Annotated in this window: 105 protein-coding genes, 2 tRNA genes and 2 riboswitches (2 of these 109 cut by a window edge); of the genes, 65 read left to right on the top strand and 42 right to left on the bottom strand. The window is 64.0% G+C overall.

The window, feature by feature from the left end:
• From fdhF to SLT36_RS27370, 8 genes are all read right to left on the bottom strand, one after another.
• Positions 1-395: the beginning of a formate dehydrogenase subunit alpha gene (gene fdhF, locus SLT36_RS27405; RefSeq protein ID WP_432285111.1), read on the bottom strand. It extends 2,485 nt beyond the left edge of the window; the window shows 395 of its 2,880 coding nt (coding positions 1-395); its start codon is at positions 393-395; the stop codon falls past the left edge of the window.
• 11 nt (positions 396-406) lie between these two features.
• Positions 407-1,963, bottom strand: a complete 1,557-nt coding sequence (locus tag SLT36_RS27400; RefSeq protein WP_432285110.1) for a formate dehydrogenase beta subunit — start codon at positions 1,961-1,963, stop codon at positions 407-409.
• Positions 1,960-2,439: a formate dehydrogenase subunit gamma gene (locus tag SLT36_RS27395; protein WP_067965552.1), complete on the bottom strand. Its 480-nt coding sequence runs from the start codon at positions 2,437-2,439 to the stop codon at positions 1,960-1,962. The genes SLT36_RS27400 and SLT36_RS27395 overlap by 4 nt, the downstream gene beginning before the upstream one ends.
• A 142-nt stretch (positions 2,440-2,581) precedes the next feature.
• Positions 2,582-3,481 carry a LysR family transcriptional regulator gene (locus tag SLT36_RS27390; protein WP_067965550.1) on the bottom strand — a complete coding sequence of 300 codons (900 nt, stop codon included), beginning with the start codon at positions 3,479-3,481 and terminating at the stop codon, positions 2,582-2,584.
• Positions 3,482-3,544: 63 nt separating this feature from the next.
• Positions 3,545-3,922, bottom strand: a complete 378-nt coding sequence (locus SLT36_RS27385) for a VOC family protein (protein ID WP_432285109.1) — start codon at positions 3,920-3,922, stop codon at positions 3,545-3,547.
• Positions 3,923-4,023: 101 nt separating this feature from the next.
• A complete protein-coding gene (locus SLT36_RS27380; RefSeq protein WP_432285108.1) occupies positions 4,024-4,575 on the bottom strand; it encodes an SRPBCC family protein in 552 nt (183 codons plus the stop codon).
• Between the two features lie 24 nt (positions 4,576-4,599).
• Complete coding sequence (locus SLT36_RS27375) at positions 4,600-5,007, bottom strand: DoxX family protein (protein WP_432285107.1); 408 nt, start codon at positions 5,005-5,007, stop codon at positions 4,600-4,602.
• Positions 5,008-5,041: 34 nt separating this feature from the next.
• Positions 5,042-5,455: a VOC family protein gene (locus SLT36_RS27370; protein ID WP_067965541.1), complete on the bottom strand. Its 414-nt coding sequence runs from the start codon at positions 5,453-5,455 to the stop codon at positions 5,042-5,044.
• Positions 5,456-5,666: 211 nt separating this feature from the next.
• Here SLT36_RS27370 and SLT36_RS27365 point away from each other — a divergent pair, with 211 nt between their 5' ends.
• Entirely contained in the window at positions 5,667-6,833 is a 1,167-nt protein-coding gene (locus tag SLT36_RS27365) for an Mrp/NBP35 family ATP-binding protein (RefSeq protein ID WP_432285106.1), read from the top strand.
• A 185-nt stretch (positions 6,834-7,018) separates the two neighbouring features.
• Here the strand turns inward: SLT36_RS27365 and SLT36_RS27360 are convergent, their stop codons facing one another.
• The 3 genes from SLT36_RS27360 to pgi all read right to left on the bottom strand — a co-directional run bounded on the left by SLT36_RS27360 (position 7,019) and on the right by pgi (position 9,967).
• A complete protein-coding gene (locus SLT36_RS27360) occupies positions 7,019-7,480 on the bottom strand; it encodes a GNAT family N-acetyltransferase (protein WP_432285105.1) in 462 nt (153 codons plus the stop codon).
• Positions 7,481-7,533: 53 nt separating this feature from the next.
• On the bottom strand, positions 7,534-8,241 hold the full coding sequence (locus tag SLT36_RS27355) for an HAD family hydrolase (RefSeq protein ID WP_432285104.1): 708 nt from the start codon (positions 8,239-8,241) through the stop codon (positions 7,534-7,536).
• A gap of 76 nt (positions 8,242-8,317) precedes the next feature.
• Entirely contained in the window at positions 8,318-9,967 is a 1,650-nt protein-coding gene (pgi, locus tag SLT36_RS27350; protein WP_432285103.1) for a glucose-6-phosphate isomerase, read from the bottom strand.
• A gap of 273 nt (positions 9,968-10,240) precedes the next feature.
• Between pgi and SLT36_RS27345 the strand changes: the two genes are divergently transcribed.
• Together SLT36_RS27345 and SLT36_RS27340 are read left to right on the top strand one after the other, a co-directional pair.
• On the top strand, positions 10,241-11,734 hold the full coding sequence (locus SLT36_RS27345) for a PLP-dependent aminotransferase family protein (RefSeq protein WP_432285102.1): 1,494 nt from the start codon (positions 10,241-10,243) through the stop codon (positions 11,732-11,734).
• A gap of 278 nt (positions 11,735-12,012) precedes the next feature.
• Complete coding sequence (locus SLT36_RS27340; RefSeq protein ID WP_432285101.1) at positions 12,013-13,602, top strand: trimethylamine methyltransferase family protein; 1,590 nt, start codon at positions 12,013-12,015, stop codon at positions 13,600-13,602.
• 44 nt (positions 13,603-13,646) lie between these two features.
• Here SLT36_RS27340 and SLT36_RS27335 read toward each other — a convergent pair whose 3' ends face one another.
• From SLT36_RS27335 to SLT36_RS27325, 3 genes are read right to left on the bottom strand one after another with little or no spacing between them, the layout of a single operon-like run.
• The gene (locus SLT36_RS27335) at positions 13,647-14,879 is read right to left on the bottom strand and encodes an NAD(P)/FAD-dependent oxidoreductase (protein WP_432285100.1); all 1,233 of its coding nucleotides are present in this window, start codon (positions 14,877-14,879) and stop codon (positions 13,647-13,649) included.
• Positions 14,879-15,196 carry a 2Fe-2S iron-sulfur cluster-binding protein gene (locus SLT36_RS27330; protein WP_432285099.1) on the bottom strand — a complete coding sequence of 106 codons (318 nt, stop codon included), beginning with the start codon at positions 15,194-15,196 and terminating at the stop codon, positions 14,879-14,881. The genes SLT36_RS27335 and SLT36_RS27330 overlap by 1 nt, the downstream gene beginning before the upstream one ends.
• Before the next feature lie 9 nt (positions 15,197-15,205).
• Positions 15,206-15,808: an MSMEG_1061 family FMN-dependent PPOX-type flavoprotein gene (locus SLT36_RS27325; protein ID WP_432285098.1), complete on the bottom strand. Its 603-nt coding sequence runs from the start codon at positions 15,806-15,808 to the stop codon at positions 15,206-15,208.
• Between the two features lie 146 nt (positions 15,809-15,954).
• Here SLT36_RS27325 and SLT36_RS27320 point away from each other — a divergent pair, with 146 nt between their 5' ends.
• The gene (locus tag SLT36_RS27320; RefSeq protein WP_432285097.1) at positions 15,955-17,106 is read left to right on the top strand and encodes an ROK family protein; all 1,152 of its coding nucleotides are present in this window, start codon (positions 15,955-15,957) and stop codon (positions 17,104-17,106) included.
• Here SLT36_RS27320 and SLT36_RS27315 read toward each other — a convergent pair.
• Positions 17,103-17,501, bottom strand: a complete 399-nt coding sequence (locus SLT36_RS27315; protein WP_432285096.1) for a hypothetical protein — start codon at positions 17,499-17,501, stop codon at positions 17,103-17,105. The two genes, SLT36_RS27320 and SLT36_RS27315, sit on opposite strands and share 4 nt — an antisense overlap.
• Before the next feature lie 162 nt (positions 17,502-17,663).
• On the opposite strand from SLT36_RS27315, the gene SLT36_RS27310 reads away from it, so the two are divergent.
• Positions 17,664-17,999 (top strand): hypothetical protein, encoded by a 336-nt coding sequence (locus SLT36_RS27310; RefSeq protein WP_432285095.1) that lies wholly within the window; start codon positions 17,664-17,666, stop codon positions 17,997-17,999.
• A gap of 73 nt (positions 18,000-18,072) precedes the next feature.
• Here SLT36_RS27310 and SLT36_RS27305 read toward each other — a convergent pair whose 3' ends face one another.
• A complete protein-coding gene (locus SLT36_RS27305; RefSeq protein ID WP_432285094.1) occupies positions 18,073-18,780 on the bottom strand; it encodes a DUF6065 family protein in 708 nt (235 codons plus the stop codon).
• A gap of 161 nt (positions 18,781-18,941) precedes the next feature.
• Here SLT36_RS27305 and SLT36_RS27300 point away from each other — a divergent pair, with 161 nt between their 5' ends.
• The 5 genes from SLT36_RS27300 (at position 18,942) to SLT36_RS27280 (ending at position 21,449) form a co-directional block, all read left to right on the top strand.
• Entirely contained in the window at positions 18,942-19,295 is a 354-nt protein-coding gene (locus tag SLT36_RS27300; protein WP_432285093.1) for an ArsR/SmtB family transcription factor, read from the top strand.
• On the top strand, positions 19,279-19,740 hold the full coding sequence (locus tag SLT36_RS27295) for an SRPBCC family protein (RefSeq protein ID WP_067965512.1): 462 nt from the start codon (positions 19,279-19,281) through the stop codon (positions 19,738-19,740). The genes SLT36_RS27300 and SLT36_RS27295 overlap by 17 nt, the downstream gene beginning before the upstream one ends.
• A 110-nt stretch (positions 19,741-19,850) precedes the next feature.
• A complete protein-coding gene (locus SLT36_RS27290; RefSeq protein WP_432285092.1) occupies positions 19,851-20,300 on the top strand; it encodes a GFA family protein in 450 nt (149 codons plus the stop codon).
• A gap of 86 nt (positions 20,301-20,386) precedes the next feature.
• Positions 20,387-21,157, top strand: a complete 771-nt coding sequence (locus tag SLT36_RS27285) for a DUF899 domain-containing protein (protein WP_432285091.1) — start codon at positions 20,387-20,389, stop codon at positions 21,155-21,157.
• Positions 21,158-21,281: 124 nt separating this feature from the next.
• Positions 21,282-21,449 carry a hypothetical protein gene (locus tag SLT36_RS27280; RefSeq protein WP_432285090.1) on the top strand — a complete coding sequence of 56 codons (168 nt, stop codon included), beginning with the start codon at positions 21,282-21,284 and terminating at the stop codon, positions 21,447-21,449.
• Between the two features lie 65 nt (positions 21,450-21,514).
• On the opposite strand, the gene SLT36_RS27275 is transcribed toward SLT36_RS27280, so the two are convergent.
• On the bottom strand, positions 21,515-23,317 hold the full coding sequence (locus SLT36_RS27275) for an IlvD/Edd family dehydratase (RefSeq protein WP_432285089.1): 1,803 nt from the start codon (positions 23,315-23,317) through the stop codon (positions 21,515-21,517).
• A 254-nt stretch (positions 23,318-23,571) separates the two neighbouring features.
• On the opposite strand from SLT36_RS27275, the gene SLT36_RS27270 reads away from it, so the two are divergent.
• Both SLT36_RS27270 and SLT36_RS27265 read left to right on the top strand, forming a co-directional pair.
• A complete protein-coding gene (locus SLT36_RS27270) occupies positions 23,572-24,309 on the top strand; it encodes a class I SAM-dependent methyltransferase (protein WP_432288514.1) in 738 nt (245 codons plus the stop codon).
• 120 nt (positions 24,310-24,429) lie between these two features.
• A complete protein-coding gene (locus SLT36_RS27265; RefSeq protein WP_154386903.1) occupies positions 24,430-24,882 on the top strand; it encodes an SRPBCC family protein in 453 nt (150 codons plus the stop codon).
• Between the two features lie 390 nt (positions 24,883-25,272).
• Here SLT36_RS27265 and SLT36_RS27260 read toward each other — a convergent pair whose 3' ends face one another.
• A complete protein-coding gene (locus SLT36_RS27260; protein WP_432285088.1) occupies positions 25,273-26,466 on the bottom strand; it encodes a TCR/Tet family MFS transporter in 1,194 nt (397 codons plus the stop codon).
• Positions 26,467-26,823: 357 nt separating this feature from the next.
• On the opposite strand from SLT36_RS27260, the gene SLT36_RS27255 reads away from it, so the two are divergent.
• From SLT36_RS27255 to SLT36_RS27245, 3 genes are all read left to right on the top strand, one after another.
• On the top strand, positions 26,824-27,030 hold the full coding sequence (locus SLT36_RS27255; RefSeq protein WP_432285087.1) for a ParD-like family protein: 207 nt from the start codon (positions 26,824-26,826) through the stop codon (positions 27,028-27,030).
• Position 27,031: 1 nt separating this feature from the next.
• On the top strand, positions 27,032-27,811 hold the full coding sequence (gene map, locus SLT36_RS27250) for a type I methionyl aminopeptidase (RefSeq protein WP_432285086.1): 780 nt from the start codon (positions 27,032-27,034) through the stop codon (positions 27,809-27,811).
• 161 nt (positions 27,812-27,972) lie between these two features.
• Positions 27,973-28,602, top strand: a complete 630-nt coding sequence (locus tag SLT36_RS27245; protein ID WP_432285085.1) for an HAD hydrolase-like protein — start codon at positions 27,973-27,975, stop codon at positions 28,600-28,602.
• A 138-nt stretch (positions 28,603-28,740) separates the two neighbouring features.
• Here SLT36_RS27245 and SLT36_RS27240 read toward each other — a convergent pair whose 3' ends face one another.
• Positions 28,741-31,056 (bottom strand): long-chain fatty acid--CoA ligase, encoded by a 2,316-nt coding sequence (locus SLT36_RS27240; RefSeq protein WP_432285084.1) that lies wholly within the window; start codon positions 31,054-31,056, stop codon positions 28,741-28,743.
• A gap of 453 nt (positions 31,057-31,509) precedes the next feature.
• Here SLT36_RS27240 and SLT36_RS27235 point away from each other — a divergent pair, with 453 nt between their 5' ends.
• The 13 genes from SLT36_RS27235 to SLT36_RS27175 all read left to right on the top strand — a co-directional run bounded on the left by SLT36_RS27235 (position 31,510) and on the right by SLT36_RS27175 (position 43,690).
• Positions 31,510-33,105 (top strand): ABC transporter substrate-binding protein, encoded by a 1,596-nt coding sequence (locus SLT36_RS27235; protein WP_432285083.1) that lies wholly within the window; start codon positions 31,510-31,512, stop codon positions 33,103-33,105.
• Positions 33,106-33,215: 110 nt separating this feature from the next.
• A complete protein-coding gene (locus SLT36_RS27230; protein WP_432285082.1) occupies positions 33,216-34,220 on the top strand; it encodes an ABC transporter permease subunit in 1,005 nt (334 codons plus the stop codon).
• A 9-nt stretch (positions 34,221-34,229) separates the two neighbouring features.
• The gene (locus SLT36_RS27225) at positions 34,230-35,138 is read left to right on the top strand and encodes an ABC transporter permease subunit (protein ID WP_432285081.1); all 909 of its coding nucleotides are present in this window, start codon (positions 34,230-34,232) and stop codon (positions 35,136-35,138) included.
• A 1-nt stretch (position 35,139) separates the two neighbouring features.
• Complete coding sequence (locus tag SLT36_RS27220; RefSeq protein WP_192318495.1) at positions 35,140-35,991, top strand: ABC transporter ATP-binding protein; 852 nt, start codon at positions 35,140-35,142, stop codon at positions 35,989-35,991.
• The gene (locus SLT36_RS27215) at positions 35,988-36,815 is read left to right on the top strand and encodes an ABC transporter ATP-binding protein (protein ID WP_432285080.1); all 828 of its coding nucleotides are present in this window, start codon (positions 35,988-35,990) and stop codon (positions 36,813-36,815) included. Before SLT36_RS27220 ends, SLT36_RS27215 begins: the two co-directional genes overlap by 4 nt.
• A gap of 340 nt (positions 36,816-37,155) precedes the next feature.
• A complete protein-coding gene (locus tag SLT36_RS27210; RefSeq protein ID WP_432285079.1) occupies positions 37,156-38,763 on the top strand; it encodes an ABC transporter substrate-binding protein in 1,608 nt (535 codons plus the stop codon).
• 272 nt (positions 38,764-39,035) lie between these two features.
• Positions 39,036-40,022: an ABC transporter permease gene (locus SLT36_RS27205; RefSeq protein ID WP_432285078.1), complete on the top strand. Its 987-nt coding sequence runs from the start codon at positions 39,036-39,038 to the stop codon at positions 40,020-40,022.
• Complete coding sequence (locus SLT36_RS27200) at positions 40,019-40,846, top strand: ABC transporter permease (protein ID WP_432285077.1); 828 nt, start codon at positions 40,019-40,021, stop codon at positions 40,844-40,846. Before SLT36_RS27205 ends, SLT36_RS27200 begins: the two co-directional genes overlap by 4 nt.
• Entirely contained in the window at positions 40,843-41,619 is a 777-nt protein-coding gene (locus tag SLT36_RS27195) for an ABC transporter ATP-binding protein (protein ID WP_432285076.1), read from the top strand. The genes SLT36_RS27200 and SLT36_RS27195 overlap by 4 nt, the downstream gene beginning before the upstream one ends.
• Positions 41,616-42,422 carry an ABC transporter ATP-binding protein gene (locus tag SLT36_RS27190; RefSeq protein ID WP_432285075.1) on the top strand — a complete coding sequence of 269 codons (807 nt, stop codon included), beginning with the start codon at positions 41,616-41,618 and terminating at the stop codon, positions 42,420-42,422. Before SLT36_RS27195 ends, SLT36_RS27190 begins: the two co-directional genes overlap by 4 nt.
• Positions 42,419-42,922 carry an L-2-amino-thiazoline-4-carboxylic acid hydrolase gene (locus tag SLT36_RS27185; protein WP_432285074.1) on the top strand — a complete coding sequence of 168 codons (504 nt, stop codon included), beginning with the start codon at positions 42,419-42,421 and terminating at the stop codon, positions 42,920-42,922. Before SLT36_RS27190 ends, SLT36_RS27185 begins: the two co-directional genes overlap by 4 nt.
• A gap of 162 nt (positions 42,923-43,084) precedes the next feature.
• Positions 43,085-43,273, top strand: coding sequence for a YegP family protein (locus SLT36_RS27180; protein WP_067965471.1), 189 nt, complete (start codon positions 43,085-43,087; stop codon positions 43,271-43,273).
• 162 nt (positions 43,274-43,435) lie between these two features.
• The gene (locus SLT36_RS27175; RefSeq protein ID WP_067967117.1) at positions 43,436-43,690 is read left to right on the top strand and encodes a GlsB/YeaQ/YmgE family stress response membrane protein; all 255 of its coding nucleotides are present in this window, start codon (positions 43,436-43,438) and stop codon (positions 43,688-43,690) included.
• A gap of 90 nt (positions 43,691-43,780) precedes the next feature.
• On the opposite strand, the gene SLT36_RS27170 is transcribed toward SLT36_RS27175, so the two are convergent.
• The 3 genes from SLT36_RS27170 to SLT36_RS27160 form a co-directional block, all read right to left on the bottom strand.
• Entirely contained in the window at positions 43,781-44,704 is a 924-nt protein-coding gene (locus SLT36_RS27170; protein WP_432285073.1) for an acyl-CoA desaturase, read from the bottom strand.
• An 838-nt stretch (positions 44,705-45,542) separates the two neighbouring features.
• Complete coding sequence (locus SLT36_RS27165) at positions 45,543-46,322, bottom strand: (2Fe-2S) ferredoxin domain-containing protein (RefSeq protein ID WP_432285072.1); 780 nt, start codon at positions 46,320-46,322, stop codon at positions 45,543-45,545.
• Positions 46,323-46,437: 115 nt separating this feature from the next.
• Positions 46,438-46,630, bottom strand: a riboswitch (cobalamin riboswitch).
• A gap of 900 nt (positions 46,631-47,530) precedes the next feature.
• The gene (locus SLT36_RS27160) at positions 47,531-47,854 is read right to left on the bottom strand and encodes a hypothetical protein (protein WP_432285071.1); all 324 of its coding nucleotides are present in this window, start codon (positions 47,852-47,854) and stop codon (positions 47,531-47,533) included.
• Positions 47,855-48,021: 167 nt separating this feature from the next.
• Between SLT36_RS27160 and SLT36_RS27155 the strand changes: the two genes are divergently transcribed.
• From SLT36_RS27155 to SLT36_RS27145, 3 genes are all read left to right on the top strand, one after another.
• A complete protein-coding gene (locus tag SLT36_RS27155) occupies positions 48,022-48,378 on the top strand; it encodes a cupin domain-containing protein (RefSeq protein WP_067965465.1) in 357 nt (118 codons plus the stop codon).
• A 404-nt stretch (positions 48,379-48,782) separates the two neighbouring features.
• Positions 48,783-49,538, top strand: a complete 756-nt coding sequence (locus SLT36_RS27150; RefSeq protein ID WP_432285070.1) for a hypothetical protein — start codon at positions 48,783-48,785, stop codon at positions 49,536-49,538.
• A gap of 20 nt (positions 49,539-49,558) precedes the next feature.
• The gene (locus SLT36_RS27145) at positions 49,559-50,524 is read left to right on the top strand and encodes a polysaccharide pyruvyl transferase family protein (RefSeq protein WP_432285069.1); all 966 of its coding nucleotides are present in this window, start codon (positions 49,559-49,561) and stop codon (positions 50,522-50,524) included.
• Positions 50,525-50,621: 97 nt separating this feature from the next.
• Here SLT36_RS27145 and SLT36_RS27140 read toward each other — a convergent pair.
• Positions 50,622-50,697 (bottom strand) — tRNA-Thr (locus SLT36_RS27140).
• A 143-nt stretch (positions 50,698-50,840) separates the two neighbouring features.
• Positions 50,841-51,797, bottom strand: coding sequence for an NAD(P)H-dependent flavin oxidoreductase (locus SLT36_RS27135; protein ID WP_432285068.1), 957 nt, complete (start codon positions 51,795-51,797; stop codon positions 50,841-50,843).
• 295 nt (positions 51,798-52,092) lie between these two features.
• Between SLT36_RS27135 and SLT36_RS27130 the strand changes: the two genes are divergently transcribed.
• The gene (locus SLT36_RS27130; RefSeq protein ID WP_182575558.1) at positions 52,093-53,187 is read left to right on the top strand and encodes a hypothetical protein; all 1,095 of its coding nucleotides are present in this window, start codon (positions 52,093-52,095) and stop codon (positions 53,185-53,187) included.
• A gap of 55 nt (positions 53,188-53,242) precedes the next feature.
• Here SLT36_RS27130 and SLT36_RS27125 read toward each other — a convergent pair whose 3' ends face one another.
• Together SLT36_RS27125 and SLT36_RS27120 are read right to left on the bottom strand one after the other, a co-directional pair.
• Positions 53,243-54,841 carry a cisplatin damage response ATP-dependent DNA ligase gene (locus tag SLT36_RS27125; protein WP_432285067.1) on the bottom strand — a complete coding sequence of 533 codons (1,599 nt, stop codon included), beginning with the start codon at positions 54,839-54,841 and terminating at the stop codon, positions 53,243-53,245.
• A 289-nt stretch (positions 54,842-55,130) separates the two neighbouring features.
• Entirely contained in the window at positions 55,131-56,141 is a 1,011-nt protein-coding gene (locus tag SLT36_RS27120) for a ligase-associated DNA damage response exonuclease (protein ID WP_432285066.1), read from the bottom strand.
• An 84-nt stretch (positions 56,142-56,225) separates the two neighbouring features.
• Here SLT36_RS27120 and SLT36_RS27115 point away from each other — a divergent pair, with 84 nt between their 5' ends.
• A complete protein-coding gene (locus tag SLT36_RS27115) occupies positions 56,226-57,137 on the top strand; it encodes a methyltransferase domain-containing protein (RefSeq protein WP_432285065.1) in 912 nt (303 codons plus the stop codon).
• Here SLT36_RS27115 and SLT36_RS27110 read toward each other — a convergent pair.
• Positions 57,134-57,307 carry a hypothetical protein gene (locus SLT36_RS27110; protein ID WP_182575562.1) on the bottom strand — a complete coding sequence of 58 codons (174 nt, stop codon included), beginning with the start codon at positions 57,305-57,307 and terminating at the stop codon, positions 57,134-57,136. The two genes, SLT36_RS27115 and SLT36_RS27110, sit on opposite strands and share 4 nt — an antisense overlap.
• A gap of 174 nt (positions 57,308-57,481) precedes the next feature.
• Here SLT36_RS27110 and SLT36_RS27105 point away from each other — a divergent pair, with 174 nt between their 5' ends.
• Both SLT36_RS27105 and pdeM read left to right on the top strand, forming a co-directional pair.
• Complete coding sequence (locus tag SLT36_RS27105) at positions 57,482-59,983, top strand: ligase-associated DNA damage response DEXH box helicase (protein ID WP_432288512.1); 2,502 nt, start codon at positions 57,482-57,484, stop codon at positions 59,981-59,983.
• Complete coding sequence (gene pdeM, locus SLT36_RS27100) at positions 59,980-60,693, top strand: ligase-associated DNA damage response endonuclease PdeM (RefSeq protein WP_432285064.1); 714 nt, start codon at positions 59,980-59,982, stop codon at positions 60,691-60,693. The genes SLT36_RS27105 and pdeM overlap by 4 nt, the downstream gene beginning before the upstream one ends.
• A 255-nt stretch (positions 60,694-60,948) precedes the next feature.
• Here the strand turns inward: pdeM and SLT36_RS27095 are convergent, their stop codons facing one another.
• Positions 60,949-61,401 (bottom strand): MerR family transcriptional regulator, encoded by a 453-nt coding sequence (locus SLT36_RS27095; RefSeq protein ID WP_067967102.1) that lies wholly within the window; start codon positions 61,399-61,401, stop codon positions 60,949-60,951.
• A 441-nt stretch (positions 61,402-61,842) separates the two neighbouring features.
• On the opposite strand from SLT36_RS27095, the gene SLT36_RS27090 reads away from it, so the two are divergent.
• From SLT36_RS27090 to SLT36_RS27040, 11 genes are all read left to right on the top strand, one after another.
• Positions 61,843-65,577, top strand: a complete 3,735-nt coding sequence (locus SLT36_RS27090) for a peptidoglycan-binding protein (protein WP_432285063.1) — start codon at positions 61,843-61,845, stop codon at positions 65,575-65,577.
• A 176-nt stretch (positions 65,578-65,753) separates the two neighbouring features.
• Positions 65,754-66,680, top strand: coding sequence for a sulfite exporter TauE/SafE family protein (locus SLT36_RS27085; protein WP_067963116.1), 927 nt, complete (start codon positions 65,754-65,756; stop codon positions 66,678-66,680).
• On the top strand, positions 66,680-67,462 hold the full coding sequence (locus SLT36_RS27080; protein ID WP_263007408.1) for a TIGR02186 family protein: 783 nt from the start codon (positions 66,680-66,682) through the stop codon (positions 67,460-67,462). The genes SLT36_RS27085 and SLT36_RS27080 overlap by 1 nt, the downstream gene beginning before the upstream one ends.
• 450 nt (positions 67,463-67,912) lie before the next feature.
• Entirely contained in the window at positions 67,913-69,709 is a 1,797-nt protein-coding gene (locus tag SLT36_RS27075) for an acyl-CoA dehydrogenase (protein ID WP_432285062.1), read from the top strand.
• Between the two features lie 63 nt (positions 69,710-69,772).
• Positions 69,773-70,945, top strand: a complete 1,173-nt coding sequence (locus SLT36_RS27070) for an acyl-CoA dehydrogenase family protein (RefSeq protein WP_432285061.1) — start codon at positions 69,773-69,775, stop codon at positions 70,943-70,945.
• A 31-nt stretch (positions 70,946-70,976) separates the two neighbouring features.
• A complete protein-coding gene (locus SLT36_RS27065) occupies positions 70,977-72,185 on the top strand; it encodes an acetyl-CoA C-acetyltransferase (RefSeq protein WP_067965446.1) in 1,209 nt (402 codons plus the stop codon).
• A 22-nt stretch (positions 72,186-72,207) separates the two neighbouring features.
• On the top strand, positions 72,208-74,427 hold the full coding sequence (locus SLT36_RS27060) for a 3-hydroxyacyl-CoA dehydrogenase NAD-binding domain-containing protein (protein ID WP_432285060.1): 2,220 nt from the start codon (positions 72,208-72,210) through the stop codon (positions 74,425-74,427).
• A gap of 6 nt (positions 74,428-74,433) precedes the next feature.
• Positions 74,434-74,979 carry a thioesterase family protein gene (locus tag SLT36_RS27055; protein WP_432285059.1) on the top strand — a complete coding sequence of 182 codons (546 nt, stop codon included), beginning with the start codon at positions 74,434-74,436 and terminating at the stop codon, positions 74,977-74,979.
• A gap of 76 nt (positions 74,980-75,055) precedes the next feature.
• Positions 75,056-75,361: a hypothetical protein gene (locus SLT36_RS27050; protein WP_432285058.1), complete on the top strand. Its 306-nt coding sequence runs from the start codon at positions 75,056-75,058 to the stop codon at positions 75,359-75,361.
• Positions 75,362-75,491: 130 nt separating this feature from the next.
• Complete coding sequence (locus tag SLT36_RS27045) at positions 75,492-76,142, top strand: S24 family peptidase (protein WP_432285057.1); 651 nt, start codon at positions 75,492-75,494, stop codon at positions 76,140-76,142.
• A 1-nt stretch (position 76,143) separates the two neighbouring features.
• On the top strand, positions 76,144-76,935 hold the full coding sequence (locus tag SLT36_RS27040; protein ID WP_432285056.1) for a thermonuclease family protein: 792 nt from the start codon (positions 76,144-76,146) through the stop codon (positions 76,933-76,935).
• Between the two features lie 710 nt (positions 76,936-77,645).
• On the opposite strand, the gene SLT36_RS27035 is transcribed toward SLT36_RS27040, so the two are convergent.
• The gene (locus SLT36_RS27035) at positions 77,646-79,295 is read right to left on the bottom strand and encodes a lysine--tRNA ligase (protein ID WP_432285055.1); all 1,650 of its coding nucleotides are present in this window, start codon (positions 79,293-79,295) and stop codon (positions 77,646-77,648) included.
• A gap of 156 nt (positions 79,296-79,451) precedes the next feature.
• On the opposite strand from SLT36_RS27035, the gene SLT36_RS27030 reads away from it, so the two are divergent.
• Positions 79,452-79,865 (top strand): tellurite resistance TerB family protein, encoded by a 414-nt coding sequence (locus SLT36_RS27030; RefSeq protein ID WP_432285054.1) that lies wholly within the window; start codon positions 79,452-79,454, stop codon positions 79,863-79,865.
• A 16-nt stretch (positions 79,866-79,881) separates the two neighbouring features.
• On the opposite strand, the gene SLT36_RS27025 is transcribed toward SLT36_RS27030, so the two are convergent.
• Together SLT36_RS27025 and ppk2 are read right to left on the bottom strand one after the other, a co-directional pair.
• Positions 79,882-80,724, bottom strand: a complete 843-nt coding sequence (locus SLT36_RS27025) for a transporter substrate-binding domain-containing protein (RefSeq protein WP_432285053.1) — start codon at positions 80,722-80,724, stop codon at positions 79,882-79,884.
• 698 nt (positions 80,725-81,422) lie between these two features.
• Positions 81,423-82,361, bottom strand: coding sequence for a polyphosphate kinase 2 (gene ppk2, locus SLT36_RS27020; protein WP_432285052.1), 939 nt, complete (start codon positions 82,359-82,361; stop codon positions 81,423-81,425).
• 93 nt (positions 82,362-82,454) lie between these two features.
• Between ppk2 and SLT36_RS27015 the strand changes: the two genes are divergently transcribed.
• The 5 genes from SLT36_RS27015 (at position 82,455) to SLT36_RS26995 (ending at position 86,791) form a co-directional block, all read left to right on the top strand.
• Positions 82,455-83,732 carry an ATP-binding protein gene (locus SLT36_RS27015; RefSeq protein ID WP_432285051.1) on the top strand — a complete coding sequence of 426 codons (1,278 nt, stop codon included), beginning with the start codon at positions 82,455-82,457 and terminating at the stop codon, positions 83,730-83,732.
• 145 nt (positions 83,733-83,877) lie between these two features.
• Positions 83,878-84,147 carry an autorepressor SdpR family transcription factor gene (locus SLT36_RS27010; protein ID WP_432285050.1) on the top strand — a complete coding sequence of 90 codons (270 nt, stop codon included), beginning with the start codon at positions 83,878-83,880 and terminating at the stop codon, positions 84,145-84,147.
• Positions 84,144-84,794, top strand: a complete 651-nt coding sequence (locus SLT36_RS27005) for an SdpI family protein (protein ID WP_432285049.1) — start codon at positions 84,144-84,146, stop codon at positions 84,792-84,794. Before SLT36_RS27010 ends, SLT36_RS27005 begins: the two co-directional genes overlap by 4 nt.
• 168 nt (positions 84,795-84,962) lie before the next feature.
• Positions 84,963-85,688, top strand: coding sequence for a phosphate signaling complex protein PhoU (gene phoU, locus SLT36_RS27000; RefSeq protein WP_067965420.1), 726 nt, complete (start codon positions 84,963-84,965; stop codon positions 85,686-85,688).
• An 89-nt stretch (positions 85,689-85,777) separates the two neighbouring features.
• Positions 85,778-86,791, top strand: a complete 1,014-nt coding sequence (locus SLT36_RS26995; protein ID WP_432285048.1) for a magnesium and cobalt transport protein CorA — start codon at positions 85,778-85,780, stop codon at positions 86,789-86,791.
• 89 nt (positions 86,792-86,880) lie between these two features.
• On the opposite strand, the gene SLT36_RS26990 is transcribed toward SLT36_RS26995, so the two are convergent.
• Positions 86,881-87,399: a GcrA family cell cycle regulator gene (locus SLT36_RS26990; RefSeq protein WP_067965418.1), complete on the bottom strand. Its 519-nt coding sequence runs from the start codon at positions 87,397-87,399 to the stop codon at positions 86,881-86,883.
• A gap of 354 nt (positions 87,400-87,753) precedes the next feature.
• Here SLT36_RS26990 and SLT36_RS26985 point away from each other — a divergent pair, with 354 nt between their 5' ends.
• From SLT36_RS26985 to SLT36_RS26975, 3 genes are all read left to right on the top strand, one after another.
• Positions 87,754-88,947 carry an aspartate aminotransferase family protein gene (locus tag SLT36_RS26985; RefSeq protein ID WP_067965417.1) on the top strand — a complete coding sequence of 398 codons (1,194 nt, stop codon included), beginning with the start codon at positions 87,754-87,756 and terminating at the stop codon, positions 88,945-88,947.
• 15 nt (positions 88,948-88,962) lie between these two features.
• The gene (gene argF, locus SLT36_RS26980; RefSeq protein ID WP_432285047.1) at positions 88,963-89,880 is read left to right on the top strand and encodes an ornithine carbamoyltransferase; all 918 of its coding nucleotides are present in this window, start codon (positions 88,963-88,965) and stop codon (positions 89,878-89,880) included.
• Positions 89,881-89,996: 116 nt separating this feature from the next.
• Positions 89,997-90,989, top strand: coding sequence for an Hsp33 family molecular chaperone (locus tag SLT36_RS26975; RefSeq protein ID WP_182576004.1), 993 nt, complete (start codon positions 89,997-89,999; stop codon positions 90,987-90,989).
• A gap of 19 nt (positions 90,990-91,008) precedes the next feature.
• Here SLT36_RS26975 and apaG read toward each other — a convergent pair whose 3' ends face one another.
• Together apaG and SLT36_RS26965 are read right to left on the bottom strand one after the other, a co-directional pair.
• The gene (gene apaG, locus SLT36_RS26970; RefSeq protein WP_115733334.1) at positions 91,009-91,401 is read right to left on the bottom strand and encodes a Co2+/Mg2+ efflux protein ApaG; all 393 of its coding nucleotides are present in this window, start codon (positions 91,399-91,401) and stop codon (positions 91,009-91,011) included.
• 231 nt (positions 91,402-91,632) lie between these two features.
• Positions 91,633-92,826, bottom strand: coding sequence for an O-succinylhomoserine sulfhydrylase (locus SLT36_RS26965; RefSeq protein WP_067965413.1), 1,194 nt, complete (start codon positions 92,824-92,826; stop codon positions 91,633-91,635).
• A gap of 43 nt (positions 92,827-92,869) precedes the next feature.
• Positions 92,870-92,947: riboswitch (SAM riboswitch) on the bottom strand.
• Positions 92,948-93,088: 141 nt separating this feature from the next.
• Here SLT36_RS26965 and SLT36_RS26960 point away from each other — a divergent pair.
• Both SLT36_RS26960 and SLT36_RS26955 read left to right on the top strand, forming a co-directional pair.
• Entirely contained in the window at positions 93,089-94,177 is a 1,089-nt protein-coding gene (locus SLT36_RS26960) for a 2'-deoxycytidine 5'-triphosphate deaminase (RefSeq protein WP_432285046.1), read from the top strand.
• A 109-nt stretch (positions 94,178-94,286) separates the two neighbouring features.
• Positions 94,287-95,069 carry an ABC transporter substrate-binding protein gene (locus tag SLT36_RS26955; protein WP_432285045.1) on the top strand — a complete coding sequence of 261 codons (783 nt, stop codon included), beginning with the start codon at positions 94,287-94,289 and terminating at the stop codon, positions 95,067-95,069.
• 136 nt (positions 95,070-95,205) lie between these two features.
• On the opposite strand, the gene SLT36_RS26950 is transcribed toward SLT36_RS26955, so the two are convergent.
• Together SLT36_RS26950 and SLT36_RS26945 are read right to left on the bottom strand one after the other, a co-directional pair.
• Positions 95,206-95,279 (bottom strand) — tRNA-Gly (locus tag SLT36_RS26950).
• 93 nt (positions 95,280-95,372) lie between these two features.
• Complete coding sequence (locus SLT36_RS26945) at positions 95,373-97,196, bottom strand: glycosyltransferase (RefSeq protein WP_432285044.1); 1,824 nt, start codon at positions 97,194-97,196, stop codon at positions 95,373-95,375.
• A gap of 104 nt (positions 97,197-97,300) precedes the next feature.
• Here SLT36_RS26945 and SLT36_RS26940 point away from each other — a divergent pair, with 104 nt between their 5' ends.
• Positions 97,301-98,287: a UDP-glucuronic acid decarboxylase family protein gene (locus SLT36_RS26940; protein WP_432288510.1), complete on the top strand. Its 987-nt coding sequence runs from the start codon at positions 97,301-97,303 to the stop codon at positions 98,285-98,287.
• A 17-nt stretch (positions 98,288-98,304) separates the two neighbouring features.
• Here the strand turns inward: SLT36_RS26940 and SLT36_RS26935 are convergent, their stop codons facing one another.
• Positions 98,305-100,143: a diguanylate cyclase domain-containing protein gene (locus SLT36_RS26935; protein WP_432285043.1), complete on the bottom strand. Its 1,839-nt coding sequence runs from the start codon at positions 100,141-100,143 to the stop codon at positions 98,305-98,307.
• Positions 100,144-100,470: 327 nt separating this feature from the next.
• On the opposite strand from SLT36_RS26935, the gene SLT36_RS26930 reads away from it, so the two are divergent.
• A complete protein-coding gene (locus tag SLT36_RS26930; RefSeq protein WP_432285042.1) occupies positions 100,471-100,767 on the top strand; it encodes a DUF6460 domain-containing protein in 297 nt (98 codons plus the stop codon).
• 60 nt (positions 100,768-100,827) lie between these two features.
• On the opposite strand, the gene SLT36_RS26925 is transcribed toward SLT36_RS26930, so the two are convergent.
• Entirely contained in the window at positions 100,828-101,724 is an 897-nt protein-coding gene (locus SLT36_RS26925; RefSeq protein WP_432285041.1) for a histone deacetylase family protein, read from the bottom strand.
• A 78-nt stretch (positions 101,725-101,802) separates the two neighbouring features.
• Here SLT36_RS26925 and SLT36_RS26920 point away from each other — a divergent pair, with 78 nt between their 5' ends.
• A complete protein-coding gene (locus SLT36_RS26920; protein WP_432285040.1) occupies positions 101,803-103,200 on the top strand; it encodes an MATE family efflux transporter in 1,398 nt (465 codons plus the stop codon).
• Here the strand turns inward: SLT36_RS26920 and SLT36_RS26915 are convergent.
• Both SLT36_RS26915 and SLT36_RS26910 read right to left on the bottom strand, forming a co-directional pair.
• Positions 103,176-104,252, bottom strand: a complete 1,077-nt coding sequence (locus SLT36_RS26915; protein ID WP_432285039.1) for a quinone-dependent dihydroorotate dehydrogenase — start codon at positions 104,250-104,252, stop codon at positions 103,176-103,178. The genes SLT36_RS26920 and SLT36_RS26915 overlap by 25 nt on opposite strands.
• Positions 104,249-104,596 carry a DUF952 domain-containing protein gene (locus SLT36_RS26910; protein WP_432288509.1) on the bottom strand — a complete coding sequence of 116 codons (348 nt, stop codon included), beginning with the start codon at positions 104,594-104,596 and terminating at the stop codon, positions 104,249-104,251. Before SLT36_RS26910 ends, SLT36_RS26915 begins: the two co-directional genes overlap by 4 nt.
• A gap of 112 nt (positions 104,597-104,708) precedes the next feature.
• On the opposite strand from SLT36_RS26910, the gene SLT36_RS26905 reads away from it, so the two are divergent.
• Positions 104,709-105,146 (top strand): hypothetical protein, encoded by a 438-nt coding sequence (locus SLT36_RS26905; protein WP_432285038.1) that lies wholly within the window; start codon positions 104,709-104,711, stop codon positions 105,144-105,146.
• A 154-nt stretch (positions 105,147-105,300) separates the two neighbouring features.
• Positions 105,301-105,957: a response regulator transcription factor gene (locus tag SLT36_RS26900; protein WP_432285037.1), complete on the top strand. Its 657-nt coding sequence runs from the start codon at positions 105,301-105,303 to the stop codon at positions 105,955-105,957.
• A gap of 55 nt (positions 105,958-106,012) precedes the next feature.
• On the opposite strand, the gene SLT36_RS26895 is transcribed toward SLT36_RS26900, so the two are convergent.
• A complete protein-coding gene (locus tag SLT36_RS26895; RefSeq protein ID WP_432285036.1) occupies positions 106,013-109,507 on the bottom strand; it encodes a PAS domain-containing hybrid sensor histidine kinase/response regulator in 3,495 nt (1,164 codons plus the stop codon).
• A gap of 215 nt (positions 109,508-109,722) precedes the next feature.
• On the opposite strand from SLT36_RS26895, the gene mscL reads away from it, so the two are divergent.
• Positions 109,723-110,145, top strand: a complete 423-nt coding sequence (gene mscL, locus SLT36_RS26890; protein WP_432285035.1) for a large conductance mechanosensitive channel protein MscL — start codon at positions 109,723-109,725, stop codon at positions 110,143-110,145.
• Between the two features lie 114 nt (positions 110,146-110,259).
• Positions 110,260-111,426 (top strand): pyridoxal phosphate-dependent aminotransferase, encoded by a 1,167-nt coding sequence (locus SLT36_RS26885; RefSeq protein WP_432285034.1) that lies wholly within the window; start codon positions 110,260-110,262, stop codon positions 111,424-111,426.
• An 82-nt stretch (positions 111,427-111,508) separates the two neighbouring features.
• On the opposite strand, the gene hemA is transcribed toward SLT36_RS26885, so the two are convergent.
• Positions 111,509-112,786, bottom strand: a complete 1,278-nt coding sequence (gene hemA, locus SLT36_RS26880; protein WP_432285033.1) for a 5-aminolevulinate synthase — start codon at positions 112,784-112,786, stop codon at positions 111,509-111,511.
• A 248-nt stretch (positions 112,787-113,034) separates the two neighbouring features.
• On the opposite strand from hemA, the gene galE reads away from it, so the two are divergent.
• Positions 113,035-113,667 carry the 5' portion of a UDP-glucose 4-epimerase GalE gene (galE, locus tag SLT36_RS26875; RefSeq protein ID WP_432285032.1) on the top strand. It continues 363 nt past the right edge of the window, so 633 of the gene's 996 nt are visible here — the first part of the coding sequence; the start codon lies at positions 113,035-113,037; its stop codon lies beyond the right edge, outside the window.

Below are 113,667 nucleotides of genomic sequence, written 5' to 3'. Positions count from 1 at the left end.
CCCGCCATGTCCTGCAATTCGCAGTCGCCATTGGCGGCACAGGTCAGGCAGTCGAGCGGGTGATCGGAGATGTAGAGCTCCATCACGCCCTTGCGGATGTCCTTGAGGCGGCCGGTCTGGGTATGCACGACCATGCCGGGCATGACAGGCGTCGTGCAGGACGACGGCGTGCCGTTGCGGCCTTCGATCTCGACCAGGCAGAGGCGGCAGGAGCCGAAGGCGTCGACCATGTCGGTGGCGCAGAGCTTCGGGATGGCGATGCCCGCTTCCATCGAAGCGCGCATGATCGAGGTGCCTTCGGGCACGGTGACCTCGAAGCCGTCGACGGTCAGCGTGACCTGCTTTTCGGACTTGGAGGCAGGGGTGCCGAAGTCGATTTCGTGAATGAGACCCATGATGTCGTCTCCTATTCCGCTGCCTGGGCGACCGCTGCCGGCCGGAAGTCTTCGGGGAAATGGTGGATGGCGCTCATGACAGGGTACGGAGTAAAACCGCCGAGAGCGCAAAGGGATCCAAACTTCATCGTGTTGCAGAGGTCGGTCACCAGCGCGAGCTGCTTTTCCGGCTCGATGTTCTGCTTGAGCTTGTCGAGCGTTTCGACACCGCGCGTCGAGCCGATGCGGCAGGGCGTGCACTTGCCGCAGCTTTCGATGGCGCAGAATTCCATGGCGAAGCGCGCCTGCTTCAGCATGTCGGCGCTGTCGTCGAACACGGTGATACCGGCATGGCCGATCAGGCCATCACGCTTGGCGAACTCCTCATAGTCGAATGGCGTGTCGAACAGAGCGCGCGGGAAATAGGCGCCGAGCGGGCCGCCGACCTGCACCGCCTTGACCGGACGACCGGTCGCCGTGCCGCCGCCGATCTCGTCGACGATCTCGCCCAGCGTCAGGCCGAAGGCAACTTCGAACAGGCCGCCATGCTTGACGTTGCCGGCGATCTGGATCGGGATGGTGCCGCGCGAGCGGCCCATACCGAAGTCCTTGTAATACTGCGCGCCCTTGTCCATCACGATCGGCACCGAGGCGAGCGAAATCACGTTGTTGATGACTGTCGGCTTGCCCAACAGGCCCTGGATCGCCGGCAGCGGCGGCTTGGCACGGACCACGCCGCGCTTGCCTTCGAGGCTGTTGAGCAGCGAGGTTTCCTCGCCGCAGACATAGGCGCCGGCGCCCGAGCGGATTTCGATGTCGAAGCCCTGGGAGGATCCAAGCACGCTCTTGCCGAGCACGCCGGCGCGACGGGCAACTTTCACCGCCTTTTCCATGACAGTGATGGCGTGCGGATATTCGGAGCGGATGTAGACGTAACCCTTGGTGGCGTGGGTGGCGAGGCCGGCGATCGCCATGCCCTCGATCAGCACGAACGGGTCGCCTTCCATGATCATGCGGTCGGCGAAGGTCGCCGAGTCGCCTTCGTCGGCATTGCAGACGATGTACTTCTGATCGGCCGCGGTATCGAGAACGGTCTTCCACTTGATGCCGGTCGGGAAGCCGGCGCCGCCGCGGCCGCGCAGGCCGGACTCGGTTACCTGCTTGACGATGTCGGCCGGCGCCATCGATACGGCCTTGCGCAGACCGGCAAGGCCGCCATGAGCTTCGTAATCTTCCAGCGAAATCGGGTCGGTGATGCCGCAGCGGGCGAAGGTCAGGCGCGTCTGCTTGGCGACAAACGGCAGCTTTTCCGGATCGCCGAGCGACAGCTTGTGCTGGCCGCCATTGGCCAGGCCGGCGTCGAACAGCGAAGCGACGTCCTTGGCAGAGACCGGACCGTAGGCAACGCGACCGGCTTCGGTCTTTACTTCAACCATCGGCTCGAGCCAGTACAGGCCGCGCGAACCGTTACGCACGATCCTGGCGTCGATGCCGCGTGCAGCAATTTCCTTCTCGACCGCCTTGGCGACCTTTTCGGCGCCGAGCGACAGTGAACCCGAATCGCCGGGAATGTAGATCGTCACGCTCATGAGCGGATCTCCTCGGCGATTTCATCGATCTTGTCGGCGTCGAGACGGCCGATCACTTCGCCGTCGAGCATCGCGGCAGGAGCACAGGCGCACAGGCCGAGGCAATAGATCGGCTCCAGCGTCACTGCGCCATCCTTGCTCGTCTCGTGGAAACCGATGCCGAGCTTCTGCTTGATCTGGGCGGCGATCGCGTCGCTGCCCATCGACTGGCAGGCTTCGGCCTGGCAGACCTTGAGCACGTGCCGGCCGGCCGGGTGATGGCGGAAATCGTGATAGAAGGTGAAGACGCCGTGCACTTCGGCACGCGACAGGTTCAGTGCCTCGGCGATGATCGGCAGGGTTTCCTGCGGAACATAGCCAAACTCTTCCTGGACACCATGAAGGATCGGGATCAGCGGACCCTCGAGGTTCTTCAATTCGCTTATCACCGCAGCGGTTCGCTCGGCGAGTTCGGTACTTGCTGGCTGCATGACCACGCAGCGCCCTCCCTGACTTCGCGCCGTTCCCTTGGCGCAGTATGTCTATTGAACCCGATCCAAGGGGCCGGAATCAATAAAGCTGTTTCGTCGTATGATAAAAATTTTCTATCGAGTGGACGAAAGCAGGGGGTAGTGTAGGTCAGGACCTGCGGCGGAAATCGCCTGCCAGCGCCATGGCTTCGTCAAGCAGCGCCTGCACCAGCGTGGTGTTCGGATCGCGCTTGGCGACCACCAGTCCGACAGTGTGGCTGGCATCGGGTTCGACGATCGGTATTGCACGGATCGGTTCGGCAAAACCGAATGTTTCCGCGAGGTTGAGCGGCATGATCGACGACCATTTGCCGGTCCTGATGTGCGAGAAAAGCACGATCATCGAGTTCGATTCCAGCGTCGGCCGCACCTGAACGCCGGCATCTGCCAGGTGCTGATCGATGATGCGGCGGTTCTGCATGTCGGGGGTGAGCAGGCACAGCGGCAGCGTGCTGACCTCTTCCCATGTCACCTTGTCACGATCGGAATATTCGTTCCCCGCCGCCGTGATCAGCTGGTAGCGCTCTGCATAGAGCGGCACGCTGGTCACCCGGCCGAGCGGCTCGTTGTCGAGATAGGTGATTCCCGCGTCGATCTCGAAATTTCCGAGCAGCGACAGAACCTCGATCGAGGTGCGCGAGAGGATCGAGAAGGTGACGCCGGGGTGCTTGTCGCGGAACGGCGTCGTCAGCCTCGGCACCATGGCAAGCGCCGTCGGGATGGCGGCAATGCGGATTCGTCCGGACAGGCCGTGCCGAGCGGCACGCATCTCCTCGCGCATGGCGCGAGTGTCGCCGACGATGCGCCGCGCCCAGTCCAGCACCTGCCGTCCCTCGGGCGTCAGGCCCTGAAAGCGCGAGCCGCGCTGCACCAGCATCACGCCAAGGATGTCCTCGAGCTGCTTGATGCCGGCCGACAGCGTCGGCTGGGTGACGCCGCATTCCTCGGCGGCGCGCCCGAAATGTTGCTCTCTTGCGAGCGCGATGAAGAACTCAAGCTTGTCGATCATGCCGGAAAACTATCCGGCGTCGGTCGAATTAGCCAGTCTTCACAAGGGACTACCGCATCAAAATCACTGGTTGATCAGGTTGAGGATGTTGCCGTCGGGATCCTTGAACCAGGCAACCCGCAAGTCGCCGAAGACATGGACGTCGCCTTCGAGCCTGACATCGGGCATGTCGTAGTGCTCGAACGCCACGCCCTTCGACCTCAGCTCATTGACGAGGCCGTCGATCCGGTCGCCGACGGCCCAGGTGACCGAGGTCGCCTTGTTCGTTCCGGCATAGTCCGAGCGGTAGACGTTGATCACAGTGTCGCCGCTCTTCAGCACCGACACCTCGTCGCCCATGTGCTCGACCTCGCTGAGACCGAGCGTGTTTTGGTAGAAGGCCCTGGCGCGTCCGAGATCCCTGACGGCCACATTGGCAACGGCATTGATTTGACCAAGCATGTCAGTCTCCTCTCTGTTGCCCCCGCATTGGGGCAAAGCCCCGGTTGAACATAGTGCCGCCCGGTTGGGCGGCAGGTCTTGCTGTGCTGAGACTGGTAAACTCACGAGCCGGCAAGGCGTTTCCGTTCGGCGATCGCCTTGATGCTCGCGAGGCCCTTTTCGAAGTCTTTGCCGACCATTTTGTCGAAGTTCATGAACACCTGCATCACCTTGGACATGAACGGTGACGGACCGGTCATTTCCCAGTTCAGGCGCGTCTTTCCGGCCCTCGGTTCCATGGTGAAGCGGGCCTCATTGTGCGCTTCGAACGGCTTCAGGAAGTCGAGCTTGATGACAACCTTGTTCGGTGCCACAGCTTCGGTGATCTCCATCCGGCCGCTGCCGACCTTCTTGTTACCGTCCCATTCGTAGACCGCGCCGCGGCCGGTGCTCGCACCGCTCATCTTGCGCTTGAGGTCGGGGTCGAGCGCCTCCCATGGCGACCAGTCGCGCCAATTGTGGAAGTCATTGATCAGCGAAAAGATGGTATCAGGGTCTGCGTCGACATCGGTCGTACGCCGGATCGAGAAGATAGCGGGTTTGGTCGCGGCGATCGCCAGGATGATGAGGATCGCGAGCACGAGCAGCCCGAGGATGATGGCAAGAACCTGCATTGTCGTCTCCTGAGGATGGCTGGTTCAGCGGCGGAATGGGATCAGCGCCTGCAGACGCGGATCGCGCAGATACAGCCCGCCCCAGGCCATCAGCCCGAGATAGACGCCGAACAAGGTGTGCGAAAACATCGGATTGCCGATGCGCAGGTGGATGGCGATGGCGCCGCCGAGATAGCCGGTCAGAAGGATCGCGCCGAGGATCGCAGTGCGTGGCCAGGCGTAGAGGATGGTGCATGCCAAGGTCAGCACGCCGAGTGTGCGTGCGAGCTCCGAAGGCAGGCCGAGCGTCGCCATGGTGTCGTGCACGACCTGCAGCGGCACCAGCTTGATTGCGCCGTCAAACAAAAGGAAGACAATGACCAGGCCGCTGAGAACGCGCCCGGTCCACAGGGCGCCATTGGAAATTGCGGGAGTTGCAACTGCAGTATTCATTGTCAGGTTTCCTCGTAATGCCGCTAGTTTGAAATTATTCGCCAGCGTTGCCGCTGCTGATCATCCAGGGTGTTCCGAACTTGTCCTTCAGCATGCCGAACCCCTTGGCCCAGAATGTCGGGGCAAACGGCATGGTGACAGTTCCGCCATCGGCAAGGGCTGCGAAGATGCGCTCGGCGCGGGCAAGGTCGCCGAGGTCGACCGAGATCGAGAATCCGCCCATTTCGCTCGCATATTGTGGCGGCGAGTCCGACGCCATCAGCGACTGGTCACCGATCGACAGTTGCACGTTCATCACCTTGTCCTGCCAGTCCGCAGGCATGCTGCTCTCGCCGGGTTCGTCACGATAGGTCACCAGGCCGACGACCTGTCCGTCGAACACGTCGGCGTAGAACTCGAAAGCCTCACGGCAATTGCCGTTGAAGAAGAGGTAATTGACGAATTTCATCACGGTTCTCCGGGTGATTGCTCTCCATATGCCCCAAGGACGCAGCAGGCAGCGCCGATCCTACATCCCTGCTGAAGTTTCTTTGCCGGTGTAACATGGCGCCGGATCAGGCACTTGCCAGCGGTCAGGATCCGGCTGCCATTTCGGGTAGCTTGGTTCTTCCGCCAAACTGCATTATCTCAGGCTCGACACAGAGCAGCAGGTTCGTCACATGACAGTCACCAAGGAAATCGTTGTCGAGCGTCTCAAGACGGTCAACGGCCCGGATTTCTCAGGCAACATCGTCGATCTCGGATTGGTTTCCGACATCTTCATCGCCGACGGCAAGGTGTTCTTCTCGATCACCGTGCCGGCCGCCCGCGCCCAGGAGATGGAGCCGCTGCGTGCCGCGGCCGAACGCGTCGTCAAGGCGATCCCGGGCGTCAACGGCGCCGTCGTCGCCCTGACCGCAGAGAAAAAGGGCGGCGGCATGGAAGCGCCGGTGCCGCAGAAGCCAGCCCTTCGTCCGGCGCCCGCACCGGCGGCACGGCCTGCTCCGCACGCACCGGCTTCGCAGTCGCAGGGCAAGCGCGGAGTTCCCGGCATCGCCTCGATCATCGCCGTTGCTTCCGGCAAGGGCGGCGTCGGCAAGTCGACGACTGCCGTCAACATTGCGCTTGGCCTCGCTGCCAACGGCCTCAAGGTCGGCGTGCTCGACGCCGACATCTACGGCCCGTCAATGCCCAAGCTGCTTGGCATCCATGGCCGCCCGGAAACCGTCGACGGCAAGATCCTTAAGCCGATGCAGAAGTATGGCCTCAAGGTCATGTCGATGGGTTTCCTCGTAGATGAGGAGACACCGATGATCTGGCGCGGCCCGATGGTCATGTCGGCGCTCACCCAGATGTTGCGCGAGGTCGAATGGGGTCCGCTTGACGTGCTCGTCGTCGACATGCCGCCCGGCACCGGCGATGCCCAGCTGACCATGGCCCAGCAGGTGCCGCTGGCGGGTGCGGTCATCGTCTCGACGCCGCAGGATCTGGCACTGATCGACGCGCGCAAGGGTCTGAACATGTTCAAGAAGGTCGACGTGCCGCTGCTCGGCATCGTCGAGAACATGAGCTATTTCATCGCCCCCGACACCGGCGCGCGCTACGACATCTTCGGCCATGGCGGCGCCAGGCGGGAAGCCGAACGCCTCGGCGTCACCTTCCTCGGCGAAGTGCCGCTGGAAATGGGCATCCGCGAGAGCTCCGACGCGGGAACTCCTGTGACGGTCGCCAGGCCGGACAGCGCCCAGGCGCAAACCTATCGCGCCATTGCCTCCAAGGTCTGGGAGCGGCTGCAGGAAGAGCAGGGCGCTGCAGCGGCAGCGACACCGACGATCGTGTTCGAGTAGCCACCGCTAGGGATTGGGTGCTGAACAATAGGCCGCGCGGACGATTCTGGAGGTCGCGTGCTTCGCACCTCTCGTGCCGTCTGCTTCGGCGCTCTCAGGCCCCGGCTCAGGCCGGGGTTTCTTGTTTGTGGACGGCAATTCGGGCAGCTTGGATCCGGTCCAGCGAATGGCCAGGCGGTCGCGCCTCAGCTCTCCCGCACCGGTATACGTCTCATCTCAAATCCCGTCTTGGTCGTCTGGAAGCCTGCGTTGCGGTAGAAGCCCAGCGTCGCCGGTTCCTTGGAACTCGTGAGCAACATCACCTTGTAGCAGCCGAGCGACCACGCCTCCTCGACGGCCGTGAGCAGCACTGCCTTGCCATGGCCCCGGCCGCGGAAGTCGGCATGCGTCACGACATTCTCGATCAGCGCGTAGTTGGCGCCGCCACGGACGAAGTTCGGCACCACCACAAGCGTGCAGGTCGCCACCTGCCTTCCGTCGACCAGGCCGAGCAAGATGCCGCTCGGCCCGTAATGCGAGAACCGCTCCCAGATCTCCCCCGCATGCCCGGTGCAGACCGGCTCGTCAGGCACGAGATGGCGATAGAGCTGCACCAGTTCGGGCAGGTCCTCGCGGGTCGCCCGGCGGATGGTCAGCTCGTCGGCCATGGGTTTTCCTTCGGGGTGGCTGGATGCCAGTGGGTGTTGCCGATGGGCCCCGCTCAGGCCTCGCGTGCCAGATAGGCGGGCAAATCGGCGATCGAATCGAGCACCACGTCGGCCATCGGCGTCAGCGATTCCCGCGTGCCGGTGCCCGACAGCACGGCGATGGCCAGGGCGCCGCCAGCCTTGGCCATCTCGAGGTCGTGACGATTGTCGCCGACCATGGCGATCTCCGACGGCTTGAGGCCGGTGAGGTCGGAAAAGGCATGGATCGCATCGGGCGCCGGCTTGGGGTTGGCGACGGCGTCGTAGCCATAGGCCGCGTCGAACAGCTGGGCGATGCCGAGCGAAAGCAGCGTCTTCTCCGCGCCGCCGGTCGAATCGTTGGTGGCGACGCCGAGGCGGAAGCCGGCGCTGTGCAGGTTCGCCAGCGCATCCTTGCTGCCCGGCAGCGGCACGGCCTTGGCCGAGCCCTGCTCGGCCGATACCTGGTCGAACATCCTGATCAGGTCAGAGCGCTCGCTGGCGGTTGCGCCGGGATACCAGAGCGCGACGATATCGGCGTTGGTGCCGGCGGCAAAAACCGAGTCGGCCTTGAAGCAATGGGCGCCGAAATCGTAACCGGCTGCTTCCATCAGCGCGGTTGCCTGCGCCTGGTCGCCATCCGCCGCCTTCAGCGCCATCATTTCGCCGATGGCGAACCACGTCGCCTGGAAATCGACAAGGGTCCCGTCCTTGTCGAAAAGTATGCCCTTGATGCCCCTCAAATCACTCACTCCTCCGACCGTGCGCCCCGGCGGAAGGCCGAATGCGCAGGTGCAATGCCAGGGGCGCCGTCCGCTTCTATTGCCCGCGCGGCGCTCTGAGGCGGTGGATATGCTCCACGAGGCCGGCTGTCGAGGAGTCATGACGCGCGGCATTTTCTCGCCCATCCACGACAGGCAACAAGCCGGTGGCCAGTTCCTTGCCGAGTTCGACGCCCCATTGGTCGAAGGCGTTGATGCCGAACAGCTGCGCCTCGACGAAGACGCGGTGCTCATACAGCGCAATCAGCCGGCCGAGCATGTAGGGGTCGAGCTTACGGTAGAGGATCGTCACCGACGGGCGATTGCCCGAGAAAACGCGGTGCGGCGCGATCTTGTCGACCTCCTCCGGCTTGATGCCCTTGGTCAGCATCTGCCGCCGTGCTTCCTCGAGCGTACGGCCCTTCATCAACGCTTCCGACTGCGCCAGGCAGTTGGCAAGCAGCAGGTCATGGTGTTCCTGCAACTCAGGTTCATGGCCTTCCGCCGCCGCGAGGAACTCGACCGGAATGAAGTCGGTGCCCTGGTGCAGCAACTGAAAGAAGGCGTGCTGGCCGTTGGTGCCCGGCTCGCCCCACACCAGCGGACCCGTCGGCGTCACCACGCCGCCGCCCGATATCGTCACGCTCTTGCCGTTCGATTCCATGTCGAGCTGCTGCAGATAGGCTGGCAGGCGCGACAGGCGCTGGTCGTAGGGGATGACGGCGCGGGCCGGATAGCTGCACACCACCCGGTGCCAGAAGCCGATCAGCCCCATCAGCACCGGAATGTTCTTGAGCAGCGGCGCCGTGGCGAAATGCTTGTCCATGGCATGCGCGCCGGCCAGGAATTCGCGGAAGTTCTTCGGCCCGATGGCGATCATGATCGGCAGGCCGATCGCCGACCATAGCGAATAACGCCCGCCGACCCAGTCCCAGAAGCCGAACACGCGCGACGGCTCGATGCCGAAGGCGGCAACCTTGTCGAGAGCCGTCGATACGGCGGCGAAATGGTGGCCCACCGCCTTTGCCCCCAGCTTCTCCTCGACCCAGCGCCGCGCAGTGGCGGCATTGGTCATGGTCTCGACCGTGGTGAAGGTCTTCGACGCGATGATGAACAGCGTCGTGCCGGCGTCGAGCCCCTTCAGCGTGTCATGGATGTGGGCGCCGTCTATGTTGGAGACGAAATGCGCGCGCGGCCCGTCATGATAGGGCGCCAGCGCCAGCGTCGCCATGGCAGGGCCAAGGTCGGAACCGCCGATGCCGATATTGACGATATCGGTAATCTTTTTGCCGGTGGCACCCGCCGCCTTGCCCGAGCGGACGTCGTCGGCGAAAGCCGACATGGCATCGAGCACGGCATGCACGTCAGTCGTCACGTCGTGGCCGTCGAGCATCACCCGTTCGCCGCGCGGATTGCGCAGCGCCGTGTGCAGCACGGCCCGGTCCTCCGTGACGTTGATGCGCTCGCCGGCGAACATCGCTGCACGCCTGCCTTCGAGATCGACCGACTGCGCCAGCTTTTCCAGCAGCGCCATGGTCTCGGCGTCGACGGCGCATTTCGACCAGTCGAGCAGAAGGTCACCGTCGGAGGCGGAAAAATGCTGGAACCGCTTCGGGTCGGAAGCGAATGCCGCCCTGAGATTCTTCGGTGCGTCCTGATGGTGGTTGCGAAGTGCGGCCAGTGCCGCCTTGAATGGTTGGTCGATCACCTGGGAACTCCGGAAATGTCAGCTGCTGGCATCATCCTAGCAGACCTTGGGACTGATTGAGAGGCGTCGCGGCGGACTATCGCCGCAAATTTCAATCGATTCAACTGGTGTCTTTCAATCGATTTAATCCGTGTCGTCTGCAACCGTCGCTCGAAAGGTTCACTGGCATAAATCTATAAGATTAGAAAAATTGATTGGTGCAACTGCTTGTGCCAAGGATAGCTTTCTATGGTCCAGCGAAGTCAAAAGACTGGACATGCAGGAAACGTCCCCATGCCACAGCGAAACGATACGGCCATCTGGTCAGGCTTGTTCAGAATTTCGGCGGAATCAGGTCAGACGCTCCAGGCCCAGATCCGACAGGCGATCGTTGCCGCCATTCTCGACCGTCAGATCGCGGCTTCGATGCCGCTGCCGTCGTGCCGCATCCTGGCCGAAAAACTGGGTGTCGCGCGCGGCACAGTGGTGCTGGCGTTCCAGCAGCTTGTCGACCAGGGTTTCCTCGTCGCGCGTGAGCGCCGGGGCCACTTCGTGAATCCCGAAGTTCTGGCGACACCGGCCAAGCCGCAGCAGAAGAGCCCCGATCAGGCCAATGAAATCGATTGGAAGGCGCGCCGCCAGATCGCCGCCTCCGACATGCAGCCGCCGGCCAAGCTCGATAACTGGATCAAGTCGTCCTATCCCTTCGTCTACGGTCAGTTCGACCCGACGCTGTTTCCGACCGCCGAATGGCGCGAGTGCAACCGCATGGCGCTGGCCGTGCTCGAGATTCGCAACTGGGCGGCCGACATGGTAGACCGCGACGATCCGCTGTTGATCGAACAGATCCAGGCGCGTCTGCTGCCGCGTCGCGGCATCTTCGCCAATCCGGACGAGATCATCGTCACGCTCGGCGCCCAGAACGCGCTCTACATGCTGGCCACGCTGTTGATGAGCAAGGGCTCCAAGGTGGCGATGGAGGATCCGGGCTACCCCGACGCGCGCTCGATCTTCCGTCTCGCCGGCGCCGACATCGAGCCTGTTCCGGTCGACCATTCGGGTATCGTCACCTCGGCGATCCCGTCTGATGCCGGCTTTGTCTTCGTCACGCCGAGCCACCAGTGCCCGACCATGGTGCCGCTGAGTGCCGAGCGCCGGCAGGACCTGCTGGCGCGCGCCACGCGCAACAACCAGATCATCATCGAGGATGGCTATGACAGCCAACTGCTCGATGAAGCGCCGCAACAGGCCTTGAAGAGCCTCGATCGCTCCGGCCGCGTCGTTTATGTCGGCTCGATGTCGAAGACGCTCGCGCCCGGCCTGCGCCTTGGCTACATCGTCGCCTCGGCCGACCTCATCGCCGAACTGCGCGCATTGCGCCGTTTCATGCTGCGCCACCCGCCGGCCAACAACCAGCGCGCAGTGGCGTTGTTCCTGTCGCTCGGCCATCACGAGGCGCTGGTGCGCCGCCTCTCCACCGCTTTTGGCGAGAGGCGCAAGCGATTGGTCCAGGCGATCTCGGCTTTTCTGCCAGAATGGCAGTCGACCGACTCGGCCGGCGGCACGTCTTTGTGGCTGGAAGGCCCCCGCGGCACCGACTCGCGCGGTCTTGCGGCAGCGGCAGCGGCGCGCTCGGTCATCATCGAGCCGGGTGAGCGTTTCTTCGAGCATTCCGATAAGCCGACACGCTTCATGCGGCTGGGCATCTCCTCGATCGCGCTCCAGCACATCGAGCCTGGAATCCGCGAACTGGCAACCGCTGCCGGCCGTCGGCCCGCGGCTGCGTGATCCCTCGGCAACGCTGCCCGCCTCCTCGCGCGTAGCGTTGCACCACTTTGTCCAGCTTCCGATCCCTGCCTGATTTCGGCTCCGATTTCAGGCCTATCGTCCATGCCGGCCGCCGCTTCGTGCCGCCGCGCATATATGAGCGCTCTGGCATATCCGGCGCAATCTGCTGGCCCATAGTCTGGGCCAATGGACGTTGCATAGTCGCGCAAAGGGAACGAGGCGACACGACGGTGGCATAATCACTGCGGGCCAGCCTCACACGAATTCGGAGGACCTGCATGTCAGTTGCCGTCGAAAGCCATGACCTGTCTGCGGAACAACGCTCACGAAGGTCCGGTGGCAGGGAGGCGCGACGGGCGATGCGCGCCGCTCCGCTGGCCGACGACATCCGCCCCGTGCGGGCCGGCCTGGAGGGCGGCACCTTCAAGGCATTGGGCCAGAACGATCTCGAACGCATCCACGAGGCGGTACTGACCCTGCTCGAAACCGTCGGCTTCGCCAACGCCATCCCGAGCTGCATCGAGGCGCTGAAGCGGGTCGGCGCCAGCTACGGCGACGACGGACGCATCCGCTTCCCCAGGGAATTGGTGCTGTCGACCATCAGGAACGCCGCCCGCAACTTCACGCTCTGCGGCCAGGACCCGAGGCGCGACATGGTGATTCAGGGCAGGCGGGTCCACTACGGCACCGCAGGTGCCGCCGTTCACCTCGTCGACGTCGAGAAACGCGAATACCGCGAAAGCCTGCTGCAGGACATCTACGACGCCGCCCGCATCGTCGACGGGCTCGACAACATTCACTTCTTCCAGCGTCCGATGGTGCCGCGCGACATCCCAGACCCGCTGGAGATGGACTTCAACACGCTTTATGCCTGCGTCTCGGGCACCTCCAAGCATGTCGGCACCAGCTTTACAGTGCGTGAGAACGTCGCCCCTGCCTTGCAGATGCTCTACGAAATCGCTGGCGGCGAGGAAAATTTCCGCGCCCGTCCCTTCGTCTCCAATTCCAACTGCTTCGTCGTGCCGCCGATGAAGTTCGCCGAGGACGCCTGCGGCGTGCTCGAAGCCTGCGTCGAGGGTGGCATCCCGATTCTTTTGCTCTCCGCCGGTCAGGCCGGGGCTACGGCACCGGCGGCGATTGCCGGCGCTGTCGTCCAGGCAGTGGCCGAGGTGCTCGCCGGCCTCGTCTATGTCAACGCGCTGAAGCCGGGCCATCCCGCCATCTTCGGCACCTGGCCCTTCGTCTCCGACCTGCGCACCGGCGCCATGTCCGGCGGTTCGGCCGAGCAGGCGCTGCTGACTTCAGCCTGCGCCCAGATGGCCCAGTTCTATGACCTGCCCGGTGGCTCGGCCGCCGGCATGGCCGACTCCAAGCTGCCCGACATCCAGTCCGGCTACGAAAAGGGCATCACCAATGTCATGGCCGGGCTGTCCGGGCTCAATCTGGTCTATGAATCCGCCGGCATGCATGCCTCGTTGCTCGGCTTTTGCCTGGAAAGCCTGATCATCGACAACGACATGCTGGGCCAATGCCTGCGCTGCGTGCGCGGCATCGAGGTCTCCGATGAGGCGCTGTCCATCGCCACCATCTCCGAAGTCTGCCTCAACGGCCCCGGCCATTATCTCGGCAACGAGCAGACGCTCCGGCTGATGCAGACCGAATATTTCTATCCCGCCGTGGCCGACCGCTTCTCGCCCAAGGAATGGAACGAAAAGGGCAAGCCGGATCTGCTCGGCAAGGCGATCGCGGAGAAGAGACGCATCCTTGCCGAGCGTTTTCCGCGACATATCTCGCGTACCCTCGACGACAGGCTGCGCGCCCAATTCGGCGAGCTGATCAAGCTGCCGCGCTCGGGCATGGGCGGGTAACGCCAGAAAGTCCTGGCGGTATTTCAACAGACCTGCTGTGCGGCCTAGGCTGCGCGTGAAGACTCGGCCACTCGTGCGGCAAGTGCCTTCGCATGAGCCACAATGTCGAAGCCGGGCGCGTTGGCCACGTCCATTCCGAGCGGGACACCCGCGTCGAGAATACGCCGCGCCGCGACATGGACGCGGTTGGCGTTGATCGTCTCGACGGCAGCCAACTGCTGGTCGCGGAAGCATAGCGCGACATGACCGTCATTGACTGCCAGTGTCTGCACCACATCGTCAGGCTGCCTCACTCCCACCATCTTAAGCTTGAGCTCGCCGATATCGCTCCAGAACCAGGGCGTCTCCGGTGTCAGATGGGGCTTGCCGCAGAGCTGGGCCGCGATGCGGCGTGCCTGGAAGGTGGCATTGGCCACGCTCTCCAGCCGGACGCCGCCACGCAGCCGCGCACAGTCGCCAATGGCGGAGATGTTGGCAGCCGACGTCGCCAACGCGTCGTCGACCAAGATGCCGTCGTCGACGTCGAGCCCGGCATGGTCGGCGAGCTCGACACTGGGCACGGCGCCGATGCCGATGGCAACAAGCTCCGTCGCGCACCACCTGCCGTCGCCCAGCCGAACGCCGGTCACGCGGTGCCTGTTGCCTTCGAAACCGGTAATATCGGCGCCGACGATGGTCGCGATGCCCATCTCCCGCAGCGCCGTCGCTAACACCTTGGCCGTCCCCTCGGACACCGAGCGGCTCAGAGGCAGCGGACGCGACGCGGCGATGGTCACCTTCACGCCGCGCCTGGCCAGTACGGCGGCCACCTCGAGGCCGAGATAACCCGCACCAACGACGAAGGCCCTCGTGCCGACGACGACGGACGAGGCCAGCCGGTAGGCGTCGCCGAGATCGCGGATCGAGACGATGCCCTTCAGCTCCTCGCCGGGAACCGCAAGCCGGCGGTTGCGCGCGCCGGTAGCGAGGATCAACTGGTCATAGGCAAGCTGTTCGCCGCTCCCCAGAGTCAAACGCTGCCTCCTGGCGTCAATTTCTTCCACCGCCGTACCGCGCTGCAGCCTGATGCCCTGCGTCGCGTAGAACGCCGCCGGCCTGAGCGCGATCGCCTCGTCGGTCAGCCCCTCGGCAAAGCGCTTCGACAGCGGCGGGCGATGATAGGGCAGGGTGCTTTCTGCACTGACCAGCTCGACGTCCCCGTCAAAACCCTCGTCGCGCAGCGAGGCCGCCGCCTGCACGCCGGCGTGGCCGGCACCGACAATGACGATGCGCTCCATCAGGCGGCTCCCGGGATCGCCACGCTCAGGCCGTTCAGTTCGGGACCGAGCTTGATCTGGCAGGCAAGGCGGCTCTGTTCGGTCACGTCCTCGGCCAGCGACAGCATGTCGGTCTCGTCGTCGGCCGGCGCCGGCAGCCTGCCTGTCCAGTCCAGGGCGACATGGACGTGGCAGGTGCCGCATGAGCAGCCGCCGCCGCATTCGGCGACGATGCCCTTGATGCCGGCGCCAAGGATGGCGCTCAGCAGCGTGCCGCCGGGCTCGGCGCTCAGCAGGCGGGTGTTGCCGTCGGCTTCGGTGAAGTTGATTTCGATCATGTCACACCCTCAGTAGAGCGTCCGCTGGTCGCCCGCGCGGATCCATTCGATCATCTCGTCCTTGTCGAGCCCGGCGATCTGGTCGGCCAGAACGGCACCCAGCGGCGGAAAATCCTCGCGCCTGGCAAAGGTCGCCGGGCTCCAGACCTTGGAGCGGATGACCGCCTTGGCACAGTGGAACAGCGCCTCGCGGACCCGGATGCGGATGGCGACCGGTGGCGTCTTGCCCTGGAAGGCAAGCTGCTCCAGCTCCGGCCCGACGACGAGGTCGGCCTCGCCATTGATGCGCAGGATCTCGCCCAGCCCCGGCACCAGGAACAGGCAGCCGACACGCGGGTTGTCGAGGATGTTCTCCATCGTATCGAGCCGGTTATTGCCGGGCCGGTCGGGGATCAGGATCGTTTGCCTGTCGATCGCCTTGACGAAGCCGGCGGGGTCGCCGCGCGGCGACACGTCGGCGCCGTTGTGACCTTGGGTCGCGATCAACAGGAACGGCGACAGGGACAGGAAATGCAGGCAATGCTGGTCGAGCCGATCGAGCACCTTCTGCACCACCAGGTCGCCGGGCGGCGGAAACATCTCCCTCAGCTTCACGCGGTCGATCGACTGCATCGACTGATCTCCCTTGCTTGCGGCCCATCTCCATAGCGGGCCTGTTCGATCCGCCGCGAGGCTAGCGGAAGCTGGCTTGGAGTCAATAAAGAAATTTCGTTGTTTTACTTTTATATGCTAGCGAGACTGGAATCGAGGGAGGAAACATGGCCAACGGCAATTCGGCGACGCTGACCCGGCGCTACAACCGCACCGTCGTGCTCGACGCGCTGCGCCGCCACGGCAGCCTGTCGCGCATCGAGCTGGCGCGGCTTTCAGGCCTCACGCCGCAAGGCATCCGCAACATCATCGAGGATTTGATCGACACCGGGCTGGTGCGCGAGACCGGCCGCCGGCGCGGCCAGCGCGGCCAGCCGCAGATCGACATCGAGATCAACCCAGGCGCCGGCTATTGCCTCGGCCTGCATGTCGCGGCGGGCGCCTGCCACGCCATCGCGACCGACCTCGCCGGCAACGTCCTGGCGCGGCCGGAGGCGCGCGCCCTAGGCGGCGATCACGGCCAGCAACTGGACGTATTGGGGGCGATCGCGCGCGAGGTGGCCACCGCGGCCGACGGGCTGTCTCGGCTCGGCACAGGTGTCGTGGTCTCGCGTCCGCTTGCCAGCCGCTGGTCGGCGACGGGCGGGCTCGCCGCCGCACAGGCGGATTTCGCCAAGCCCTTCGAGGCCCTGTTTGCGTCGACCCCGCTGGTGTTCGAGAATGACGCCAATGCCGCCGCCATGGCCGAGTACACGCATGGCCGGGCCAAGGGGCGCGGCGACTTCCTCTATCTTTTCCTCGGTGAGGGCGTTGGTGGTGCGATCGTGCAGGGCGGCGTGCCGGTGCATGGCGGACGCGGCAATGCCGGCGAGTTCGGCCACATCCTCATCGAACCCAAGGGACCGAAGTGCCACTGCGGCAATCGCGGTTGCCTGCATGGCTCTCTGGCGCTCGATGGCCTCAGGCGTCTGTTGCCGGCAGGTGCTGCGCTCGCGCCGGAGACCGTTCCGCAATCCTGGCTGGATGGCGCAGCTTCGGCACTGTCTCGAGCGCTCGTCAGCCTCGAGAACATCTTCGATCCCCAGGCGATCGTGCTCGGCGGCACCGCACCTGCCTGGCTGTTGCACAGGCTGGTAGAAAAAATGGGTGATCCCGGCCCGTCGGTTCGTTCGGATATGACAGAGGCACGAGTCGAGGTCAGCGGTCTCGGCCAGAGCTGCGCCCTGATCGGCGCCGCGGCCCTGCCGCTGCTCGCGCTGACTAGCCCGGACCCGGCGACCTTGATGAAGGAGCCTTTGGTCGAGCAGGCTGCCGATTAGTCGGCCGACAACCCGAAGCGTTCGACGACGTCGGGATTGATCAGCTTGGCATGCAGCGCCAGCAGGATGATCTGGGCGTCGAAACTGTCCTCGGCATCGAGCGCGATCTCGATGCGCTGTTCCGCCCGCACGGCCATGTCGCCGCCATTGGCGCCGGCAAAGGCGTCGGCGCCAGCAATGCAGTAGCCGAACAACTGGGCGATGGGCGGATAGGCTGAAGAAGGCGGCTCTTCGGGCCAATGGTCCTTCATCAGGTTGACGATGGTGAGCTTCACCCCCTCCGGCACCAGCGCCGGATGCAGGTCGACCGCGCGCAACGCCGCATCAAGTTCGCGCAGGTCGCTGGAGCGGCCGAACAGGCCGAGGAAACCGAGGGATGATCGTCGTCTGGCCATGGCTTGCGTCCGTTGCGTCGGTTTCCAGTTAGGCGAGGCGAGGGGTGAATTCAAACATCCTCGGACATTCATCGGCAGAATTTCCCGGCGGCGGTGGAATAGTCACCGATGTCTCCCGTTCCTCCCCGGCAATCAGCAAGATTGTCGAACAGGAGATGACAGATGAAAAAGACCCTCGCCATTCTTGGTGCCCTGATCTTCGCCGCACCGCTGGCGCAGACGCCTGCACATGCCGACGACGACATCAGCCGCTTCTTCAAGACGGTCATTGCCGGCGGCAAGAAATCCGACGGCAAGAGCTGGTCGAACAGCTCGTCGAACGCATCGAGCAATTCGAGTTCCAACCGTTCGTCGAACTCGTCCAACAACTCGAGCTCCAACAGCTCGTCCAATTCCTCCAGCAACACGAGTGCGAACTCCTCGTCCAATTCCAGCTCCAATTCGTCGTCGAACTCGAGCTCCAACAGCTCGTCGAACTCGTCGTCCGACGACGATTGATCCCGACGGAAACGCAGAAAAAGGGCCGGTGGTTTGCCACCGGCCCTTTTTCGTACGCCTTGAAAAGGGCGCCTCAGCGCTGGCTGCGGGCGAAGCGGCGATACCAGCCGTCGGTGGAGATGGTGTTGCGGAAGGTGCGGCTGCGGTCATGTTTTTCGTCTTCCCGCTCGGCCCGAATGTCTGCCGAAAGCTCCAGCGCCTTGCGCTCGAAAGGGATGACCTGCGCGATCGGCGCGCCCTTCTCGATGATGTGCAGCCCGTCCGCGCCGGTGGCGAAGAACGGGAAGTGGATCTCGGCCGGATAGCTGTCGGTGTCGACGACGCCCGAGATGATCTCGAAGATGCCATTGGGGCGGTTCAGCGGCTGCACGAACAGGCAGCTCCAGCCCGGTGGGGTACGGATGCTCCAGTAATTATGGAACTTGCACGGCGGCAGCGGCGCGCGCGGATTGCCGGCCACCTGATGGGCGCCGTGGTTGCTGACCAGCGTGCGGTCGAAGTCCCAGGCGGTATCGACCTTCTTGCCGCCGTCCGAAACTTCCATGCGCACGGTTGCCGCCAGCCGGATGATCCAGCCGGCCGTCATGGCGTCGAGAAACGGCATGCATCGTTTGACCGTCAGCCCGCTGTCGCCGGTCGACAGCTTCTCGGGATCGACCGCCGGCAGCTTGCGAAACCAGTCGGGCATGAAGGTCTTGGCCGACACCGGCGGCGGGATCACGCCGTCGTCTTCGGGGCGGCAGAGAAAGCGTATCGCGCGCGGCTTGGGCGTCAGGAACATTCTTGCATCTCCTTGATGATGGCAGGGAGAACGGGCGGGCAGGGCGTCTATTCCATGGCGTGGTCATGCAACCCTTCCGGCCGCTATTTTCGGCCTCGCTTGACAGCGTGGCTTTCCGGTTGTACTTAACAGATAGGTTAATTAACAAGTCTGCTAAATAGATGACCAAAGATCACCTCGACGCCACATTCGCCAGCCTCGCCGACCCGACCCGACGGGCCATCCTTGCCCGGCTTGCGCAGGGCGAGGCGACCGTCAACGAGCTGGCCGAGCCGTTCGAGATGAGCCTGCCGGCGATCTCGCGCCACCTGAAGGTGCTGGAGCGCGCCGGTCTGATCAGCCGCGGCCGCGAGGCGCAGTGGCGCCCGTGCCGGCTGGAGGCGGGGCCGCTCAAGGACATCGCCAACTGGGTCGAGCGCTACCGCCGCTTCTGGGATCAGAGCTTCGACCGCATGGCCGACTATCTCAAGGAACTGCAGACGCCCAGGGGAGACCAGGATGACCGCAAGAACTGACACCGTCGCCGCCCAGTCGCTCGTCCTCGAATTTTCACGTGTCTTCGATGCGCCGCCGGCGCTCGTCTTCCGCATGTGGTCGAGCCCCGAGCATCTCTGCCGCTGGTGGGGGCCGAAGGGCTTTACGTCGAGCTGCGAGACGCACGAGTTCCGTAACGGCGGCAGCTACCATCTGCTCATTCATGGCCACGTCGAGGATGGCATGACCGGCACCTTCCGCGAGGTCGTCGAGAACGAGAGGATCGTCTTCACCTTTGCCTGGGACCACGACCCCGACTGGCAAACGCTGGTGACGGTGACGTTGAAGCCTGAAGGAGACCGCACGCGGCTGACCTTCCGCCAGGAGCCGTTCCTCGACGTCGAAACGCGCGACTCGCATCTGGGCGGCTGGGGCGAATGCCTCGATCGCCTGGCCGACGCGCTTGCCGGCCGACCCGTGCTGTGAAGCTTCGCGCCGGCTGAAGCCGCCGGCGCGCCGACTGCCCGATTGAAACCGCTGTCCCCGATGATCGTTGTCGATCATCGGAACGAACAGCCATGCGAGGAGAAACGAAGATGCTGAAATCCTACCGCGGCAGTTGCCATTGCGGGGCCGTGCATTTCGAATGCCAGCTCGATCTGGCACCCGAAGGCCAACGCTCGACGCCTGAGCTCGACGGCGTCTGGTGGACGTCGAGCTTCCGCTGCAACTGCTCCTGGTGCGCCAAGACCCGTTTCTGGAAGAATTTTGCCCGGCCTGCCGGCTTCCGCGTCACCGCGGGTGCCGACATGCTGACCGAGTACCGCTTCAACTCGTCAGCCATCCGCCACACTTTCTGCAGCCGCTGCGGCGTCCATCCCTTTGCCTCGGCAAGCTTCGACATCATGGGCGGCGACTTCTTTGCGGTGAACATCGCCTGTCTCGACGACATCTCGGCCGACGAACTGGCTGCCGTACCGATCACCTATGAGGACGGCAAGAACGACGCCTGGGACCGGCCACCTGTGGTGACCGCCTACCTCTAGCAGCAAGCATCGGACCTTCGAGCCGTGCATGACGGCCGCCACGGGGCGGCCGATTGGAAACCTGTGTCCAAAAGATGGAGAGTGACATGCAGCATGAAACCGTATCACGAGACGAGTGGGTTGCGGCGCGCCGGACGCTGCTTGCCAAGGAAAAGGCAATGACCAGGGCGCGCGACGCGCTGAGCGCCGAGCGGCGCGAACTGCCCTGGGTCAGGATCGACAAGCAGTATTATTTCGACGCTCCCGAAGCTAGGCTGTCGCTGTCCGACCTGTTCGACGGGCGCAGCCAGCTTTTCGTCAAGCACTTCATGATGGCGCCGGGCCAGCAGCACCATTGCGTCGGCTGCTCGTTCGAGATGGACAATGTCGACAGCGTGCTCGTCCATCTCGAAAACCACGACGTCAGCTACGTTGCGGTCACCCGTGCGCCGCTGGCCGAAGCCGAGGCGCTGAAGGCGCGCATGGGCTGGAAGGCGCGCTTCGTCTCGTCCTTCCGCAGCGACTTCAATTACGACTTCAACGTCTCCTACACGCCTGAGCAATTGGCGGCGAAGCAGGCCGTCTACAACTTCGCGCCACTCGATTTCCCTATCGAGGATCTTTCCGGCGACAGCGTCTTCTACAAGGACGATGACGGCCAGATCTATCAGACCTATTCGACCTTCGGCCGCGGCGCGGAGCAGTTTCTCGGCATCTATGGTTTTCTCGACGTGATGCCCAAGGGCCGCGCCGAGAACGGTCCGTTCCACCTGCTCGCCGACTGGGTCAGGCCGCACGACATGTATGGCAAGGGCGGCATGGTCGAGATGACGGGCCGCTACCACCCGGCGGATTGCGGCTGCGGCAAGCACGGCTGAGCGGGTGATGTGCTGCGCCCTGACAGCGTTGCTCTTCGCCGCGATGGCAGCCTGGCGCCGCTTGCTGAGAGCGGCATCCGGTTGGCATCACCGGGTGCGCTGGGGTGCAGTTGTTGGCACGGCCTTGGCCGTAGGTATCGGGACAGCTGCCGCCGCGCAGCATCTCGGTCACTACGCCGCGCGTGCCGAGACCAACCAGCGCAGCATTCTCGCCGAGATGCTGGCGCAGCCGATCTGCTCCGGCGAAGCCGCAAATGTGGCGGGCGAGCAAACGGCGATCCGCCTCGACTGACTGCGTCTCGGGCTGACCGTGCCCGAGGCGTGATTGTGCCTAGGCAATGATGCTCCCGGGGGTACCTAGTGATTGTCGCGCGGCAGGCCCTTGGTCTGGGCGACGCGCTGGTATTTGACGGCCGGCTTCAGCACCATGCCTTGCGCCAGCTGGTCGACCATGCCGCGCTGGATTTCCTGCCATGGCGTCTGGTGCGCCGGGAAGTGATAGCCGCCATTGTTCTGCAATTCGGCGCGGCGGCGGGCGATCTCGTCGTCGCTGACCAGGATATCGGCGGTACCTTTCCTCAGGTCGATGCGCACCCGGTCGCCCGATTTCAGCAGCGCCAGCCCGCCGCCGACGGCGGCTTCCGGCGAGGCGTTGAGGATCGAGGGCGATCCCGATGTGCCCGACTGACGGCCATCGCCGATGCAGGGCAGCGAGTGGATGCCACGCTTGAGCAGATAGGCCGGCGGCTGCATGTTGACCACCTCGGCGCCGCCGGGATAGCCGACAGGCCCAGCACCTCGCATGAACAGCACCGTATGCTCGTCGATGTTCTCGGCGGGGTCGTCGATGCGGGCGTGATAATCCTCCGGTCCGTCGAACACCTTTGCCGTGCCTTCGAAGGCTTCCGGGTCTTTGGGGTTTGACAGATAGCGGTCACGGAACTCCGGCGAGATCACGCTGGTCTTCATGATCGCGCTGTCGAACAGATTGCCCTTGAGGTTGATGAAGCCGGCGTCCTTCTTCAACGGGTCGGCGACCGACCTGATGACCTTGGGGTCCATGTTCTCGGTGGCGCCGCAGTTCTCGCCCATCGACTTGCCGTTGGCGGTGATCGCGTCGGGGTGCGGCAGCAGGCCGGCCTTCATCAGTTCGGCGACAACAGCCGGCACGCCGCCGGCGTGGTGATAGTCCTCGCCGAGATATTCGCCGGCCGGCTGCAAATTGACCAGCAGCGGCACATGGTGGCCGACCCTCTGCCAGTCGTCATTGTCGAGCGGCACGTCGAGATGACGGGCAATGGCATTGAGGTGGATCGGCGCATTGGTCGAGCCGCCGATCGCCGAATTGATGACGATGGCGTTTTCGAAGGCTTCGCGGGTCATGATGTCGGACGGCTTCAGATCCTCGCGTACCATGTCGACGATGCGCTTGCCGGTCTCGTAGGAGATCTGGCCGCGCTCGCGATAGGGCGCGGGGATCGCAGCCGCTCCGGGCAGCTGCATGCCGAGTGCCTCGGCCAGGCTGTTCATCGTCGTCGCCGTGCCCATGGTGTTGCAATAGCCGACCGACGGCGCCGACGAGGCGACGATGTCCATGAACTGGTTGTAGTCGATCTCGCCCGACGACAGGCGCTCGCGCGACTTCCACACGATGGTGCCCGAGCCGGTGCGTTCGCCCTTGTGCCAGCCATTGAGCATGGGGCCGACCGACAACGCGATCGCCGGTATGTTGACGGTGGCCGCTGCCATCAAAAGCGCTGGCGCAGTCTTGTCGCAGCCGATGGTCAACACCACGCCGTCGAGCGGATAGCCATAGAGCACTTCGACGAGGCTGAGATAGGCGAGGTTGCGGTCGAGCGAGGCGGTTGGGCGCTTGCCGGTTTCCTGGATCGGGTGGCAGGGAAACTCGAACGGCACGCCGCCGGCGGCAACGATGCCGTCGCGCACGCGCTTGGCCAACTCGATGTGGTGGCGGTTGCACGGCGACAGGTCAGAGCCGGTCTGGGCGATGCCGATCAGCGGCTTGCCCGACTGCAGCTCCTCGCGCGTCAGGCCGAAATTCAGGTAGCGCTCGAGATAGAGCGCGGTCATGCCGGGATTGTCGGGATTGTCGAACCACTCCTGCGAACGGAGCTTCTTCGTCGTCTTTGTGCCGGCCATCAATTCCTCCCGAAATCCGGACTTGCATCGTTATGGCAAGGACCAAAGCGCTGCAAGAGCGACGAAGGGCGCAACGCGCAGGATGCCGTTGGGCGATGCCCTGGTGCAACTTTCGTCGGCCTCTGGTCCGGCCGGCGAGGCTTTTCTCGTGACGCTCCAATGATAAGAATGCGCCGCCGGCGCGTCGGTCCGAAAGCCGAAACCGGCTTTCGCAAAGATGCGCGACTTCAACAAGCAGAGCGAGCAATGCCTTGATCGACGACCGCCTTTACATCGACCCCGAGCTTGTCCAGTTCTACGACCTCGAGAACGAAGGCGGCGACGATGTCGACTTCATCATGGGCTTCGTTGGCGACGCCAAGTGCGTGCTCGACCTCGGCTGCGGCACCGGCGCGCTGACGGCGATGTTGGCCGACGGCAGGGCGGTCACCGGTGCCGATCCGGCGCCGGCCATGCTCGACGTCGCCCGCAAGCGCTGCGGTGGCGATCGCGTCGAATGGGTCGAGGGCGATGCCCGGTCGCTGCGTCTCGGCAAGTGCTTCGACCTGGTTATCCTGACCGGCCACGCCTTCCAGGTGTTCCTGACCGCCGATGACCAGCGCGCCGTGCTCGACACCATCGCTGCCCACCTGGCATCAGACGGCCGCTTCATCTTCGACAGCCGCAATCCGCTGGCCCGGGAGTGGCTGGAGTGGGGACCTGACCACTCGAGGCGCACCGTTGCGCATCCCACTTTCGGCGCCGTCGAGGCCTGGAACGACGCCGTCCAGGACGCGGTAACGGGCATTGTCACCTACGACACCTTCTATCGCGTGCCGGCCGGCGGGCGGCAGTTCCATGCCCAGTCGCGCATCGCCTTTCCGGCGCAGCAGGCGCTCGCCGAAATGATCGCCGCGGCCGGGCTCGTCGTCGACCGCTGGCTCGGCAGCTGGCAGGGCGCGCCCTACGCGCCTGACACGGGCGAGATCATCCCGATCGGCCGTAAGGCCTGATCCCGATTGGCCGTAAGGCCTGATCCCGATGGCCGCAAAGGCTGACAACAAGTGCGGCGATGGACAATCGCCGGGCGCTGCGTTACGCCTCGATCGGATCGGCATTCGGGAGGATAACGCATGGCCCTGGTGATCGAAGGCGAGGAAAAGATCGCCGCCCCCATCGAGGTGGTGTGGAAGGCGCTCAACGATCCCAATGTGCTCAAGGAGAGCATTCCCGGCTGCGAGAGCCTGGAGATGACCTCGCCGACCGAGATGGCCGCCAAGGTGGTGCTCAAGATCGGTCCGATCAAGGCGACTTTTTCCGGCGAGGTGACGCTGAAGAACCTCAAGCCGCCACATTCCTACACCATCGAGGGCGAGGGCAAGGGCGGCATCGCCGGCTTCGCCAAGGGCGGCGCCGACGTGACGCTGACCGAGGACGGGCCCGGTTCGACGATCCTCAAATACGAGGCCAAGGCCGATGTCGGCGGCAAGATCGCCCAGCTCGGCAGCCGCCTGATCACCTCGACTTCGAAGAAGCTGGCCGGCCAGTTCTTCTCGACCTTTGGTGAGAAGGTTGGGGGGGCGTAAGGCGCAATTTTCCTTCTCCCCTTGGCGGCGGCTGTCCACCGGGGATGGTGACAGTGGCGCTGGCAGTCGTTCTTTACGAGGCCAACCTTTGGCGTCGCGATCCTTCGCACCCCCCTCTGGCCTGCCGGCCATCTCCCCCACAAGGAGGGAGATTAGTCGCGTCGCCGGCGGTGCCTATCCCGCACTGTCATGCTTGCGACGTTGGCGATTAGCCGCGGGGCAGATGCAGGCCTGATCTCCCCCTTTGTGGGGAGATGCCCGGCAGGGCAGAGGGGGGGAAGGAATGAGACCGAGGCGGTCTGCGGGAGTTCCGCTTGGCGGCTCCGGTTCAGAAAAATCGGAAAAGCGTGGAAAGCTCTCCACGTCTCGCACCCTACCCACCCACCAGCTTCACGTCGCCGCTGCCGGCACCGCCTCGCGAAACCTCAGGCCAAGCACCAGCGGCACGCTCAGCGCGTAGAGGGCGATGACGGAGAGCCAGATCGCGCCGGGCCATTGGGCGCGGACGACAAAGTAGAAGCTGGAGAAGGCGAGCGGGGCTGCGATCGAGGCGAGGCTGAGCGCCGAGGCGAGCACGCCCTGGAACTGGCCCTGCTGGCTCTCGTCGACCTGCCGGGTGGCGAGCGACTGAAGGGCGGGCACGCCGATGCCGCCGAGGGCGAAGAGCGGCATGATGGCGAAGATCATCCAGCTCGCGGTGGCGAATGCCATGACGACCAGTGCAATGCAGGCGCAGGCGATGCCGACGAGGATGGCGGTGCGCTCGCCGAGCAGCCTGACTGCGGAACCGGGTAGAAAAGCCTGGGCAAGCGCCTGGCAGACGCCGAAGCTGCCCAGCGACAGGCCGATCCACAGCCCGTTCCACTGAAAGGCATCGCTGCCCCACAGCGCCCAGGAGGTGCCGTAGGCCTCGCCGGTGGCGCTGAAGATGAGGAAGACGGAAATGACGGGCAACAGGTGCTTCATCGAAAACAGCCAGCGCAGCGGCCTAAGCGGATTGAGCGCGGCGAGGTCGATCTTCGCCCGGCTGGGTTCTCGCGATTCCGGCAGGACGAAAAATGCCAGCAGGAGGTTGCAGACGTTGAGCACGGCTGCCGCGATGAAGGGCAGGCGCAGCCAGTGGTCGCCGAGCACGCCACCCAGCACGGGCCCGATGATGAAGCCAATGCCGAACATGGCGTTGAACAGGCCAAAGCGGCGGGCACGTTTATGCTCGGCGGAGATGTCGGTTATGTAGGCAGTCGCCACCGACAAGTTGGCGCTGGTCAGCCCGGCTATGGCGCGGCCGAGCAGCAGCATCCAGAGGCTGGGGGCAATGGCCAGGAACAGGTAGTTGACCGCCGCCCCGGCGAGCGAGATCAAGAGCACCGGGCGACGGCCGAGCCGGTCGCTCAGCGAACCGAGGACTGGAGCGAAGACGAACTGCATGGCGGCGTAGAGTGCCGTCATGACGCCGATATAGGCGGCGACATTGTCGGCATGGGTGACGTCGCGCAAAAGCGCAGGCAGGATCGGAAAGATGAGCCCGATGCCGATGGCATCGAGGACGACGGCAACAAAGATGACGATGAGCGGCTTGCTCATGGCGGACTCCAATTGATGCAAGCGCGCAGCGGCGCGTGGCGCCGATGGGGCTCGCAATGGGGCCTGATCGATGTCAGGCGACATGATTTTGGGAGACGCTGGCGACCCACGCTCGAAACGGCATGGGTGCTTGTACTTGACCGCCTGGACGACTATTCGTCCACCTGTTTACTCCGCCACTGAGCGGATCAAGGGAAGCGGTCGCTTTTCGCGACGGGTTCCCTTTACGTCATGTGACGGCGCCGGGCAAGGGTATCCTTTGCGACGTGCCTCGCTGGCCCTTCATGTCGCCGAGCCCGGTTGACCGAGGAACATATGAAACGTATATGATACGTATATTCGTATCAGGAGACATTCATGGGCATCGTGAAAATCGACGAGGACCTGCATGAGGAAGTCAGGCGGGCGAGCACGGTGATGTGCCGGTCGATCAATGCGCAGGCCGAGTTCTGGATGAAGGTCGGCATGCTGGCGGAAGCCAACCCGACCCTGTCGTTCAACGAGATCGTCAAGATGCAGTTTGCGGCGGCGCAGGTGCATGTCAGGGATCTGGCGGTCGCCTGACATGGTCAAGACCCCGGACGAACTGGCGCTGATGCGCGTGGCGGGCAGGATGCTGGCGTCGGTGTTCGAGATGCTGGACGGGCAGGAACTGGCCGGCATGTCGACATTGCAGGTCAATGATCTTGTCGAGCGCTTCATCACCGTCGACCTCGCCGCGCGACCGGCGAGCAAGGGGCAGTATGGCTTCAAGCATGTGCTGAACTGCTCGATCAACCACGTCGTCTGCCACGGCGTGCCCGATCGCGACCAGATCATCCGGGACGGCGACATCGTCAATTTCGACATCACGCTGGAGAAGGGCGGCTACATCGCCGATTCGAGCAAGACCTATCTCGTCGGCAATGCCGCGCCGGCGGCGATGCGGCTGGTGCGGGTGGCGCAGGAGGCGATGTGGAAAGGCATCAGGCAGGTCCGGCCCGGAGCGCATCTCGGCGACATCGGTTTCGCCATCGAGCGACATGCCAAGCGGAACGGCTATTCGGTGGTGCGGGAATATTGCGGCCACGGCATCGGCCGCGAGATGCACGAGGAGCCGCAGGTGCTGAATTTCGGACGCCCGGGAACCGGCGAGGAACTGCGTGAGGGCATGGTCTTCACCATCGAGCCGATGGTCAACCAGGGCACTCGCAGGGTTGCAACCGAAAGCGACGGCTGGACCGTCGTGACGGGCGACCGCAAACTCTCCGCGCAGTTCGAGCACACAGTCGCCGTGACCGCGACCGGCGTCGAGGTGTTGACGCTGCGCCGCGACGAGGCGCGGATGATGGCAGGCCGGGCGTGATAGCCGGTCGACATCTGCCGGGCTACGTAGGCGGGTGGCTGGGCCTGAATCGATAGGGAACCAGCATTTATGCCGGCGTGACCGGGGCCGATGTCGGACCGGCCCGCATTGACGCCGCAACGACACTGGGGCAGTGACGCTGCGTTTACGGCGGCGGTGCGATGTCTTCCTTCTCCCTTGCGATCTTCGACTATGACGGAACGCTGGCCGACAGCTTTCCGTGGTTCTGCTCGGTGCTCAACCAGACGGCGCGGCAGTTTGGCTTTCGCGAGGTGGCGGAGGACGAGATCGACGAATTGCGCGCGCTCGGAACGCGTGAGATCATTGCCCGCCTGGGCGTCGCCAAATGGAAGCTGCCGGCGATAGCCATGCACATGCGCAAGCTGAGCGCTGAAAGCGGTGATGCGGTTGCACTGTTCCCCGGAGTTGAGCCGATGCTTGCGAGCCTTGCCGCAAGCAACATCAGTGTTGCCATCGTCAGCTCCAATGGCGAGCAGACAATTCGCCGGACGCTTGGGCCGGCTACGGCTCATGTCAGCCACTTCCAGTGCGGCGCGTCGCTGTGGGGCAAAAGCGCGATGTTCAAGGCCGTTATCAAGCGCATTGGCGCCGACAGGCGGCGCGCCATCGCCATCGGCGACGAGGTTCGCGACATCGAGGCGGCTCGAGACGCAGGCATCGCGGCCGGCGCCGTGACCTTCGGCTACAATGCAGGCGCCACCTTGCGCGCCCACGGGCCGGATCTGGTGTTTGACGACTATGCCGATCTGGTTGCAAAGCTGACTGGCTGATCGGGTTGCGGCACTGCTGGTCGCCTGATGTACCGATACGCCCTGATTGGCATGCGATCGGCGCGTCGAGCCGCCGGGGGCACAAAAACGGCCACCGTGTTCCCACGATGGCCGTTGTCGTTCGGATCGAGCGGAGCCTCAGCCCCTGAGTTCTCTCCGTAGGATCTTGCCGACATTGGTCTTCGGCAGTTCGGTGCGGAACTCTATATATTTCGGCCGCTTGTAGCCGGTCAGGTTTTCGCGGCAGTAGGCGATCAGCGTCTCGACAGTGAGGTCGGGATCCTTGCGCACGACGAACAGTTTTGGCACTTCGCCCGAATGTTCGTCCGGCACACCGACGGCCGCGACCTCAAGCACGCCGGGATGCTGGGCGACGACGTCCTCGAGCTCGTTGGGATAGACGTTGAAGCCCGAGACCAGGATCATGTCCTTCTTGCGGTCGACGATCTTGGTGAAGCCGCGCTCGTCCATGAAGCCCATGTCGCCCGACTTGAAGAAGCCGTCGGAGGTCATCACCTTTGCGGTCTCGTCGGGGCGGTTCCAGTAGCCGGCCATGACTTGCGGACCCCTGATGCAGATTTCGCCGACCTCGCCGAGCGGCATGTCGTTGTCGTTCTCGTCGCGGATGGCAATGTCGGTCGAGGGCAGGGGCAGGCCGATGGTGCCGGTGAAGTCGGGCGACGAGCACTTGTTGGCGGTCGCCACCGGCGAGGTTTCGGACAGACCGTAACCTTCGGTGATGTGGTTGCCGGTCGCCTTCTTCCAGCGCTCGGCCACCGGCCGCTGCACCGCCATGCCGCCGCCGAGCGACAGGATCAGGCCTGAGAAGTCGAGTTTGCGGAAGTCTTCGTTGTTGGTCAGCGCGTTGAACAGCGTGTTGAGGCCGGGGAAGATGTTGAACTGGAACTTGCCCAGTTCCTTGACGAAGCCGGGGATGTCGCGCGGGTTGGGAATGAGGACGTTGAGCGCGCCCTGTTGCATGCCCATCAGCGCGTTCACCGTGAGCGCGAAGATGTGATAGAGCGGCAGCGCGCAGACGAAGGTCAGGTGCGGCGGCTTTGGACGGACGGTGTAGGCGTCCTCCACCCACAGCGCCAGCTGGGCGACATTGGCGAGCACGTTGGAGTGGATCAGCATCGCGCCCTTGGAGACGCCCGTCGTGCCGCCGGTATATTGCAGGAAGGCAATGTCGGAGGCAGCGACTGTGGCCGGCTTGAAGCTGAGGCCGGCACCCTCCTTGAGCGCCGTCATGAACTTGACGTGGCCGGGCAGCGACCAGGCCGGCACCAGCTTCTTGACCTTGCGCACGACGAGATTGACCAGCAGGCCCTTGAGCCCGAGCATCTCGCCCATCGAGGCGACGACGACATGCTTGACCTCGGTCTTGGCGATGACGGCCTGCAGCGTGGTGGCGAAGTTTTCGAGGATGATGATGGCCTGGGCGCCCGAATCCTTGAGCTGGTGCTCGAGTTCGCGCGGCGTGTAGAGCGGGTTGACGTTCACCACCGTATAGCCGGCGCGCAGGATCGCCATCATGGCGACCGGGTACTGCAGCACGTTCGGCATCATGACGGCGACGCGGGCGCCCTTGGCAAGGCCCTTCGACTGGAGCCAGGCGGCGAAGGCCGTCGACATGCGCTCGAGCTCGCCATAGCTCAGCGACTTGCCCATGCATGAGAAGGCCGGGCGGCCGGCATATTGACGGCAGGCCTCGGTCAACAGGTCGCCGATCGAGCTATAGGCCAGCGGCGGCATCTCGGCCGGAACCGTGGCCGGGTAGCTCTTCAGCCATGGCTTGTCATCGGACCGCGCGGCGGCTGCCTTGGCGGGTGCTGCGGCCTTGGCCGCAGAGGCCACCTTCGCGGCAGGTGCGGGTTTTGCCGCAGCCGCCTTGGCGGCAGGCTTTGCGGCGGTAGCCTTGGCTGCGGGCTTGGGTGCCGCGGCTTTCGCTACGGCGGGTTTGGCGGGGGCCGGCTTTGCAGCCGCGGTCTTTGTCTTCGCCGGCTCGGCCTTGGCGGCTGGCGCAGCGGCTGCAGCCTTCGCCTTGGCAGGTGCGGCTTCGGTCTTGGTCGCGGGCTTTACGGCCGACGGCTTGGATACCGCCGGCTTTGCAGCGGCCGACTTGGCCGCGGTGGTTTTCGCCTTTGCCGGAGCGGCCTCGGACTTGGCCACGGGCTTGGTTGTCGCGGGCTTGGACGCAGCAGGCTTCGTTTCGGCTTTCTGCGCCGGCTTGGCGGCGGGCTTGCTCGACTGGGCTGCCGGCTTCGGCGCGGCGGCAGGCTTTGCAGGCGCAGCGGCAGTGGCCTTGGCGGGCGCGGCTTTGGCAGGCGCCGGCTTTGGCGCAGTGGTTTTCGCGGCGGCTTTGCTTTCGGGCCTGGTCGTATCGGCTGGCTTGGCGGCCGCCTTCATGGTTGCGGACTTTGCCGTGCTCGCCTTGCCGGTAGATTTAGCCAATGCAGCCTCCCTGGTTGTTCTTGTTGTCCGGCGTTGAAGGTCGCCGGCTTTCGCCCTCGTCCACGTCGCAGCGCCGCAAGAACAGTGCCGCGTCGGGGCATGTTGTAGTTGTTTGTATTGCCACCTGACGTTAACGGCAAGTATCACCCAACGTCACCTCGCAGAACGAATTTTAGCATTCGCAGTTATAGCGGACCGAACCAGCAACAGCGGTCGAATTGGCTTTCTTGGCGATGATAAAAATTGCCGCAACGGAATCTAACGCGAAGTGCAAATGCCGTTTCCGTTAATGATAACAGTCAATTCCGTACTATTTCGAAGCCATCTGTGGGTAAATTATTCTGCTTACCAAAGGGCAGGTGGGCGGGGAGTTCCAAAGCTGGATAAACGGTGCTTATATGCGCGCCTGCGAGCCTGACGGGTAGGGCTTGGGAAAATCATAGGGAGTGTTCAATGTTGAAAAAAACGACCTTTGCGGCCGCGTTGCTGGCTGCAACCGTCCTCAGCGGTGCGGCGAGCGCAAAGACGTTCGTCTACTGCTCGGAAGGTTCGCCGGAAGGCTTCGATCCGGGCCTCTATACCGCCGGTACGACCTTCGACGCCGCTGCGCACACCGTCTACAACCGCCTCCTTGAATTCAAGAAGGGCACCACCGAGACCGAGCCGGGCCTGGCCGAGAGCTATACGGTTTCCGACGACGGCTTGGAGTACACCTTCAAGCTGCGTCCGGGCGTCAAGTACCAGACCACCGAGTTCTTCACGCCGAGCCGTGACTTCAACGCCGACGACGTCGTGTTCTCGTTCGAGCGTCAGCTGAAGGCCGACAATCCCTGGAACAAGTATGTGACCGGCGCTTCGTGGGAATACGCTGCCGGCATGGGCTTCCCGGAAGTCATCAAGTCGGTCGAGAAGGTCGACGACCTGACCGTCAAGATCACCCTGACCCGCAAGGAAGCTCCGTTCCTCGCCAACATCGCGATGCCGTTCGCTTCGATCGTGTCGAAGGAATATGCCGACAAGCTTCAGGCTGACGGCAAGATGAACCAGATGAACCAGATGCCGCTCGGCACCGGTCCGTTCGCCTTCGTCGCCTACCAGCAGGACGCCATCATCCGCTACAAGGCCAACCCGGATTACTGGGGCGGCAAGCAGAAGATCGACGACCTCGTCTTCGCGATCACCCCTGACGCATCGGTTCGCTATCAGAAGCTGAAGGCCGGCGAATGCCACCTGATGCCGTTCCCGAACGCTGCCGACGTGGCTGCGATGAAGGCAGATACGAACCTGAAGGTCGTGGAGCAGGCCGGCCTGAACGTCGCCTACCTCGCCTACAACACCACCCAGGCTCCGTTCGACAAGCCGGAGGTCCGCAAGGCGCTCAACCAGGCCATCAACAAGCAGGCCATCGTCGACGCCGTGTTCCAGGGTGCTGCAACGCCGGCAACCAACCCGATCCCGCCGACGATGTGGTCGTATAACAAGGCCGTCGAAGACGACAAGTATGATCCGGAAGCATCGAAGAAGGGTCTTGAAGCCGCTGGCGTCAAGGACCTCAAGATGAAGGTCTGGGCGATGCCGGTTTCGCGTCCCTACATGCTCAACGCCCGCCGCGCGGCGGAGCTGATCCAGTCCGATTTCGCCAAGGTTGGCGTGACGGTCGAGATCGTCTCCTACGAGTGGGCCGAGTACCTCGACAAGTCGAAGGCCAAGGATCGTGACGGCGCCGTCATGCTCGGCTGGACCGGCGACAATGGCGATCCGGACAACTTCCTCGACACCCTGCTCGGTTGCGACGCCGTCGGCGGCAACAACCGCGCCCAGTGGTGCAACAAGGAGTTCGACGATCTGGTGACGAAGGCCAAGGAAACCTCCGACATCGCCGAGCGCACCAAGCTCTATGAGCAGGCGCAGGTCCTGTTCAAGAAGGACGCTCCCTGGGCGACCATCGACCACTCGCTGTCGATCGTTCCGATGCGCAAGGGCGTCGAAGGCTTCGTTCAGAGCCCGCTCGGCGACTTCGCTTTCGACGGTGTTGACATCACGGAGTAAGGTTGCCTAAACAGGCCAGCCTTGGGTTGGGGCGCTTGGAACACAAGCGCCCCAATGCACATTTTGTGCTACCCTTACCTTTTCTCGGAACATTCACTTAAAGGTTCGACATGCTCCGGTTCCTGTTGGGACGGCTCGCCGTCCTGATCCCGACATTCATCGGGGTCTCCATCATCGCATTCTCCTTCATCCGACTTCTGCCCGGCGATCCTGTCGCCCTGCTTTCCGGCGAACGCGTCATGTCGCCGGAGCGCCACGCGGAAATTTCCGCCCAGCTCGGTTTCGACCGGCCCATCGTCATCCAGTACCTCGACTATCTCTGGGGCGTTGTGCGTGGCGATTTCGGCACTTCGATCGTCACCAAGAGGCCTGTCGTCGACCAGTTCTTCGAACTGTTCCCGGCAACCGTCGAGCTGTCGCTCTGCGCCATCATCTTCGCTATCGTGCTCGGCGTGCCCGCAGGCATCATCGCTGCGATCAAGCGCGGCTCCTTCGCCGACCAGGCGATGATGGGCACCGCCCTCGTCGGCTTCTCGATGCCGATCTTCTGGTGGGGCCTGCTGCTGATCATGCTGGTGTCGGGCATGCTCGGCTGGACGCCCGTCTCCGGGCGCATCTCGCTGATGTTCTATTTCCCGCCCGTCACCGGCTTCATGCTGATCGACTCGCTGTTGTCGGGCCAGGCCGGCGCCTTCAAGTCGGCCGTCAGCCACCTGATCCTGCCGACGATCGTGCTGGGCACCATTCCGCTCGCCGTCATTGCGCGCCAGACGCGCTCGGCGATGCTGGAAGTGCTGTCTGAGGATTATGTCCGCACCGCCCGCGCCAAGGGCCTGTCGACCTTCCGTGTCGTCGGCGTCCATGCGCTGCGCAACGCCATGATCCCTGTCGTCACGACAGTCGGCCTGCAGGTCGGCGTGATGCTGGCCGGCGCGATCCTGACCGAGACGATCTTCTCCTGGCCGGGCATCGGCAAGTGGATGGTCGATTCCGTGTCGCGTCGCGACTACGCCGTCATCCAGGGCGGCCTTCTGATGATTGCCGCCGTGATCATGCTGGTGAACCTTGCGGTTGACCTGATGTATGGCCTCATCAACCCGCGTATCCGGCACTAGGAGGGCACGATGTCTCAAGCTGCTGCAACCAGTGCTGTCTCGACCGACCCGTCCCGCCGGGCGCGACTGGCCGAGTTCTGGTACTATTTCTCCGAAAACCGCGGCGCCGTCATCGGCCTCGTGTTCTTCATCTTCCTCGTGCTGCTTGCGATCTTCGCGCCGCTGATCGCGCCGCATGATCCGACCCAGCAGTACCGCGACGCGGTTCTGGTTCCGCCGGTCTGGCAGGAGGGCGGCCGCGCCGACTTCCTGCTTGGCACCGACGCCGTCGGCCGTGACATGCTTTCGCGCCTGATCTTCGGCACCCAGTTCTCGCTGTTCGTCGGTGTCATCGTGACCACACTGTCGCTGGTCGTCGGCGTCATCTTCGGCGTCATCGCCGGTTACTTCCGCGGCTGGGTCGACACCGCCATCATGCGTGTGATGGACATCATCCTGGCCTTCCCGTCGCTGCTGCTCGCCCTCGTGCTGGTGGCCATCCTCGGGCCGGGCCTGGTCAACGCGATGATCGCCATCTCGCTCGTCTACCAGCCGCATTTCGTGCGCCTGGCGCGTGCCGCGGTGATGAGCGAAAAGACCCGCGACTACGTCGTCGCCGCCAAGGTGGCGGGGGCCGGCCATACCCGCCTGATGTTCAAGACCATCCTGCCGAACTGCATGGCGCCGCTGATCGTCCAGGCGACGCTGTCGTTCTCGAGCGCCATTCTCGACGCCGCCGCACTCGGCTTTCTCGGCATGGGCGCGCAGCCGCCGACCCCGGAATGGGGCACCATGCTGGCCGAGGCCCGTGAGTTCATTCAGTCGAAGTGGTGGGTGGTGACGCTTCCGGGCGTTGCGATCCTGATCACCGTGCTGGCAATCAACCTGATGGGCGATGGCCTGCGCGACGCGCTCGACCCCAAGCTGAAGAGGTCCTGAGATGGCACTTCTTGAAATCGAAAACCTGGTCGTCGAGTTCGAGACGGCCTCCGGTCCCTTCCGCGCCGTCAACGGCGTCTCGATGAAGGTTCACGAGGGCGAGGTTCTCGCCATCGTCGGCGAGTCCGGTTCGGGCAAGTCGGTGTCGATGCTGGCCGCGATGGGCTTGCTGCCCTGGACGGCCAAGGTCACCGCCGACAAGCTGACTTTCAACGGCCGCGACCTGCTCGGAATGCCGGCAAACGAACGGCGCAAGATTATCGGCAAGGACATTGCCATGATCTTCCAGGAGCCGGTGGCGAGCCTCAACCCGTGCTTCACCGTCGGCTTCCAGATCGAGGAAGTGCTGCGCGTGCATATGGGCCTCGACAAGGCTGCGCGCCGCAAGCGCGCGATCGAGCTGTTCCAGGCGGTCGGCATTCCCGATCCGGCCGAGCGCCTCAACTCCTACCCGCACCAGATGTCGGGTGGCCAGTGCCAGCGTGTGATGATCGCCATCGCGATTGCCTGCAATCCGAAGCTGCTCATCGCCGACGAGCCGACCACAGCACTCGACGTGACGATCCAGAAGCAGATCCTCGACCTGTTGATGAAACTGCAGGCCGACCATGGCATGGGCCTGATCATGATCACCCACAACATGGGCGTCGTGGCCGAGACCGCCGACCGCGTGGTCGTGCAGTACAAGGGCCGAAAGATGGAAGAAGCCGACGTGCTGACGCTGTTCGAAAACCCGAAGAGCAACTACACGCGCGCCCTCTTGGCGGCATTGCCCGACAATGCGACCGGCGACCGCCTGCCGACGATCTCGGAACTGTTCGTCGACGACCAGGCGGAAGGAGCTGCACGATGAGCGTCATTCTCGAAGCGCGCAACATCGTGCGCGACTACCACGTGCCGGGCAGCTTTCTGAAAAAGGCCAAGACAGTTCACGCCGTCAAGGGCGTGAGCTTCCAGGTCGAGAAGGGCAAGACGCTGGCGATCGTCGGTGAAAGCGGCTGCGGCAAGTCCACGCTTGGCCGCATCCTGACACTGATCGACCCGGCGACGTCGGGCGAACTTTTGATCGAAGGCAAGACCGTAGACATCGCCAAGGGCGACCTGACACCCGAGATGCGCCGCAAGGTGCAGATCGTGTTCCAGAATCCCTATGGTTCGCTCAACCCGCGCCAGAAGATCGGCGACATCCTGACCGAGCCGCTGGTCATCAACACCAACACGCCGGCCGACGAACGCCGCGACCGGGCGATGGCGCTGTTGAAGAAGGTCGGCCTCGAGGAGAAGCACTACAACCGCTACCCGCACATGTTCTCGGGCGGCCAGCGCCAGCGTATCGCCATTGCCCGCGCGCTGATGCTGAACCCGAAGCTTCTGGTGCTGGACGAGCCGGTGTCGGCGCTCGATCTGTCGGTGCAGGCCCAGGTGTTGAACCTGCTTGCCGATTTGCAGGACGAGTTCCAGCTGACTTACGTGTTCATCAGCCACGACCTCTCGGTCGTGCGCTATATCGCCGACGAGGTGATGGTGATGTATTTCGGCGAGGCGGTCGAATATGGCAGCCGCGACGAGGTCTTCGCCGATCCCAAGCACAGCTACACCAAGACGCTGTTCGCGGCGACGCCGCGCGCCGATGTCGACAGCATCCGCGCGCGCCTCGCCAGGAAGAAGGCGGCCTGAGAGGCTGCCGACATCGACAGACCGATCGCTGCTTCGGCCCGGAAATCGCAAACGGTTTCCGGGCCGAAGTATTTCTGGGCGCGTTCGCACGACCATTGCCGCGCACGTAGCACAATGTTTTGGGCCAGCGGCGCAAAACGCCAATTTCGTCTCTCGCAAAACGGCTTTACCGGATCATAATCCCGGCCATCACTACAGCGCCGCGCGCTCACTTGGACGCGCAAAGGGCGTTGTGAATTCTTGGATCGGTGCATGATCCTTTCCGAAGATCGGTCCCGATTTTCGGAGGTGTGCAGCAGAGGGCCGGCAATGTCGCCGTGCCGAGGGCTTGGAGGCGGACATGGCGGGATTTGACATTTCGAGGCGTAAGATTCTGGCAGGGTCGGCGTTCCTGCTGGCCTCGACGGCGCTGCCGTCGATCGGCTGGAGCCAGGCCAGGAAGGGCGGGCGACTGGTGGTCGCCGCCGATTCCGAGCCGCGCAACCTGAACCCGGCGATCGTCGCTTCCAACGGCGTGTTCTTCGTGTCGAGCAAGGTTGTCGAACCGCTGGCCGAGGCCTCGTTCGACGGCAAGGATGGGCTCGAGCCGCGGCTCGCAACGAGCTGGGAAGGCTCTGCCGACGGCCTGTCCGTCACCTTCAAGCTGCGCGAGGGTGTGACCTGGCACGACGGCCAGCCATTCAGCTCGGCCGACGTGGCATTCTCGGCGCTCAATGTCTGGAAGCCGCTGCAGAATCTCGGCCGCGTCGTGTTCAAGAACCTGGAGGCGGTAGAGACGCCGGACGCAAACACCGCCGTGTTCAAGTTCTCCAAGCCGACGCCGCTGCAGCTGATCAAGAACGCGCTGCCGGCGCTTACGTCGGTGGTTCCGAAGCATGTCTATGACGGCAAGGATATTGCCGAGAACCCGGCCAACAACGCGCCGATCGGCACCGGACCCTTCAAGTTCGCCGAGCACAAGGCGGGCGAATATTACCGGCTGGAGCGTTACGACAAATACTGGGGCGAAGGCGAGCCTCAGCTCGACGAGATCATCTATCGCGTGCTGCCCGACCGCGCCGCGGCCGCCGGCGCGCTGGAGGCGGAAGAGATCCAGCTTGCGGCTTTCTCTGCCGTGCCGTTGGCCGATCTCGAACGCATCTCCAAGGTTCCCGGTATCAAGGTCATCACTGACGGCTACGAAGCGTTGACCTACCAACTGGTGGTCGAGGTCAATCATCGCCGCAAGGAGCTGGCCGACCTCAAGGTGCGCCAGGCGATCGCCCATGCCATCGACAAGGATTTCGTCGTCAAGACGATCTTCCTGGGCTATGCCAAGCCGGCGACCGGCATCGTGCCGCAGAACGACAAGCAGTTCTACGCGCCTGATGTTGCGACCTATGGCTTCGACGTCGCCAAGGCGAACGCACTGCTGGATGAAGCCGGCTATCCGAAGAAGGACGGCGGCAAGCGTTTTGCGCTCAAGCTTCTGCCGGCGCCCTATTTCAACGAGACCAAGCAGTTCGGCGACTATCTGCGCCAGGCGCTGGCCGCCGTCGGCATCGATGCCGAGATCGTCAACAACGATTCTGCCGCCCACCAGAAGGCCGTCTACACCGAGCACGCCTTCGACATCGCCATCGCCCCGCCGGTGTTCCGCGGCGATCCGGCGATCTCGACGACGATCCTGGTGCAGTCGGGTATTCCTGACGGTGTGCCCTTCTCCAACCAGGGCGGCTACAAGAACGACGAACTCGACGCGCTGATCGCCAAGGCGGCGGAGACGCTGGATCCGGCGGCGCGCATCGAGCTCTACAAGCAGTTCCAGAAGAAGGTGGCGGCCGACCTGCCGCTGATCAATGTAGCCGAATGGGGCTTCATCACCGTCGCGCGCGACACGGTGAAGAATGTGTCGAACAACCCGCGCTGGGCGGTCTCGAACTGGGCGGACACCTATGTCGAAACGTGACATCATCGCCTGAGCTGGGATGATGATCCGTTACTGAGCATGCCCCTGGAAGTCGCAGTGCCTGAACCTACCCCCACCCCTTACGCGTCCCCACAGAGCGTAAGAGGACATGATGCCGCGGGCCCTTCATTTGGCGCGCGGTTCATCTTGACGGGGCAGGCGACCCCAGAACTTCCCTTCCCCTTGTGGGGGGCCAGGGGTGGGGGCAATTTCTTCACTCCGGCAACCCCCAACGGGCCGCTCGGGGCACTTTCCCCACAAGGGGCAGGGTAATGAACCGCGCCTGGGGCCTGTTGAAGCGCCGGCTGATCGGCAGCATTCCGGTGCTGCTGATCGTGATTGTCGGCTCGTTCCTGCTGCTCGAGGCGGCGCCCGGCGACGCTGTCGATGCTTACGTCGCCTCGGTCGGCGGCGACGCCGGCATGATCGAGGCGCTGCGAACCAGCTGGGGCCTCGATGCCTCGCCGATGACGCGGCTCGCCGCCTATCTCTGGGCGCTGCTGCATCTTGATTTAGGCCACTCGGTCGCCTTCTCCCGGCCGGTGCTCGACGTTGTGCTGGAGCGGCTGCCGAACACGCTGCTTTTGATGGGGGCGGCAACCGCACTGTCCTTCGCGCTTGGCACCACGCTCGGCATCCTGGCCGGCGCGCGGCCAGGCAGCGCGCGCGACCGGCTTCTGTCGATCGGTTCGCTGGCGCTCTATGCCGTGCCCGGCTTCTGGCTGGCGCTGGTGCTGACCATCGCCTTTTCGGTCGAGCTGCGCTGGCTGCCGCTGTCGGGCATGGAGACCATCGCCTCCGGCAAGACCGGTATCGCCCGCATGCTCGACATCGCCAGGCACATGGTGCTGCCGGTGACGAGCCTCGGCCTGATCTATCTCGCGCTCTATCTCAGGATGATGCGGGCCGGCATGGCCGAGGTCTGGCGCATGGACTTTACCCTGGCCGCCCGTGCGCGCGGCATCCCCAGGCGGCGCATCGTGCTCGCCCATGTCGCGCGCAACGCGCTGCTGCCGCTGGTCACCATGCTCGGCCTGCAGTCGGCGCAGATGCTGGGCGGCAGCGTGGTGATCGAAAGCGTCTTTTCGGTGCCGGGTCTCGGCCGGCTGGCGCAAGAGGCCGTGGGCTCGCGTGACACGCCGCTGCTGATCGGCATCATTCTGGTCAGCGCCTTCCTGGTGATCGTCATCAACCTGCTTGTCGACATCGCCTATGCCGTGCTCGACCCGCGCGTTGGCGCGAGCGAGGCCAAAGCATGAGCCTCTCTCGCCTGTTTCGCGCGCCGGAGGCCGCCGCCGGCCTGGTCATCCTTGGCCTGCTTGTCGCCATGGCTGTCGCCGCGCCGTGGCTGTTCCCACGCGACCCGCTGGCGATTGCCGGCCAGCCGCTCTTGCCCCCGTTCCAGGACTGGGCCCTGCCGCTCGGCACTGACCGCCTTGGCCGCGATGTGGTCGCTGGGCTGTTCCATAGCGCCCGCACCTCGCTGGCCGTCGGGCTTGCTGCCGCTGCCGCCTCGATCCTCGTCGGCAGCATCGTCGGCACGGTGGCCGGCTTTGCCGGCGGGTTTGTCGACGAAGTGCTGATGCGTATCACCGACGCCTTCCAGACAGTGCCGGGCTTCTTGCTGTCGCTGGCGCTGGTCAGTGTCGTCGGGCCGTCGCTTTCGGTCGTAGTGGCAGCGATCGCGCTCAGCGCCTGGACCGGCCCGACACGCATCGCGCGTGCCGAAGTGCTGTCGATCCGCGAGCGCGACTATGTCGCTTCGGCGCGGGTGATCGGCATGCATCCGGTCGAGATCGCCTTCCGCGAGGTGCTGCCCAATGCGTTGCCACCGGTCTTGGCGCTGTCGTCGGTAATCGTCGCCGCCGCCATCCTGACCGAGGCGGCGCTGTCCTTCCTCGGTCTCGGCGACCCCAACCGCGTCACCTGGGGCGGCATGATCGCGGAGGGCAGGGCGGTGCTGCGGTCGGCGCCTTACCTCTCCGTCATCCCCGGTATCGCGCTGGTGCTTTCAGTCCTCGGCGTCTACCTCGCCGGCGAAGGCGTGGTCGAAGGCACGGCGGCACGGGAGGGGCAGGCATGAAGCCGCTGCTCGAACTGCGTGGTCTCGACGTGTGCTACAACGGCGCAGTGGCGCCGGCGCTCGAAGGCGTCGACCTCGATCTGGCCGCCGGCGAAAGGCTGGCGATCATCGGCGAGAGTGGCTCGGGCAAAAGCACGCTGGCCCGGGCCATATCAGGGCTGCTGCCGCAGACGGCGAGACTTCAGGGCACCGTCGCATGGCCGGGGCTCGATCATCCGGCGCGCAACGGCCGCGACATCGGCTTCGTCTTCCAGGATCCGGCTTCGAGCCTCGATCCGGTCATGTCGGTCGGCGACCAGGTCGCCGAGGTGGCGCACGCCAATCTCGACATCGACTGGGCTGCTGCACGGCGGCTGGCGGTCGAACTGCTGGACAGGGTGAAATTGCCGGAGCCCGAGGCGCTGGCGCGGGCATATCCGCATCAGTTGTCGGGCGGACAGAAACAGCGCGTGGTGATCGCAGCGGCCATCGTGGCGTGTCCGAAACTGCTGATCGCCGACGAAGCGACGAGCGCGCTCGACACCATCGTCCAGGCCGAGATCGTGGCGCTGATCCGCCGGCTCGTGGCCGAGGATGGCATGGCGCTGCTGTTCGTCAGCCATGACATAGCACTTGCCGCCAACCTGGCCGACCGCATCGCCGTGTTCCGTCACGGCCGCATGGTCGAAATGGCGGCGACGGCCGAGTTGCTGGCGCGGCCAAGGAGCGACTACAGCCGCGCGCTGCTGGCGGCACATCTGGGGCTGAAAGCCCATTCAGGTGCCAGCCGATGAGCGCGCTGCTGCAGGTCGAGGGGCTGTCGAAGCGCTACCGGCGCGGCGACAGGGATTTTTCCGCCCTCGATGACATTTCCTTTTCTATTGCGCCGGGGGAGACGCTGGCGCTGGTCGGACCCTCCGGCTCGGGCAAATCGACGGTGGCGCGTATCCTGCTGCGGCTGGTCGAGCCCGATGCCGGCAGCATCCGCTTCAACGGCGAGGAACTGTTGGGATTGCGGGGGGCAGCCTTGAGAGCCACCCGGACGAAGCTGCAGATGGTGTTCCAGGATCCGCTGGCGGCATTCAACCCGCGCGCCACGGTGGCCCGCCTGATCGACGATCCGCTGCGCATTCACGGCATCGTCGGGCGCGCCGATCGACCCAAGGCAATCGCAGCGCTGCTGGAGCGTGTCGGTCTCGCCGCCGAGCTCGCCAGCCGTCGCGTGCACGAAATATCGGGCGGCCAGCGCCAGCGCGTGGCGATCGCGCGCGCGCTTGCTACCCGGCCGGCGCTGATCGTGCTCGACGAGGCGTTGTCGGCGCTGGACGTGCTGGTGCGCGGCGACATCCTCAACCTGCTTGCCGAGCTGCAACGGGACGAGGGCGTCGCCTATCTCTTCATCTCTCACGACCTTGGTGCGGTGCGCGCCGTAGCCCACCGCATCGCGATCATGGACAGCGGCCGTATCGTCGAAGAGGGCGACGCCGCCACCGTGATAACCGCGCCCGCCTCGGCCACGGGCCGGGCGCTGGTGGCGGCCACGCCGGAACTGCCTGTGTTCCCAAGGTTGCCTGTTTTCAAGGAGACCGTTTCGTGACCGAACATGCCATGCGCGCCGAAAAGCTCGCTGCCGAACTTGATTCTGCCTTTCGCAACCGCGCCGATCTCTACCGGCTGATGCTGGATGAACTTGCCGCCGAGCTTGGCGACGCCAAGGCGGAAGAAGTCCTGGTAAGGGCGATCGAGAAGCGCGGCCGCGAGGTCGCACAGGTGGCGTTCGCCAGCTTCGGGCCGAACGATGCGCGCGCCATCGGCGAGGCCTTCCTGGCCGTCAGCCCGGATGGCGGGCGCATGTACCCCACCGATGTCGAGCGCAGCGACAATCACATCGCCTTCAAGGTCAAGCGCTGTCCGCTCAAGGATGCCTGGGTGGGGGCCGGTGTCGGCGACGACAGGCTGGCGACCTTGTGCCGGATCGCCGGCGCTTTCGACCGCGGCCTGTTCGAGGCGACCGGTGTGCGCTTCGAAAACGTCACCTGGACGCCGGGCCATGGCTCCGGCTGCTGCCATATCTGCCTGACCGACCGCGACATCTGAGATCGCACTTGGTGCGGCTGACGGGTGCAGCGGCGATGGACCTTGGCGGTTGTATTGGTGCGCTTGCGTCGCGAAAATCGCTTCGCGCTTTTCCTCGGGTTGCCGTCGTGCGACGATTCGTCAGCGGCGTGAGTCGCGGATCGGCACATACGGGGAAATGCGATGTACAAATTCGAGGTCTACAAGGACAAGGGCGGCGAGTTTCGGTTCCGCTTCAGGGCTTCCAATGGCGAGGTGATGTTCAGCTCGGAAGGCTATTCGGCCAAGGCATCGGCGCTGAAGGCGATCGAGTCGATCAAGAAGAACACGCCCGGCGCCACGGTGGAGGATCAGACCACGGCGGTCGCCTGACGGGCGGCATTTCCACGGCGGGCCGATAGGTCGGCCCGTCTCCAGCCTGTTGTTCCAGCATGATCTCTGGCTGCCTGCTTGTCGATCATGCGCTGGTCGTTGCAACTGCGCATCGTGGCTCGTGACGTGCTCCGGCCGATGCGCCAGAACCTGGAGAGAGAAATGGGTATCGAAAGCTTGCTCGTCTTCCTGATCGTCGGCGCCGTTGCCGGCTGGCTCGCCGGCCAGTTGGTCAAGGGCTACGGCTTCGGCCTGATCGGCAACATCGTGGTCGGTATCGTCGGCGCGCTGATCGCCGGCTGGCTGCTTCCGACGATCGGCATCAGCCTGGGCTCGGGTATCATAGCTGCCATCATCCATGCCACCATCGGCGCGGTGATCCTGCTCGTACTGCTCAGACTGGTGAAACAAGCCTAGCGAAACCACTCGAGACGTAGTTGCGATCGCCGGCAAGCACAGCTTCGCCGGCGATCTTTTTTGTCCCCTCTTGATAAAGGTCTGGCGGCGCTAGTCGGCGCGCTTCCGCGGCTCTGCGATCTTGCTAGCCAGTCCGAGCACGCCGAGCAACCTGATGGTCAGGTAGGTGACATCGAATTCCCACCAGTGGTGGCCGTGGCGGGCAGAGCGCGGGTCGGCGTGGTGGTTGTTGTGCCAGCCCTCGCCATTGCTGAGCAGGCCGACGATGACGTTGTTGGTGCTGTCGTCTGTCGTGTCGTAGTTGCGGTAGCCCCAGACATGGGTGACCGAATTGACCGACCAGGTGATGTGCCAGGTAATCACGGTGCGCGCGAACACGCCCCAGACGAGCAGGCTGAGGCCGAACTGGATCGCCTGGTCAGTCGTGCCGCCGGTGATCAGGCTCGCGGCGACGCCGCCGCCGAAGAAAGCTGCCCAGGACGCGATGATGATGCCGAGATAGACATGCGGCTTGTCGAGCTTGCGGTAGAACGGGTCGCGAACGATGTCCTTGGCGTAGCGGCCGTAGATCTGCATGCGCTCCATGTCGGGCGACTTGACCAGCAGCCAGCCGACATGGGCCCAGAGGAAGGTGACGATCGGGCTGTGCGGATCCGGCTCCTCGTCGGCGTGCTCATGGTGGCGGCGGTGCACCGCAACCCAGCGCGCCGGCGTGTCCTGGAAGGCGCAGACGGCGATGATAGCAAGCCCGTGCTCGAGCCATTTCGGGCAGGTGAAGCCGCGATGGGTGAGAAGCCTGTGGTAGCAGAGGTTGATGCCGAGCGTGCCGAAAACATAGATGCCGGCGATGCAGAGGATGACGCCGGTCCAGCTGAAGAACCAGGGCAGCAAGGCGTAGAGCGCGACGACATGATAGAATGCGAGGCCGCTCAAATTGAGCCAGTCGATGCGGGCCAGAAGCGGTCGGCGCGCAATTGCGGGCGTGGCGGACGACGCCGCGATCTGGTCGGACATAGATGCTCCCATTTGCGGCCCGGATCGCTTCCCCACGATCGAGCCGCCTCCTCCGTTTCGGGCGAGGTTGCGCAGTTTCTAATTCAGGGTCAAGGCACGTTCGGAATTACCCCGAAATATGAGTGTGGACGGTGGGCCGTGGCGGCGACCTACTGCTTTTGCGGATGCGGGTTTGGCCGGACCATCGGGGAAGGTAGATCGCCCAAGAATGTGCCTGGGACGCCGCGGACACGGAAGTTCCACAGCAGTCGATCTAGGCGCTGGAACTCCCGCAAAGGGAGCTGCGCTGGCTGGACAATCAGTCGTGATGCAGGCAGTCGTCGCAGAGGCCGAACTTCCAGGCGGCAGCGGTGACGCCGATGAAGCGATTATGACAATGGACGCATTCCATGTTGCCATATCCCCGCGGCGAAGGCGGTGACAGAGATCTTTGCGCCGCGATGTAAGTCTCGCGCCGACGCACCAACTCTTCGCGGACATCACGCCGCGAATAGGATACTTGAATTGCCATGACTGCCACCGCCCACTGAACTGATCTAGCCCTGCGCAATAGTCGCTGATGTTTCCCTTGGGTCAATTAGATCGATGGATTGACGTGGATCGCAACAGGCTGCGTCAGCCCATCAGACCTGTGCCCGACGACCCCAGGTGCCGCTGCCGCTGCTGAGCGTTTCAGCCTTGGCTTCCAGCCAGTTGCGGATATCGGCGGGAACATCCGTCGATCCGTTGAGTGGCGGATTGCGCGCCGTGCCTGGTAAAGACGTCGTGATAGTGGACGATCGACAACGGCAAGCGTTGCTGTTCGGCCGACACGATCCCCCTTGTTTTCAATAGGCCTTCACCGCAGCACCTGCTTGCGGCCGGTGGGGTGGTAGGCAAAGTCGTCGACCACCGCGCCGCCGAGCAGATGTTCGGTGACTATGCGGTCGACGGCGGCCTCGGTGACCCCGCCGTAATAGGTGCCTTCGGGAAAGACCTGCAGCACCGGTGCCAGGTTACAGGGGCCAAGGCAGGTCGATTTGGCGCTCATCATGCCGTCGCCGGTCACGCGCAGCTTCTGGCGGTCCTGCTGGTTGCGCAGGTGGCCCCAGATCAGGTCCGCGCCGGCGGCATTGCACGGGCCGCCCTGGCAGACCAGCACGCGGCGTTTCTGCGCCGGCACGAGCGAACCCTCCGGCGCCAGCCTGTCGAGCGGCGGGATGGGCGGCGTCGCGTCGGCACCGGTGACGAGGTCGGCCATCATTGCAGCCAGCAGCGGGCTTTCGGCGAGGCCCCGCGCGATGCGCACCGTCGGCCAAGGTGCCGCGTCCTCGGCCTGCCAGCGGCGCAGCGACTTGGTGAGCCAGGCATTGAAGCTGGGCTCGATCGGCAGCATCAGCGGCAGGATGAGGATATCGGAGAAATCCTGCTGGCGAAGTGCCGCAAGCGCCTCGCGCAGCGACGGCGTGCCTTGTTCGGTGAAGCCGAAGCTGGTGTGATCGACGCCGGGCAACGCCGCGGCGAGATCACAGAGCTGCTGCATCTGCCTGTAGGGCGCGGCAGCAAAGGCCGACCTGGCGACGAGCACGATGGCACGTCTGGCCTGGGACTGCGCGGTCTCAACTTCGGTATTGTGCAAACGATCGATCCCTGGCCTGACTGCGGTCGGGATTGTCGCAACGCATGTTGGTGGAAGGCGATGGCCGATAGCGCCGCCTGCACGAACCTGCGCTCCGGTGGTACACCCCGCCCACGGAACATCACTCGGTCAGGCAGGTCTCCTGGCTCGCGGGTCTCGGCTCATTGCCTGCCTTCCCGGCCGTCGGCCAGTGACACAATCGGCAATGCGGCTCACCGCTTACAGTTGCGGGGCAGCTTCGGTTTCGCACCGAATTCCCTCTTAGCTTCCGCCCGAAAGCAGAAGAACCATAACCGCGCGGCAAGCTATATGCGGGCAGACGCAAGTCAAGGGTTGTCGATGGACAAGTACCTAGGCCAGCAATGCGCTGCCTTGCGATCGCCTGGTGTTGCTGCACATAGTCCGGCGATGGACGAAGATTGCCAAGCAGCCCTCCCGATCATGACCGTGCGCCATCGGGGCGCACCGGTAGAGACCGGAGATGGACATGCACCACAAGCGGAATAAGCCCAGGAATGCCAGGGCCGGCTGCCTTTTGTGCAAACCGCACAAGGCGAACGGCGCCTGCCCGAGGCATATAGACATGAAAATCGGCAACCGGCGTCGATATGAAGCGGGAAGCTCGCAGTTGCGATGTGAAGGCGTCCGCGGCTGATAAGCTTGTCTGCGCGACATCGGATGTGCGTGCGAGGGGACGCGCCCGCCCATTGATTGGGGGGGCAGGGCGGGCGCTAAGCTCGGGTGGTCCAAGGTGGGGTAAGGACGAGGTGAGCCTGTAGGTCGTTTAGAGGTTCCTAACGTAAGGTCAACCAACGCCAGCGAGCGGACGGCGCGGTCGTTCAACTTCTCGTGTAGAGCGGCTGGATCGCAAGCGGCGTCGAGCCCATCCAGGGCAATCTGAGCGGCCGTCCACCGGTGCGTTGCCAGGACACCGGCGAGTGTCGTGAGTTACCGCCAACGTGAAGACGCTGGGAACGGACACCAGGCGGGTCGCCAGAATGATTGCAGAGCAGCTTTGGCCTGTTTTCGTGGGCACCCCACCAATGTGGCCCGGCATGCAATCGCGACAGCCACAGGCGAGGACCGGAGGTGTCGATGATGTGCGCGGCGGCGGCTCACCGCGTGGACGAACGCTTCGACCGAAGGCGTTGGAATAGCGTGCGACGAGCTTGCCGAACATGCGCGCCGTTGGCGGTAGGGTGTCAGTGCTATCTCGCCAAGCTGGCTGGAAGGGGCTTGCTCGAGCATTTCAGATGCATGTCCCGGGCGAATTGCTTGCGCATCTTGGCGCGATGCTCCTTGCCGGCCATGGCGATGCCGAGCCCGTATGGGCCAAGCAGCAGCCCTGCCGATACGCTCAGCGTTTCTTTCTCTTGCGCTGCGTAGTTCGCAGCCTCAGCTCGAGCTTTCGTGCAGTCCGCTGACCGCCATTTGGGATCCTTGGCAGAGAGTGTGGTGGCATAGTCGGCGGGCTGGGATGCACAGCCGGCAACTGCGAGCATCGTCACCGCAGCGAGCAGTTTGACCTTCATCTATGAGTCCTTGCTAAACATCCGTCCATCAACACCGACAGGGCTGGTTCCGCAAGGGGCGGTGGCAGAACACCAACACAGGAATACGCCCCTTTATTACAAGGAAACAAAGTTGCCCGAATTGAGGGCGTCGGCTATGCAGGGGTGCCTTAAGGGAGGAGAATACCATGGCGAACAAAACAATCCTCAAATTCGGCCAGCCGGAAGGTGCCGATTCCAACGACCTGCCGGGATGGGTGGTTGTCGACGGAAAGCCGACGATGAAGACGGCCGTCCAGCACACGACCGGGGACGGCAAGGTGCTGTCAGGAACGTGGCAGGCCACGCCAGGCACCTACCACGCCAGCTACACCGACTACGAGTTCGTCCACATGATCTCGGGTCGCATCATCATCACGCCGGATGGCGGCGCGCCCGTCGAGGTTGGGCCGGGCGACGCGTTCGTCGTGGAAGCGGATTTCAGGGGCACCTGGAAGATCATCGAGCCGGTGACGAAGCACTTCGTCGTTACGCTGGGATCGTAGGAAACACCGCGCAACCGGCGGGGATATCTAAATCGGCTGTCGAAGAAGGCTGCCTGCCGGCTCGTGCACGCGGGCGAACGCCTGATTGATTCGACCTGGTTCCGACAGTGAGCGGAACCAGGCGCACCGGTGATGCCTTGCTGGCTTAATTTCCTTGGGAAAAGGCTGGGGCCGCTTTGAATGATCAAACAACGCGAGATGCATCGCGCATGTTGCGTTCCCCGGCCGAGAATGAGCACTTTTCCAAGCTTTGCGGCCAGGACTGATCGCTCGCTGCGCGACCACCACAACATCGCTATCGACCTTGTCCGCGGCTACTGCGAGCTACCACCTGTGCTTGCAGGAGGTTGACCTTTACCCGAGCTGGTTTATTTAGGCCCCGGGCAGGTATGGGGTGGTAATTCATGTTGGCAGTGGTGAATTCGCTGTGGATCGGCAACAGATTGGGGCCGGTCCACGCGGGGTGTCTGAGGTCGTTTCTTCGAAATGGGCATCGTGTCGTTCTGCACGTGTTTGACCGGCCGGAGGACGTGCCTGAAGGCGTCGAACTTTTCGACGCCCAACGGTTGATGGCTCGATCGGAAATCGTTGCGCATGAGACGACCGGTAGCCTGGCTTTGGCGTCGGATATCTATCGGTACCGCATCCTGCGGGCGGGCCTCGGCATATACGTGGATTGCGATGTCTATTGCCTGAGGCCGATCCAGCAGGAGGAATTCCTCTTCGGCTGGGAATCCGACAAGGCGATCAATGGCGCCGTGCTGGGGCTGCCTTCGCAGCATCCGGCGCTCAATGAACTGATCGCGGCATCCAGCGATCCTCATTTCATTCCTTGGTGGTATCGAAGCACAAAGAGACGGTTACTGCGCCTGCGCAAGGCCATGCGCCTGCCTGTCCCGGTATCCCGCCATCGTTGGGGTGTCATTGGACCGCAACTGTTGACCAACGTCACCCAGCGCCACGAAATTGCAGCTTCGGCCAAGCCGATCGATGTGTTCTACCCGGTCAGCTACCAGAACACCAACCTGCTCTTCGATCGCGGGCTGTCCTGGCCCGATATAGCCACCAATCGGACGCTTGGCGTTCATTTGAGCGCGTCGGTCATATCAGGACGCGAAATCATACGCGGCAGCCTTCTGGACGCCGTTGTCACTCAATAGCTCGTTTCGAGACTGCACCGATGTCGCTGAAGAGCCGGCTAAGCTCCTTTCGTCGCGTATATCTGGCTGCGCGCACCGTCGACACGCCGCCGACGCTTCTGTTCTGGTGGGGAAGCTACGGCTACAGGGGCGGTCCGACGATCGGCGACCTGATGGCGGTCGACAACCTGTCATCGAGGCTGCGTCTGCGCGGCGTCGAGCACGCCGTCATTTCGCATCCGGAACTGCAGATTACGGGCCATCTGCCGGTTGACGATCTCTATGCGATCAAGCCTGCGAAAAAGCTCGTGTTCGTCTGTGGTCCGATCACCTACAGTCGCGACCTGAACGACCTTTTGTCTGTCCACGGGCATGCGACCAAGATCGCGGCAGGCGTCAGCGTCCTTCCCAATCACGCCAGGATGAATCGCCGCTTCCATCACATTGTTGGCCGTGATGGCGTCGATCCACCGTATTTCGATCTCGCCGTTTCGGAGACCGTTGAACCCACTGGAAAGGGGCGGCTCGAGACCGCAGGTATTTGCCTGCGTGGCCCTCAAGGCGAGTATGGCGCCAGGCGAGTTGCGATGGCACCTCAGGCAGAGGCGATGTTCCAAGACGTGGTGCGCGGGTCGACGCTACACCCGATCGAGATCGACACGGTGCTGTCACCTGAGAATGGTGCTGGGAAGATCCATGCCGGGTTCGCACGATCCGACATCGTGCTGACGACCCGCATGCATGGGGCGCTGTTGGCGCTCGCCGCAGGAAAGCCGGTGATTGCGATCGATCAGGTTCCCGGTGGAGCTAAGGTTTCAGCCGTGGTCGGCAGGACCGGTTGGCCATTTGTATTCCAGGCGGAAAAGGTGTCTGCCGAAACGGTGCGGGCGGCTCTTGACGAATTGCGCACCGGCAATTGGCGGGCCCAGCTGGTCGGAGCCCAGGCCAGGATCCGTGCGCTTGTCGAAGATGCTCTCGCGGCAAGCGTCGACGCCATCGCGGAGTGATCCGTCTGCGCCTCGTGGGGCGAAGGACAGTCCCGAAATTGGCATGGATTTCCGGTGCCGCGTGGGCATCTGGAAGGAGCTGATTTTGCTGGGAAACTGGTGCCGCTTGCGTGACTCGAACACGCGACCCCATCATTACGAATGATGTGCTCTACCAACTGAGCTAAAGCGGCTTCCAGGCTTCGCGACCCGAGGGGCGCGAGAGAGTGAGCGCGTGATAACTTCATTGCGCGCGGATTTCAAGCGGCCTTTGCAGGGTTTTGACAAGAGGCGAACATGTCGCCGCCTGTCGTTGCGGAAGGCAGCCGATCTTCAATCAACTGGTGATGCGGGCCTTGGCCGCGGCGTATTCGGTGGCGAGGCGCTCGACCAGCTCGGCGACGGGCACGACCTTGTCGACGGCGCCGATACCCTGGCCGCAACCCCAGATGTCTTTCCACGCCTTGTACTTGGCGGCTTCCTCGAAATCCATCTTGGAGGGATCTGAGACAGCGAGGTTGTCGGGGTCCATGCCGGCGGCGCGGACCGAGCCCTTGAGGTAGTTGCCGTGGATGCCGGTGAACAGATTGGAGTAGACGATGTCGGCGGCCTTGGATTCGACGATCATCTGCTTGTAGTCGTCGCCGGCGCGCGCCTCCTCGGTGGCGATGAAGGGCGAGCCGATATAGGCGAGATCAGCACCCATGGCCTGTGCCGCGAGCACCGCACCGCCATTGGCGATGGCTCCGGACAGAAGCAGCGGGCCGTCGAACCACTGACGGATTTCCTGGATCAGGGCGAAGGGTGACAGCGTGCCGGCATGGCCACCGGCACCGGCAGCGACCGCGATGAGGCCATCGGCACCCATCTTGATCGCCTTGCGGGCGTGGCGGTCGTGGATGATGTCGTGCAGCACGATGCCGCCATAGGAATGAACGGCCTGGTTGACCTCCTCGACAGCACCCAGCGACGAGATGACGACCGGCACCTTGTATTTCACGCACAGGCGCAAATCGTGCTCGAGCCGCTTGTTGGACTTGTGCACGATCTGGTTGACGGCGAAGGGGGCTGCCGGACGGTCGGGATTGGCGGCGTCATGGGCGGCGAGATCTTCGGTCACCATCGCCAGCCATTCGTCGAGCTGGGCCTCTGGGCGGGCGTTGAGCGCCGGAAACGAGCCGACGATGCCGGCCTTGCATTGGGCCAGCACCAGAGGCGGATGCGATATGATGAACAAAGGCGCGCCGACGACGGGAACACGCAGGTTTTTCTTGAGGATGTCAGGCAATGCCACGCGTCTCTCCCGGGTCTAGTTTTGACGTTTCCGTAAACGTCACTCCATATAGCAGATCGGGCACGATCGACAATGCACGAGTCTGGGCACGAGCCTGGGCACGAGTCCTGGACACCAGTCCGCCGGGGCTTGCCGTCGCCGGTTTGCGGCTTCCGCTGCGAGGCGCGACTTGTTTTGCCGGCCTTGCCGCCCATTGCACCCATTTTTGGCCGACATTTCGCTCGCGGTGCCGTTGATTGATGTCTTTTCTGCCGCTAACCATCTGGCAACACTGGCGCGTTGCGAGGAACATCGGTTGGATTCGATCGAAAAAGCGATCCGGAACGCTTTCGAAAAAGGCGATCCCGAGAATCGCGAGTTTCGCGAAAAGGTCTATCGTGCCGCCTTCGGTGCGCTCGACCGCGCGCTCAAGGCCAATCCGGCGATGACCGTGGAGGCGGCGATCGGCCGCCGCAAGTCGCTGCAGGCAAAGATCACCGAGATCGAATCGGAATTCATGCCGGCGGCCCCAGCGGTTTCGCTCGGCCAAGCCGGCGCGGCCCCGGCGCCTGATATCTCGCTCAACGGCAATGGCGCCGCCAGCGCACCGTCGGTTTCGATCGGCACCCCGGCGGCGGGTGTCACCCCCGTCGTGCCCGACATCATGCCCGACGCAGTGTTGCCCGGCGGACCGCCGATCGAAATCACGGAGAAGCGCAGCCGCGCGGAACGGCGCGCCGCCGACCGTGCCAGCGCGCGGGCCGAACGGCGCCGGCCTTATGCCGCGATGTTTCTTGCCGTGACCTTGCTTGCCATGGGTGGCATCGGCGCCTGGTGGGCGGTACAGACCGGCCAGTTCAAGTCGGCGGCGGAGATCGACACCTCGGTGCACAACCCGCCGAAGCAGCTCGAAAGCGAAGATTTTTCGCCGACCGATGCCGGGCCGGCGCGGCCGGGCGAGGTCGACCAGTCGCGCAACTGGATCACCGTGTTCACGCCGACCGACCCGACCGATGTCAGCGCGCCGGGTGGTACCTCGGCCGAGGTTGCCAAGGACGACACCGGCAGCTTCCTGCGCATCCGCTCGGGCAACACCGGCTCGGCGATCGTCTTCGACGTCGGGCGCGGCGTGCTCGAACAGATCGCCGGAAAGCATGCGGTGTTCGACATCATTGCGCGCGCCGAGGACGGCAAGGAAACGCAGATGGCCGTCGACTGCAATTTTGGCGAGCTCGGCGACTGCGGCCGCAAGCGCTACCTCGTCGGCTACCAGCGCGGCGAGTACCTGTTCGAGATGGATGTGCCCGACAAGGAACCGGGTGCCGCCGGCACCATCGCCATCAACTCCGACCTGACCAAGGAAGGCAAGGCCGTCGACATCTACGAGATCAGGGTGTCGGTGACGGAGTAGTGCGGCCTCGCGGCGGCAACGATTTCGTTCGACGTCAGGTTTTCGGAACCGGGCCTCAGTCGAGCAGGGCCTGCAGCGTCTCGATGCGGTCGGCCTCGGCGGGCGGCTTGTCCCAGCGCAGTCGGGAGATCCGGGGGAACCGCATGGCCACGCCCGATTTGTGGCGGGTCGAGCGGTTGAGGCCCTCGAAGGCGACCTCCAGCACCAGGCCGTTGGCCCTGTCGGCGCGCACCGAGCGCACCGGGCCGAAACGCTCGACAGTGTTGTCGCGCACGAACTTGTCGATCTGCTTGAGCTCCTCGTCGGTAAAGCCGAAATAGGCTTTTCCCACCGGCACCAGCTCCTCAGCCCCCTCCGCGCCCGACCAGACGCCGAATGTGTAGTCGGAATAGAAGCTCGAACGCTTGCCGTGGCCGCGCTGGGCGTACATCAGCACGGCATCGACAATGTGCGGATCGCGCTTCCACTTGAACCACGGACCCTTGGGCCGACCGGCGAGATATGGTGAATCCAGCCGTTTCAGCATGACGCCTTCGATGATCGGATGCGGCGGTTCTCGTCGCATCGCCTCCAGTTGATCCCAGCTGTCGAAGGTGACCAGCGGCGACAGGTCGAAGCGGTCGGGGTCGAGCGCGGCGATGAAGGCTTCAAGACGGGCGCGGCGCGTCGTGAAGGGCAGCTCGCGCAGATCCTCGCCGTCGAGCTGGAGCAGGTCGTAGCAGCGCACGAAGGCGGGATAGCGGTCCTGCATCTTGGCTGACACGATCTTACGGTTCAGCCGCTGCTGCAGGTCGGAGAAGGTGCCGGTCGCCTCGCGGGGTGAGCCGACGAGCAGCTCGCCGTCGAGTGCCACGTCGAACTCCATTGCCGCCACCACGTCGGGGAAGGCGCCGGAGACATCGTCGCCGGTGCGCGAATAGAGCCTGCGGATACCGCCCTCCGACACCGCCTGGACACGGATGCCGTCCCATTTCCACTCGGCGGCGTAGTCGGTGGGGGCGAGTTTTTCGAGGTCGCTGTCGCCGACGGGATTGGACAGCATCACGGGCCGGAACAATGCGCGGGCAGCCTTTTCAGGCTTCGGCGCCTTGCCTTCCAGCCAAGCGAACAGGCTGGTGTAGGGTGGTGTCAGTCCGTGCCACAGCTCCTCGATCTCGGCGACGTCGACGGAACCGAGATCGGCCAGCGCCTGTTTGGCGAGGCGGGCCGAGACACCGATGCGCAAGCCACCGGTGACGAGCTTGATTATCGCGAAGCGGGCGGAGGTTTCGGCCTGATCGAGCAGCCGGGCGAGCACGCCTGGCCCGTCGGAACGGCTGGCGGATTGCAGTTTCTGAACGACCTCGGCGAGTGTGATGTCGTGGTTGGGCCGGCTTTCAGGCGCCTCCGGCCAGACCAGGGACACCGTCTCGGCAAGGTCGCCGACATAGTCGTAGGAATAGCCGAACAGGATAGGGTCCATGCGCTCGGAAACGAGCTGGCGCAGCATCGCCGGCTTGACCGAGGCGATGTCGAGTTCGCCGGTGATGGCGGCAAGGGCCAGCCCGCGATCGGGATCCTCGACCGCGCGGAAGTGGTCGGTGATGAGCTTCAGCTTGCCGTTGCGAGACGGCGTCAGCACCAGACGGTCGAGGAGTTCGGCGAAGCGGTTCATGGGGCGAGGGCTTCCCGCGAAAGGCGAGTTTCTTCCCACCCCCCTCTGGCCTTCCGGCCATCTCCCCCACAAGGGGGGAGATTGGTCTCGTCGCCGGCGGCACACGTCCTGCGACGCTGCAGGGCTGGAGGTTGCAACATTGATGGTGGGATGGCCGGGCGATGACAGCGTGATCTCCCCCCTTGCGGGGGAGATGGCCGGTAGGCCAGAGGGGGGTGCTGTCCCGCAGGCTTGGAAGTTCTGTCGCGCGTGGCGGGACACAGGAACGTGGGCTGGAGTGCAACCATCCTCAATCCCCCTCATCCTCATACCCCACCAGGTGCAGCGGCCTCGCAGCAATCCCGTTGAGCTCGCACCAGCGTACCAGCGCTTCCTCGCGGCCATGGGTGACCCAGACCTCGCCAGCGCCGGTTTCGGTGATGGTGGCGGTCAGCTCGTCCCAGTCGGAGTGGTCGGAGATAACGAGCGGCAGTTCGACGCCGCCTTGCTTGGCGCGCTGGCGGATGCGCATCCAGCCGGATGCGAAGGCGGCGAGCGGGTCGGGGAAGCGCCGCGCCCAGCGGTCGGCGAAGGTGGCGGAGGGGGCGACGATGATGGCCCCGGCGAAGTCGGCCTTGTCACCATCCTCGACGGTTGCCGGTCGGAGGTCGCCGAGGTCGACACCCTGGCTCTGGTAATATTCGCTGAGCCTGGTCATTGCCCCGTGGATGTAGATCGGCTTGTCGTAGCCCTGGTCGCGCAGCAATCGCATCACCCGCTGGGCTTTGCCGAGTGCGTAGGCGCCGACGAGATGGGCGCGCTCGGGAAACTGCCGGGTCGATTTCAGCAGCTTGCCGATCTCCTGGGAAGCGTCGGGATGCCGGAAGACGGGCAGGGCGAAAGTGGCCTCTGATATGAACACGTCGCAGGGTACGACCTCGAAGGCAGTACAGGTCGGATCCCTGACGCGCTTGTAGTCGCCGGAAGCGACGATGCGCATGCCATTGCGCTCGACCGAAATCTGCGCCGAGCCGAGCACGTGGCCTGCGGGGTGGAATGACACGATGACGTCGCCGAGCCGGATCTTCTCGCCCAGCGGCATTGCCTGCGTCGCGCCGGCGAAGTCAGGCCCGCAGCGGATCGCCATGATGTCGAGCGTTTGGCGCGTCGCGAGCACCTTGGCGTGGCCAGGGCGGGCATGGTCGGAATGGCCGTGGGTGATCAGCGCGCGGTCGACCGGCCGCACCGGGTCGATGTAGAAATCGCCTGGCGGGCAGTAGAGCCCTTCGGGACGGGTATGGAGGAGGTCGCTCGGCCGCATCTCCTCAAGATAGGCATTTGCCGCTTGCGTGGAAGCCCGGTTTGGCAGTAATGCGCGCCACCCTCCTTGTCATGGATGCCGCGCTTGACGCCGTTGCAGCTCTCTTCCAACGACCTGCTTGCCGATCGGCGGGCGGACTATGCCGAAATGCTGTTCGCCTCAGGCGACCATGCTGCCGCCGCTGAACTTATGCTCGGCGCGCTGGAACTCGCCCCCGGCTGGGCCATGGGCTGGTTCCGGCTCGGCGAGATGCAGGAAGCTGCCGGCGAGATGCAGGCCGCCGCCGAGGCCTGGCGCATGTCGCTGAAGCTCGAGCCGGCCGATCGACCCGGTGCCGCGCTCAAGCTGCAGCTGATCGGGGCGGCACCTGCCGAGGACAGCCCGCCCAGCGCCTTCGTCGAAATGCTGTTCGACCAGTATGCGGAAAAGTTCGACCACGCGCTGGTCGAGACGCTGCATTACCGCGTGCCGGAACTGCTGACGGCGGCGATCGGCGCGACCGGCCGCAACACATTCGCGCACGCCGTCGATCTCGGCTGCGGCACCGGGCTGATGGGCGTGAAACTCCGGCCAGTGGCGAAGCGCCTCGACGGCTACGACATCTCGGCCGAGATGCTCCGCAAGGCGCGCGACAAGGGCGTCTACGACTATCTGATCAAGGCCGACCTGCAGGCGTTGGAGCCGGTGGGGCAGACGGCCGATCTCGTCACCGCGGCCGACGTGTTCATGTATCTCGGCGCGCTCGACCGGGTGTTTGTGAGCGTGATGAAGATGCTGGCACCGGGTGGTGTGTTTGCGTTTTCGGTCGAGCGTCTTTCGAGCGAAGGGGTGTTCGATCTGCAGGAGTCCAGGCGCTATGCCCATTCCGAGGCCTATGTGCACGGGCTGATCGCCGCTGCTGGATTACGCCTTCTGTCGCTGGAGCACGCGGTCATACGCCAGGACCGCCGCACGCCGGTCGAGGGCCTGATCGTGGTGACGGATCTGGCGGTCTAGCGCCGACTGCTGCTTGGGCTGCCGAGCATGCCGCGCGAGCGCAGCGGCTTTTCAGCCGGTTTGGCAGTGGGGGCCACCTGATGCTGCAAGGCCGCCAATTGGGTCTGAAGGTCGCGGACCAGCTTTTCCAACTCGGTGATGCGGGCTTCGTGGGAGGCGGTGTCTGTCATGGCATCCAAACATGATCGTCGTGCTTGTCGCATTTGAAGGCAGACAGCCTATGAAACAAGGCCTCATTCCTTGATCCCTGTTTGTTCCAGATTTCGCTTGGCGCAGCCTGATCGCCGCGCTAGGCATGGGGCGTGACGAGCCAAGCGGGACTGGAGCCGAATTCGACTGCCGCGATGCTGCCGGAGCCATTCCTGCGATGGTTCGCCGAGCGCGGCTGGTCGCCGCGTGCCCACCAGCTCGACCTGCTCACCAGTGCCCAGCAGGGCAATTCGGCGCTGCTGATCGCCCCCACCGGTGCCGGCAAGACGCTCGCCGGTTTCCTGCCTGCGCTGACCGATCTGGCGATCCGGCCGAAGAGGCGTCCCGGCGAGCCGCAACGCGGCGTGCATACACTGTACATTTCACCGCTCAAGGCGCTTGCCGTCGACATCGAGCGCAATCTCGGCAAGCCTGTTGACGAGATGAACCTGCCGATCACGATGGAGACGCGCACCGGCGACACGCCGCAGCACAAGCGCACGCGCCAGAAGCTGTCACCGCCGGACATATTGCTGACGACGCCCGAGCAACTGGCGTTGCTGATCGCATCGCCCGACGCAGACCGCTTCTTCAACGGGCTGCGCTACATCGTGCTCGACGAACTGCATTCGCTGGTCACCTCCAAGCGCGGGCACCTCTTGTCGCTCGGGCTGGCGCGGCTCAGGGCCTACGTGCCCGACCTGCAGGCGATCGGGCTGTCGGCGACGGTGGCCGAGCCGGACGAGCTCCGGCGCTGGCTGGTCAGGCAGAATCCGGCAGGCGAGATGGCCGACCTCATCACCGTGTCGGGCGGGGCCAGGCCAGAGATCACGATCCTCGATTCCGAGGAGCGTGTACCGTGGTCGGGGCATTCGGCGCGATATGCCATTCCCGAAGTCTATGACGCGATCCGCCGGCGCCGGACGACGCTTCTGTTCGTCAACACCCGCAGCCAGGCGGAGCTGTTGTTCCAGGAGTTGTGGCGCGTCAACGACGACAATCTGCCGATCGCCCTCCATCACGGCTCGCTCGACGTCGGCCAGCGCCGCAAGGTCGAGAAGGCGATGGCCGACAATGTGTTGCGTGCTGTCGTTGCCACCTCGACGCTCGATCTGGGCATCGACTGGGGTGACGTCGATCTCGTCGTCCATGTCGGCGCACCCAAGGGCGCGAGCCGGCTTGCCCAGCGCATCGGCCGCGCCAACCACCGGATGGACGAGCCGAGCCGGGCGATCCTGGTGCCGGCCAACCGCTTCGAGGTGCTGGAGTGCCGGGCCGCACTCGAGGCCAATTATCTCGGCGCGCAGGACACCCCGCCGCTGATCGACGGCGCGCTCGACGTGCTTGCCCAGCATGTGCTGGGCTGCGCCTGTGGCGCGCCCTTCGTCGCAGACGAGCTTTACGCCGAGGTAACAGGTGCTGCTCCCTATGCCGGGCTAGACCGCGACAGTTTCGACCGCGTCGTCGATTTCGTCGCCACCGGCGGCTACGCGCTGCGCAGCTACGAGCGCTACGCCCGCATCCGCAAGACCAAGGATGGTAAGTGGCGGGTGTCCAATCCGCGCATTGCCCAGCAATACAGGCTGAATGTCGGCACCATCATCGAAGCGCCGATGCTGAACGTCCGTTACACCAGGGCCAAGGGCAAGGTCGGCGCGGGCACGGCAGCAGCACTGAGCCTGCGCGGCGGGCCGGTGCTCGGCAAGATCGAGGAGTATTTCGTCGAGACACTTTCGGTGGGCGACATGTTCATGTTCGCCGGCAAGGTGCTGCGCTTCGAGGGCATCCGCGAAAATGAGTGTTATGTCTCGACGGGCGGTGCCGGCAACGTTCTGGTGCCGTCTTATGCCGGTGGCAAGTTTCCGCTGTCGACGTATCTCGCCGACCAGGTGCGCGGCATGCTGGCCGACCCAGCGCGCTGGAAGGCGCTGCCTGAGCAGGTCGCAGACTGGCTGCGCATCCAGCAGGAGAAGTCGGTGCTGCCGCGCAAGGAGGACCTTCTGATCGAGACTTTTCCACGCGGCGAGCGCTTCTACATGGTGGCCTATCCCTTCGAGGGGCGATTGGCGCACCAGACGCTCGGTATGCTTCTGACCCGCCGGCTGGAGCGCATGGGCGCGCGGCCGCTGGGCTTTGTCGCCACCGACTATTCGCTGGCCGTCTGGGCGCTGGGTGATCTGGGGGCGATGTTCAGGGCGAAAAAACCGTCGCTGGGCGAACTGTTCGACGAGGATATGCTGGGCGACGACCTCGAGGCCTGGTTGGCCGACAGCTGGCTGCTCAAGCGCACCTTCCGCAACTGTGCCGTCATCGCCGGGCTGATCGAGAAGCGGTTTCCCGGCCAGGAAAAGAGCGGCCGGCAGGTGACTGTTTCGGCCGACCTCATTTACGACGTCTTGCGCAGCCATGAGCCCGACCACATTCTGCTCAAGGCGACGCGGGCGGACGCTGCCAGTGGGCTGCTCGATGTCAGGAGGCTTGCCGAGATGCTCTCGCGCATCCGCGGCCGAATCGTGCACAAGATGCTCGACCAGATTTCGCCGCTGGCGGTGCCGGTGATGCTTGAGATCGGCAAGGAGCCGGTCAATGGCGAGGCGCACGACTCCCTGCTTCTGGAGGCGGCGGATCTGATCGATGAGGCGATGGGAAGCGCATGAACATAGCCGCGCGCGAACTGACCAGGGCAGGCTGCGAGACGATCGCGGTCGCTGGCGTGCGCGCCGCCTGCGACTGGCGCGGCGTGGTGTATTTCCCTGAGCTCGACCTGCTCGTCGTCTCCGACCTGCATCTGGAGAAGGGCTCTTCGCACGCCCGCCGCGGCCGGCTGATCCCACCCTATGACACGGCAGCGACGCTTCAACGCCTGGCCGAAGTGGTCGAGGACTACCAGCCGAGCACAATCGTCAGCCTCGGGGACAGTTTCCACGACGGCGAAGGCGCGGCGCGCCTGCCCGAACCATTCCGTGACAGCCTGATGGCGATGATGGCCGGGCGGAGCTGGTTCTGGATCGCTGGCAACCACGACCCGGATGCGCCCGACGATCTGCCGGGCGAAACGGTCGAGGAACTGGCGGTCGCAGGCCTGGTGTTCCGCCACGAGCCGTCGAAGGGCCATGCCGAGGGCGAGGTCGCCGGCCACCTGCACCCTTGCGCCCGCATCGTCCAGCGCGGCCGCTCGGTCCGTCGCCGCTGCTTCGCCAGCGACGGCATGCGCCTCATCATGCCCGCCTTCGGCGCCTTCACCGGCTCGCTCAACGTGCTCGACCGGGCCTATCGCGGCATGTTCCGGGAAGGGGCGCCGACGGCTTACATGATCGGGACGAGCCGGGTCTATCCGATTGCAGGGTCGCTGCTCAGGCCGGGTTGATGTCGTTTTGACTGCTCGGCAGTCGCTCCTTTCCGTTCTCCACGTCTTGCCAGTGGCGGTGTAGGCTCACCGTAAGTTCTGCGCTTCAAGACAGCCATCGCGGAGGGGGGCAACAGGGTGTCCGACGCCCGCGTCGAGGACTGCGGACATATCAGGCACGCAAGCATCGGAAGAGACGGCACGCGGCCCTCAAACGCGAAACGACCCGGCACGGTCTCCCGCGCCGGGTCGTTTCGTCAACACGCAGTCGCCTTGTTAGCTGGCAGCACTTGCCTGCACGGCGGTGCGCTCAGCCAGAAGCTGGCGGACGACGGCCATGTGGTTGTTCAGTTCGCCGATCGCCTCATCGAGCAGCTGGCGCTGCTTCTGCAGGCGGCCGAGCTGCTTGTCCGACTTGTCGAGCGTCAGGCGCAACTGCTTGGCGTTGGTGCCGGTCGGATCGTAGAGGTCGATCATCTGCTTGACGTCGCGCAGCGAGAAGCCGACCTTCCTGCCGAGCAGGATAAGCTTCAGCCGGGCGCGGTCGCGGCGGGTGTAGAGGCGCGTCGCACCTTCGCGCTTGGGGTTGAGCAACCCCTTGTCTTCGTAAAAGCGCAAAGTACGGAGCGTTACGCCATACTTCTTTGCCATTTCGCCGATGCGGACATAGTCCTCGCCGGAGAGATTGTTTTCATTGGCCGCAACATCGGCGACCGATACAAGTTTCATCATCTACTCTGCTATCCCCAATTGCGAGCAATGGCGGCAGGGCCGGCCGGTGCTCTGATGGAAGCCGGAGGGGGCAAGGCTTCCGATCGTGGTTTCTACGTAAATGCTACCAAAAGACGGCGATCTGCACACGTCTTACGTTTACGTAAATGCTATAACGATCTGGCCTACCCTACGCAAGGGAAATCTGGGCGAACCGACCGCCAAGGCGGGAACACAACGTCGCACTTTCTTAAGCTTGGTTAAGAGCTTGTTTACCACGTTGAGGGAAATGTAGCCGTGTCGGTTTCCCCCGTGGTCATCATGTACCGAATTGTTCACGGTTTCGGAAGGCGGCGAAATGCCCGAGGAGCCAAAACCCGCGGCAAATCGCAGCCTCCGTCCCGGCAAGGCTTGAGACTTCTGGTTCCGGCACCAGCACTCTGACCAACGGGCGATTCGATGAACAGCAAGCGGTCCTATCTCGATTCCCTCAATGACGGCAGGCAGCGCCGCCCGCTTGCCTCGCTCGACGAGCTCAATCGCTCGCTCGAAAATCTCGAGGCTCGGCTTGAGCGCCAGCGCAACGAGCAGCGCGATGCGCCTGCCGAACCGTATCGCGCGCCACAGCGCCAGGCGCCGCCTGCCGGCTACACGCCGCGCGGCGAATATGGCCGCACAGCACCCTATGAGCGCCCCTACCAGGCGATCGCCCGCGACATCGACCGCGCCCGCGGCCAGGAAGATGGCGTTGCCGCCGTCGGCAAGATCGCCGGCGAGCTCCGTGCCCTGCGCGAAGAGATGCGCCACCAGATGAGCACCGGGCTGCAGCGCGAATTCGACCTCCTGCGCAAGGACATCGACCGCGCCAGCCAGTCCGGCGCCGTCGGTTCGCAGGCCGTCGAGCTGGGCCTCGAGCTGGAGCGCCTTTCCGGCGCTATCCACACGCTCGCCGAACGCAGCGACGACAAAAGCGTCAACACGCTGCGCCTCGAACTCGAGCAGGTCCGCCGCTCGCTCGGCGAACTGGCGCGCGAGGAGACCGTGCTTTCGGTCGACCGCCGCTGGGACGAGTTCGACCGCCGCTGGGACGCATTCGCCGACCGCATGTCGGAAGATGCTCGCCAGCGTCCCGAAGATCCGGCGCTTGCTGCCCTTGCCGGCCGCCTCGAACAGATCAACGACGCCGTCAACAATCTGCCCGAATCGCTGTCGCTGCTGTCGATCGAGGACAAGGTCCGCACGCTTGCGGGGGCGGTCGAGCAGTTCGTGCGCCAGCGCGACAGCCATGGCGACGAGATGTTCAGCCTGATCGACGAGCGCCTCGACGAAATCTCGCGCGCCATCGTCGCCTCGACGGTCGCCGCCCAGACGCCGCACTTCAACCCCGAGCCATTCGAGCGGATCGAGGTGCGCATTGCGGCCCTTGCCCATCAGATCGAAGAGATCACCGCGGAGCAGCCGACCGCCGAGATCATCGACCGCCTCAACACACTGTCCGAGCGTGTCGACGACATCGCGCAGCGCAGCGACATCCCCGAGCAGGCTGTCGAGCGCCTGACGCGGCAGATCTCGCTGATCGCCGACAAGATCGAGCGCACGCCCGCCGCACCTGACGCCGGCCTGATCTTCCAGGGCATCGAACAGCGCTTCGACGCCCTGGCCGACGTGTTCGAGCGCCGCCAGGGCGATGCCTTCGAACATGGCAACACATTGTTCCGTGACCTCGAGCGTCGCCTCGAAGACCTGGGCGAGCGCCTCGATCGCCAGTCGGCACAGCCCGCCGCCGATCATTCCGGGATCATGGAAGCGATCGATGCGCGCTTCACCGCCTTCGCCCAGCGCCTCGAGACCAATCGCCCCGACCCGGCGAATGAACTCGCCATGCGCGGCCTCGAAGCCCGGCTCGACGACATCTCCAACCGCCTGGAGATCTCGGCGGCACAGGTGGCGAGTATCGACCCCGACCTGATCCGCGGTCTCGAAGCCCAGGTCAGCGAGCTGTCGAACCATCTGGCGCGGCCTGGCTCGCCGCTGCCCGAGTTCGCCGACGTCCGTCCGCGCCTCGAGGAAATCGAGCGCGCGATTTCTGGCAATCATCACGCGCTGGTCGAGGCAGCCCGCCAGGCCGCCGAGGACGCGGTGCGTTCTTTCTCCGGCTCGACCACCGAAACCGCCGCGGTGACCGGCCTTGCTCAGGACCTGAAGGCGCTCGAAGCGCTGACCCGCCGTTCCGACGAGCGCAACGGCAAGACCTTCGAAGCGATCCACGACACGCTGCTGAAGATCGTCGACCGGCTTGGCTCGATCGAGACCAGCGAAGCGCCGGCGCCTGTCGAAGCCCCGCCCGCATCCGTCGCAGAACTGCTGTCGACCACCATGCTGTCGCCGGCGCCGAAGCTTTCACTCAGCGAAACGCCGTCGCTGCAGCCGGAAGCGCCGGCACCGCTGCCCGAGGCTAATCACACGTTCGGTCGTCGCGCCAGCGACAGGCCCGACGACGATCGCCCAGCGCGCAGCCCGGCCCAGGCCGCCGCCGAAGCCGCTGCGGCAGTTGCAGCCCTTGACGGTGTCCGCACCGAAAAGAAGGAGCAGAAGCCGGCCAGAACTTCGATGCTGAGTGGCCTCGCCCGCGCTTTCACCATCAAGAAGGCCAAGCCGCAGCCGCCGGTCGTCGAAGCTGCCGAACCCGTCGTCGAGGCACCGGCGCCCGGCATGGCGCTCGACGCGCCGCTCGATCCCAAGATCGCCAACCGTCCGCTGGAACCAGGTTCGGGCGCGCCCGACCTCAACGCCATCATGCGCCGCGTCCGCGACGAACGTGGCGACACGGTGCGCCCCAACGAGCCCGACGCCTCGAAGTCCGACTTCATTGCCGCCGCTCGCCGTGCCGCTCAGGCCGCGGCCGCTGAGGCCGATGCGGCCAAGCGCAGTTCCGACCTCAAGGGCCCGGTGCGCGCGCTGCGGATCGGCGACCTGATCAAGTCGCGGCGCAAGTCGGTGCTGATGGCCGTCGGCGCCGTGATGCTGGCGCTCGCCGGCATGCAGCTCGGCAAGGCCTTCATCAGCGACCCGATCGAGACGGCAGGCGTCACCGTCGCTCCGGCGGCATCGCAACCGGTCCAGACGGCAGCCGTGGTGCCGGCAAAGCCGGTTGTGACAGCCGCTGCGCCTGTCCGCAATGTCGACAAGCCGGAGACGGCGAGCGCGACTGTCGCCGAGCCCGAGCAGATCGCCGACGTGTCGGTCGACCAATTGCCCGCCGCTGCCGCGCTCGACAAGACCAGCACCCAGTCGATCCCGGCACAGCCTGTAACCACCGAGACCATCAAGCCCTCCGTCACCCCGGCCGCCTTCATGCCCGAGGCCGTCGGACCGGAGGCGTTGCGCCAGGCAGCGAACGCCGGCGACGCCAAGGCGCTGTACGAGATGGGCTCGCGTTATGCCGAGGCCCGCGGCGCCAATGCCGACATGAAGGCGGCATCGCAGTGGTATGAAAAGGCCGCCGAACTCGGCTTCGCGCCGGCGCAGTACCGCATCGGCAACATGTACGAGAAGGGCACCGGCGTCGAACGCGATGCCATCAAGGCCAAGACCTGGTATCAGCTCGCCGCTGCCCAGGGCAACGCCAGCGCCATGCACAATCTGGCGGTGCTGTTTGCCATGGGTGCCGACGGTACTGTCGACAACGACTCGGCCAATCGCTGGTTCACCAGTGCCGCCGAACTCGGCATCAAGGACAGCCAGTTCAATCTCGGCATCCTTGCTGCCAAGGGCGTCGGCATGAAGCAGAACCTCGAAGAATCCTATAAGTGGTTCGCCATTGTCGCCAAAGAGGGTGATAAGGATGCCGCCGCCAAGCGCGACGAGATCGCCAAGGCGCTCAGCCCCGAGCAGCTCAAGCGCGCCGAGGAGACGACGGCACTGTGGCAGCCCAAGCAGCTCGACGCAGCCGCCAATTCGGTCGACGTGCCGGCTGCCTGGCAGGATGCACCGGCCGCCAACATCGACATGAAGCGGGCGGTACAGAACGTCCAGGCGATCCTCAACAAAAATGGCTACGAGGCCGGCAAGCCCGACGGCATGATGGGTCAGAAGACCAAGGACGCGATCATGGCCTTCCAGAAGGACAATGCGCTGGCGCCCACCGGAACTGTCGACGAGCCGCTGGTCGAGGCGCTCCTGGCGCGCAAATAATTAGCCACAGCTGATATCAGGTGACCCGCCTTTACCGGCGGGTTAACTGATTGAGTTATTTTTCGTTTTGTGTCCGGTGAAGTTTGACTTCGCCGCAATGTCGGCGCAAGTACCCGGTAGCCAACAAGCTCCCAGGGATGGGCGTCGGCAACAATTCGATTTGCAGAGTCTGGCGGGTGGGCATTTATCTCCCGATTGCTGAGATGTCGGTCAATGTGTTCGTGCTCCTGGCGATGGGTGCGGCGGTCGGCTTCCTGTCTGGTATGTTCGGGGTCGGCGGCGGCTTCCTGATCACGCCGCTTCTGATCTTCTACAACATCCCGCCCGCCATCGCTGTCGCCACCGGCGCCAACCAGGTCATCGCCTCGTCCTTCTCCGGCGCGCTCGCCCATCTCAAGCGCGGCACGCTCGACTTCAAGCTCGGCACGGTGCTTTTGATCGGCGGTATCGCCGGCTCGGCGGCCGGCGGCTTCGTCTTTGCGCTGCTGCGCGCCATCGGCCAGCTCGACCTGTTCATCTCGCTGCTCTACGTCGTCTTCCTGGGCACCGTCGGCGGGCTGATGCTGATCGAAAGCGTCAATGCGCTGCGCCTGACCAAGGGCGGCGTGCCGCCGGCACTGAAGAAGTCGGGCCAGCACAACTGGATCCACCGCCTGCCCTTCAAGATGCGCTTCCGCACCTCGAAGCTGTTCGTCTCGGTCATCCCGGTGCTCGGCATCGGCGCCGGCATCGGCTTCCTCTCCGCCATCATGGGCGTCGGCGGCGGCTTCATCATGGTGCCGGCGCTGATCTACCTGCTCAAGGTGCCGACCAATGTCGTCGTCGGCACCTCGCTGTTCCAGATCGTCGTCGTCTCGGCCTTCACCACCTTGGTGCACTCCTCGACCAACCAGACCGTCGACATCATCCTGGCGCTGGTCCTGATGGTCGGCGGCGTCGCCGGTGCCCAATATGGCGCCAAGGCCGGCCAGAAGCTGCGCGGCGAACAGCTGCGCGCGCTCTTGGCACTGCTGGTGCTGGCGGTCGCCTTGCGCCTCGGCTTCGACCTGTTCGTCAAGCCGCAGAACCTCTATTCGCTGACCGGCGTGAGCGGGCTTCTGTGATGCGGGTCGCGGCATGTCTCGCAGCCCTGATGCTCGCGTCAGCCCTTCCGGCCCGCGCCCAAGAGCCGGCGCATCCCGAAAGCATCCAGATCGGGCTCTCGACCGACCGTGTCGCCATCACCGCCGACTTCGCCGGCGCCGACCTCACCATCTTCGGGGCGCTCGAAAACGCCGACCCGCTGATCAACCGCCAGGGCCGCTACGACGTCTATGTGGTGCTCGAGGGTCCGGCGCGGCCGGTGGTGGTGCGGCGCAAGAGCCGCGTGCTCGGCATGTGGATCAACACCCAGTCCGAGACCTTCGTCAACGTGCCGATGTCCTATTCGGTGGCGACCACCCGCCAGCCGCAGGACATCACCGATCCCAACAACTACCGCCAGCTCTCACTGGGCGCCAACAACATCTACATGGAGCCCGAGGACAAGCGCGACAGCCCGCTGACCATCCAGGAGTTCACCGAGGCGCTGCGCGAGCGTAAGCTGGCGACCGGGCTCTACTCCGACAATATCGGCGGCGTGCAGTTCCTGTCGCAGAGCCTGTTTCGCGCCACGCTGCACCTTGCCCCCAACGTGCCGGTCGGCACCCACAAGGCGCGTGCGTTCCTGTTTCGCAACGGCATCTTCATCAAGGAAACCTCGGCCCAGCTCGCCATCGTTAAGTCGGGCTTCGAGCAGACCATCTTTCGCTTCGCCACCGACCACGGCTTCGGCTACGGCCTGTTTGCCATCGGGCTGGCCATGCTCACCGGCTGGCTCGGCAGGATCATCTTCAGGAAGGACTGAAGGGGAGGGTCGCAGGCTTGGTGGTGATGATTGCCGAGCGCCCCGAGTGTCGAATTGGAGAGGCCGCTCGCGGCAAGCCAGGACCACCCGCGACGCCCCCGTCCTTCGTCATCCTAGGGCGAAGCAGGAGCGCAGCGGTGAGGAGCGGTCCGCGAAGCGGGCGAAAAGCCAACTGCTTGGCTTTTCGAGTGACGAACGCCCGAAGCGACAGGGCCGCGTAGACCCGAGGGATCCTGCCGTGACATCGAAGAAGTCACATCCGGCTCCGCCTGCCGGAGCGGCGACGGCCTCCCAACAACATCAAAACACACCGAAATTTCCTCCGAATTGCGGATTCACAAAAATTGACGTTTACGCAAACGTCAATTTTTGCTAATCGCGGTTCGACAAGCGGTTCCCCGTCGCATACCGTCTGGCCGGAACCGGCTCACATTTGCTGGAGGAAGAGCAATGCCGACATTTCGCGCGCCGGTCCAAGACACACTTTTCGTGCTCAATGACGTGCTCGGCTACGAGCGCTACAGCAACCTTGCCGGCTTCTCCGACGCCAGCCCGGACGTGCTGGAGGCGATCCTCGCAGAGGGCGCCAAGCTCGCCGAAAACGTCATGCATCCGCTCAACCGCGTTGGCGACATGGAGGGCTGCGTCCGCAACGACGATGGCTCGGTGACGACGCCCAAGGGCTTCAAGGAAGCCTTTGACCAGTATCGCGAGGGCGGCTGGATGGGTCTGGCCGTACCAGTCGAGCACGGCGGGCAGGGCCTTCCCTACACCGTTCATTCGGCTGTCGGCGAATACATGTCGGCCGCCAACATGGCGCTGATGATGTATCCCGGCCTGACGCAAGGCGCGATGGCCGCGATCCTCGTCCATGGTTCGGACGAGCAGAAGGCGACCTGGCTGCCGAAGATGGTCGAGGGCATCTGGACCGGCACCATGAACCTGACCGAGCCGCATTGCGGCACCGATCTCGGCCTGCTCCGCTCCAAGGCCGTGCCGAATGGCGACGGCTCATATCGGATCTCCGGCCAGAAGATCTTCATCTCGGCCGGCGAGCACGACATGTCCGAGAACATCATCCATCTCGTGCTGGCCCGCATCGAGGGCGCGCCGGAAGGCGTGAAGGGCATCTCGCTGTTCATCGTGCCGAAGTTCAAGCTCGACGCTTCGGGCAACCCCGGCGCGCGCAACGCCGTCTCTTGCGGCTCGATCGAGGAGAAGATGGGCATCCATGGCAACTCGACCTGCGTCATGAATTATGACGAGGCCGAGGGTTTCCTGATCGGCGAGGCCAATGGCGGCCTGAAGGCGATGTTCACGATGATGAACGAGGCCCGTCTCGGCGTCGGCCTGCAGGGCCTGGCGGTTTCCGAGATCGCCTACCAGAACGCCGTCGCCTATGCCAAGGACCGCATCCAGGGCCGCTCGCTGACCGGGCCGAAGGCGCCTGACAAGAAGGCCGATCCGATCATCGTCCACCCCGACATCCGCCGCAAGCTGATGACCATGAAGGCCTTCAACGAGGCCGGCCGTGCGCTGGTGCTGTGGACCGCCATCAATTCCGACGTCGCCCATCGCTCAGAGGACGGCGCCGAACGTCAGGCAGCCGACGACCACATGGGCCTGATGACCCCGATCGTGAAGGGTGTGCTGACCGACAAGGGCTTCGAGCATGCGGTGATGGCCCAGCAGGTCTTTGGCGGCCACGGCTACATCGAAGAGCACGGCATGAGCCAATTCGTGCGCGATGCCCGCATCGCCATGATCTATGAGGGCGCCAACGGCGTGCAGGCGCTCGACCTCGTCGGCCGCAAGCTCGGCCTCAATGGCGGCCGCGCCGTGCAGGCCTTCTTCAAGGAGGTCGGCGAGTTCTGCGAGGCCAATCGCGGTGACGAGCAGATGGCGCCCTACACCAAGGCGCTGAAGAAGGGCCTTAACGACCTGCAGGCAGCGACCATGTGGCTGGTGCAGAACGGCATGGCCAATCCGGACAATGCCGGTGCCGCCTCGACCGACTATATGCATCTCTTCGGCCTCGTCGCGCTTGGCTACATGTGGGGTCGGATGGTCAAGTCGGCGCAGGACAAGCTGGCAACAGGCGCCAATGGTTCGGCAGCCTTCTACGAGACCAAGCTGGTAACCGGCCGCTACTTCATGGAGCGCGTCATGCCCGAGACCTCGGCGCATCTCGCGCGCCTGTCGACCGGTTCGGCGACGATGATGGCGCTCTCCGCGGAGGCATTCTGATCAGAGACCTGGCGGCCGTTCGCGGCCGCCTCGCAATTGCGGCGTCGAAACGCGGAGGAGATCGTGGCGACAATTCCTGCAGATGTTCTGGGGCTCCCGAAGCCCGCCTGGGCCGCGGACGACGTGGCGATGCTCTACGACATGGCACATCGCTTCATGTCGGAAGAGATCCTGCCGCATTATGACGGCTACGAGAAGAACGAGATCGTCGACCGTGCCGCCTGGGAAAAGGCCGGTGCTGCCGGCCTGCTCTGCGCCTCGATGCCCGAGGAATATGGCGGTTCGGGCGGCACCTTCGCCCATGAGAGCGCGATCATCGAGGCGATCGGCCATGTCGGCGTCGACGGTTTCGGCATCGCCCTGCACAATGCCATCGTCGCCCCCTATATCCTTCACTATGGCTCGGAAGAGCAGAAGAAGAAGTGGCTGCCCAAGATGGCGACCGGCGAGTTGATCGGCGCCATCGCCATGACCGAGCCGGGTGCCGGTTCCGACCTGCAGGGTGTGAAGACGCGCGCCGAGAAGGACGGCAACCAGTACCGGATCAACGGCTCCAAAACCTTCATCACCAACGGCCAACTGGCGAACCTGGTCATCGTCGTGACCAAGACCGACCCGTCCAAGGGCGCCAAGGGCACCTCGCTGATCGTCGTCGAGACCGATGAAGTCGAGGGTTTCGAGCGCGGCCGCAACCTCGACAAGATCGGGCTCAAGGCCAATGACACTTCCGAGTTGTTCTTCAATGAAGTGCGCGTGCCGACCTCCAACCTGCTCGGGCAGGAAGAGGGCCAGGGTTTCGTCCAGCTCATGCAGCAGCTGCCGCAGGAGCGGCTGGAGATCGGCACCGGCGCGATCGCCATGATTGAGCGCGCGCTGGCCGTGACCATCGACTACGTCAAGGACCGCAAGGCCTTCGGCAAGGCGATCCTGGATTTCCAGAACACCCAGTTCAAGCTGGCCGAACTCAAGACCGAGGCGACCATCGGCAGGGTTTTCTACAACGACTGCGTCGCCCGTCACATTTCCGGCGGGCTCGATCCGGTAACTGCCTCGATGGCCAAGTATTGGCTGTCGGACCTGCAGTGCAAGATCGTCGACGAGTGCCTGCAATTGTTCGGCGGCTATGGTTATATGAACGAATACCCGATCGCCCGCATGTATCGCGACGCCCGCGTGCAGCGCATCTATGGCGGCACGAACGAGATCATGAAGTTGCTGATCGCGCGCTCGCTCTGAGCAGCCGATCCGGAAACCAAGGAGCAAGAAAATGGCTGACGCTTTTGTCTATGACGCCGTGCGCACGCCGCGCGGCAAGGGCAAGAAGGATGGATCGCTGCATGAGGTTCCGGCGGTGCGCCTCGGCGCCAAGGTGCTGGAAGCGCTGCGCGACCGCAACGGCTTCGACACGGCAGAAGTCGACGACATCATCTTCGGCTGCGTCGATCCGGTCGGCGAAGCCGGTTCGGTGATCCCGCGTTCGGCGGCCTTCGAGGCCGGCTACGACAACAAGGCGCCGGGCATGCAGATCTCGCGCTTCTGCGCCTCCGGCCTCGACGCCATCAACTTCGGCGCTGCGAAGATCGCGCAGGGCGCCGACGAGATCGTGATCGCCGGCGGCGTGGAATCGATGTCGCGCGTCGGCATGGGCATGTCGGGCGGCGCCTGGTTCATGGATCCCTCGGTCGGCATGCCGGCCTGGTTCATGCCGCAAGGTGTGTCGGCCGATTTGATCGCCACCAAATATGGTTTCTCGCGCGACGACGTCGACGCCTATGCCGTCGAAAGCCAGAAGCGCGCCGCCAAGGCCTGGGAGAAGGGCTACTTCAAGAAGTCGGTGGTTCCGGTGAAGGACCAGAACGGCCTCACCATCCTCGCCCATGACGAGCACATGCGCCCGACCACCGACATGCAGTCGCTCGGCCAGCTGCAGCCTTCCTTCGTCATCCCCGGCGAGATGGGCGGCTTCGACGCGGTCGCCGTGCAGCGTTATCCCGAGCTCGAAGAGGTCAACCACGTCCACCATGCCGGCAATTCGTCCGGCATCGTCGACGGTGCGGCGGCCGTCCTGCTCGGCTCTAAGAAGGCCGGCAAAACGATGGGCCTCAAGCCGCGCGCCCGCATTCGCGCCTTCTCCAACATCGGCTCCGAGCCGGCGATGATGCTGACCGGTCCGGTCGACGTCACCGAGAAGCTGCTCAAGCGCGCCAAGATGAAGATCTCCGACATCGACCTGTTCGAGCTCAACGAGGCCTTCGCCTCGGTGGTGCTGCGCTACATGCAGGCCTTCGAGATCCCCCACGACAGGATCAACGTCAATGGCGGCGCGATCGCCATGGGACACCCGTTGGGCGCCACCGGGGCGATGATCTTCGGCACCGTGCTCGACGAACTGGAGCGCCGGGACCTCAACACCGCGCTGGTGACGTTGTGCATCGGCGCCGGCATGGGCACCGCAACGATCATCGAACGCGTTTGATTTCGGCCGGAAGGAGACAGACATGACCTATACCAACTTCACGGTCGAAACCGATGCCGATGGCATCGCGCTCGTCACCTGGAACATGCCCGACCGCTCGATGAACGTCTTCACCGAAGAGGTGATGGGCGAGCTCGACAAGATCATCGACCAGGTCGTCGCCGACGCCGGCATCAAGGGCGCCGTCATCACCTCGGGCAAGGAGACCTTCTCCGGCGGTGCCGACCTCACCATGCTGCAGAAGATGCTCGGCATCTATGCCAAGGAGAAGTCCAAGGATCCGGAAAAGGCAGCCAAGCTCCTGTTCGACAATGCCGGCCGCATGGGCGCGCTGTGGCGAAAGCTCGAAACCTGCGGCAAGCCGTGGGTGTCGGCGATCAACGGCACCTGCATGGGCGGTGCCTTCGAGCTGTCGCTGGCCTGCCACGGACGTGTTGCGGCTGACTCGGACAAGGTCAAGATGGCCCTGCCGGAAGTGAAGGTCGGTATCTTCCCGGGCGCCGGCGGCACCCAGCGCGTGCCGAGGCTGGCCGACCCGCAGTCGGCACTGCAGATGCTGACCTCGGGCCAGACGCTGTCGCCGCAGAAGGCGAAGGGCATGAACCTGATCCACGCGGTGGTCGAGCCGAAGAAGCTGATCGAGGCCGCCAAGGCGATGATCACAGGTGGCCTGAAGCCGGTCCAACCCTGGGACGAGAAGGGCTTCAAGCTGCCCGGCGGTCCCGTCTATTCTGCCGCAGGCGCCAATCTCTGGCCGCCGGCAATCGCCATCCTGCGCCGCGAGACCTATGGCAACTATCCGGCTGCGACAGCGATCCTGAAATGCGTCTATGAAGGCCTTTTGGTGCCGTTCGACACCGGCCTGCGCATCGAGCAGCGCTACTTCACCGAGATCATGCAGACCAGGGAAGCGGCCGCGATGATCCGCTCGCTGTTCGTGTCGCTGCAGGAGCTGAACAAGGGCGCTCGCCGCCCCGAAGGCATCGCCGATACCAAGTTCAAAAAGATCGGCATCATCGGCGCCGGCTTCATGGGGGCGGGCATCGCCTTTGTCACCGCCAAGGCCGGCATCCCGGTGGTGCTCGTCGACCGCGACCAGGAAGCGGCCGACAAGGGCAAGGCGCACTCCGACAGCCTGATCTCCGACCAGGTCAAGAAGGGGCGGGCCAAGCCGGAGGAGCGCGAGAAGCTCCTGTCGCTGATCACGCCGAGCGCCGACTATGCCGACCTCGCCGGCTGCGACCTGGTGGTCGAGGCGGTGTTCGAGGATTCGGAAGTCAAGAAGGCGACGACCGAGAAGGCGGAAGCCGTGCTCAAGTCGTCGGCGGTGTTTGCCTCCAACACCTCGACAATACCGATCACCTCGCTTGGCAAGAACTCGGTTAGGCCGAAGAACTTCATCGGCATCCACTTCTTCTCGCCGGTCGACAAGATGATGCTGGTCGAGATCATCATGGGCAAGAAGACCGGCGACAAGGCGCTTGCGGTGGCGATGGACTTCGTCCGCGCCATCAAGAAGACGCCGATCGTCGTCAACGACACGCGTGGCTTCTACGTCAACCGCTGTGTGCTGCGCTACATGTCGGAAGCCTTCAAGATGCTGATCGAAGGCGTGCCGGCAGCGATGATCGAGAACGCCGCCAAGGCTGCCGGCATGCCGGTCGGCCCGCTGGCGCTGACCGACGAGACCGCCGTCGACCTCGCCCAGAAGATCATGAAGCAGACCATCCGGGATCTCGGCGAGAAGGCTGTCGATTCACGCCAGATGGCGCTGATCAACACCATGGTCGACAGCCATGGTCGCCTCGGCCGCAAGAACACCAAGGGCTTCTACGATTACCCGGCAAAACCGGCGAAGAAGAAGCTGTGGCCCGGCCTCAAGGACCTCTATCCGCAGCTTGCTCCGGAGAAGGTCGATGTCGAGGAGATCAAGCAGCGCCTGCTGTCGGTCATCGCGCTCGAAGCCGTGCGCGTGATGGAGGAGGGCATCGTCACCGACCCGCGCGAGGCGGATGTCGGCTCGATCCTCGCCTTCGGCTTCGCGCCCTACACCGGCGGTGCGCTGTCCTACATCGACGGCATCGGCGCCAAGAAGTTCGTCAAGATCGCCAAGGACCTGCAGAAGAAGTACGGCGCCGAGTTCAAGGCGCCCAAGCTGCTGGTCGACATGGCCGAGAAGGGCGAGACCTTCTACCAGCGCTTCGATCCTTACGCGAAGGCAGAGGAAAAGAAGGCGGCCTGACGCAGCATGTACGTCTGGGCAAGACTGGCACGCATGGCCGCGACGAAATCTCGTCGCGGCCCTTACCGCTTTGGCGATGAGGGCCGGCTGTCGTTCCGCTGCCTGCCGACCGACATCGACTTCAACATGCATCTCAACAATGCGCGCTACATGATGCTGGCCGATGTCGGCCGCATCGACATCTTCATGCGCTCGGGCCTGATCGAGCTCGCCCGCAAGCGTGGCTGGGCACCGATGCTGGGTGGCTTGCAGACGGTGTTCGTGCGCGAAATCAGGTTGTGGAAGCGCTTCGACGTCGTTTCCTCAATCGAGACCTGGAGCGGCTCCGAGGTGATCGGCAAGCACCGCTTCGTGCTCGAAAACGGCGAGACAGCGGCGCTGATCATGACCAGCGCCGGTGTCTACGACCGGGCCAACCGCCGCTTCGTGCTGATCGACGATCTGGTGCGCGAGCTCGGCGCCGACATCACCCCGCGTGACGCCAGCGAGAAGGAGAGCATCTTCATCGCCTCGCACAAGGGCCTGCGCACGCTGGCCAAGTCCAAGGACTGATGCCGCTTCTGGCGGCGGGTGGAGAGTGCTAAAATAGCGAGACCTGAACGATTGTGCATTGGGAGGAGTGTTCGCCATGCGCATGATGCTGAAGGTCTCAATCCCCACCGAAGACGGCAACAGGGCGATCAAGGACGGCTCGCTGCCCCAGGCCATTGAACGCGTCATGGCCGACCTCAAGCCGGAGGCAGCCTATTTCACTGCCGAGGCCGGGCGGCGCACGGCGTTCATCTTCCTCGATGTGGCCCATTCGTCCGACATGCCGCTGGTCGCGGAACGCTTCTTCTTCGGCTTCAACGCCAACGTCGACATGATCCCCGTGATGAATGCCGACGACTTGAGGAAGGGCCTGCCCGCGGCGATGGCCGCGCTGGCAGGCTGATCCCTTTCATCGGCGGCAGCGTCCAGACCTGCGACGCGGTCACTTCTGGCTGTCCGCATTGGCGGTGGACAACGGCGACAGGCCTGGTTAAATGCCGAAAGGTATTTTTTCCTGTCCGAAGGAGAGCGCCATGCTCTCGCATGAACGTGTCTGGGCCGCGATCGACGCTCTCGCCGAGCGTTATTCGCTTTCGGCGTCGGGCCTCGCCAAGAAGGCCGGGCTCGACTCGACGGCGTTCAACAAATCCAAGCGCCAGTCCGTCGATGGGCGGCCGCGCTGGCCGTCGACGGAGTCGCTGGCCAAGATCATCGAGGCCACCAATTCCTCGCTCGAGGAGTTCGTGGGTTTTGTCGAACCGGTGCGAACGGTCAGCAGGGCCAGGGGACGGGAACGGGCGGCGGGCGTGCCGCTGCTCGGCTTCGCGCAGGCCGGCGCCGGCGGCTTTTTCGACGATGCCGGTTTTCCGGCAGGGCAGGGCTGGGACCTCATCGAGATTCCGGCGCGCGCCACCGAAAGCTCCTACGCGCTCGAGGTGCAGGGCGACTCGATGTTGCCGCTCTACCGCAATGGCGACGTCCTGATCGTCGAGCCTGGGGCCGTGGTGCGCAAAGGCGACCGCGTGGTGGTCAAGACGATCTCGGGCGAGGTCATGGCAAAGGTGCTGGAGCGCCAGACGCAAGGCATCATCGAACTGGTCTCGCTCAATCCCGAGCATCCGATCAGGCGTTTTCAGACCCATGAGGTCGAATGGGTGGCGCGCATCGTGTGGGCGAGCCAGTAAGGTGCGTCCGGCAGCCATAGCAGTCGCCGCCGCGGGGTTCGGCATCGCGGCCTTGCTCGTCACCATGGGCGGGCACAGGCTCGCCGCGATCGAGGCGCCCGAGATCGACGTGATCGACGAAAGCGACCTGCCTGACATGCCGCCGCCGGAAGAGGGTAGCACGTCGGCGGTCGAGCCGGAGGCGCTAGATGCCGAGGCTGCGTCGAGACCGGTGGCGCCTGAAGACACCGCCCCGCCGCCGCTCGAGCAGGGCGATCTTGTGCGCGAAGCACCGCGCCCGCCATTGAGCGAACTCAGCCTGGCGTTGCCGCCCAAGCCCAAGATGCCCGACGATTGGGACGGCACGACACTGTTCCAGCCGGTAGCGTCGGCTTCAGGCCTGATCGAGGCCAAAGGTTTCAGCGTGGCGATTGCGGGGGTGACCCCCGTCGATGTCGGCGAAAACTGCAGCTATGAGGGTAAGGAGTGGAACTGCGGAACGCGGGCGCGCACGGCGTTTCGCGGCTTTCTGCGCTCCCGCGCCGTGGTCTGCGATGTGCCGCCTCAGTCCGAGCGCGGCGTGATCGTTGCCCGCTGCCGCATTGGCAAGCAGGACGTCGGCGAATGGCTGGTCGCCAATGGCTGGGCGAAGGCCGAGTCCGGTGGTCCCTATGTCGAGGCGGGCAAGAAGGCCGAGGCCGACAAGAAGGGCATCTTTGGGCCGGTGCCGACCCGCATCGAGATGACGCTTACGCCCTTGGGGACGAGCCTGCCCGCAGTCGAGCCGCCACCGGCCGAGCCGGCGGTTGAGTAGAGCCTAAGGCACTAGCCTCTAAGGGCATTCCATGCGAACCAAAACAATGGCGAATGATGTGGTCGTCTGAACGACCTGTAGTAGCCGCCTCATTGTCCTAATTGCTTGGGGGGTACATGCGTTTTATTGGCAGTATTTTTGGGTGGACCCTCGTGGTCACAGTTCTCTTTTCGTGCGCAGCATCCGCGCAATCCCGATCATTCTCGTGTTCCATCGGGAACCCGGCATGCCTCGGCTTCAATGACAAGGTGGTTGATCAGAGTGCTCAGTGTTTTGACGGGATCACTTGTTACCCTGGAGGCTTCGTTTGCAAATCCGACATGGACGACTTGGCAAACAAAGCCAAAAAATTGGCCGCCAGCTATGATGACCTGCGACTATGCCTCTCCAGAGCAGACACCATGAAGGACGTAAACAGGTGTGTGGAATTAGACATCTTTCGCTAGGTCCCGACCAAGGTTCCGCCTGATCTGGCCTGTCAACGCGCGTTTCGACAACGCCATAACGGTCACGGGCGAGCTTGACGACGGTCTAACGCCGAACGTCACTTTGGGCCGCAGACAACGCAACATCGACCGGTCGTTGGAGTCGAGGATCGATGACATATGTCGGCAGACTATCGTGGAGTGCATTCGCGCTTGAGCCGCTTTGGGGACTGAGGCTGGCGCCGGCTCGAAGCCAAAATCGACGATCGAGCCGGCTCCATGATCTTACGCCGCCAACTTGCCTTCCAGCGCCTTGGTGATCAGCGCCCGGGTTTCGGCGATGCCGTAAAGGGCCGCGAACGAGCCGAAGCGGGGACCGCGTTCCTGGCCGATCAGCACCTGGTAGATCATCTGGAAGAAGGCGCCGGACACGCCGGGGCCACCCTCCGGACTCTTCTTGCTGTGGTCCTGGTAGCGCTCGATCCGGCGGGCGACGTTGAGCGAGGCGTTCTGGATGGCTTCGCCGTCGGCACCCGCCGGCAGGTCGGCAAGCGCCTTTTCCAGCGCTTCCAGTGCCGCCTGCTCGACCTCGTCGGCCGGCCGGAAGGTCTTGGTCGGTTTGACGAAATCGTCGAAGTAGCGGACGGCATAGCCGGTCAGCTTGTCGAGCTCGGGATGCGTCTCGGGCGTCACGCCGGGCGCATGGCGCGAGATGAAGCCCCACAGAACTGCCTTGTCATGCGCGTTGGAGGCGCTGACCAGGTTGAGCAGCATCGAGAACGGCACCGGCATGTCGATAACAGGCGGGTTGCCGTGATGCATGTGCCAGACAGGATTGCCCAGCCGTTCCTTCCAGTCCTGTCGCGGATACGCGGAGAGGAAAGTGTAGTACTCGTCGACGGCGCGCGGGATGACGTCGAAATAGAGTTTCTTGGCCTGGCGCGGGCGCTGGTACATGTAAAGTCCAAGGCTCTCGGTCGGCGCGTAGGTCAGCCACTCGTCGATGGTGAGGCCGTTGCCCTTCGACTTCGAGATCTTCTGGCCGTTCTCGTCGAGGAACAGTTCGTAGACGAAGTGCTCCGGCGCGTGCCCGCCCAATAGATTGCAGATGCGGTCGTAGATGACGGCATTGGTCTGGTGATCCTTGCCGAACATTTCGAAGTCGACGCCGAGCGCTGCCCAGCGCATTCCGAAGTCCGGCTTCCACTGCAGCTTGACCTTGCCGCCGGTGACCTCAAGCGTGGTTTCGGTGCCTTCGTCGTCGAAGGTGATGGTGCCGGCCTTGGCGTCGACATGCTTCATCGGCACGTAGAGCACGCGGCCGCTCTTGGGCGAAATCGGCAGGAACGGGCTGTATGTCGCCTGGCGCTCTTCGCCCAGCGTCGGCAGCATCACCGCCATGATCTGGTCGTAGCGCTCGGCGGCGCGCAGCAGCATCGCGTCGAACTTGCCGGCCTTGTAATACTCGGTCGCACTGGCGAACTCGTACTCGAAGCCGAAGGTGTCGAGGAAGCGGCAGAGCATGGCGTTGTTGTGGTCGCCGAAGCTGGCGTAGTCGCCGCCGAAAGGATTGGGCACTGCCGTCAACGGCTTGTGCAGGTGCGGTTCGAGGAAGGCGCGGTCCGGCACGTTGTCGGGGATCTTGCGCATGCCGTCCATGTCGTCGGAGAAGCACAGCAGCTTCGTCTTGACCTTGCCTTCGGTCAGCACATGGAAGGCGTGGCGTACCATGGTGGTGCGCGCCACTTCGCCGAAGGTGCCGATATGCGGCAGGCCGGATGGGCCGTAGCCGGTCTCGAACAGGACGATCTGGGGAAATTCTTTGCCTTTGTAGCGCTCGACGATCTTCTTGGCCTCTTCGAACGGCCAGGCTTTGCTTTCAGCCGCTGCCGCGAGGAGTTCGGGGTTGAGATCGATGGTGTTTGATCTCGTCATGTCGAGAGCCCTTTGATTGTTGGGCGGAGTTTCCGCCGAAGACGGCCATGCTCTATGCGCGCATGCCGCGGGCGTCAACGATTCCGGCCATTTTTCGTTGCAGTGACGGGGTTGCGTTCCTAAGTTCGGGCGAGATTCAACACTTTGGAGACCTCCATGCCCTTGCCGACTGCTCATGAGGCGCTGATCTATCTGATGGTCATCACCTCAGCTTCCGACCGCGACATGACCGATGTCGAGCTGGCGCGGATCGGCGAGGTGGTCAAGTCCTGGCCCGTCTTCATGGACTTCGACCAGAAGCGGCTGATCGGCGTGGCACAGGACTGCCAGGAACTGCTGCACGAGGAGCCGGGGCTGGAAGGCGTGCTCGAACTCGCCCGCCGGGCAATTCCGGAGCGGCTACATGATACGGCCTATGCGGCGGCCTTCGAGGTGGCTTCGGTCGATCTCGAAATGCGGATGGAGGAGGTGCGCATCCTGCAGCGCCTGCGCCATCACCTGAGCGTCGACGCGCTGACTGTCGCTGCAATCGAGCGCGCCACCAAGGCCCGCCACCGCACCCTGACCTGAGCCGGTCGAGCCTTGGTCAGAAGAAGCTGACCGGGAAGTAGCGGAGATAGAGCTCGGCGAAGGTGCCCTTGGCCGAGATTTCGTGCAGCGCGTAGTCGAAGGCTGCGGCCAGCGCGGCATTTCCTGGCGTTGTCGCGATCGCAAGCCCGGTGCCGAGATATTCGGGCGCCAGGTAGGGCCCGCCGGCAAAGCGGCAGCAGCCGGCGGCGTCGGTGCCGCTCAGCCAGAACGACAGGCGCATGCCGTCGCCGAAGACGGCGTCGAGCTTGCCGTCTTTGAGGTCCGCGTTGAGCCAGTCCGGTTTGGCATAGGTGACGACCTTCAGAGTGCCGAAATAGTCCCTGAGCACACGCTCATGCGCCGAGCCGGCGATCACGCCGACACGCTTGTCGCGCAGCTTGTCGACCAGCGGCTCGGTAACGGCCTGCGCCTTCTTCATGATGAAGCGCGCGGGGAACTGCAGATAGGGCCGCGAGAAGGCGTATTTTTCGCGCGTCTCGGCCGTTGCCGGTACGCCGGCGATGAGGGCTTCGCCTTCGCCTGCGTTCAGCGCGCTGCCGAGCTCGTTCCAGGGCAGGGCCTGGATCTGGCATTTTTCGGCAATGCCGAGTTCCGCGCAGATGGCGCGGGCGAGGTCGACATGGAAGCCCGACAGGCGGCCCGCCTTGTCGATGAAGTTGAAGGGCGGGAAATCTGTGGTGGTCAGGAAGCGCAGGCGCGGCAGCGTCGACAGATCAGGCTTCGGCAGCCGCTCCTTGCTGTCCCACAGCACCGGCACCTGCGGTTCGGCCGACCGGGCCGGGCCGGGCAGTGTTGCAAGCGACATGACGATCGCAAGCATCAGCGGTGCGGGGTTCATGTCTGCTCCGGGCCTTCAGTTGCCGCGCGTCCGGTCTGGACACGCGTCGCGATCACTGGCAGAAGCTTTAGCGTCGTCGTCGCGCGCAGGCAAAGCGATTGTGGAACAATGCACCACAAGGGTCACAAGCCCCGAGGCGAAAAAGACAATTTAAGTTAATTAGTCGACGTCTCACCCGTTCGGGGCATGGCCTCAAATGGGCCAATATGCATAATCGCCCGCGGGGAGTTGCAGCATGGGGGTGTTGCAATGAAACTGGACCAGTCGCCTTGGGGGGGACGCACCTGCGCGTGCGGGCTGTCTGAAACAGCTGGCGTGGCTTGGTTCGATTACTGTCGTAGTATCCAAATTTACGGCTCGCAGGCCGTGGGTGCGTGATGGTTGCGGTTGACTCCAGTCACGCGACCATCCGCCCCGTTTTTTCTGCGTCCGCGCTGTATAGCGCGCCACCGAAGCTCAGGCGTTCGACGAAGCAGAGGGCACCACGCCCATGAGGCTGGTATGGCTCTGCCGGCTTGCGTTGAAACCAAAAGACCGCCGCAGCTTCTGAAGGCTGTGCGCGTTTACACCGGCGTATTGGGCGATGCTGCCATGGGCAGGTGGTGCTTGCTGTTTGAGCTTTGCCGGTGGTCGCCCCATTGGGCGAAGACGCCGCATCGGCGCCGCCGCGCGAGCTCACTCATTTGCCTGACAAACCGCTAGTCCTTCAGGAACTTCATGCCTTCGGCGATGATCTTGCCGTCGGGCCTGCCGACAACGTCGAGATCGCGGCCTTCATAAGGCAATGCCCGCAGGATATGGCGGATGACGGCAATGCGGCCGCGCCGCTTGTCGTTGGCCTGGACGACGATCCATGGCGCGTGCTGGGTGTGGGTCTTTTCGACCATCAGGTTCAGCGCCCTGGTGTAGTCGTCCCATTTGCTGATGCCGGCGATGTCCATTGGCGAGAACTTCCAGCTCTTGAGCAGGCTGTGGCGCCGGTCGTGGAAACGCTTGAGCTGCATTTCCTGGCTGATGTCGAGCCAGAACTTGAAGAAGTGGATGCCCTCGTTGACGATCATCTTCTCGAAGCTCGGCGTTTCGTCGAGGAACTGACGGTGCTGTTCGGGCGTGCAGAAGCCCATGACCGGCTCGACTCCGGCGCGGTTGTACCAGGAGCGGTCGAAGGTGACGAACTCGCCCGAGGTCGGGAAATGCTCGACGTAGCGCTGGAAATACCATTGGCCGCGTTCGGTCTCGGTCGGCTTGGTCAGAGCAACGTCGCGCGCCGTACGCGGGTTGAGGTATTGGCGCACCGCAGCGATGGTGCCGCCCTTGCCGGCGGCGTCACGGCCCTCGAACAGGACGAGCACGCGCTTGCCGACGGCCTGCAACCAGGCCTGCAGCTTGACCAGTTCGATCTGCAGCTGTTCGATCGTCTTTTCGTATTCCTTCTGCGGCAGCTTGTCGTCATAGGGATAGTGGCCCGACGTCAGCGCCTTCTTGTCGATCCAGTCGGGCAGGACGGGGTCGTTGATGTCGAAGCTGCGCTCGTCCTTGCCGATCCTGATCTCGACGGGGCCGGCGACCGGCGCCGGATCGACCTTAACCGCCGCGCTGGCGGCGTTGTCCTTCTTGCTTTCCTTGTCTTTTTTCATGACCTCGGCACCTTTCCAGCTCGGCAAGTCATGCTATTGGGTGGCTTGGGAGCGGTCCAGAGGCTTCTTGCAGGCGGCATCGGAAACGTTCGTATGGCAGAGACCAGCACGCAGACGAAAGCAAGGCGCACGGCGCGGATCGGGGCCGGCCGGCTGTACCAGAACCGCTGGATGCTGGCCGCGGCGATCCTCGCCGTACTCGCGGTCCATTTCTTCGGCGGCGTCTCCGTGCCCTTCACTTTTGGGACGATTGCAGCGCTAATCTTGTTCGCGCTCGTCGCGCCGCGCACGCCGGCAGCCCGCCGGCTGGCCGAGGCCGGCGCCGGCATCGAGCGCTCGCTGCTCGACAGGCTGTCGGGCGAGAAGCTGGCGGCGGCAGTTGCCGATCCGCTCATCATCTTCGACCGCGACGGCACGGTGGTGCATGCCAATGCGGCTGCCGAGACGGCCTTCGGCGCGATCAGGCCCGAACTTCCGCTGCTTTTGAAGTTCCGTGCGCCCGAAATGCAGGCGCTGATCGAGACGGTGCTGGCGGGCGCGGGCAACGGGCAGGCTACCGACTATGTCGAGCGGGTGCCGTTCGAGCGGGTTTATCGCGTCACCGCATCGGCGGTCGGGCGCGGCACCGGGCTGTTCGTGCTGGCGTTCAAGGACCAGAGCGAGGCACGCCGTATCGACCGTATGCGCGCCGACTTCATCGCCAACGCCAGCCATGAACTGCGCACGCCGCTCGCCTCCATCGCCGGCTTCGTCGAGACGCTGCGCGGTCCGGCCCGCAATGACCCCAATGCGCGCGACCAGTTCCTGCAGATCATGCAGAACCAGACCGGCCGCATGGCTCGCCTGATCGACGATCTCTTGTCGCTGTCGCGGCTGGAGATGAAGCCCTATCTCAAGCCTGGCGTCCGCGTCGACCTGCGCCAGACGGTCGAAGCGGTGATCGCCTCGCTCGGCCCTCTGGCCGGAGAGACCGGCGTGGTCGTCGAGCGCGATTTCGGCGATGGTTCGTTCGAGGTTCACGGTGACCGCGACGAGCTGTTCCAGGTGTTCCAGAACCTGCTCGAAAATGCCTGCAAATACGGCCAGTCGGGCGGGCGCGTGCAGGTGACGATGCGGCGCGTCGGGCAGGGCAGCGAAGCCGAGCTTGAGGTCACCGTCCGCGACTTCGGTCCGGGCATTCCGGAAGAGCATATTCCACGCGTCACCGAGCGCTTCTACCGCGTCGATGTCGAGACCAGCCGTGCGCAGAAGGGCACCGGCCTCGGCCTGTCGATCGTCAAGCACATCCTGACGCGGCATGGCGCAAGGCTGTCGATCCGCTCGAAGCTGGGCGAAGGCTCGGCCTTCACAGTGCATTTCCCCATCGCCTGAGCCGCAAGCAAACTTGCCTTGTCGCATGCAGCGTCGACCGCCTGGCATGGGCAGCCGGTCGACGCTCAAGCGTTTCGATAGTTCGTATTGACTCTAATTAGAAAGTTTTCTAAATAACATCGCAGACACAATCAACGGCGGCCAGATGGGCATCAATGCGGTTTTTGAGGCGCTTTCACACCCGGTCCGGCGGCGGATCCTGGCGCTGCTCAAGAACGGGCCGCTCAGTGCCGGCGAATTGGCAGGGCATTTCGATCTGACCAAACCGACGCTGTCGGTGCATTTCAACAAGCTCAAGGAGGCCGAGCTGGTCGCTGTCGAACGGCGCGGCACGAGCCTGATCTATCACCTCAACACGTCGATCCTCGAGGAGGCCCTAACAGGGCTCCTCAGCCTGAAGGACCCGGAACCATGAAGCAGGCCCTGTTTTCACGCATCAATCTGGCGCTTGCGGCAGCCCTCGCTGCCGTCACGCTTGCCGGTTACCTGCTGGTGCCGGCGGGCACGATGTTGCCGATCCATTGGGGGCCGAGCGGCGAGGCAGATGCATTCTGGCCGCGCGACACGGCATTGCTGCTGACGCCCGTGGGGGTTGTCATGCTGTCGGTGCTGCTGGCCTTCATCGGAAACCGGGCGGGACCGGAGCAGATGGCGTCGAGCAAACATGCCTTTGCGACCGTCATACCCCTCATGACCGGGCTGCTGCTGGCGATCCAGGGCTCGATCGTGCTGATCGGCCTCGGCTACCCCGACCAGATGGTGCGCGTCATCACGCTGTCGCTTGGCGTCATGCTGATCCTTGTGGGCAACGTCATGCCCAAAACCCAGCCCAATGCCATCGCCGGCGTGCGCTTGCCGTGGATCATGAATGATCCCGTGCTCTGGCGCGCGACGCAGCGGCTGACCGGCACGCTGTTCGTTGCCGGCGGCATCGTGCTGGTGGTTTGCGCGCTGCTGGTGCAGCATCCGACCTGGCTGATCGCCGCACTGCTGGCGGCGTTCCTGGTGCCGCTGCTCGTGGGTGGCATCTACAGTTACCGGTTGGCCAATCACACGCGATGATTGCGCCGAAGCCGGCAAAGCGATCTTTCCGATCTGCAGACCTGGCAGATTTCGTCGCGCCGGCGCTAAATCCTTCCCCGGTTTCTTTTTTCCGTCATGCGGCTAGCGTAAAGCGCTAGATTCAGGATCACGATTCCCCAACGGGAACCGACGAAAGAAAATTCGGCCATGCAGTCACAACACATTGTCAGTGCCTACGACGACGAGCTGAAATTCCTGGCGCGGAAGATCGCCGCGATGGGCGGCCAGGCTGAGCGTATGGTCGATCAGGCGATTGCCGCTCTGGTCAATGCCGACCCGGCACTTGGCCAGAGGGTGATCCAGGACGACATCGTGCTCGACGAGGCCCAGCGCGAGATCGACGACAAGGCGATCCTGATCATCGCCAGGCGCCAGCCGATGGCAACCGACCTGCGCGAGATCGTCGGCGCGATCCGCATTTCCGCCGATCTCGAACGCGTTGGCGACCTTGGCAAGAACATCGCCAAGCGTGTGCTGGCGGTGGCCGAGGGCCGGCAACCCAACAGCCTGTTCCGCGGCCTGGAGGCGTTGGCGGAACTCGCGCTGACCCAGCTCAAGGAAGTGCTCGACGTCTACGCCTCGCGTTCGGTCGAGCGTATCGGCTTCGTGCGCGACCGCGACGAGCAGATCGACGCCATGTACACCTCGCTGTTCCGCGAGCTTTTGACCTACATGATGGAAGATCCGCGCAACATCACCCCGTGCACGCACCTGCTGTTCGTCGCCAAGAACATCGAGCGCATCGGCGACCACGCCACCAACATTGCCGAGACGATCTATTACATCGTCACCGGAGAGCAGATGCCGCCCGAGCGTCCCAAGGAAGACAAGAGCCATCGCGTGACACTGGAAGGCGAGGGAAAGTCCGGCTGAGCCACGATGGACGCAGGCTCTTCTGCGCCGGGTGGTGAAGGTCTAGAATAGTCTCCGATCGGCGGGGCTGATCCCCGCAGGGGTGCAGCATGACCGAACTGGCCAGGAAGTTCGACAAGGACCCCGAGCTGGAAGGCGGTGTCGTCGCCTCCAGCGTCTATTTCGGCGGCCGTCGCATTGCCGACATCCCGATCGAAGAAGCCGGCCTCTGGGCGGCCAAGGAAGGCCACGTCGTCTGGATTGGCCTGCTTGAGCCGGACCGCGAGCTGCTGCTCAGGGTGCAGCGCCAGTTCAATCTGCACGACCTTGCCATCGAGGACGCCGAGCATCCGCACCAGCGTCCCAAGATCGAGCAATATGGTGATGCCTTGTTCATCGTCGCACGCACAGCGCAGTTGGTGCAGGGCCGGGTGAATTTCGGCGAGACACACATGTTCGTCGGCAAGGGCTACATCGTCAGCGTCCGCCACGGCGTCTCGACCTCCTATGCCGCTGTCCGCCAGCATTGGGAAAGCTGCCCGAGCGCGCTGGCAAAAGGCGAGGACTTCATTCTCTACGCGATCCTCGATTTCATCGTCGACAACTATATGCCGGTGCTCGAGCAGATCGAGGAAGAGGTCGACCTCATCGAGGATGGCGTTCTGGCGCGGCCGATGACGTCGAAGGACATCGAGCGGCTCTACATGCTGCGGCGTGACCTGTTGCGCCTGCGCAATGCCGCCGGCCCACTGGTCGAGGTCTGTCGCCGCCTGACCAGCGCCGACCTGCCGCAGTTGCGACCGGCGATGCATCCGCTGTTTCGCGACGTCACCGACCATATCCGCACCGTGCTGGAAAAGGTCGACAATCTGCGCGAGGTGCTGGCCTTCGCCTTCGAGGCGAGCCTGCTTGTCGGCCAAAGCCAGGAAACGGCGATCGCCAAGAAGCTCGCTTCCTGGGCGGCCATCCTGGCCGTGCCGACGGCGCTTGCCGGCATCTACGGCATGAATTTCGCCGAGATGCCCGAGCTGCATTTCGAGTACGGCTATCCCACCGTGCTGGTCACGATCGCGACGATCTGCTCGATCCTGTACTGGCGCTTCAGGAAGAACGGGTGGCTGTGAGAGCAGCAAATGGTGAGTAGCGGATAAGAAAAGGCCCCGGAACGCTTGGCGATCCGAGGCCTTTCTCAATTGTACTGTTTGCTATTCGCTCAGCGCGAGCGGCGGCGCTCCGAGGCCGGCTGGAAGGCGATCTTCGAGTGGTAGCCGCAATAGGGCCCACTCTCACCGGCTTCGTTGCCGCAGAAACTGAAGTCTTCGCTCAGCGGATCGCCGTTCGGCCACTTGCACGTGCGCTCGCTGAGCTGAACCAGCTGCAGGCGGCGCGAGATCGGCACGACGACATTCTCGACCGGGCGGATGTACTGGCGGGCAACCGGCTCGACCTCGAACTGCGCCTGCAGCGCGGTTGCGCCGATGCTGGCGGTCACGGTGCGCGTCGCCGTGACTGTGCGCTGCACAGTCTTGGTCGCGGTCGTTGCCTGCGTCGTCTTCTTCTGACGCGCCGGGGCAGCCGTCGCGCGGCCGCGGCTCGACAATTTCAGGCGGTGAACCTTGCCGATGACGGCATTGCGGCTGACGCCGCCCAATTGCGCCGCGATCTGGCTCGCGCTCAGACCTTCCGACCACAATTTCCTGAGTAGTTCGACCCGCTCGTCAGTCCAATTCATGAGACAGTGCTCCTGATTTAACGCGCAGTACTCGGAATCCTTTTCCGTCCGGGCAAAGCCGGTTGGACACCACATCTATTCGGTGATTATGTCCGCCGCACGAAATCTAGTTATTTCTCAATTACAATTACCGATGCGCTGACTCCGTGACAAGAGTCCGAGAGGGCAGCACGATTCGGTTTTTACGGTTTTCCCCAACTTGCCGAGATAACGTGGCTACGCGGCAACGGGTGGCGTGGAATGCGCTGGCATAAGCGACGTTTTCGTTGACTTCATGGCAGAAAAACCTGATATAGCCGCAGGCCGCCGCTCTGAGGCGGCTTTTTGATTTTCCGGGCTTCGGAGAGACATATAATGAGCGGTTCGGCGCTTTTCGAGACGTTTGCTCGTGCACCTCTGGCTTTCGAGCGAGGTGAGGGTTCCTGGCTGATCACCGAAACCGGCGAGCGATATCTCGATTTTGCTGGTGGCATCGCGGTGAATTCGTTGGGCCACAGCCATCCGCATCTCGTCCAGGCACTGACCGAGCAGGCTGCCAAGCTCTGGCACGTCTCCAACCTGTACCAGATCCCCGGCCAGAGCCGGCTTGGAGAACGCCTGGCCGAAAACTCCTTCGCCGACCGTGTCTTCTTCACCAATTCGGGTGCGGAAGCGCTGGAGTGCGCGATCAAGACTGCGCGCCGCTACCAGTATGTGAAGGGGCATCCCGAGCGTTACCGCGTCATCACCTTCGAAGGCGCCTTCCATGGCCGCACCCTGGCGACAATTGCCGCCGGCGGCCAGGCCAAATATCTTGAGGGCTTCGGTCCGAAGGTCGAAGGCTTCGACCAGGTCGCTTTTGACGACATCGATGCGGCGGAGAAGCTGATCGGACCGGAGACCGCGGCGATCATGCTCGAGCCGGTGCAGGGCGAGGGCGGCATCCGTCCGTTCCCGACCGCATCCCTGAAGCGCCTGCGCCAGCTTTGCGACAAGCACGGCCTGCTCTTGATTTTCGACGAAGTCCAGTGCGGCATCGGCCGGACCGGCAAGCTGTTTGCCCATGAATGGGCCGGCGTCAATCCGGACCTGATGGCGATCGCCAAGGGCATCGGCGGCGGTTTCCCGATGGGTGCCTGCCTGGCCACCGAAGAGGCAGCAAGCGCGATGACTGCCGGCGTGCATGGCACCACCTTTGGCGGCAATCCGCTTGCCATGGCCGTCGGCAATGCCGTGCTCGACGTCGTGCTCGAGGAAGGCTTCCTCGATGAGGTCAGCCGCAAGGCACTGCTGATCAAGCAGGGCCTCGCCGCCGTCGCCGACGAGTTCCCCGACGTGATCGAGGGTATCCGTGGTTCCGGCCTGATGCTCGGTCTCAAATGCACCATGCCCAACACCAAGGTGAACATGGCGCTGCGTGATCACAAGCTGCTTGCGGTGCCCGCAGGTGATAATGTCATCCGCCTGCTGCCGCCGCTGACGACCAGCGACGCGGACATCCAAGAGGCGCTCGCGCGGGTTCGCGCCGGAGCTGCCAGCCTTTCCAAGGCCGCCGCCAGCGGCGGCTGAACCCAAGGAAGTTTCATGACCAGCGGGATTCGCCATTTCACCGACCTCTCGGCACTTTCCGGGAGCGACCTTCGCGGGATTCTCGACGACGCAGCCAAGCGCAAGGCGCGCCTGAAAGCCGGCGAGCGATCGAAGCCGCTGGAGGGCAAGGTGCTGGCGATGATCTTCGACAAGCCGTCGACCCGCACGCGCATCTCGTTCGATGTCGGCATGCGCCAGCTTGGCGGCCAAACCATCATGCTGACCGGCACCGAGATGCAGCTCGGCCGCTCGGAATCGATCGCCGACACCGCCAAGGTGCTGTCGCGCTATGTCGACGCGATCATGATCCGCACCACGGCGCATGACCGACTGCTCGAGCTGACCGAGAATGCGACCGTTCCCGTCATCAACGGCCTGACCGACGACACCCATCCGTGCCAGCTGATGGCCGATATCCTTACCTTCGAGGAGCATCGCGGCCCGGTGCGCGGCAAGACCTTTGCCTGGACCGGTGACGGCAACAACGTGCTGCACTCGTTGCTCGAGGCTTCGGCGCGCTTCAGCTTCAACGTCAACATCGCCGTGCCCGAAGGCAGCGAGCCGGAGCAGAAGTACATCGACTGGGCCCGCGCCAATGGCGGCAAGGTCATGATCACGCGCTCACCCGAAGACGCGGTTCGCGGTGTCGACACCATCGTCACCGACTGCTGGGTGTCGATGGGCCAGGAGCATCGCGCCCGCGGCCATAACGTGTTCCTGCCTTATCAGGTCAATTCCGACCTGATGAAGCATGCCAAGCCCGACGCCCTGTTCATGCACTGCCTGCCGGCGCATCGCGGTGAGGAAGTGACCGACGAGGTCATCGACGGCCCGAACTCGGTGGTCTTCGACGAGGCGGAAAACCGGCTGCACGCGCAGAAGGCCGTGCTCGCCTGGTGCCTGGGCGCTTGAATGCGTGATCCCGCGACCCTATCTGGGGCGGGATCATTCAATTATCATCAAAGCCATGTTCTGCGACCGTCGGCGGACCGACCGGGCGCGGAACTCTATAGATGGGATAAGTTCCAGTGACTGACACCGAACGCAAGCTCGGCGAATTCGGGTTCGCCGGCGACGACCATGTCGTTCCATTCCAGGTCGAGCCGCTCGACGTGCGTGGCCGCACCGTCCAGCTCGGCCCGCTGCTCGACCAGATTCTCGGACGGCACGACTATCCCGAGCCGGTGGCCAGGCTCCTGGCTGAGGCCTGTGTGGTCACGGTGCTGCTCGGCACGTCGCTGAAATTCGAAGGCAAGTTCATCTTCCAGACCCGCACTGACGGGCCGGTCGACATGCTGGTCGCCGACTTCACCACGCCGCATTCGCTGCGCGCCTATGCACGCTTCGACGCCGACCGCGTCGATGCGGCGATAGAGGCCGGCATGACCGCGCCCGAGGATCTGCTCGGGAGCGGCGTGTTGGCGCTGACCATCGATCAGGGCGAGCATACCCAACGCTACCAGGGCATCGTCGAGCTCAATGGCATCACGCTGGAAGAGGCGGCGCGCGCCTATTTCCGCCAGTCGGAACAGATACCCACCGAGGTCAAGCTGTCGGTGGCAAAGCTCGTGCTGCCGGCCGAAGGCGGTCCGCGCGAGCATTGGCGTGCCGGCGGCCTGTTGGCGCAGTTCCTGCCCGACTCGCCCGAGCGCCGGCGCGTGGCCGACATCCATGGCGGCGACGGCGACGAGCGCGACATCGCAGTCCACCCGGACGACAACTCCTGGCAGGAGCTTCTGGCGCTGGTCGGAACCATCGAGCCGACCGAACTGATCGACCCGACGGTCGGCACCGAAAGGCTGCTCTACCGCCTGTTCCACGAGCATGGCGTGGTCGTCTATGACGGCGTTCGCGTCGTTGACGAATGCTCGTGTTCGGGCCAGAAGATCAAGGGCATCCTGCAGGGCTTCACGGCCGAGGAAATCACTGACAGCGTCGAAGACGGCGTCATCCGCGTCGCCTGCGAGTTCTGCTCCAAGTCCTACGAATTCGACCCGGCAGAATTCGCACCGGTACAGTGAAATCGGGCGCAATGATGCGTCAGTTCAGCCTGTGGCGAGCATCGGGCAAGTCGAGCGAGAAGGCCGGGATGGCGATGTCGAACATCTCGCCCGCCTCGTTGCGCATGGTGTAGCGCCCGACCATGATGCCTGACGGCGTCGAGAGCGGGCAGCCGGACGCATATTGATAGCTGTCGCCGGGATTGAGCTCGGGCTGGTCGCCGACCACGCCCGGGCCGCGCACTTCTTCGACCTTGCCGCTCGCATCGGTGATGTGCCAGTAGCGCGACAGCAACTGGACGAATTCGTCGGAATTGTTCTCGATGGTAACGCGGTAACCCCAGACGTAGCGGTTTTCCGATGGCTCCGACTGGTCCACCAGATAGAAGGGCTCGACCTCGACCGCGATGTTGCGGGTGATTGCGCGATACATATGCTGCGCTCCTTGGCCTGCACATTCATAGAGTCCGCCGCACGAGGCGGCGGGTCAACTGCTCTTAGACAAAATCACGCCGATTGTGATGACTGTGTGGTCGATTTCACCTCGCCGACGCATCGGCGGCACCCGCTGTCTATGATGTCTACGGAACGAAGCCACCGTAAGACGGGATCGACAGAGACGGATGGCGTCCGGCTTGCGGAGCGCCATCCCCTTTTGGTGCGTTTAGCGCGCCGCCTTCAGCGCGTCGCCGATGTCGTTGAGCAGGTCGTCGGCGTCTTCGAGGCCGACCGACAGACGCAGCGTGCCGTCGTCGATGCCGAGCTCAGCACGGGCCTCGTCGGTGAGGTTCTTGTGCGTCGTCGTCGCCGGATGGGTGATCAGGCTCTTGGCGTCGCCGAGATTGTTCGAGATCAGCACGATCCGCAGCGCGTTCTCGAAGGCGAAAGCGGCTTTCTTGCCGCCCTTGACGTCGAAGCAGATCAGCGTTGAGCCGCCCGACATCTGGCGCTTGACGATGTCGGCCTGCGGGTGGTCGGCGCGGCCCGGATAGATCAGGCGCGACACTTCAGGCTGCTCGGCGAGGAAGTCGGCGATCTTTCCGGCGGTCTCGGTCTGCTGGCGCACGCGCAGCGGCAGTGTCTCCAAGCCCTTGAGCAGCGTCCAGGCGTTGAACGGCGACAGGCTCGGGCCGGTGTGGCGGAAGTAGTCGTGCAGGTTCTCGTCGATCCACTTCTTGTCCGACAGGATGACGCCGCCGAGGCAGCGGCCCTGGCCGTCGATGTGCTTGGTGGCAGAATAGACGACGACATGGGCGCCGAGCTCGAGCGGCTTCTGCTGCATCGGCGTGGCGAAGACATTGTCGACGACGAGGCGTGCGCCGATCGAATTGGCAAGGGTCGCGACCGCCGCGATGTCGACGACTTCGAGCGTCGGGTTGGTCGGGCTTTCCAGGAAGAACAGCTTGGTGTTGGGTTGGACCGCCTTTTCCCAGTTCTCGATCAGCGTGCCGTCGACCAGCGTCGCCTCGATGCCATACTTAGGCGCCAGCGTCTCGACGACCCAGCGGCACGAGCCGAACAGGGCACGGGCAGCAACGATGTGGTCGCCGGCCTTCAGGCCGCACAGGATGGCGGCGGTGACGGCCGCCATGCCGGAGGCGGTGGCACGTGCGTCCTCCGCGCCTTCGAGCGCACACATGCGCTTTTCGAACATGTCGACGGTGGGATTGGCGTAGCGCGAATAGATGAAGCCGGGGGTCTCGCCCTTGAAGCGGGCCTCGGCGCTTTCGGCGCTTTCATAGACATAGCCCTGGGTCAGGAAGATCGATTCCGAGGTCTCGCCGAAGCCGGAGCGAAGGCTGCCGCCATGGACGAGGGTGGTCTGGGGTTTCCAGTTACGCTGCTTTTCGGAGCTCATAGCCAAATCCAAATACAAAAAAACCGGCCGCGATAAGTCGCAACCGGTCCACAACGCGGCCCTTTAGCGACTTGTTTAACGTGGCTGCAAGCCGACCGGCCAAATCACCACGGGATAAATGTCCTTTAGACCCGCAGCCTGCTTGCGTCAATTGCGAGGACGACTAAACGTCTTGGGCCACGCACATGAGCCCGGAAACGGTCGGGATCCAGCGGCCCCGGCTCGCTTTTTGGGCTGGTGGCGCTGTAGAGGAGTGAGGCAATTGCGGCAGTCGGGCATTCTTCCAGACCAGGACATCGCGGCGTTGTTTGCGTCGGGCGCGCTCAAGGCATCGCCGCTCGATGCCGACCAGATCCAGCCGGCGAGCCTCGACCTGCGCCTTGGCGCCATCGCATATCGCGTGCGCGCATCCTTCCTGCCTGGCCCCAATTCGCTGGTGTCGGCCAAGCTCGACCGGCTCAAGCTGCATGAGATCGACCTGAGCAATGGCGCGGTGCTGGAGACGGGCTGCGTCTACATCGTGCCGCTGCTGGAGAGTCTTGCTTTGCCTGCCGAAATATCGGCCTCGGCCAACCCGAAGAGCTCGACCGGCCGCCTCGACATCTTCACCCGTGTCATGACCGACCGTGGCCAGGAGTTCGACAAGATTCCCGCCGGCTACACCGGCCCGCTCTATCTCGAGGTCAGCCCGCGCACCTTCCCGATCGTCGTTCGCAAGGGCTCGCGACTGTCCCAGATCCGCTTCCGCAAGGGAAACGCGCTGTTGTCGGAAACTGAGCTCAACGCGCTGCATCTGTCCGACCGGCTGGTGGCGATCGATCCGCCAAACATTTCAGGGGGCGGCATCGCGCTGTCGATCGACCTCGCCGGTGCGCCCGGCAGCATCGTCGGTTATCGTGGCAAGCACCATACCGGCCTCGTCGACGTCGACAAGCGCGCCGCCCAGAAGGTCGTCGACTTCTGGGAGCCGATCTACAATCACGGCGCCGAGGAATTGGTGCTCGACCCGGACGAGTTCTACATCCTGGTGTCGCGCGAGGCGGTGCATGTGCCGCCGCTCTATGCCGCAGAGATGACGCCCTTCGACCCGCTGGTCGGCGAATTCCGCGTCCATTATGCCGGCTTCTTCGATCCAGGCTTCGGCCATTCCAGCGCCGGCGGCACCGGCAGCCGTGCCGTGCTCGAAGTGCGTAGCCATGAGGTGCCCTTCATCCTGGAACACGGTCAGGTCGTCGGCCGCCTCGTCTACGAGCACATGCTGGCGCGCCCGAAGGCGCTCTATGGCACCGACCTCGGCTCCAACTACCAGGCCCAGGGCCTGAAGCTTTCCAAGCATTTCCGCATGGACTGACCTAAGGTCAGGGCGTGCCAACCTTAGTCTGCTTGTCCATTTCAAGCTGCTGTGCTTGGCTGCGGGCAGGGACGCTCAACATAAGGGCGCCCGGCAAATGGAGAGGACCATGCAGATTTCGTGGAAGTTCGCTTGCGCTGCTTCGCTTGCAGCGCTGTTGTCTGCGGCGGGCGGTGCCTGGGCGCAGGACGCAACAAAGCTCAAGATCGCTACCGAGGGGGCCTATCCGCCCTTCAACAATCTGAGCGCCGACGGCAAGCTGGTCGGCTTCGATGTCGACATCGCCAACGCGCTGTGCGCCCAGATGAAGGTCGAATGCGAGATCGTCGCCCAGGATTGGGACGGCATCATTCCGGCGTTGCAGGGCAAGAAGTTCGACGCCATCGTCGCCTCTATGACCATCACCGAGGAACGCAAGAAGCAGGTCGCCTTCACCAACAAGTACTACACGACGCCGTTGGCGCTCATCGCGCTCAAGACTTCCGAACTCACTTCGCCGGAGCCCGACGCGCTGAAGGGCAAGTCGGTCGGCGCCCAGGCGTCGACGACGCAGAGCATCTATGCCGAGGACCACTATGCCAAGGCCGGCGCCGACGTGAAGCTCTATCCGACGCAGGACGAGGCCGTGGCCGACCTGACCAATGGCCGCCTCGACGCCGTCGTCGCCGACAAGTTCGTGCTCGTCGATTGGATGAAGACCACCGGTCAGGATTGCTGCAAGATGATCGGCGATCTAAAGGGCACCGAATCCGAGACCGGCATCGCCGTCCGCCTCGAGGACACCGCCTTGCGCGACAAGCTTAACGCTGCCATCGACGCCATCTACAAGGACGGCACCTACGCCAAGATCAACGCGAAGTATTTTGATTTCGATATTTATGGCGCGGATTGATCGCTAATACCTGAACACCGAAGGCCGGGCGCTTGCGTCCGGCCTTTTCGTATCCGGAGCAGGCGTCGCAAGACACATGTGAAAGCACCCGTTTCGGGTGGGTTGCGGGCAGGACGAAAGATCTTGCTGTAAAAATTGGAGCGGGTAGCGGGAATCGAACCCGCGCGTTCAGCTTGGGAAGCTGACAGGCTACCATTACATCATACCCGCGCGGGCACTTGGTTAGCATTCGCCTTGCGGGCAGGCAATCGGGAAACGTGTTGTACCAGTACCGACGCAATTCGGCTGCGTCGTCGGGCGACGTTATTTGCGCTTCCGCAGGATCGACAGCGCTTTGCGCAGCTCGGAGAGGGCAATCTCGCCATAGGCGCGCTGCTTGAGCCTGCCGCCGTGCCCGGCGCGCAGGATTTTGCGCGCCTGGCTGCCGGAAAAGCGGGCAAGGATTTCACGGCAAAAGACACGCGAGCGAAACTCGGCCGCCAGTGTTGGTGCATTTGCCAGGAAAACCGCGAACACCTTGCGGTCGCCGTAGAACCTGCGCAGTCGCTTGGGTGTTTCGCGGGTGATGAGATCCAGCACCGACCAGTAGCCGCCGTCGAGCATCCAGGCATATCTGCCTGCATTGGCCAGGAGAAAATCGATATCGGTCAGCGTCGCTTCCTCGGCGAGCCGGTAGTATTCCGGCGTCCCGGACCGAAGCCAGGGCGAGCTTTCATGGTTCGAGAAGGCGTTTTCCCCATGCAGCCTGTAGCCTGACAGAACGACATCGATAAGTGCGCTGCCGCCAAAGCCATGGCACATGAAGTTGAAGTAGCCATCCGCCGCCCGCATGTATCTGGCTTCGCCGCCGCGCCGGACCAGCCGCAGGTGCGATGCCCGGTACATGTTTGCCGTACCGGGACTCCATTGCCAGCCGCTCGCCCACCTCGGCACGAGAACGGTCCGCGCCGACAGTTGCTGGAAGTGCTGCTGTGAGACGGTCGGCAGCCGGAAGACGGACGCTTCGGCATGCAAGTTTCGCGTCTGGCTCTGGCTGTCGACGGCGCCGCCGCCGGCGGCAGCCAGGATGTTTCCCAGCGCGTCCGTTTCCGCGACGCTGGACGAGGTGAAGGCAACGCTTTGCCGCAGCGCCAGGTGAGCCTGGACATGCATCGACGCGTAGGTCGACAGCAGCACATCGTCGGCATCGACGAAGCTGACGAAGCCGCCCTTGATCTTGTCGAGCGACCAGAATGCCGCGCCAAGCTGGCCGAGATTTTCCGGCAGCGTTTCGATACGGAAGCGGCTGTCATTGCCGACATGCCTGGCGATGACCTCGACGCTGTCGTCGGTCGAGCCATTGTCGATGACCAGGCACTCAAAATTCGGGTAGTCCTGCGCCTTGATCGAGTCGATCGTCGCACCGACGTAGCGGCCATAGTTCCAGGCGATGACGACGAAGCTGACCAGGGGCGGCTTGATCGACCCGCCGGAGGCCTCGTCGATGCTCCGCCCGCCGATGGTGAAACCTGAAGCGGCATCGCGGGACGGGCTCCAGGTCTTGCGGACGATCACCTGGTAGTCGTTGTGCAGGACCTCGTACTCTCCTGCTCTTGCCTGGAGAAAGGCGTCGATGCCGGACTTGGGGCGCTCGGCGGCCGGCTTGGCCGGCTGCCACAGATAGTCGTCCAGGATCATGATGCCGCCCGAGGCAAGCAGGTCCCAGCTCTGCTGGGCGTCGGTGAAGGCCGAGGCGGCATGGTGGTCGCCGTCGACATAGACGACGTCGAAGCGGCGCGACTCGCGCTGCAGTTCCGACAGCGCCTCGATCGAGAAGGCCTTCAGCTTTTCGAGCCGGTCGGAAAAGAGCCTCGTGTTGGCATCGAAGCGTGCCTCGACTTCGCTCATATCTGTGTGATGGCGCGAGCCGGGTGTCCTGTGCTCGACGCTGCCCTCGAATGTGTCGATGCAGGTCAAATGGCAATTGGGCAGGAACTTCAGGAAAAACAGCGCCGAGCGGCCCTCGAAGGAGCCAATTTCCAGAACCCGCAGCGGCTCCTGCGCGCGCTCGCGCAGCAACTTTTCCCAGATCGGGATGTGGTGGGATGTCCAGTCCCTGCTGAAAGCGCTGCCGTCGAAGTAGTTCATTCAAACGCGCCTATTGGCCTGGAAATGCTCAGATTGTAGAAACATGAGTGACATTGCATGAGCCTGCCCGCCAGGCAATGTCCATAGCGAAAGCAGAGGCCGACATGCATCCGGAGAAGCGTGTACTGGTAACAGGCGGGGCGGGTTTTCTTGGCTCGCATCTCTGCGAGCGGCTGCTGGAAGCAGGGGCGCATGTTGTGTGCGTCGACAATTTCTACACCGGTGCGCGCGCCAATGTCGCACACCTTGCCGAACATTCCCGTTTCGAATTGATCGAGCACGACGTCTGCCAGCCGCTTTTTGTCGAAGTCGACGAGATCTACAACCTGGCCTGTCCGGCGTCGCCCATCCATTACCAGCGCGATCCGGTGCAGACCACCAAGACCAGCGTGCTCGGCGCCATCAACATGCTTGGCCTCGCCAAGCGTCTAGGCGCCAGAATCCTCCAGGCCTCGACATCGGAAGTCTATGGTGACCCAGCCGTCCACCCGCAGGACGAGAGCTACTGGGGCAACGTCAATCCGATCGGCCCGCGCTCGTGCTACGACGAGGGCAAGCGCTGCGCCGAAACGCTGTTCTTCGACTACCGGCGACAGCACCATCTGGAGATCAAGGTCGCCCGCATCTTCAACACCTATGGCCCGAGGATGCAGCCCGATGACGGGCGCGTCGTCTCCAACTTCATCATGCAGGCGTTGCGCGGCGACAGCATCTCGATCTTCGGCGGCGGCACGCAGACGCGGTCGTTCTGTTATGTCGACGACCTCGTCGACGGCCTGATCAGGCTGATGGCCTCTCCAGGCGATTTCACCGGACCGGTCAATATGGGCAACCCGGAGGAGTTTTCGATGATCGAGCTCGCCCGCGCGGTTCTGGCCGAGACGGGCAGCAGGTCGCGGCTCGAGTTCTTGCCGTTGCCCGAGGATGATCCGAAGCAACGGCGGCCCGACATCACCTTGGCCGGTACTCTCGGCTGGCGACCCGCCACGCCGCTGGAGCAGGGCCTTCAGCGCACGGTTGCCTATTTCCAGGAACTGATGGACGCTCAACCGCACATCAAGGACGGTGGCGTGGTGGCTGCTGCTTCCTGAGCGCGACTGGCGACGGCCTAGGCGCGCCCGTTGCTGCGCTCGGCGACGTCCTTTGCCTGCACCGAACCGCCCTTGGCCAGTTCGACCATATCGGCGAGCAACTCGACCTGATCGAAAAAGCAGACGCGGCCGCGACCGTCCTGCTTGGCGCGGTAGAGGGCGGCGTCGGCGCGCTTGAAGTAGGTACCGATGTCACTGCTGTCGTTGCCGATCAAGGTGACACCGACGCTGGCGCCGATGGACAGCTGGTGGCCGGCGATGTCGTAGGGTGCGCAGAGCGCCTCGACGATGCGGCAGCCGAGGGATACCGAAGCATCCGGCTGTCGGCCGTCATTCTGGATGACGGCGAACTCGTCACCGCCGAGGCGCACGAGGCAATCCGCCGCGTCGACGCAGCCGCGCAGCCGGTCGGCGACCGCGCAGAGCAAGGCGTCGCCGACAGGGTGGCCGAGCGTGTCGTTGACCTGTTTGAACAGGTCGAGGTCGAGGCAGAGCAGGGCGCGGGCGCGGCCATCCCGGACATTGCCGACCGCCAGTTCGAGCTGCTGGCGAAACAGGATGCGATTGCCGAGCCCGGTCAGCGTGTCGTGATGCGCCAGATAGGCGATGTCGGCCTGCGCGCGCTTGCGTTCGTCGATGTCCTCTAGCAGCCCGACCCATTCGATGATGCGCCCGTCTGTGTCGAACACCGGGGCACCTTGCGAGCGAACCCAGAGCCAGCGTCCGTCACTGACCTTGAGACGGAACTCGACATCGAGCGGCGTGTTTTGCTTGAGCGCCTCGGCCCAGGCGGCGGAGGTAATCGGGCGATCGTCGGGATGGATGGCGTTGGTCCACTCCTGGCCCTCGACCTCGCTTTCCGGCCGGCCGGTGAGTTGCTCCCAGCCGGTCGCGAGGCCAGCGCTGCCATCCCCGTCGCGACGCCACAGCACAATGGCACCCGTTTCGGCGATGGTGCGATAGCGGCGCTTTTCGCTGCGCAGGGCATTTTCGGCCCTGGCAAAGCTCTGACGCAGGATCTCGAATTCCTGGATTGAGGATGTGGCAACCGAGGCCGCCTCCGTCTCCTGTCCATCGGCGATGGCATTGCTGTAGCGGGCCAGCTCCTGCACAGGCTGCAGGATGCGTTTGCCGAGCCACATCGCCACGCAGACGGCAAGCAGCAGGCTCATGCCTGCACCCAACATCAGATTGAACATCGGGTCGCGCCAGCGCGCGTCGAATACGGTCGTCGATTCACCGACGATGATCACCCAGCCCGGTGTGCCAGCCAGCTTCTGGAAAGACAGGATGATCGGCAGGCCTTCAATGGTCTTTGCCGCAAAAAGTCCGGCATTGGTTCCAAGCGCCTCCAGTTTGGGCCAGTCCGGAGCGACTTGGCCAATGAACCGGCTGGCGTCACGCGAACGTGCGAGAATGCGCCCGTTGCCGTCGGTGACGGCCACCAATATGTCGGTCGGCGCGCGCTTGCCGCGCTGCAAGGTCTGGATCAGGTCTTGAGGTGACGTCGACATGACGTAGGCGGCGGTCCCGCGCTTGCCCGGAGGGGCGGGCACAGCCAGCACGAGGCGCGGCTCGTTGCCTGTGGTAAGCACATTCGAGACAACGTTCGCCTGCGTGCTCATGGCAAGCACTGCGGCATCCGCCGCCGCGTTCGACTTGGCGCGCAAGGCCGGGACGCGATCGTTGGCGATCAGCGCCACATTGTTGTCGGCGCCGAGCACCCACAGTTCCGGCTCAGGGAGCGGTTCGGGATCGGGAATCTCACGATGTTGCGCCAGCACCGACATGTTGGCGAAGCGGCTGCTTAGCTCTCCTTCGATGGCATTGGCCAGCGTGCGAGCGGTGTCGTTCAAGCGCGCGACTGCCGCATCCCTGTAGGCGCTTCCGGCAGACCAGACCGCAACAGCCGATACTGCGACCACGGGAAGCAGGCAGGCCAACGCCAAGGCGATGAGGTAGCTGTTGAGACCGCGTTTGGCTTGCGAGTTCTTTTCCATTCCCACCGCGCGCTCAACTCCCGACGATCCATCAGAAGTTGCTAATCGCCCGAGAATGTTTTCCAAAAGGTCAACGCGGATGTATCGTCCTGCGTGAAATTTCTGCCGATCACATGAATCGCAGGTTGTGCAGCGCGGGTGGCATCGGCGTCAGCACCTTGAAGCGCGTGGCGCAATCACGATATGCCTGATGGCTCGAATCGCAGGAGATCGAACTTGTCCGGATTGACGCGCTTTCTCGGAGACACCCCGCTCAGGGTGTTCATCAAGCTGCTGGTCATCTCCTTCCTCGTCGGCATCGTCATGTCAGCCTTCGGCTGGTCGCCCTTCGACGTGCTGTATGGCATTCGCGATTTCTTCGTCGACATCTGGCGCATGGGCTTCCGCGCCGTCGATCGCTTCCTCGGCTACTTCCTGCTGGGTGCCGCGATCGTCGTGCCGGCCTTCATCATTCTGAGGCTGTTCAGCTACCGCAAATAGCTGCCGCCCCGTCTGGCATGGTCTTTTCCGAAACGCGATTGATGCGTTTCGGGATCGCGCTCAGGCAAAGGCGGCCGCCGTTTCGAATAGGATGGCGTGGCGAGCGGCAAGGGCTGCGACATCGGTCGAATAGCCGCCGCCGATCACCCCGCACAATGGCACGCCACGTCCGCGAAAGTGCCCAATGACGAGACGCTCGCGCCGGCGCAGCCCCTCGTCGCTCAGCGCTAGACGGCCAAGCCGATCCTCGCGATGCGGATCGACGCCGGCATTGTAGAAGACGATGTCCCATCTGCCGTGTCGTGACAGGCCGGCAAGGGCATCGGTGAGAGCATCCAGATAGGCATCGTCGCCGGTCTTGTCGGGCAAGCCGATGTCGAGGCTCGAGGCGACCTTGCGCACCGGGTAGTTCTTTTCGGCATGCATCGAGAAAGTGAACACCGTAGGAGTTCTGGCAAGGATCTCGGCGGTGCCGTCGCCTTGATGCACATCGAGATCGACAACCAGGATGTTCTCGACCTGCCCATCTTCGAGCAGCGCCAGTGCGGCGACGGCGACGTCGTTGAAGGTGCAGAAGCCGGCGCCCTGGGCGCGGCGGGCATGGTGACTGCCGCCGGCGGCGTTGCAGGCGATGCCATGGCTGAGTGCCAGCCGTGCCGAAGCCAGCGTGCCACCTGCGGCGAGCTGGGCGCGCCGCGACACGCGCTCACCGACAGGAAAGCCGATCTCGCGCTCGATATGGTGCGGCACCGTGCAGGTCAGCACTTGGTCGACATAGGTCGCGTCATGCGCAAGCCTGAGATAATGCGGCGCGATCGGTTCGGCCCGGTTGAGCCCGCTGGTCAGGCCGAGGGCTTCGAGCCGTGCCATCAGCGCCGTGTATTTGCCCATCGGGAAGCGGTGGTCGGCGGCAAAGCCGGCGTCGTAGTCGGGATGGCTGACGATCTGAAGCGGCATGGAGGGTTGCTGAACCAGGAGGGCGAAATCGATTGTTGCCGCAACTTAAATGGTTGCGGGCGTTGGGGAAACCGGGGCATGTGCCCTAGGGAGATTCGGCAACTGGGAGGACTTTCGTTGGAATACGCATCGCCAGAGGGCCGCGTGACGCCTTTTTCCGTCACCAACCGCTCGGTGCTGGCGATTGCCGTGCCAATGACCCTGGCCTATCTGACCACGCCTTTCATCGGCCTTGTCGGCACCGGCGTCGTCGGGCAATTCGGTGATGCCGCCCTGCTCGGCGGCCTGGCAGCTGGTGCTGTCGCCTTCGATGTCGTCTTCACCAGCTTCAACTTTCTGCGTGCCGGCACGACGGCGCTGGTGGCGCAGGCTTTCGGCCGCGGCGATGCCTCCGAAGAGCAGGCGGTGTTCTGGCGCGCCGTGGTGATCGCCCTGATTGCCGGCATCGTGCTGGCGCTGACCGCACCACTGACCTCGCTTGCCGGGCAGTGGTTCATGCAGGCCGAGCCGCGCGTCAACGAGACGCTCGACCACTATGTCCGTATCCGCATGCTGGGCGCGCCCTTCGCACTGATCAACTACGCCATCCTCGGTTACATCCTTGGGCGCGGCGAGGGTAGCTTCGCGCTGTTCCTGCAGGCGACGCTCAATGGCGTCAACATCGTCGTCTCCATCCTGCTTGGGCTGCATTTCGGCTGGGGCGTCGAAGGTGTTGCCTGGGCCGCCGTTGCCGGCGAGCTTGCCGGCATGGTCATCGGCCTGGCGGTGCTGCTGCGGCGCTTCGGGCGTGAGCCCAGGCTGGCGCGCGCGCGCATCTTCGATGCCGCCGCGTTCAAGCGGCTGTTCGTGCTCAACCGCGACATCATGATCCGCTCGCTGTCGCTGCTCGTAGCGTTCGCGCTGTTCACCCGCCAGGGCGCCCAGTTCGGCACGGTGACGCTTGCGGCGAATGCGGTGCTGATGAACTTCTTCATCGCCGCCGGCTTCTTCCTCGACGGCTTTGCTGCTGCGGCCGAACAGCTTGCTGGCCGTGCCGTTGGCGCGCGCTACGAGCCGGCCTTCCGCAAGGCTGTCTATCTCTGCTCGATCTGGGGCTTTGCGCTGGCCGGCAGCATGACCGCGGCACTCATGATCTTCGGCGCCGACCTGATCGCGTTGATCTCGACGGCTGAGGATGTGCGATCGGCAGCCATCGCCTTCCTGCCCTGGGCGGCATTCACTGCGCTGAGCGGCGTGCTTGCGTTCCAAATGGACGGCATCTTCATTGGCGCCGCCTGGTCGCGCGACATGCGCAACATGATGGTGATCTCGTTGCTGGTGTTCATCGCGGCACTTTTGCTGCTGCCCTCAGCCTACGGCAATGCCGGGCTATGGGCGGCCCTACACCTGTTGCTGATCGTGCGCGGCCTGTGCCTGCTGGCGATCCTGAAGCCCAGGGCGCGGGCAACGTTTCAAAGCGGTGTCGCGGCCCACTGATCGAGCTTGCTGTCACGCAGCTCGGAGATGCTCTTGAGGCCTTCGCGCGCAGCAAAGTCGGACATGCCGCGCACGATGCGCGCCGGTAGCGACGGGCCCGCATAGACCATGCCGGTGTAGAGCTGGACGAGGTCGGCGCCGGCACGGATCTTCTCCAGTGCCGTGTCAGTCGAATCGACACCGCCGACGCCGATGATGGCGCGCTGCGGGCCAAGCAGCTTGCGCATGCGCGCAAGAACCGCCGTCGAGCGCGCGAACACCGGCTTGCCTGACAGGCCGCCGGTCTCGCCGGTGTGGGTCGGGCTGCGCAGCGCAGGCCTCGTGATGGTGGTGTTGGAGACGATGACGCCGTCGATCGCCTTTTCGGTCACTTCGGCCGCGATGTCTTCGAGCTCCGCCTCGTGCAGGTCGGGCGCGATCTTGAGAAATATCGGAACCGCATGTCCAGCTTCGGCGCGGGCGATCATGACGCTGGCCAGCAACTCGGCAAGCTGTTCGCGTGCCTGCATGTTGCGCAGGCCGGGCGTGTTGGGCGACGAAATGTTAACCGTGAGATAAGAGGCATGGCGAGCGAAGCGCTTCACGCCGAGCACATAGTCACCGATGCGGTTTGTGCTGTCCTTGTTGGCGCCGATGTTGACGCCGACGATACCGGGCCGGCCGGCGCGGGCAATGAGGCGCTTTTCGCAGGCGTCGTGGCCTTCATTGTTGAAGCCGAGCCGGTTGATGACGGCATCGTCCTCGACGAGGCGGAAGATGCGCGGCTTGGGATTGCCAGCCTGCGGCAGCGGCGTCACCGTGCCGATCTCGGCGAAGCCGAAGCCGAGGCCGAGCAAGGCGTCCGGCACCTCCCCGTTCTTGTCGTAGCCGGCTGCCATGCCGAGCGGATTGGGAACGTCGAGCCCGGCGATCTTGAGCCGCAGGCGGGCATCACGCGGGGCGCGGCCGCCGACCGGCAGGCCGCAACGCAGCGCCTTGATCGACATGCCATGCGCGGTTTCGGCATCGAAGCTGAACAGCAGATGCCGACCAAGACGGTCGAATGCGCTCATGCTTCAAGCTCCGGAAAATCGTGGGCGCCGTCGGCGTTGAGCGGCAGGGGGCGAACCCATTTGGCGGCGCTGGCCTCGAGCTGGGCGTAGAGATGCGGGAATAAGGCGCCGCCGCGCGAGACTTCGTATTTCAGCGCCGGACCGAGGCGTTCGGCGTCTATGGCGATGAGCAGCAGGTTGGCCTGCCCAGTGAAGTGTTTGGCGGCGGTTTCCACCACCTGTTCAGCAGTCGAGAAATGGATGAAGCCGTCGGCGAGATCGATCGGCGCACCGGTGAAGATGCCGCTGCGTTCGGCCTCGCGCCACATCGCTTCGGGACAGATCTTGTAGATGGTCTTCGTCATACGGGCGCTATAGGCTGAAAGCATGATGCGGGAAAGGGCAGCTTTCATTGCCCACCGCAATTTGGGCCCATTGCTTTCAGACAATGCGCACCGTCCGCGAATGGAGACAGCTATGCGCCGCGCCTTTTTGATGCTCATTCCCTTCATCGCCGGCCTCGGTGCCGCACCGGCGCTGGCCGCCGAAGCGCAGCGCTACCAGATGGAAAAGACCGACAAGGGATATGTCCGCATGGACACCCAGACCGGCGAGATGTCGATCTGCGAGGAACGCGACAATCAGATGGTCTGCAAGCTGGCCGCCGACGAGCGATCGGCCTTGCAGGACGAGCTCGGCCGCGTGCAGTCCGAACTGAAGGCGCTCGACGAACGCATCGTGAAACTCGAGAACTCGCTGACAGCCCAATTGGAATCGAAACTGCCGACCGAGGAAGAGTTCCAGAAGAGCATGGGCTACATGGAGCGCTTCTTCCGCAGCTTCATGGGCATCGTCAAGGACATGGAAAAGGAAGAGCAGACGCCGCAGACGGCGCCCGCACCGAACAAGACCTGAGCGGATTTTGTGCCTTGGCGGCCTGAAAGTTGAGCATGAACGGCCAACTCACCGGGCGATTTGACTTTAGCTGCTTGAAAAGACGCCACCGGGCCGCATAATCGCGGCCGACGGTCCAAGGCGCACAGAACGGTCGGGGCCTCGGGAGGGATATTTGCCAGCAGGCCACAAGTTCGTCATCGCGGACGACCATCCGCTGTTCCGCGGCGCTCTCAAGCAGGCCATCTCAGGGCTGGCCGACGTGTCGAGCGTGCTCGAGGCCGGCGACTTCGAGAGCGTCAAGGCGATCGTGGCGGCGAATGAAGACATCGACATCGTCCTGCTCGACCTGTCGATGCCCGGCGCCTCGGGGCTCTCCGGTCTGATCTCGCTGCGGGGCATCCATGCGACCGTGCCCGTCGTCATCGTCTCGGCCCATGACGACCCCGAAACCATCCGCCGCGCGCTCGAGCTCGGCGCCTCCGGCTTCATCTCCAAGTCGGCGAGCATGGACGACATCCGCAATGCCATCGAGGCGGTGCTGTCGGGCGAAATATCGGCCCCCGGCGACATCGACCTCGGCGTCGAGCGCGATCCCGAAATCTCCGACCTGATCAAGCGCCTGCAGTCGCTGACGCCGCAGCAGACGCGTGTGCTCGGCATGCTGGCGGAGGGCCTGCTCAACAAGCAGATCGCCTACGAGCTAGGCGTCTCGGAAGCGACGATCAAGGCGCATGTCTCGGCGATCCTGCAGAAGCTCGGCGTCGACAGCCGCACCCAGGCCGTCATCCTGTTGTCCAAGATCGGCGGCGAGCCGCGCCCGGCGGCGTGAGCATCCCGAAACGCGGACCCCGGTTTTCGGCATAGATCATGCTCGCAAAGCAGGATCACTCGGCGGCGTGGGCCATGCGCCGCATCCGGTTCATCATCGAACGCAGCACAGCGGGCTTCAGCGGCTTGTTGAGCACGGCGACATCGAGCTGGTCGGCTGCGGCGCGCACCTCGTTGGAACGGTCGGCGGTGATCAGCACGGCAGGTGTCGCTTCGCCATAGACCGCGCGCAGCGAGCGAATGACGTCGAGACCGTTTTCGCCGTCGAGATGATAGTCGGCGAGGATGATTTCCGGCGCCGGTCCGTCGGGCTCGCCGGCGATGAATGCAGCCGTTCCCGAATAGGTGCGCACCTCGCAGCCCCAGCCTTCAAGCAACAGCCGCATGCCTTCGAGGATGCGGGCGTCGTTGTCGATGCAGACGACCGTCAGGCCGTTCAGCGCGGCCGCGGCCTGGATGCGCGGCCGGGCGGCCGCCGCCGCTGGCAGTTCCTCGGCAGTGGTGACAGGCAGGATGACCGAGAAGCGGGTCCCCTTGCTCTTGTGCGACTCGATTTGGATTTCGAGCTTCAGCACGCGCGCGATGCGGTCGACGATCGACAGGCCGAGCCCGAGGCCCTGGGCTTCGCGAATGCCGTCGTCGAGGCGGGTAAATTCGTGGAACACGGTGCCGAGCTTGTCTGAGGCGATGCCGATGCCGCTGTCGATGACCTGGATTTCGGCAAGCTCGCCGCGCCGCCTGACGCCAACGACGACGCGGCCGGTGCGGGTGTATTTGATGGCGTTGGAGACGAGGTTCTGGATCAGCCGGCGCAGCAGGTTGCGGTCGGTGTTGACGGTGAGCGTCGACGGCACGATCACCAGTTCGATATCCTTGGCGCGGGCCATGGGCAGGAAGTCGGTGCCGATCTGACGCAACAGCCCATCGAGGCGAAAAACGGTTTCCGCAGGCTTCATCGCACCCGCATCGAGGCGCGATATGTCGAGCACGGCGCCGAGGATGGTCTCGACGGATTCGAGCGAGGATTCGATGTTGCGCGCAGCGATGCCGGCATTGCCCTTGCCGGCCTTCTCGATCAGCGACGAGCAGTAGAGGCGGGCGGCGTTGAGCGGCTGCAGGATGTCGTGTCCGGCAGCCGCGAGGAAGCGCGTCTTGCCGAGATTGGCCTCCTCGGCCAGCATCTGCGCCTGGGCGAGTTCCTCGTTGACGCGGGTAAGCTCGGCGGTGCGGCTCTTGACGCGCTGCTCCAAAGACTCGTTGGCGCGCTTGAGCGCGAGGTCGGCGGCGACGCGCGCGGAGATATCGGTATAGGTCGCGACGATGCCGCCGTCGGGCATCGGGTTGGAACTCATTTCGATGATCCGGCCGCTGGTGGTCAGTTCGATCTGCCAGGGACCGCCGAAGCTGGTCAGCCTGTCGAGCGTTCTGAGCCGCGACGTCGGGGGGATGTCGCCGCGGGTGACGAGATAGGCAAGGATACGGTCGATCGAGACGCCGACCTGGCCCATTTCGTCGGGCAGGTCGAACAGCGAGCGGTACTGGCGGTTCCAGCAGATCAAGCGGAAATCCTGGTCGAAGACGGTGATGCCCTGTTCCATCTGGTCGAGTGCGATCTGCAAAAGGTCGCGGTTGTGCTGCAGTGCCTCGGTGGCATCATCGAGCAGGCGGAACGTGTCCTTGGCCGAGTTGTCGCCGCGCTTGAACAGCAGGGACAGGATCAGCCGCGCCGACGAGGAGCCGACGGCACTTGCCATCAGTTGCTCGGAGAAGCGGATAACGTCCATGCCGGCGGGGTCGTTGCCATTCAGCTTGCTGCCGCTGTCGCGCTCAAAACTCTGGAAAGAACGTTCGGTGCGCTCGACGCCGAGATATCTGGAGATGGTGTCCTTGAGGTCGTTGACGGTGATCGCCGTGCGGAAGCGGCGCAGCGACGGCATCGGGCTCGAGTCGCGCGGCACGAAGATCGAGGCCTGGATACGCTCGAGCGGCACCGAAGCGCGCGACAGCGAGCCGAGGACGAGGAACAGCGTGTTTACAGCCAGGCTCCACAGCACGCCATGGTTCAGCGGCTCGGCCGAGGTGCCGAACAGCGCCTGCGGCCTGAGCGCCTCGATGCCGAACAGGCCTTCGGAGAGGATCGCGGTATCCGGCGAAGCGAGCGTCGGCAACAGCAGCGTGTAACACCACACAGCGATGCCGGCGGCCATGCCAAGCGCTGCACCCCTTGCATTGGCGCGGCGCCAGATCAGGCCGCCGATGAAGGAAGGCGCGAACTGCGCGATCGCGGCGAACGACATCAGGCCGATCGAGGCGAGGCGCGTGTTGGTGGTGCTCTCGCGGTAGTAAAGGAAGGCGACGAACAGGATGATGAAGATCGAGGCGCGGCGGATGTTGAGGATGATCGCCGACCAGTCCTCGGTGTCGCCCGCCTTCAGCTTGACCAGCCGACGCACGAAGATCGGAATGACGAGATCGTTGGAGATCATGATCGACAGCGCCACGCTTTCGACGATGACCATGGCGGTTGCCGCCGAGAGACCGCCGATGAAGGCGACCATGGCGAGGAAGTCGTGGCCTTTGAACAATGGCAGCGACAGGACGTAGAGGTCACCAGTGGTGGCCGTGCCGACCACGGCCAGACCGGCAAAGGCTATCGGCAGCACGAACAGATTGATCGCCACGAGATAGGCGGGGAAGACCCATGTCGCCTTACGCAGCTCGTCTTCGCTGCGGTTCTCGACGATCATCACGTAGAACTGCCTCGGCAGCATCACGATGGCAAAGCCGCTTATGCAGGTGACCACCAGCCAGGTGCCGAGCGAGGTGCCATAGCTCATGGCATCGCCGACCTGTTCGGTGGCGCCGAAGCTGTTCAGCATGTCGCCGGGGCCGTCGAACAGCGCAAAGGTGACGAACAGGCCGACGGCGAGGAAGGCGACGAGCTTGACGATCGACTCGACCGCGACCGCCAGCACCAACCCGTTCTGGTGTTCGGTGGCGTCGGCATGGCGGGTGCCGAACAGGGTGGCAAACAGTGCCAAGAGCAGCGCTACGATCAGCGAGATGTCGCTGACGAAGGGATCGAAGGATGGCGGCGAGCCGGTGTAGTGCTCGACCATCAGACTGACCGAGCCCGATATCGCCTTGAGCTGGAGGGCGATGTATGGGATCGCGCCGACCGTGGCGATCAGGGTGGCGATCGAGGCGACGGAAAAGCTCTTGCCGTAGCGGGCGCCGAGGAAGTCGGCGATCGAAGTGATCTTCTCGGCCTTGGCCAGCTTGATGATGCGGCTGAGCAGCGGGAAGCCGAACATGAAGACCAGCACCGGGCCGATATAGATGGCGAGGAATTCGAGCCCGCGCTCGGATGCCAGACCGACCGAGCCGAAGAAGGTCCAGGACGTGCAGTAGATGGCGAGGCTGAGCGCGTAGATGAACGGCCGCGGCCGGCCCGGGCCCCAGTTCGCGGCGCGGCGGTCGCCGATGCTCGCAATGGCGAACAACAGCGTGACATAGGCGACGGCGATGAGGACGACGGCCAGGCCCTGCACTCTAGCTTCTCACTCCCTCGCAAATGACTGTTTCCCGTATGCTGAGGCAATCACAGCCGCGCAGACAAGTCCATTATCCTTGTCTCCTAGAACGGCCGTGTCGGCGCTTGCAGGGGCGGGGTTTTGCAACCGGCGGTTTTTGCTATGGTGACGCCGTGCGGCGACGGTTGGCGGGGAACGATTCGCCTTTCTGCAGATCGTGAACGGAGGGTTCAATGCTAAAGGAATTCCAGGAGTTTATTGCCAAGGGCAATGTGATGGATCTCGCCGTCGGCGTGATCATCGGCGGCGCCTTCGGCCTTATCGTTTCCTCGCTGGTCGGGGATATCATCATGCCAATCGTCGGCGCGGTGTTCGGCGGCTTCGATTTCTCCAACTACTTCCTGCCGCTGTCGTCTTCGGTGACCGCCGTTTCGCTTGAGGAAGCCAAGAAGCAGGGTGCAGTGTTCGCCTATGGCAACTTCTTCACGGTGGTCATCAACTTCCTGATCCTCGCCTGGATCATCTTCCTGATGGTCAAGGGCGTGAATACGATGCGCAAGCGCCTGGAGAAGCAGAAGGCAGCCGAGCCGGCTGGTCCTCCGCCCGCCGATGTCGCGCTGCTGACCGAAATCCGCGACCTGCTCGCCAAGAAATAGCCTGCAGAAGCTGGCATCGCGAAAACCCCCGGCTGGCTGGACCACCGGGGGTTTTTTCGTTTGTGCCGGCACGATAGGACTAAGCCCAAGCAGCAATTCAAGCCTGGGGTGACCATGAGCCTTCTCGACGCCGTTCGTATTGAGGCCCGCAGCGCGCCGATGAGCGGCATCGAGGCAGTGGCCAATTATGGGCGTGACCGCGCCGGGCTCATCCCGATGTGGTCGGGCGAAAGCGACATGCCGACGCCGGCCTTCATCAGCGATGCAGCGGCGCGGGGCCTTGCTAATGGCGAGACCTTCTACACCTGGCAGGCCGGCATTCCGGAACTGCGCCAGGCGATCGCGCGCTACTACCAGCGCCATTTCGGCAAGGGCTTCGGCGCCAACGAATTCATCGTCACCGTCGGCGGCATGCAGGCGATCACCATGGCGCTGCAGGTGACGGCGGGCGCTGGTGACGAGGCCATCTATCTGGCGCCGGCCTGGCCGAACTTTGCCGGTGCGGCAGGCGTCGCCGGCGTCAAGTCGGTGCCGGTGCTGCTCGACATGACCGATAATGGCTGGAGCTGCGATGTCGAGAAGATATCAGCCGCCGTCACGGCGCGCACCAGGGCGATCTTCGTCAACTCGCCGTCCAACCCGACCGGCTGGACCGCCGACCGCGAGACGCTGCAGGCGATCCTCGATCTGGCGCGCCGGAAGAACCTCTGGATCATTGCCGACGAGATCTATGCGCTGTTCCACTATGACGGCCGCCGCTCGGCGTCGTTCATGGACATCATGGATCCGGAGGACAGGATCCTTTTCGTCAATACCTTCTCCAAGAACTGGGCGATGACCGGCTGGCGCGTCGGCTGGCTGAAGACGCATCCGTCGCTGAGCCGCACCTTCGAGAATCTGGTGCAGTATTCGAGCTCCGGCGTGGCGCAGTTCATGCAGCGTGGCGGCATCGCCGCGCTTGACGAGGGCGACGCCTTCATCGCCGAGCAGGTCGAGCGTGCCCACAAGGCGCGCGACATCGTCTGCGGGATCCTGGGCGAGACTGGCAAGGTGCGTTTCAGCCTGCCGCCGGGTGCATTCTATCTGTTCTTTGCCGTCGACGGCATGAAGGATGCCGAGGCTGCCGCTTTCGACATCGTCGACAAGGTCGCCGTCGGCACAGCACCCGGCACGGCATTCTGTGCCGGTGGCGAAGGCTTCCTGCGTCTGTGCTTCCACCGTCGCCTCGACCAGGTCGAGGAGGCGTCGCACCGGCTGGCCAGATGGATCAGGGAGCAATAGGCCTGGACGAATCCAAGGCTCAAAATGAAGAAAGGCCCGAAACCTGACAGGTTCCGGGCCTTTCAAATGAGATGAGCTGCAATCAGCCGCCCGACTGCGGCACCAGCAGCGAGACGATGCGTTCGCTCTTGGGAACTTCGGTGTGGCCCTCGGTGCGATAGGGAATGCCCAGCGCGTTCCAGGTCTCGACGAGTGCCGCCTTGAGTTCGGCGATCAGCACGTCGCTGTGGAACGGCGTCGGCGTCACACGCAGCCGCTCGGTGCCGCGTGGCACGGTCGGGTAGTTGATCGGCTGGATATAGATGCCGTGGACGCCGAGCAGGCGGTCGCTGGCCATCTTGCACAGCTCGGGATCGCCGACCAGGATCGGCACGATGTGCGTTGCCGATTCCATGACAGGCAGGCCGGCGTCCGCCAGTACCTGTTTGGTGTGCGTCGCCTGGCGCTGCTGGGCGTCGCGCTCGGCCTGCGAATTCTTGAGATGCCGGATCGACGCCGTCGCGGCCGCGGCGATGGACGGCGGCAGGGCGGTTGTGAAGATGAAGCCGGGTGCATAGGAGCGTACGGCGTCGATGACGCTGCGCGTGCCGGTGATGTAGCCGCCGAGCGTGCCGAAAGCCTTGGCCAGCGTGCCCTCGATGATGTCGATGCGGTGGGCGAGGCCCTCGCGCTCGGTGATGCCGCCGCCGCGGCCGCCATACATGCCAACCGCATGAACCTCGTCGATATAGGTCATGGCGTTGTATTTCTCGGCGAGGTCGGCGATCTCGGCGATGGGGGCGATGTCGCCGTCCATCGAATAGACGCTCTCGAACACGATCAGCTTGGCGCGCTCACGGCCGGCGGCCTGCAGCAGGCTTTCGAGATGGGCGACGTCGTTGTGGCGGAACACCTTCTTCTCGGCGCCCGAGCGACGCACGCCCTCGATCATCGAGGCGTGGTTGAGCTCGTCGGACAGGATCAGGCAGTTCGGCAGAAGCCGGCCGATGGTCGAGATGGCAGCTTCATTGGAGACGAAGCCGGATGTGAAGACGAGGCCGGCTTCCTTGCCGTGCAGGTCGGCGAGCTCATGCTCAAGCTCGACAAGCGGATGGTTGTTGCCGGAAATGTTGCGCGTGCCGCCGGCACCGGTGCCCATGTTGCCGGCCGCCTGCTGCATGGCAGCGACCACGTCGGGGTGCTGGCCCATGCCGAGATAGTCGTTCGAGCACCAGACCGTGATTTCCTCGGCTTTGCCGTTGGCACGCCAGATGGCGCGCGGAAACTTGCCGACGATGCGCTCGAGATCGGCAAACACGCGATAACGGCGCTCGGCGTGGACCTGGTCGATCGCTTCTTCGAAAAACCGCTGGTAGTTCATATGGACGTCCCAATTTTTCAACCGTGAGCATAATCAACGGTCGGTTCGGCGTCCATCGACCGTTTCTGGTCAAAATGCCACGCCCTCGACGTCCCAAACGACCACGGAACGCCGAAAAGTCCCTTGATGTGGATCAAATTCCACTGCGACCGAATGGTCAACGTGATCTCGCCGCGAAAGTCCTATCTCGCATTTGCCGGTATTGTCGGGCTACACAGAGCGCGACGGATGCGATGCGGAGTGTTGTCATGGCGGTATTGGTAACGGGCGGTGCCGGCTATATCGGCAGCCACATGGTCTGGGAGCTGCTCGATGCAGGCGAGAAGGTCGTCGTGCTCGACCGGCTGTCGACAGGTTTTGACTGGGCGGTGGCGCCCGAGGCCACGCTGGTCAGGGGCGACGTCGCCGACAAGGATCTCGTCGGTCAGTTGATCCGCGAGCATGGCGTCGACGCCATTATCCATTTTGCAGGCTCCATCGTCGTGCCGGAATCGGTGTCCGATCCGCTCGGCTATTACGAGAACAACACCTGCAAGACGCGCAGCCTGATCGAGACGGCGGTACGCGAAAGGGTGAAGCATTTCATCTTCTCCTCGACCGCTGCCGTTTATGGCGCCGCCGGCATGGAGCCGGTGGTCGAGGACGCCCGACTTGCGCCGGAATCGCCTTACGGCCTGTCCAAGCTGATGAGCGAATGGATGCTGCGCGATGCGTCGGCGGCCCACCCACTGACCTACACGGCGCTGCGCTATTTCAATGTCGCCGGCGCCGATCCCAAGGGCCGTACCGGCCAGTCGACCAAGGGTGCGACACATCTGATTAAGGTCGCCTGCGAAACCGCACTCGGCAAGCGCGGCTCGATGCAGGTGTTCGGCGAAGAC

It is taken from the genome of Aminobacter sp. BA135 (genome assembly GCF_050859125.1).
In the GTDB taxonomy this organism is placed as follows: Bacteria; Pseudomonadota; Alphaproteobacteria; order Rhizobiales; family Rhizobiaceae; genus Aminobacter; species Aminobacter ciceronei.
Note: the sequence above shows the minus strand (reverse complement) of the source record. Positions and strands in the feature narration are given on the sequence as shown.

Bases quoted from the DNA above. Each gene is read 5' to 3' on its own strand.
- SLT36_RS27400 (WP_432285110.1), bottom strand. From the start codon at position 1,963: ATGAGCGTGACGATCTACATTCCCGGCGATTCGGGTTCACTGTCGCTC.
- SLT36_RS27390 (WP_067965550.1), bottom strand. From the start codon at position 3,481: ATGATCGACAAGCTTGAGTTCTTCATCGCGCTCGCAAGAGAGCAACAT.
- SLT36_RS27385 (WP_432285109.1), bottom strand. From the start codon at position 3,922: ATGCTTGGTCAAATCAATGCCGTTGCCAATGTGGCCGTCAGGGATCTC.
- SLT36_RS27380 (WP_432285108.1), bottom strand. From the start codon at position 4,575: ATGCAGGTTCTTGCCATCATCCTCGGGCTGCTCGTGCTCGCGATCCTC.
- SLT36_RS27375 (WP_432285107.1), bottom strand. From the start codon at position 5,007: ATGAATACTGCAGTTGCAACTCCCGCAATTTCCAATGGCGCCCTGTGG.
- SLT36_RS27370 (WP_067965541.1), bottom strand. From the start codon at position 5,455: ATGAAATTCGTCAATTACCTCTTCTTCAACGGCAATTGCCGTGAGGCT.
- SLT36_RS27365 (WP_432285106.1), top strand. From the start codon at position 5,667: ATGACAGTCACCAAGGAAATCGTTGTCGAGCGTCTCAAGACGGTCAAC.
- SLT36_RS27360 (WP_432285105.1), bottom strand. From the start codon at position 7,480: ATGGCCGACGAGCTGACCATCCGCCGGGCGACCCGCGAGGACCTGCCC.
- SLT36_RS27345 (WP_432285102.1), top strand. From the start codon at position 10,241: ATGCCACAGCGAAACGATACGGCCATCTGGTCAGGCTTGTTCAGAATT.
- SLT36_RS27340 (WP_432285101.1), top strand. From the start codon at position 12,013: ATGTCAGTTGCCGTCGAAAGCCATGACCTGTCTGCGGAACAACGCTCA.
- SLT36_RS27335 (WP_432285100.1), bottom strand. From the start codon at position 14,879: ATGGAGCGCATCGTCATTGTCGGTGCCGGCCACGCCGGCGTGCAGGCG.
- SLT36_RS27330 (WP_432285099.1), bottom strand. From the start codon at position 15,196: ATGATCGAAATCAACTTCACCGAAGCCGACGGCAACACCCGCCTGCTG.
- SLT36_RS27325 (WP_432285098.1), bottom strand. From the start codon at position 15,808: ATGCAGTCGATCGACCGCGTGAAGCTGAGGGAGATGTTTCCGCCGCCC.
- SLT36_RS27320 (WP_432285097.1), top strand. From the start codon at position 15,955: ATGGCCAACGGCAATTCGGCGACGCTGACCCGGCGCTACAACCGCACC.
- SLT36_RS27315 (WP_432285096.1), bottom strand. From the start codon at position 17,501: ATGGCCAGACGACGATCATCCCTCGGTTTCCTCGGCCTGTTCGGCCGC.
- SLT36_RS27310 (WP_432285095.1), top strand. From the start codon at position 17,664: ATGAAAAAGACCCTCGCCATTCTTGGTGCCCTGATCTTCGCCGCACCG.
- SLT36_RS27305 (WP_432285094.1), bottom strand. From the start codon at position 18,780: ATGTTCCTGACGCCCAAGCCGCGCGCGATACGCTTTCTCTGCCGCCCC.
- SLT36_RS27300 (WP_432285093.1), top strand. From the start codon at position 18,942: ATGACCAAAGATCACCTCGACGCCACATTCGCCAGCCTCGCCGACCCG.
- SLT36_RS27295 (WP_067965512.1), top strand. From the start codon at position 19,279: ATGACCGCAAGAACTGACACCGTCGCCGCCCAGTCGCTCGTCCTCGAA.
- SLT36_RS27290 (WP_432285092.1), top strand. From the start codon at position 19,851: ATGCTGAAATCCTACCGCGGCAGTTGCCATTGCGGGGCCGTGCATTTC.
- SLT36_RS27285 (WP_432285091.1), top strand. From the start codon at position 20,387: ATGCAGCATGAAACCGTATCACGAGACGAGTGGGTTGCGGCGCGCCGG.
- SLT36_RS27275 (WP_432285089.1), bottom strand. From the start codon at position 23,317: ATGGCCGGCACAAAGACGACGAAGAAGCTCCGTTCGCAGGAGTGGTTC.
- SLT36_RS27265 (WP_154386903.1), top strand. From the start codon at position 24,430: ATGGCCCTGGTGATCGAAGGCGAGGAAAAGATCGCCGCCCCCATCGAG.
- SLT36_RS27260 (WP_432285088.1), bottom strand. From the start codon at position 26,466: ATGAGCAAGCCGCTCATCGTCATCTTTGTTGCCGTCGTCCTCGATGCC.
- SLT36_RS27255 (WP_432285087.1), top strand. From the start codon at position 26,824: ATGGGCATCGTGAAAATCGACGAGGACCTGCATGAGGAAGTCAGGCGG.
- map (WP_432285086.1), top strand. From the start codon at position 27,032: ATGGTCAAGACCCCGGACGAACTGGCGCTGATGCGCGTGGCGGGCAGG.
- SLT36_RS27245 (WP_432285085.1), top strand. From the start codon at position 27,973: ATGTCTTCCTTCTCCCTTGCGATCTTCGACTATGACGGAACGCTGGCC.
- SLT36_RS27235 (WP_432285083.1), top strand. From the start codon at position 31,510: ATGTTGAAAAAAACGACCTTTGCGGCCGCGTTGCTGGCTGCAACCGTC.
- SLT36_RS27230 (WP_432285082.1), top strand. From the start codon at position 33,216: ATGCTCCGGTTCCTGTTGGGACGGCTCGCCGTCCTGATCCCGACATTC.
- SLT36_RS27225 (WP_432285081.1), top strand. From the start codon at position 34,230: ATGTCTCAAGCTGCTGCAACCAGTGCTGTCTCGACCGACCCGTCCCGC.
- SLT36_RS27220 (WP_192318495.1), top strand. From the start codon at position 35,140: ATGGCACTTCTTGAAATCGAAAACCTGGTCGTCGAGTTCGAGACGGCC.
- SLT36_RS27215 (WP_432285080.1), top strand. From the start codon at position 35,988: ATGAGCGTCATTCTCGAAGCGCGCAACATCGTGCGCGACTACCACGTG.
- SLT36_RS27210 (WP_432285079.1), top strand. From the start codon at position 37,156: ATGGCGGGATTTGACATTTCGAGGCGTAAGATTCTGGCAGGGTCGGCG.
- SLT36_RS27205 (WP_432285078.1), top strand. From the start codon at position 39,036: ATGAACCGCGCCTGGGGCCTGTTGAAGCGCCGGCTGATCGGCAGCATT.
- SLT36_RS27200 (WP_432285077.1), top strand. From the start codon at position 40,019: ATGAGCCTCTCTCGCCTGTTTCGCGCGCCGGAGGCCGCCGCCGGCCTG.
- SLT36_RS27195 (WP_432285076.1), top strand. From the start codon at position 40,843: ATGAAGCCGCTGCTCGAACTGCGTGGTCTCGACGTGTGCTACAACGGC.
- SLT36_RS27190 (WP_432285075.1), top strand. From the start codon at position 41,616: ATGAGCGCGCTGCTGCAGGTCGAGGGGCTGTCGAAGCGCTACCGGCGC.
- SLT36_RS27180 (WP_067965471.1), top strand. From the start codon at position 43,085: ATGTACAAATTCGAGGTCTACAAGGACAAGGGCGGCGAGTTTCGGTTC.
- SLT36_RS27175 (WP_067967117.1), top strand. From the start codon at position 43,436: ATGGGTATCGAAAGCTTGCTCGTCTTCCTGATCGTCGGCGCCGTTGCC.
- SLT36_RS27170 (WP_432285073.1), bottom strand. From the start codon at position 44,704: ATGTCCGACCAGATCGCGGCGTCGTCCGCCACGCCCGCAATTGCGCGC.
- SLT36_RS27160 (WP_432285071.1), bottom strand. From the start codon at position 47,854: ATGAAGGTCAAACTGCTCGCTGCGGTGACGATGCTCGCAGTTGCCGGC.
- SLT36_RS27155 (WP_067965465.1), top strand. From the start codon at position 48,022: ATGGCGAACAAAACAATCCTCAAATTCGGCCAGCCGGAAGGTGCCGAT.
- SLT36_RS27150 (WP_432285070.1), top strand. From the start codon at position 48,783: ATGTTGGCAGTGGTGAATTCGCTGTGGATCGGCAACAGATTGGGGCCG.
- SLT36_RS27145 (WP_432285069.1), top strand. From the start codon at position 49,559: ATGTCGCTGAAGAGCCGGCTAAGCTCCTTTCGTCGCGTATATCTGGCT.
- SLT36_RS27125 (WP_432285067.1), bottom strand. From the start codon at position 54,841: ATGAACCGCTTCGCCGAACTCCTCGACCGTCTGGTGCTGACGCCGTCT.
- SLT36_RS27120 (WP_432285066.1), bottom strand. From the start codon at position 56,141: ATGCGGCCGAGCGACCTCCTCCATACCCGTCCCGAAGGGCTCTACTGC.
- SLT36_RS27110 (WP_182575562.1), bottom strand. From the start codon at position 57,307: ATGACAGACACCGCCTCCCACGAAGCCCGCATCACCGAGTTGGAAAAG.
- SLT36_RS27105 (WP_432288512.1), top strand. From the start codon at position 57,482: ATGCTGCCGGAGCCATTCCTGCGATGGTTCGCCGAGCGCGGCTGGTCG.
- pdeM (WP_432285064.1), top strand. From the start codon at position 59,980: ATGAACATAGCCGCGCGCGAACTGACCAGGGCAGGCTGCGAGACGATC.
- SLT36_RS27095 (WP_067967102.1), bottom strand. From the start codon at position 61,401: ATGAAACTTGTATCGGTCGCCGATGTTGCGGCCAATGAAAACAATCTC.
- SLT36_RS27090 (WP_432285063.1), top strand. From the start codon at position 61,843: ATGAACAGCAAGCGGTCCTATCTCGATTCCCTCAATGACGGCAGGCAG.
- SLT36_RS27080 (WP_263007408.1), top strand. From the start codon at position 66,680: ATGCGGGTCGCGGCATGTCTCGCAGCCCTGATGCTCGCGTCAGCCCTT.
- SLT36_RS27075 (WP_432285062.1), top strand. From the start codon at position 67,913: ATGCCGACATTTCGCGCGCCGGTCCAAGACACACTTTTCGTGCTCAAT.
- SLT36_RS27065 (WP_067965446.1), top strand. From the start codon at position 70,977: ATGGCTGACGCTTTTGTCTATGACGCCGTGCGCACGCCGCGCGGCAAG.
- SLT36_RS27060 (WP_432285060.1), top strand. From the start codon at position 72,208: ATGACCTATACCAACTTCACGGTCGAAACCGATGCCGATGGCATCGCG.
- SLT36_RS27055 (WP_432285059.1), top strand. From the start codon at position 74,434: ATGTACGTCTGGGCAAGACTGGCACGCATGGCCGCGACGAAATCTCGT.
- SLT36_RS27050 (WP_432285058.1), top strand. From the start codon at position 75,056: ATGCGCATGATGCTGAAGGTCTCAATCCCCACCGAAGACGGCAACAGG.
- SLT36_RS27045 (WP_432285057.1), top strand. From the start codon at position 75,492: ATGCTCTCGCATGAACGTGTCTGGGCCGCGATCGACGCTCTCGCCGAG.
- SLT36_RS27035 (WP_432285055.1), bottom strand. From the start codon at position 79,295: ATGACGAGATCAAACACCATCGATCTCAACCCCGAACTCCTCGCGGCA.
- SLT36_RS27030 (WP_432285054.1), top strand. From the start codon at position 79,452: ATGCCCTTGCCGACTGCTCATGAGGCGCTGATCTATCTGATGGTCATC.
- SLT36_RS27025 (WP_432285053.1), bottom strand. From the start codon at position 80,724: ATGAACCCCGCACCGCTGATGCTTGCGATCGTCATGTCGCTTGCAACA.
- ppk2 (WP_432285052.1), bottom strand. From the start codon at position 82,361: ATGAAAAAAGACAAGGAAAGCAAGAAGGACAACGCCGCCAGCGCGGCG.
- SLT36_RS27015 (WP_432285051.1), top strand. From the start codon at position 82,455: ATGGCAGAGACCAGCACGCAGACGAAAGCAAGGCGCACGGCGCGGATC.
- SLT36_RS27010 (WP_432285050.1), top strand. From the start codon at position 83,878: ATGGGCATCAATGCGGTTTTTGAGGCGCTTTCACACCCGGTCCGGCGG.
- SLT36_RS27005 (WP_432285049.1), top strand. From the start codon at position 84,144: ATGAAGCAGGCCCTGTTTTCACGCATCAATCTGGCGCTTGCGGCAGCC.
- phoU (WP_067965420.1), top strand. From the start codon at position 84,963: ATGCAGTCACAACACATTGTCAGTGCCTACGACGACGAGCTGAAATTC.
- SLT36_RS26995 (WP_432285048.1), top strand. From the start codon at position 85,778: ATGACCGAACTGGCCAGGAAGTTCGACAAGGACCCCGAGCTGGAAGGC.
- SLT36_RS26990 (WP_067965418.1), bottom strand. From the start codon at position 87,399: ATGAATTGGACTGACGAGCGGGTCGAACTACTCAGGAAATTGTGGTCG.
- SLT36_RS26985 (WP_067965417.1), top strand. From the start codon at position 87,754: ATGAGCGGTTCGGCGCTTTTCGAGACGTTTGCTCGTGCACCTCTGGCT.
- argF (WP_432285047.1), top strand. From the start codon at position 88,963: ATGACCAGCGGGATTCGCCATTTCACCGACCTCTCGGCACTTTCCGGG.
- apaG (WP_115733334.1), bottom strand. From the start codon at position 91,401: ATGTATCGCGCAATCACCCGCAACATCGCGGTCGAGGTCGAGCCCTTC.
- SLT36_RS26965 (WP_067965413.1), bottom strand. From the start codon at position 92,826: ATGAGCTCCGAAAAGCAGCGTAACTGGAAACCCCAGACCACCCTCGTC.
- SLT36_RS26955 (WP_432285045.1), top strand. From the start codon at position 94,287: ATGCAGATTTCGTGGAAGTTCGCTTGCGCTGCTTCGCTTGCAGCGCTG.
- SLT36_RS26945 (WP_432285044.1), bottom strand. From the start codon at position 97,196: ATGAACTACTTCGACGGCAGCGCTTTCAGCAGGGACTGGACATCCCAC.
- SLT36_RS26940 (WP_432288510.1), top strand. From the start codon at position 97,301: ATGCATCCGGAGAAGCGTGTACTGGTAACAGGCGGGGCGGGTTTTCTT.
- SLT36_RS26930 (WP_432285042.1), top strand. From the start codon at position 100,471: ATGCCTGATGGCTCGAATCGCAGGAGATCGAACTTGTCCGGATTGACG.
- SLT36_RS26925 (WP_432285041.1), bottom strand. From the start codon at position 101,724: ATGCCGCTTCAGATCGTCAGCCATCCCGACTACGACGCCGGCTTTGCC.
- SLT36_RS26920 (WP_432285040.1), top strand. From the start codon at position 101,803: ATGTGCCCTAGGGAGATTCGGCAACTGGGAGGACTTTCGTTGGAATAC.
- SLT36_RS26915 (WP_432285039.1), bottom strand. From the start codon at position 104,252: ATGAGCGCATTCGACCGTCTTGGTCGGCATCTGCTGTTCAGCTTCGAT.
- SLT36_RS26910 (WP_432288509.1), bottom strand. From the start codon at position 104,596: ATGACGAAGACCATCTACAAGATCTGTCCCGAAGCGATGTGGCGCGAG.
- SLT36_RS26905 (WP_432285038.1), top strand. From the start codon at position 104,709: ATGCGCCGCGCCTTTTTGATGCTCATTCCCTTCATCGCCGGCCTCGGT.
- mscL (WP_432285035.1), top strand. From the start codon at position 109,723: ATGCTAAAGGAATTCCAGGAGTTTATTGCCAAGGGCAATGTGATGGAT.
- SLT36_RS26885 (WP_432285034.1), top strand. From the start codon at position 110,260: ATGAGCCTTCTCGACGCCGTTCGTATTGAGGCCCGCAGCGCGCCGATG.
- hemA (WP_432285033.1), bottom strand. From the start codon at position 112,786: ATGAACTACCAGCGGTTTTTCGAAGAAGCGATCGACCAGGTCCACGCC.